General features: G+C 64.2%; 107 protein-coding genes, 2 tRNA genes and 1 pseudogene (2 of these 110 only partly in view). 70 read left to right on the forward strand and 40 right to left on the reverse strand.

Annotation, left to right across the window (positions count from 1 at the left end; genetic code table 11):
- Nucleotides 1-105: the start of an FAD-binding dehydrogenase gene (locus QA643_RS03455; protein WP_283031812.1), read on the reverse strand. The gene continues 1,554 nt to the left of window position 1, outside the view; only the first 105 of its 1,659 coding nucleotides appear in the window; the start codon lies at nucleotides 103-105; its stop codon lies beyond the left edge, outside the window.
- 288 nt (nucleotides 106-393) lie between these two features.
- Here QA643_RS03455 and QA643_RS03460 point away from each other — a divergent pair, with 288 nt between their 5' ends.
- From QA643_RS03460 to QA643_RS03480, 5 genes are all read left to right on the forward strand, one after another.
- On the forward strand, nucleotides 394-864 hold the full coding sequence (locus QA643_RS03460; protein WP_283031813.1) for a hypothetical protein: 471 nt from the start codon (nucleotides 394-396) through the stop codon (nucleotides 862-864).
- A gap of 88 nt (nucleotides 865-952) precedes the next feature.
- Nucleotides 953-1,204 carry a hypothetical protein gene (locus QA643_RS03465; protein WP_283031814.1) on the forward strand — a complete coding sequence of 84 codons (252 nt, stop codon included), beginning with the start codon at nucleotides 953-955 and terminating at the stop codon, nucleotides 1,202-1,204.
- 22 nt (nucleotides 1,205-1,226) lie between these two features.
- Nucleotides 1,227-1,817, forward strand: a complete 591-nt coding sequence (locus QA643_RS03470) for an SCO family protein (protein ID WP_283031815.1) — start codon at nucleotides 1,227-1,229, stop codon at nucleotides 1,815-1,817.
- A gap of 94 nt (nucleotides 1,818-1,911) precedes the next feature.
- Entirely contained in the window at nucleotides 1,912-2,829 is a 918-nt protein-coding gene (locus tag QA643_RS03475) for a transporter substrate-binding domain-containing protein (RefSeq protein ID WP_283031816.1), read from the forward strand.
- A gap of 134 nt (nucleotides 2,830-2,963) precedes the next feature.
- Complete coding sequence (locus tag QA643_RS03480) at nucleotides 2,964-4,604, forward strand: lysine--tRNA ligase (RefSeq protein ID WP_283031817.1); 1,641 nt, start codon at nucleotides 2,964-2,966, stop codon at nucleotides 4,602-4,604.
- 144 nt (nucleotides 4,605-4,748) lie between these two features.
- On the opposite strand, the gene QA643_RS03485 is transcribed toward QA643_RS03480, so the two are convergent.
- From QA643_RS03485 to QA643_RS03495, 3 genes are all read right to left on the reverse strand, one after another.
- Nucleotides 4,749-5,504, reverse strand: a complete 756-nt coding sequence (locus QA643_RS03485) for a carbonic anhydrase family protein (protein WP_283031818.1) — start codon at nucleotides 5,502-5,504, stop codon at nucleotides 4,749-4,751.
- 92 nt (nucleotides 5,505-5,596) lie between these two features.
- On the reverse strand, nucleotides 5,597-7,012 hold the full coding sequence (locus tag QA643_RS03490) for a 2-dehydropantoate 2-reductase (RefSeq protein WP_283031819.1): 1,416 nt from the start codon (nucleotides 7,010-7,012) through the stop codon (nucleotides 5,597-5,599).
- Nucleotides 7,013-7,067: 55 nt separating this feature from the next.
- Nucleotides 7,068-7,841, reverse strand: a complete 774-nt coding sequence (locus QA643_RS03495; protein WP_283031820.1) for an AraC family transcriptional regulator — start codon at nucleotides 7,839-7,841, stop codon at nucleotides 7,068-7,070.
- A gap of 220 nt (nucleotides 7,842-8,061) precedes the next feature.
- Here QA643_RS03495 and QA643_RS03500 point away from each other — a divergent pair, with 220 nt between their 5' ends.
- Entirely contained in the window at nucleotides 8,062-8,844 is a 783-nt protein-coding gene (locus QA643_RS03500) for a class II aldolase/adducin family protein (RefSeq protein WP_283031821.1), read from the forward strand.
- 385 nt (nucleotides 8,845-9,229) lie between these two features.
- On the opposite strand, the gene QA643_RS03505 is transcribed toward QA643_RS03500, so the two are convergent.
- Nucleotides 9,230-9,883, reverse strand: a complete 654-nt coding sequence (locus tag QA643_RS03505; protein WP_283031822.1) for a helix-turn-helix transcriptional regulator — start codon at nucleotides 9,881-9,883, stop codon at nucleotides 9,230-9,232.
- A gap of 173 nt (nucleotides 9,884-10,056) precedes the next feature.
- On the opposite strand from QA643_RS03505, the gene QA643_RS03510 reads away from it, so the two are divergent.
- Entirely contained in the window at nucleotides 10,057-10,401 is a 345-nt protein-coding gene (locus tag QA643_RS03510) for a DUF952 domain-containing protein (protein WP_283031823.1), read from the forward strand.
- Entirely contained in the window at nucleotides 10,398-11,495 is a 1,098-nt protein-coding gene (locus QA643_RS03515) for a quinone-dependent dihydroorotate dehydrogenase (protein ID WP_283031824.1), read from the forward strand. Before QA643_RS03510 ends, QA643_RS03515 begins: the two co-directional genes overlap by 4 nt.
- 183 nt (nucleotides 11,496-11,678) lie before the next feature.
- Here the strand turns inward: QA643_RS03515 and QA643_RS03520 are convergent, their stop codons facing one another.
- The 5 genes from QA643_RS03520 to QA643_RS03540 all read right to left on the reverse strand — a co-directional run bounded on the left by QA643_RS03520 (nucleotide 11,679) and on the right by QA643_RS03540 (nucleotide 16,849).
- The gene (locus QA643_RS03520; protein WP_283031825.1) at nucleotides 11,679-13,001 is read right to left on the reverse strand and encodes an MATE family efflux transporter; all 1,323 of its coding nucleotides are present in this window, start codon (nucleotides 12,999-13,001) and stop codon (nucleotides 11,679-11,681) included.
- Nucleotides 13,002-13,003: 2 nt separating this feature from the next.
- Nucleotides 13,004-13,738, reverse strand: a complete 735-nt coding sequence (locus QA643_RS03525; RefSeq protein WP_283031826.1) for an MBL fold metallo-hydrolase — start codon at nucleotides 13,736-13,738, stop codon at nucleotides 13,004-13,006.
- 24 nt (nucleotides 13,739-13,762) lie between these two features.
- Nucleotides 13,763-14,065, reverse strand: a complete 303-nt coding sequence (locus QA643_RS03530) for a DUF6460 domain-containing protein (RefSeq protein ID WP_283031827.1) — start codon at nucleotides 14,063-14,065, stop codon at nucleotides 13,763-13,765.
- Between the two features lie 97 nt (nucleotides 14,066-14,162).
- Entirely contained in the window at nucleotides 14,163-15,815 is a 1,653-nt protein-coding gene (locus QA643_RS03535; RefSeq protein WP_283031828.1) for a cisplatin damage response ATP-dependent DNA ligase, read from the reverse strand.
- A complete protein-coding gene (locus tag QA643_RS03540) occupies nucleotides 15,812-16,849 on the reverse strand; it encodes a ligase-associated DNA damage response exonuclease (RefSeq protein WP_283031829.1) in 1,038 nt (345 codons plus the stop codon). The genes QA643_RS03535 and QA643_RS03540 overlap by 4 nt, the downstream gene beginning before the upstream one ends.
- A gap of 170 nt (nucleotides 16,850-17,019) precedes the next feature.
- On the opposite strand from QA643_RS03540, the gene QA643_RS03545 reads away from it, so the two are divergent.
- The 4 genes from QA643_RS03545 (at nucleotide 17,020) to pdeM (ending at nucleotide 22,785) form a co-directional block, all read left to right on the forward strand.
- Nucleotides 17,020-17,946, forward strand: coding sequence for a methyltransferase domain-containing protein (locus QA643_RS03545; RefSeq protein WP_283031830.1), 927 nt, complete (start codon nucleotides 17,020-17,022; stop codon nucleotides 17,944-17,946).
- Nucleotides 17,947-18,051: 105 nt separating this feature from the next.
- Nucleotides 18,052-19,281 (forward strand): ABC transporter substrate-binding protein, encoded by a 1,230-nt coding sequence (locus tag QA643_RS03550; protein ID WP_283031831.1) that lies wholly within the window; start codon nucleotides 18,052-18,054, stop codon nucleotides 19,279-19,281.
- A gap of 202 nt (nucleotides 19,282-19,483) precedes the next feature.
- Nucleotides 19,484-22,063, forward strand: coding sequence for a ligase-associated DNA damage response DEXH box helicase (locus QA643_RS03555; RefSeq protein ID WP_283031832.1), 2,580 nt, complete (start codon nucleotides 19,484-19,486; stop codon nucleotides 22,061-22,063).
- A gap of 50 nt (nucleotides 22,064-22,113) precedes the next feature.
- Nucleotides 22,114-22,785: a ligase-associated DNA damage response endonuclease PdeM gene (gene pdeM / locus QA643_RS03560; protein ID WP_283031833.1), complete on the forward strand. Its 672-nt coding sequence runs from the start codon at nucleotides 22,114-22,116 to the stop codon at nucleotides 22,783-22,785.
- A 130-nt stretch (nucleotides 22,786-22,915) separates the two neighbouring features.
- On the opposite strand, the gene QA643_RS03565 is transcribed toward pdeM, so the two are convergent.
- On the reverse strand, nucleotides 22,916-23,779 hold the full coding sequence (locus tag QA643_RS03565) for a LysR substrate-binding domain-containing protein (protein WP_283031834.1): 864 nt from the start codon (nucleotides 23,777-23,779) through the stop codon (nucleotides 22,916-22,918).
- A gap of 98 nt (nucleotides 23,780-23,877) precedes the next feature.
- Between QA643_RS03565 and QA643_RS03570 the strand changes: the two genes are divergently transcribed.
- From QA643_RS03570 to QA643_RS03580, 3 genes are all read left to right on the forward strand, one after another.
- Nucleotides 23,878-24,795, forward strand: a complete 918-nt coding sequence (locus tag QA643_RS03570; protein WP_283031835.1) for a DMT family transporter — start codon at nucleotides 23,878-23,880, stop codon at nucleotides 24,793-24,795.
- Nucleotides 24,796-24,805: 10 nt separating this feature from the next.
- Nucleotides 24,806-25,579: an MBL fold metallo-hydrolase gene (locus QA643_RS03575; RefSeq protein ID WP_283031836.1), complete on the forward strand. Its 774-nt coding sequence runs from the start codon at nucleotides 24,806-24,808 to the stop codon at nucleotides 25,577-25,579.
- 99 nt (nucleotides 25,580-25,678) lie between these two features.
- Nucleotides 25,679-27,037 (forward strand): divalent metal cation transporter, encoded by a 1,359-nt coding sequence (locus QA643_RS03580; RefSeq protein WP_283031837.1) that lies wholly within the window; start codon nucleotides 25,679-25,681, stop codon nucleotides 27,035-27,037.
- Between the two features lie 120 nt (nucleotides 27,038-27,157).
- Here QA643_RS03580 and QA643_RS03585 read toward each other — a convergent pair whose 3' ends face one another.
- The 5 genes from QA643_RS03585 to QA643_RS03605 all read right to left on the reverse strand — a co-directional run bounded on the left by QA643_RS03585 (nucleotide 27,158) and on the right by QA643_RS03605 (nucleotide 34,337).
- Nucleotides 27,158-27,919 (reverse strand): TIGR02186 family protein, encoded by a 762-nt coding sequence (locus QA643_RS03585; protein ID WP_283034700.1) that lies wholly within the window; start codon nucleotides 27,917-27,919, stop codon nucleotides 27,158-27,160.
- A gap of 17 nt (nucleotides 27,920-27,936) precedes the next feature.
- On the reverse strand, nucleotides 27,937-28,863 hold the full coding sequence (locus QA643_RS03590) for a sulfite exporter TauE/SafE family protein (RefSeq protein ID WP_283031838.1): 927 nt from the start codon (nucleotides 28,861-28,863) through the stop codon (nucleotides 27,937-27,939).
- A gap of 216 nt (nucleotides 28,864-29,079) precedes the next feature.
- Nucleotides 29,080-29,895 (reverse strand): hypothetical protein, encoded by an 816-nt coding sequence (locus QA643_RS03595; protein WP_283031839.1) that lies wholly within the window; start codon nucleotides 29,893-29,895, stop codon nucleotides 29,080-29,082.
- A 294-nt stretch (nucleotides 29,896-30,189) separates the two neighbouring features.
- The gene (locus QA643_RS03600; protein WP_283031840.1) at nucleotides 30,190-33,549 is read right to left on the reverse strand and encodes a hypothetical protein; all 3,360 of its coding nucleotides are present in this window, start codon (nucleotides 33,547-33,549) and stop codon (nucleotides 30,190-30,192) included.
- A gap of 191 nt (nucleotides 33,550-33,740) precedes the next feature.
- Nucleotides 33,741-34,337, reverse strand: a complete 597-nt coding sequence (locus tag QA643_RS03605; protein WP_283031841.1) for a PadR family transcriptional regulator — start codon at nucleotides 34,335-34,337, stop codon at nucleotides 33,741-33,743.
- A 129-nt stretch (nucleotides 34,338-34,466) separates the two neighbouring features.
- Between QA643_RS03605 and QA643_RS03610 the strand changes: the two genes are divergently transcribed.
- From QA643_RS03610 to QA643_RS03625, 4 genes are all read left to right on the forward strand, one after another.
- Nucleotides 34,467-34,853 carry a nuclear transport factor 2 family protein gene (locus QA643_RS03610; RefSeq protein WP_283031842.1) on the forward strand — a complete coding sequence of 129 codons (387 nt, stop codon included), beginning with the start codon at nucleotides 34,467-34,469 and terminating at the stop codon, nucleotides 34,851-34,853.
- 176 nt (nucleotides 34,854-35,029) lie between these two features.
- Entirely contained in the window at nucleotides 35,030-36,820 is a 1,791-nt protein-coding gene (locus QA643_RS03615) for an acyl-CoA dehydrogenase C-terminal domain-containing protein (RefSeq protein ID WP_283031843.1), read from the forward strand.
- Between the two features lie 63 nt (nucleotides 36,821-36,883).
- A complete protein-coding gene (locus QA643_RS03620; RefSeq protein ID WP_283031844.1) occupies nucleotides 36,884-38,092 on the forward strand; it encodes an acetyl-CoA C-acetyltransferase in 1,209 nt (402 codons plus the stop codon).
- A 153-nt stretch (nucleotides 38,093-38,245) separates the two neighbouring features.
- Entirely contained in the window at nucleotides 38,246-40,459 is a 2,214-nt protein-coding gene (locus QA643_RS03625) for an FAD-dependent oxidoreductase (RefSeq protein ID WP_283031845.1), read from the forward strand.
- 178 nt (nucleotides 40,460-40,637) lie between these two features.
- On the opposite strand, the gene gstA is transcribed toward QA643_RS03625, so the two are convergent.
- On the reverse strand, nucleotides 40,638-41,252 hold the full coding sequence (gene gstA, locus QA643_RS03630; RefSeq protein WP_283031846.1) for a glutathione transferase GstA: 615 nt from the start codon (nucleotides 41,250-41,252) through the stop codon (nucleotides 40,638-40,640).
- A gap of 121 nt (nucleotides 41,253-41,373) precedes the next feature.
- Between gstA and QA643_RS03635 the strand changes: the two genes are divergently transcribed.
- From QA643_RS03635 to QA643_RS03645, 3 genes are all read left to right on the forward strand, one after another.
- Nucleotides 41,374-41,862 carry a MarR family winged helix-turn-helix transcriptional regulator gene (locus tag QA643_RS03635; RefSeq protein WP_283031847.1) on the forward strand — a complete coding sequence of 163 codons (489 nt, stop codon included), beginning with the start codon at nucleotides 41,374-41,376 and terminating at the stop codon, nucleotides 41,860-41,862.
- Between the two features lie 96 nt (nucleotides 41,863-41,958).
- Entirely contained in the window at nucleotides 41,959-43,329 is a 1,371-nt protein-coding gene (locus tag QA643_RS03640; RefSeq protein ID WP_283031848.1) for a glutamate--cysteine ligase, read from the forward strand.
- Nucleotides 43,330-43,531: 202 nt separating this feature from the next.
- A complete protein-coding gene (locus QA643_RS03645; RefSeq protein WP_283031849.1) occupies nucleotides 43,532-44,086 on the forward strand; it encodes a PAN domain-containing protein in 555 nt (184 codons plus the stop codon).
- 150 nt (nucleotides 44,087-44,236) lie between these two features.
- Here the strand turns inward: QA643_RS03645 and QA643_RS03650 are convergent, their stop codons facing one another.
- The 5 genes from QA643_RS03650 to QA643_RS03670 all read right to left on the reverse strand — a co-directional run bounded on the left by QA643_RS03650 (nucleotide 44,237) and on the right by QA643_RS03670 (nucleotide 48,206).
- Nucleotides 44,237-44,806 (reverse strand): nucleotidyltransferase family protein, encoded by a 570-nt coding sequence (locus tag QA643_RS03650; protein WP_283031850.1) that lies wholly within the window; start codon nucleotides 44,804-44,806, stop codon nucleotides 44,237-44,239.
- A 99-nt stretch (nucleotides 44,807-44,905) separates the two neighbouring features.
- On the reverse strand, nucleotides 44,906-45,247 hold the full coding sequence (locus QA643_RS03655) for an MmcQ/YjbR family DNA-binding protein (RefSeq protein WP_283031851.1): 342 nt from the start codon (nucleotides 45,245-45,247) through the stop codon (nucleotides 44,906-44,908).
- Nucleotides 45,248-45,364: 117 nt separating this feature from the next.
- Nucleotides 45,365-46,135 (reverse strand): signal peptidase I, encoded by a 771-nt coding sequence (gene lepB, locus QA643_RS03660; protein WP_283034701.1) that lies wholly within the window; start codon nucleotides 46,133-46,135, stop codon nucleotides 45,365-45,367.
- 14 nt (nucleotides 46,136-46,149) lie between these two features.
- Entirely contained in the window at nucleotides 46,150-47,574 is a 1,425-nt protein-coding gene (gene tldD, locus QA643_RS03665) for a metalloprotease TldD (RefSeq protein WP_283031852.1), read from the reverse strand.
- Nucleotides 47,575-47,669: 95 nt separating this feature from the next.
- Entirely contained in the window at nucleotides 47,670-48,206 is a 537-nt protein-coding gene (locus QA643_RS03670; protein WP_283031853.1) for an invasion associated locus B family protein, read from the reverse strand.
- Between the two features lie 537 nt (nucleotides 48,207-48,743).
- Here QA643_RS03670 and coxB point away from each other — a divergent pair.
- The 9 genes from coxB to QA643_RS03715 all read left to right on the forward strand — a co-directional run bounded on the left by coxB (nucleotide 48,744) and on the right by QA643_RS03715 (nucleotide 55,897).
- Nucleotides 48,744-49,580, forward strand: coding sequence for a cytochrome c oxidase subunit II (gene coxB, locus QA643_RS03675; protein ID WP_283031854.1), 837 nt, complete (start codon nucleotides 48,744-48,746; stop codon nucleotides 49,578-49,580).
- 72 nt (nucleotides 49,581-49,652) lie between these two features.
- Nucleotides 49,653-51,266: a cytochrome c oxidase subunit I gene (ctaD, locus tag QA643_RS03680; RefSeq protein WP_283031855.1), complete on the forward strand. Its 1,614-nt coding sequence runs from the start codon at nucleotides 49,653-49,655 to the stop codon at nucleotides 51,264-51,266.
- 59 nt (nucleotides 51,267-51,325) lie between these two features.
- Nucleotides 51,326-52,264: a heme o synthase gene (locus QA643_RS03685; protein ID WP_283031856.1), complete on the forward strand. Its 939-nt coding sequence runs from the start codon at nucleotides 51,326-51,328 to the stop codon at nucleotides 52,262-52,264.
- Nucleotides 52,265-52,282: 18 nt separating this feature from the next.
- Nucleotides 52,283-52,447: a CoxF protein gene (locus QA643_RS03690; RefSeq protein ID WP_283031857.1), complete on the forward strand. Its 165-nt coding sequence runs from the start codon at nucleotides 52,283-52,285 to the stop codon at nucleotides 52,445-52,447.
- A gap of 5 nt (nucleotides 52,448-52,452) precedes the next feature.
- A complete protein-coding gene (locus tag QA643_RS03695; RefSeq protein WP_283031858.1) occupies nucleotides 52,453-53,097 on the forward strand; it encodes a cytochrome c oxidase assembly protein in 645 nt (214 codons plus the stop codon).
- Between the two features lie 104 nt (nucleotides 53,098-53,201).
- On the forward strand, nucleotides 53,202-54,095 hold the full coding sequence (locus tag QA643_RS03700; RefSeq protein WP_283031859.1) for a cytochrome c oxidase subunit 3: 894 nt from the start codon (nucleotides 53,202-53,204) through the stop codon (nucleotides 54,093-54,095).
- 88 nt (nucleotides 54,096-54,183) lie between these two features.
- Nucleotides 54,184-54,573, forward strand: a complete 390-nt coding sequence (locus QA643_RS03705; protein WP_283031860.1) for a DUF983 domain-containing protein — start codon at nucleotides 54,184-54,186, stop codon at nucleotides 54,571-54,573.
- Nucleotides 54,570-55,334 (forward strand): SURF1 family cytochrome oxidase biogenesis protein, encoded by a 765-nt coding sequence (locus tag QA643_RS03710; RefSeq protein ID WP_283031861.1) that lies wholly within the window; start codon nucleotides 54,570-54,572, stop codon nucleotides 55,332-55,334. Before QA643_RS03705 ends, QA643_RS03710 begins: the two co-directional genes overlap by 4 nt.
- A 104-nt stretch (nucleotides 55,335-55,438) precedes the next feature.
- Nucleotides 55,439-55,897: a nuclear transport factor 2 family protein gene (locus tag QA643_RS03715; RefSeq protein ID WP_283031862.1), complete on the forward strand. Its 459-nt coding sequence runs from the start codon at nucleotides 55,439-55,441 to the stop codon at nucleotides 55,895-55,897.
- Nucleotides 55,898-55,921: 24 nt separating this feature from the next.
- On the opposite strand, the gene QA643_RS03720 is transcribed toward QA643_RS03715, so the two are convergent.
- Complete coding sequence (locus QA643_RS03720; RefSeq protein WP_349253254.1) at nucleotides 55,922-57,229, reverse strand: histidine kinase; 1,308 nt, start codon at nucleotides 57,227-57,229, stop codon at nucleotides 55,922-55,924.
- 116 nt (nucleotides 57,230-57,345) lie between these two features.
- Between QA643_RS03720 and QA643_RS03725 the strand changes: the two genes are divergently transcribed.
- Nucleotides 57,346-57,990, forward strand: a complete 645-nt coding sequence (locus QA643_RS03725; protein WP_283031864.1) for a response regulator transcription factor — start codon at nucleotides 57,346-57,348, stop codon at nucleotides 57,988-57,990.
- A gap of 122 nt (nucleotides 57,991-58,112) precedes the next feature.
- On the opposite strand, the gene QA643_RS03730 is transcribed toward QA643_RS03725, so the two are convergent.
- Nucleotides 58,113-58,349 carry a hypothetical protein gene (locus QA643_RS03730; RefSeq protein ID WP_283031865.1) on the reverse strand — a complete coding sequence of 79 codons (237 nt, stop codon included), beginning with the start codon at nucleotides 58,347-58,349 and terminating at the stop codon, nucleotides 58,113-58,115.
- 230 nt (nucleotides 58,350-58,579) lie between these two features.
- On the opposite strand from QA643_RS03730, the gene QA643_RS03735 reads away from it, so the two are divergent.
- The 10 genes from QA643_RS03735 (at nucleotide 58,580) to QA643_RS03780 (ending at nucleotide 69,012) form a co-directional block, all read left to right on the forward strand.
- Nucleotides 58,580-58,792, forward strand: coding sequence for a hypothetical protein (locus QA643_RS03735; RefSeq protein ID WP_283031866.1), 213 nt, complete (start codon nucleotides 58,580-58,582; stop codon nucleotides 58,790-58,792).
- Nucleotides 58,793-58,899: 107 nt separating this feature from the next.
- Nucleotides 58,900-59,127 carry a hypothetical protein gene (locus QA643_RS03740; RefSeq protein WP_283031867.1) on the forward strand — a complete coding sequence of 76 codons (228 nt, stop codon included), beginning with the start codon at nucleotides 58,900-58,902 and terminating at the stop codon, nucleotides 59,125-59,127.
- A gap of 225 nt (nucleotides 59,128-59,352) precedes the next feature.
- Complete coding sequence (gene paoA / locus QA643_RS03745; protein WP_283031868.1) at nucleotides 59,353-60,003, forward strand: aldehyde dehydrogenase iron-sulfur subunit PaoA; 651 nt, start codon at nucleotides 59,353-59,355, stop codon at nucleotides 60,001-60,003.
- Complete coding sequence (locus QA643_RS03750; RefSeq protein ID WP_283031869.1) at nucleotides 60,000-60,950, forward strand: xanthine dehydrogenase family protein subunit M; 951 nt, start codon at nucleotides 60,000-60,002, stop codon at nucleotides 60,948-60,950. Before paoA ends, QA643_RS03750 begins: the two co-directional genes overlap by 4 nt.
- A gap of 3 nt (nucleotides 60,951-60,953) precedes the next feature.
- Nucleotides 60,954-63,161 carry an aldehyde oxidoreductase molybdenum-binding subunit PaoC gene (gene paoC, locus QA643_RS03755; RefSeq protein WP_283031870.1) on the forward strand — a complete coding sequence of 736 codons (2,208 nt, stop codon included), beginning with the start codon at nucleotides 60,954-60,956 and terminating at the stop codon, nucleotides 63,159-63,161.
- Between the two features lie 166 nt (nucleotides 63,162-63,327).
- Nucleotides 63,328-64,599, forward strand: coding sequence for a lipoprotein-releasing ABC transporter permease subunit (locus tag QA643_RS03760; protein WP_283031871.1), 1,272 nt, complete (start codon nucleotides 63,328-63,330; stop codon nucleotides 64,597-64,599).
- 372 nt (nucleotides 64,600-64,971) lie between these two features.
- Entirely contained in the window at nucleotides 64,972-66,390 is a 1,419-nt protein-coding gene (thrC, locus tag QA643_RS03765) for a threonine synthase (RefSeq protein ID WP_283031872.1), read from the forward strand.
- Nucleotides 66,387-67,676 carry a pitrilysin family protein gene (locus tag QA643_RS03770; RefSeq protein WP_283031873.1) on the forward strand — a complete coding sequence of 430 codons (1,290 nt, stop codon included), beginning with the start codon at nucleotides 66,387-66,389 and terminating at the stop codon, nucleotides 67,674-67,676. Before thrC ends, QA643_RS03770 begins: the two co-directional genes overlap by 4 nt.
- Before the next feature lie 10 nt (nucleotides 67,677-67,686).
- A complete protein-coding gene (locus tag QA643_RS03775) occupies nucleotides 67,687-68,274 on the forward strand; it encodes a GNAT family protein (RefSeq protein WP_283031874.1) in 588 nt (195 codons plus the stop codon).
- Between the two features lie 129 nt (nucleotides 68,275-68,403).
- Nucleotides 68,404-69,012 carry a hypothetical protein gene (locus QA643_RS03780; protein ID WP_283034702.1) on the forward strand — a complete coding sequence of 203 codons (609 nt, stop codon included), beginning with the start codon at nucleotides 68,404-68,406 and terminating at the stop codon, nucleotides 69,010-69,012.
- Nucleotides 69,013-69,075: 63 nt separating this feature from the next.
- On the opposite strand, the gene QA643_RS03785 is transcribed toward QA643_RS03780, so the two are convergent.
- The 5 genes from QA643_RS03785 to QA643_RS03805 all read right to left on the reverse strand — a co-directional run bounded on the left by QA643_RS03785 (nucleotide 69,076) and on the right by QA643_RS03805 (nucleotide 71,654).
- Nucleotides 69,076-69,561: an ATP F0F1 synthase subunit B gene (locus QA643_RS03785; RefSeq protein WP_283031875.1), complete on the reverse strand. Its 486-nt coding sequence runs from the start codon at nucleotides 69,559-69,561 to the stop codon at nucleotides 69,076-69,078.
- 4 nt (nucleotides 69,562-69,565) lie between these two features.
- Nucleotides 69,566-70,114, reverse strand: coding sequence for a F0F1 ATP synthase subunit B' (locus tag QA643_RS03790; RefSeq protein ID WP_283031876.1), 549 nt, complete (start codon nucleotides 70,112-70,114; stop codon nucleotides 69,566-69,568).
- 57 nt (nucleotides 70,115-70,171) lie between these two features.
- Nucleotides 70,172-70,402 (reverse strand): F0F1 ATP synthase subunit C, encoded by a 231-nt coding sequence (locus QA643_RS03795; protein WP_028348038.1) that lies wholly within the window; start codon nucleotides 70,400-70,402, stop codon nucleotides 70,172-70,174.
- A gap of 55 nt (nucleotides 70,403-70,457) precedes the next feature.
- On the reverse strand, nucleotides 70,458-71,213 hold the full coding sequence (locus QA643_RS03800) for a F0F1 ATP synthase subunit A (RefSeq protein WP_283031877.1): 756 nt from the start codon (nucleotides 71,211-71,213) through the stop codon (nucleotides 70,458-70,460).
- Between the two features lie 69 nt (nucleotides 71,214-71,282).
- Nucleotides 71,283-71,654: an AtpZ/AtpI family protein gene (locus QA643_RS03805; RefSeq protein ID WP_283031878.1), complete on the reverse strand. Its 372-nt coding sequence runs from the start codon at nucleotides 71,652-71,654 to the stop codon at nucleotides 71,283-71,285.
- Between the two features lie 287 nt (nucleotides 71,655-71,941).
- On the opposite strand from QA643_RS03805, the gene QA643_RS03810 reads away from it, so the two are divergent.
- The 3 genes from QA643_RS03810 to QA643_RS03820 all read left to right on the forward strand — a co-directional run bounded on the left by QA643_RS03810 (nucleotide 71,942) and on the right by QA643_RS03820 (nucleotide 73,760).
- Nucleotides 71,942-72,565, forward strand: coding sequence for a 2-hydroxychromene-2-carboxylate isomerase (locus QA643_RS03810; protein WP_283031879.1), 624 nt, complete (start codon nucleotides 71,942-71,944; stop codon nucleotides 72,563-72,565).
- 154 nt (nucleotides 72,566-72,719) lie between these two features.
- A complete protein-coding gene (locus QA643_RS03815) occupies nucleotides 72,720-73,169 on the forward strand; it encodes a hypothetical protein (protein ID WP_283034703.1) in 450 nt (149 codons plus the stop codon).
- A gap of 117 nt (nucleotides 73,170-73,286) precedes the next feature.
- Nucleotides 73,287-73,760, forward strand: a complete 474-nt coding sequence (locus tag QA643_RS03820; protein WP_283034704.1) for a secondary thiamine-phosphate synthase enzyme YjbQ — start codon at nucleotides 73,287-73,289, stop codon at nucleotides 73,758-73,760.
- A 72-nt stretch (nucleotides 73,761-73,832) separates the two neighbouring features.
- Here QA643_RS03820 and QA643_RS03825 read toward each other — a convergent pair whose 3' ends face one another.
- Nucleotides 73,833-75,455, reverse strand: a complete 1,623-nt coding sequence (locus QA643_RS03825) for an MFS transporter (RefSeq protein WP_283034705.1) — start codon at nucleotides 75,453-75,455, stop codon at nucleotides 73,833-73,835.
- A 628-nt stretch (nucleotides 75,456-76,083) separates the two neighbouring features.
- Here QA643_RS03825 and QA643_RS03830 point away from each other — a divergent pair.
- The 3 genes from QA643_RS03830 to QA643_RS03840 all read left to right on the forward strand — a co-directional run bounded on the left by QA643_RS03830 (nucleotide 76,084) and on the right by QA643_RS03840 (nucleotide 79,126).
- Nucleotides 76,084-77,412 carry an MFS transporter gene (locus tag QA643_RS03830; RefSeq protein WP_283031880.1) on the forward strand — a complete coding sequence of 443 codons (1,329 nt, stop codon included), beginning with the start codon at nucleotides 76,084-76,086 and terminating at the stop codon, nucleotides 77,410-77,412.
- Nucleotides 77,413-77,771: 359 nt separating this feature from the next.
- Nucleotides 77,772-78,446: a response regulator transcription factor gene (locus QA643_RS03835; RefSeq protein ID WP_283031881.1), complete on the forward strand. Its 675-nt coding sequence runs from the start codon at nucleotides 77,772-77,774 to the stop codon at nucleotides 78,444-78,446.
- An 8-nt stretch (nucleotides 78,447-78,454) separates the two neighbouring features.
- Nucleotides 78,455-79,126 (forward strand): HAD-IA family hydrolase, encoded by a 672-nt coding sequence (locus QA643_RS03840; protein ID WP_283031882.1) that lies wholly within the window; start codon nucleotides 78,455-78,457, stop codon nucleotides 79,124-79,126.
- 19 nt (nucleotides 79,127-79,145) lie between these two features.
- Here the strand turns inward: QA643_RS03840 and QA643_RS03845 are convergent.
- Nucleotides 79,146-79,326: pseudogene (locus tag QA643_RS03845) on the reverse strand (MarR family transcriptional regulator); the annotation flags it as partial.
- Between the two features lie 87 nt (nucleotides 79,327-79,413).
- On the opposite strand from QA643_RS03845, the gene QA643_RS03850 reads away from it, so the two are divergent.
- Nucleotides 79,414-80,817 (forward strand): MFS transporter, encoded by a 1,404-nt coding sequence (locus tag QA643_RS03850; RefSeq protein WP_283031883.1) that lies wholly within the window; start codon nucleotides 79,414-79,416, stop codon nucleotides 80,815-80,817.
- A 45-nt stretch (nucleotides 80,818-80,862) separates the two neighbouring features.
- Here QA643_RS03850 and QA643_RS03855 read toward each other — a convergent pair whose 3' ends face one another.
- Complete coding sequence (locus QA643_RS03855) at nucleotides 80,863-84,372, reverse strand: hybrid sensor histidine kinase/response regulator (RefSeq protein ID WP_283031884.1); 3,510 nt, start codon at nucleotides 84,370-84,372, stop codon at nucleotides 80,863-80,865.
- A gap of 158 nt (nucleotides 84,373-84,530) precedes the next feature.
- Complete coding sequence (gene hemA, locus QA643_RS03860; RefSeq protein ID WP_283031885.1) at nucleotides 84,531-85,760, reverse strand: 5-aminolevulinate synthase; 1,230 nt, start codon at nucleotides 85,758-85,760, stop codon at nucleotides 84,531-84,533.
- Between the two features lie 363 nt (nucleotides 85,761-86,123).
- Here hemA and QA643_RS03865 point away from each other — a divergent pair, with 363 nt between their 5' ends.
- Nucleotides 86,124-87,440, forward strand: coding sequence for a (Fe-S)-binding protein (locus tag QA643_RS03865; RefSeq protein WP_283031886.1), 1,317 nt, complete (start codon nucleotides 86,124-86,126; stop codon nucleotides 87,438-87,440).
- A gap of 23 nt (nucleotides 87,441-87,463) precedes the next feature.
- On the opposite strand, the gene QA643_RS03870 is transcribed toward QA643_RS03865, so the two are convergent.
- The 4 genes from QA643_RS03870 to QA643_RS03885 all read right to left on the reverse strand — a co-directional run bounded on the left by QA643_RS03870 (nucleotide 87,464) and on the right by QA643_RS03885 (nucleotide 92,447).
- The gene (locus QA643_RS03870) at nucleotides 87,464-88,525 is read right to left on the reverse strand and encodes an MBL fold metallo-hydrolase (protein ID WP_283031887.1); all 1,062 of its coding nucleotides are present in this window, start codon (nucleotides 88,523-88,525) and stop codon (nucleotides 87,464-87,466) included.
- A 146-nt stretch (nucleotides 88,526-88,671) separates the two neighbouring features.
- On the reverse strand, nucleotides 88,672-90,798 hold the full coding sequence (locus QA643_RS03875) for a HAMP domain-containing methyl-accepting chemotaxis protein (RefSeq protein ID WP_283031888.1): 2,127 nt from the start codon (nucleotides 90,796-90,798) through the stop codon (nucleotides 88,672-88,674).
- 222 nt (nucleotides 90,799-91,020) lie between these two features.
- Nucleotides 91,021-91,746, reverse strand: coding sequence for an outer membrane beta-barrel protein (locus QA643_RS03880; RefSeq protein ID WP_283031889.1), 726 nt, complete (start codon nucleotides 91,744-91,746; stop codon nucleotides 91,021-91,023).
- Nucleotides 91,747-92,126: 380 nt separating this feature from the next.
- Nucleotides 92,127-92,447: a hypothetical protein gene (locus QA643_RS03885; protein ID WP_283031890.1), complete on the reverse strand. Its 321-nt coding sequence runs from the start codon at nucleotides 92,445-92,447 to the stop codon at nucleotides 92,127-92,129.
- 101 nt (nucleotides 92,448-92,548) lie between these two features.
- Between QA643_RS03885 and QA643_RS03890 the strand changes: the two genes are divergently transcribed.
- Entirely contained in the window at nucleotides 92,549-92,782 is a 234-nt protein-coding gene (locus QA643_RS03890; RefSeq protein ID WP_283031891.1) for a hypothetical protein, read from the forward strand.
- Here QA643_RS03890 and QA643_RS03895 read toward each other — a convergent pair.
- Nucleotides 92,779-94,242, reverse strand: a complete 1,464-nt coding sequence (locus tag QA643_RS03895; RefSeq protein ID WP_283031892.1) for a GH1 family beta-glucosidase — start codon at nucleotides 94,240-94,242, stop codon at nucleotides 92,779-92,781. The two genes, QA643_RS03890 and QA643_RS03895, sit on opposite strands and share 4 nt — an antisense overlap.
- Nucleotides 94,243-94,254: 12 nt before the next feature.
- On the reverse strand, nucleotides 94,255-95,253 hold the full coding sequence (locus QA643_RS03900; RefSeq protein ID WP_283031893.1) for a glycoside hydrolase family 16 protein: 999 nt from the start codon (nucleotides 95,251-95,253) through the stop codon (nucleotides 94,255-94,257).
- A 335-nt stretch (nucleotides 95,254-95,588) separates the two neighbouring features.
- On the opposite strand from QA643_RS03900, the gene QA643_RS03905 reads away from it, so the two are divergent.
- Both QA643_RS03905 and QA643_RS03910 read left to right on the forward strand, forming a co-directional pair.
- A complete protein-coding gene (locus QA643_RS03905; protein ID WP_283031894.1) occupies nucleotides 95,589-96,629 on the forward strand; it encodes an HD domain-containing phosphohydrolase in 1,041 nt (346 codons plus the stop codon).
- Nucleotides 96,630-96,747: 118 nt separating this feature from the next.
- Entirely contained in the window at nucleotides 96,748-97,737 is a 990-nt protein-coding gene (locus QA643_RS03910) for an STM3941 family protein (protein ID WP_283031895.1), read from the forward strand.
- Nucleotides 97,738-97,789: 52 nt separating this feature from the next.
- Here QA643_RS03910 and QA643_RS03915 read toward each other — a convergent pair.
- A tRNA-Thr gene (locus QA643_RS03915) sits at nucleotides 97,790-97,864 on the reverse strand.
- 322 nt (nucleotides 97,865-98,186) lie between these two features.
- Between QA643_RS03915 and QA643_RS03920 the strand changes: the two genes are divergently transcribed.
- The 17 genes from QA643_RS03920 to QA643_RS04000 all read left to right on the forward strand — a co-directional run.
- A complete protein-coding gene (locus QA643_RS03920) occupies nucleotides 98,187-98,399 on the forward strand; it encodes a hypothetical protein (RefSeq protein ID WP_349253255.1) in 213 nt (70 codons plus the stop codon).
- Between the two features lie 69 nt (nucleotides 98,400-98,468).
- Complete coding sequence (locus QA643_RS03925) at nucleotides 98,469-100,175, forward strand: FAD-dependent oxidoreductase (RefSeq protein ID WP_283031896.1); 1,707 nt, start codon at nucleotides 98,469-98,471, stop codon at nucleotides 100,173-100,175.
- Nucleotides 100,176-100,202: 27 nt separating this feature from the next.
- On the forward strand, nucleotides 100,203-100,514 hold the full coding sequence (locus tag QA643_RS03930) for a UBP-type zinc finger domain-containing protein (protein ID WP_283031897.1): 312 nt from the start codon (nucleotides 100,203-100,205) through the stop codon (nucleotides 100,512-100,514).
- Nucleotides 100,515-100,545: 31 nt separating this feature from the next.
- Nucleotides 100,546-101,472 carry an alpha/beta hydrolase gene (locus QA643_RS03935; protein ID WP_283031898.1) on the forward strand — a complete coding sequence of 309 codons (927 nt, stop codon included), beginning with the start codon at nucleotides 100,546-100,548 and terminating at the stop codon, nucleotides 101,470-101,472.
- 185 nt (nucleotides 101,473-101,657) lie between these two features.
- A complete protein-coding gene (locus QA643_RS03940) occupies nucleotides 101,658-102,158 on the forward strand; it encodes a hypothetical protein (RefSeq protein WP_283031899.1) in 501 nt (166 codons plus the stop codon).
- Nucleotides 102,159-102,296: 138 nt separating this feature from the next.
- Nucleotides 102,297-103,121 carry an alpha/beta hydrolase gene (locus QA643_RS03945; protein ID WP_283031900.1) on the forward strand — a complete coding sequence of 275 codons (825 nt, stop codon included), beginning with the start codon at nucleotides 102,297-102,299 and terminating at the stop codon, nucleotides 103,119-103,121.
- Between the two features lie 212 nt (nucleotides 103,122-103,333).
- Entirely contained in the window at nucleotides 103,334-104,623 is a 1,290-nt protein-coding gene (gene murA / locus QA643_RS03950; RefSeq protein WP_283031901.1) for a UDP-N-acetylglucosamine 1-carboxyvinyltransferase, read from the forward strand.
- 31 nt (nucleotides 104,624-104,654) lie between these two features.
- Nucleotides 104,655-105,107, forward strand: a complete 453-nt coding sequence (locus QA643_RS03955; protein WP_283031902.1) for a DUF2948 family protein — start codon at nucleotides 104,655-104,657, stop codon at nucleotides 105,105-105,107.
- A 195-nt stretch (nucleotides 105,108-105,302) separates the two neighbouring features.
- Nucleotides 105,303-106,598 carry a histidinol dehydrogenase gene (gene hisD / locus QA643_RS03960; RefSeq protein WP_283031903.1) on the forward strand — a complete coding sequence of 432 codons (1,296 nt, stop codon included), beginning with the start codon at nucleotides 105,303-105,305 and terminating at the stop codon, nucleotides 106,596-106,598.
- The gene (locus QA643_RS03965) at nucleotides 106,595-107,098 is read left to right on the forward strand and encodes a UPF0262 family protein (protein ID WP_283031904.1); all 504 of its coding nucleotides are present in this window, start codon (nucleotides 106,595-106,597) and stop codon (nucleotides 107,096-107,098) included. Before hisD ends, QA643_RS03965 begins: the two co-directional genes overlap by 4 nt.
- A gap of 39 nt (nucleotides 107,099-107,137) precedes the next feature.
- The gene (locus QA643_RS03970; RefSeq protein WP_283031905.1) at nucleotides 107,138-107,602 is read left to right on the forward strand and encodes an arsenate reductase ArsC; all 465 of its coding nucleotides are present in this window, start codon (nucleotides 107,138-107,140) and stop codon (nucleotides 107,600-107,602) included.
- A gap of 319 nt (nucleotides 107,603-107,921) precedes the next feature.
- Nucleotides 107,922-108,545, forward strand: a complete 624-nt coding sequence (locus QA643_RS03975; RefSeq protein WP_283031906.1) for a Maf-like protein — start codon at nucleotides 107,922-107,924, stop codon at nucleotides 108,543-108,545.
- Entirely contained in the window at nucleotides 108,535-108,729 is a 195-nt protein-coding gene (yacG, locus tag QA643_RS03980) for a DNA gyrase inhibitor YacG (RefSeq protein ID WP_283031907.1), read from the forward strand. Before QA643_RS03975 ends, yacG begins: the two co-directional genes overlap by 11 nt.
- Before the next feature lie 139 nt (nucleotides 108,730-108,868).
- Nucleotides 108,869-108,944, forward strand: a tRNA-Phe gene (locus QA643_RS03985).
- Between the two features lie 159 nt (nucleotides 108,945-109,103).
- Entirely contained in the window at nucleotides 109,104-109,625 is a 522-nt protein-coding gene (locus QA643_RS03990) for an NUDIX domain-containing protein (protein ID WP_283031908.1), read from the forward strand.
- Nucleotides 109,622-110,044, forward strand: a complete 423-nt coding sequence (locus QA643_RS03995) for a DUF1810 domain-containing protein (protein ID WP_283031909.1) — start codon at nucleotides 109,622-109,624, stop codon at nucleotides 110,042-110,044. The genes QA643_RS03990 and QA643_RS03995 overlap by 4 nt, the downstream gene beginning before the upstream one ends.
- Before the next feature lie 384 nt (nucleotides 110,045-110,428).
- Nucleotides 110,429-112,992: the 5' portion of an EAL domain-containing protein gene (locus QA643_RS04000; protein WP_283031910.1), read on the forward strand. The gene runs 79 nt beyond the window's last position; the window shows 2,564 of its 2,643 coding nt (coding positions 1-2,564); the start codon lies at nucleotides 110,429-110,431; the stop codon falls past the right edge of the window.

Here is a 112,992-nt window from a genome sequence, read left to right on the forward strand (position 1 = left end):
TTGGTCGACGACGACGACGCGTTTGCCGGCGTCTGCGATCTCCGTTGCCGCCACCAGTCCCGCCAGTCCGGCGCCGACCACGATTACGTCTGTGACCTCGGTCATCGTTTTCTCCCCCGTGCCGGTTTTGATTCAAGCCCGCGGCTTCATGTGCGGTCAACGGGCAAGCGGGGTCTTGCCTGTGGCTGCATCGCCACCTCAGTGAGAGTCGCTTGTTCCAGTTTGGGACCTTTACGCGCGGAGGGTGCAGCGGCCAAGCAACACTTAATTTGAATTTGTTTTGACCTGCTGTGGCTGCCTAGACAAAATCACGATCACAAACGACGCTACGTCCGTCTTGCATCACTAAGACAATCAGATTCGGTTTCGACACTTGCGACTGGGGCTGGGATGATGAAGCTGCTGACGGGTTTGCTTGCCGCTGTGCTGCTGTTGGCGGGGGTAGGGGCAAGCCAAGCCGTAGTGCGAATAGCCGATGATCGCGGCGGGCGGATCGGCACCTATGTCGACAAGTACCAGGGCCTGCGAACCTCAGGCGAAACCGTCATCATCGATGGCCTGTGCGCCTCGGCCTGCACCATCGTGCTCGGCGCGGTTCCCCATGACCGGATCTGCGTTACCTCGCACGCCAATCTCGGCTTCCACGCCGCCTGGGACTTCGGCGCCAACGGCCGCGCCGTCACCAATGCCGAGGCGACCCAGATGCTCTATTCGATGTACCCGCCGCCGGTGCGCAGATGGATTGCGGCGCGCGGCGGGCTGACCCCGCGGATGATCTTCCTGCGCGGCAAGCAACTGCAGGCGATGTACAAGCCCTGCTACCTTGACGCCCAGGCCTCCACCAACAAGCCGGCGTCTCGCTAAGCGTGCCAAGCAAGCTGACGTCGTGGCCGGGCTCGTCCCGGCCATTTGCTTTTGGTGCACACTTCGCCGGCATTCTCCGCAGGACGTGATGTCCGGTGAGGCCATTCCGCTTGCCTGCCTCCGGAACTGGCCCTATCTCAAGTTCATGGTTGAGCCGATTTCCAACCGACAGGACATGATGACGGACGCCCGGCAGCAGAGCGGGGTGGCGACGACGATTGCCTGGGGCGCCGCCGGGCTCGGGACGTTGGTCGCGCTCGGCGCGGCCGCATTGTGGTTCCAATACGGCACCACCGTGTTTTTCGAAATGATCGCCGCCGGCATCTCGGCCTGCTTCTGATCGGGTAAGAGGAATTCCACATATGGACCGAGCCATTCGCCCGCTGGTGATTTTCGCTGCCTTTATCGGCAGCCTCGCGGTCGGGCTGCTGGTCATGATGTGGGCCATGGGCAGTCTGAAAACCGTCACGGCGCCGGCGGCGATCGGCGGGCCGTTCCAACTGGTCGACCAGGCCGGCCAAACCGTCAGCGAGCAGAACCTGAAGGGCAAGCCGACGCTGATCTTCTTCGGCTTCACCCATTGCCCGGACGTCTGCCCGACCTCGCTGTTCGAGATTTCCGAAGTCCTCAAGGCGATGGGCAGTGATGCCGACAAGGTGAATGCCTGGTTCGTCTCGGTCGATCCCGAGCGCGACACCGCCGCGGCGATGAAGGACTATCTGTCCAGCTTCGATCCGCATCTGAAGGGGCTGACCGGCGATCCGGCTGACGTCGCCAAGGTGCTGTCGGCCTACCGGGTCTATGCGCGGAAAGTCCCGCTCAAGGACGGCGACTACACCATGGATCACACCGCGCTCATCTATTTGATGGACCGCGACGGCCACTTCGTCGCGCCGTTCAACCTCAAACGGACGCCGGAAGAAGCCGCCAAGGATTTGAAACGGTATCTCTGAGCGGGCTGGCAGCCCAGCTGAAGGTCGAAAACGGCCCTCGCATCGCGGGCCGGATGGTCTATAAGGCCATGAAATTTCCGCTAGTTTGCCAACGATGTCATATCTTACCGCCCCGTTAACCATTGCAAGACTGCGCCGTACGTGCCGCGCCTGGCTGGCCGGCCTATTGCTTGCGTCCGCATTGGTGATGGCCGGCGGCGTTACAGTGCAGGCCCAGACCCCGCCCCGCCCGGCGGTGGAGGCGGCCCCGCAGGCGGTGCCCGGCTTCTGGGACCCGCGGCGGCGCCCGGACCGGCCCGACATGTCGCGCCTGACGGTGATCCGGTTTTTGACCGAGACCGATTACCCGCCGTTCAACTTCACCGGCGCCGACGGCAATCCCGCCGGCTTCAATGTCGATCTGGCGCGGGCGCTTTGTGACGAGATCAAGATCTCCTGCACCATCCAGATGCGCCGGTTCGAGACGTTGGTCGACGCCATCACCAGCAACCGGGGCGACGCCATCATCGCCTCGATGGCGGTGACGCCGGCGCTGCGCGCCCGGCTCGATTTCACCGACCCCTACTACCGCGCCCCAGCCCGCTTCGTGTCGCGGCGCGAGGCCGTCATGCCGGAGGTCCGCCCCGAATATCTCGAAGGCAAGAAGGTCGGCGTCATCGCCGGCACCTCGCACGAGGCCTATCTGAAGGCGATGTTCACCGACGCCGAGATCAAGTCCTATCCGAACGACGATGCGCTGCGGCTGGCGCTCCGGCGCAGCGAGGTCGACTTCATCTTTGGCGACGCGATCTCGCTGGCGTTCTGGATCAATGGCACCGATTCCGGCGAATGCTGCGCCTTCTCGGGCGGGCCCTTTGTCGAGAGCCGCTATTTCGGCGAGGGCATCGGCATCGCCGTCCGCAAGGGCAACGATCTCTTGCGGACCTCGCTGAACTGGGCGCTGTTCCGGCTCTGGGAAAAAGGCCGCTTCACCGATCTGTGGTTGCGGTATTTTTCGATCAGTCCGTTTTGACACCTCCCGTCATTGCGAGGAGCGGGGCGAGGAAGCAATCCATGCCTCAGCAAACCGTGAAATGGATTGCTTCGCTTCGCTGGCAATGACGGCTATAACCGGCCGTTTCCCGGCCCCGAAGAGAGCCTTTAAAAATGCCCGTTATCGACCTTGCCTCCAGCCCGAGCGACCTGCGTGCGCTCGCCGAACAATCCAACGCCTGGCCATTCGAGCAGGCCAAGGCCATTGTCGCGCGGCTGAAGAAAAGCCCGAAGGACGAGGTGCTGTTCGAGACCGGCTACGGTCCGTCCGGCCTGCCGCATATCGGCACCTTCGGCGAGGTCGCGCGCACCACCATGGTGCGCCATGCCTTCCGCGTGCTCACCGAGGACAAGATCAAGACGCGGCTCTTGGCGTTCTCCGACGATATGGACGGCCTGCGCAAGGTGCCGGACAACGTACCGAACAAGGAACTGCTGGAGCAGCATCTCGGCCGGCCGCTGACGCGTGTGCCCGACCCGTTCGGCACCCATGACAGCTTCGGCGCGCACAACAATGCGCGGCTGCGCGCCTTCCTCGACACCTTTGGGTTTGACTACGAATTCGCCTCTTCGACCGACTACTACACCTCAGGCCGGTTCGACGCTGCGCTGCTGCGCATGCTGGAGCGGCTCGATGCGGTGATGAAGATCATGCTGCCGTCGCTGCGCGAGGAACGCGCCGCGAGCTATTCGCCATTCCTCCCGATCTGTCCGCGCACTGGGATGGTGCTGTACGTGCCCGTCACTGCGCATGACGCCAAGGCAGGGACGATCTCGTACGAAGACCCCGACACAAAGGAGAGCGTCACGGTCCCCGTGACCGGCGGGCATTGCAAGCTGCAGTGGAAGCCGGACTGGGCGATGCGCTGGTTCGCGCTCGGCGTCGACTATGAAATGGCCGGCAAGGACCTGATCGACTCGGTCAAGCTCTCAGGCAAGATCTGCTCGGCGCTCGGCGGCACGCCGCCGGAAGGGTTCAACTACGAACTGTTCCTCGACGAGAAAGGCCAGAAGATCTCGAAGTCCAAGGGCAACGGCCTCACCATCGACGAATGGCTACGCTATGCCTCGCCGGAATCGCTGTCGCTGTTCATGTATCGCGAGCCGAAGGCGGCGAAGCGGCTGTACTTCGATGTCATCCCGCGCAATGTCGATGACTACCAGCAATTCCTCGACGGCTTTACGCGGCAGGATGCCAAGCAGCAGCTTGCCAATCCGGTCTGGCACATCCATTCCGGCATGCCGCCAAAGGCCGACATGCCCGTCACGTTCCAGCTCTTGCTGACGCTGGTGTCGTCGTCGAACGCCGAAAACGCTGAGACGCTGTGGGGCTTCATCGGCCGCTATCGGCCGGGCGTGACACCGCAGACGCATCCGAAGCTCGATGCGATGGTCGGCTACGCTATCAACTACTACCGCGACTTCGTGGCGCCGACCAAGCAGTTCCGCGAACCGACCGACGGCGAGCGCGCCGCGCTGCAGGATCTGCGCGATGCGCTGTCGCAATTGCCGGCGGGCGCGAGCGCGGAGGACATCCAGAACGTCGTCTACGAGATAGGCCGCCGCGAGCCGTTCCTGGATCAGGTGAAGAAGGGCAAGGATGGCCGCCCCGGCGTGTCGCTCGACTGGTTCAACATGCTCTACCAGGTGCTGCTCGGCCAGGAGAAGGGCCCACGCTTCGGGTCGTTCGTCGCGGTCTATGGCGTGGCGAACGCCGTGAACATGATCGACGGCGCGTTGGCACGGAGTGCGTGACTTTCTGCGTCGTCCCTGCGAACGCAGGGACCCATAACCACCGAACGCAGTAGTCTGCAGAAGCTGTTTGCCAGCCTGCCTTATCGATAGATCACGCTGTATGGGTCCCTGCGTTCGCAGGGACGACGGAGAGAATTTGCCCGCTCACACCGACTGCAGCACGTAGCGGCGATTGTCCTTCTGCACCGGTCGCGCATTCATCGGATAGAGCTTCGCAAACCCCGCCACGTCGCTGGCCGCAACTGGCATCGGCGTGGTCAGCACCAGCCATTCCACCACTTCCGAGCAGGGCGGCGTCGTCAGCGATCCCGGATAGCGGTAGTAGCTGAGCTTCTGTGGCAGCAGGCCGTTCGGGTTGATGCCGGCATCCGCCTTCACTGCCGGGCCTTCCTTGGCGGGCATCGTGGCAACGATTTTGGCAAAGGCTGCGTTCGGCTTTCCTTCCGTCAGCAACACGCCGACCACGGCCAGCCCACCTGAATCGGCGCGATGCACGAAATGCGCCTCCATCGGAAAATTCTTGCCGCCGACGAGATGTTCGCTCGGCCGGTGGAAGTGAACCTGCAAGAGCTTGTAGGTGGTGTCGCCGAGCTTCAGCGTGGAGCCCTCGGCGAAATTGAGCTGAATGGTGTGGCCGTTGTTGACGATGGTGTCGGTGGTCTTGCCCCAGGCAATCTTCAGTGCCGGAAGCTGGGACTTGATGGTGGCAGTAATATCGATCGGCGATTGCTGTGCGCCGAGCGAGCAGGCCTTGTTGGCAGCGTCGAGGTCGCCCCATTTTGCCGGGCCACCGGCGCCCTCATAACTCCAGTGCGCGCCCTCCGCGGCAAAGCCTGTGCTCGTGCATATCGGGCACATCGCCAGCCCTACCAGCGCTTTCAGTATATTTCGGCGATCCATTTGATCCCCCAACGATCGGATGAAAGCCTTGCATTATCCGATTCCAAGACAAACGGAAGCTGAAAATATCAGGGTGATCCGCGCTACGGCACCTACAGCGGCTCCCCCGTCTTGGTGGTGAAGCTGTACACGCCGTCCGGTCCGAGCACGGCGTGCATATCGACGTCGGGATAGCTGATCTCGTCATTCGCGGTGCGGTCGCCGATCACCAGAAGCTTCACGTCCTTGTCGGTGCGGTTGACGAAGCGGTGCGCATCGCCGGAGCCGGCCGGGAAGCCGGCGCACATGCCGGCCTTCAACACCTGTGCTCCATCATTGGTCTCCATCACCACCTCGCCCTCCAGAACGAAGATGAACTCGTCCTGGCGCGAATGCGCGTGGCGATAGGAGGACTGGCCGCCCGGGATGATGCGGGTCAAGGTGACGCCGAAATTTGTCAGGCCGGCATGGTCGCCAAGCCGGCGGTTGTAGCGGGTCTGGTTGGCGGCCCGGTGTGGCGCCGGGTAACTGGTGTAGTTGCTCTCGTTCACCTCGGCCGGATCGAATGCCGGCCGGTTCAGTTCCCACGGTTCGCTCATCGCCTGCTCCCGTCGTGCATCGTCGCGCAAGCCGTCGCTGGTGGCGCGCAGCAGGGTCAGCAGGAGGCCGTTCAGCGGCACCGGCACGCCGTGCCGTTCGCCGGCCGCGACGATCGCGCCGGTCAAGGCGTCGGCCTCGAACGGACGTCCGGCGAGCCGATCGAAATACATCGAGGTGCCGGCGTCGGCGGGGTAGGTCAAAAGCGACCCCAGGCTCAGCTCGGCCTCGTCGGGCATCAACCGCGCGCCGTCGGCGCGGCCGACAGTCGCTGCTTCCTCGAGGATGGCGAGGCACAGCGCCTTGATGTCGTCGCGGCGAAACACGGCCTGCCGCTGCAGGGTAAGCGAGGTGATCGGATTGGCCACTGCGTTGATCAACAGCTTGCGCCAGGCGCGCGTCGTGAAATCGGCGCTGCGCAGCACGCGCATCGTCGTGCCGCCGAGCAAGGCTTCGAACGCTTGCCCGTCTGCATCGTCGGCGACCGCCAATTCATGATCGGTGACACGCCGAAAGCGCACCCGATCCGGCGCCAACCGCTCGCCATTGAAATAGACAATGGTCGGAACGACCGTGGCGGCGCCGACTAGCGGCGCCAACCGCTCCGCATGTCCGATGCCGTTCTGCAGGACGGCGACATGCGTGCCCGGCCCACACAGTCTTTGCAACCAAGGCGCGCTCGATGGCGTGTCCTGTGCCTTGGTGCACAGCAACACCCAATCGACCGGCTTGGCTTGTGCCGGATCGGTGAGGGCGTCCAATTGCACTTCGACCGCGCATTCCGCCCGCTCGACCGTGAGGCGGTTGAGCGGCCGTCGGACGCAGGCGATCACATCGTGCCGGTCGGCGGCCCTCAAGAGACCTGCGACGACGCCGCCGATGCTGCCCAGGCCGACGACAGCGACACTCTTGCGATCGGATTGACTTGTCATAGCGGAACTCTAAGGGGAGCCTCACATCCCGGTATTGGTTGAAATTGCGCACCGTTTATCGCGCCCGCGCCGCTGCGGCGAACTGCGCCGGCGTGATCGCGTAGCAGCGCCTGAAATGCCGGGTCAGCGCACTCTGGTCGCAAAAGCCTGCGGCCAGCGCGCATTCCGCGAGGGGAACACCGCGCTTCAGCAATCGGCAGGCGGCGTTGAGTCGGACATGGACCAGATGAGCGTGCGGCGTCAGCCCGACGGTGCTCTTGAACAGCCCGATCAGTTGAAATTTAGTCAGCCCCGCGACGCGTGCGAGTTCGTCCAGGCCGAGATTTTCGGCATAGCGCGCCTGCATCAATTCGATCACGCGGCGGACGATGACCCGGCTTTGCGGCGCCCGCTCCGGGCGGCCACCGCCGCTGCCATGTCGCTGGAACAATGTGCTGAAAGCATCGATCGCAAGCTCGTCTGCCTGCAAATCGTCTTGCCCGCTTTCGAGGCTGCGGTGCAGGCGGCAAAATCGCTCGATGAGGTCGGCATCTCCAATCATGTTCCGCATGAAATAGGGCGTAGCCTCGATGCAGAGGCTCTGGCCGATCGCGCCGACCGCTGGATTGGTCAGATAGAATGCGCGGTAGCGCCATCTTTGGCCCTCCACCATCCGCGCCGACTGACGCTCCTCCGGATTGGAAACGAACAGCGTGGCGGGCCCGGCCGCCTCTATGATGCCCCGGCTGCTGATCTCGGCGCCGCCGCCCTCCGTGACGGCGATGACAAAAGCGTCATGGGTGTGCGGGCTGAACTGATGGGCAGCAAAATCCGCTCGCAACAGGCTCATCCCTGCAATGCGCTTGCTTTGCCAATAGTTTGTGCGGTTTCCGGTGTCCCGGCGCGCCATCTTCCGAGTGCTCCGTCGTTCCGTCCGATGCGGTTGCCGCCAATCATTTCTCGCAACGCGTCATCGCAAATCGAGATAGTAGGCCCGCGCCAATTTCAACCAATACCGGCCCCAAACTGGGCTACAATATTCGTAAACACCGACAACAGGGAGGGTGCCGATGCAGTTCAGGGTTTCGCCGAAGTCGCTCAGCGAATACAGCGCCGAGGAATGGCAGACGCGGATCGATCTTGCCGCCGCGCACCGGCTGGCCTTCATCCAGGGATTTTCCGAAGGCATCTTCAACCATCTGACCTTCGTCGTGCCGGGCAAGAGCGACCGCTACTACCAGATTCCGTTCGGCACGCACTGGTCCGAGGTCACCGCGTCCTGCTTCATGGAGGTCGGCATCGACGACGGCGAGGTCAAGGCCGGCGAGGGCGAGGTGGAGCGCTCCTGCTTTTGCATCCACGCGCCGATCCACAAGGCGTTGCCGAAGGCGAAAGCGGTGTTTCACACCCACATGCCGCATGCCAGCGCGCTGACCCGGCTTGAAGATCCCCGCATCAAGGAGATCGGCCAGACCGAGGTCGGTCTATCCGGCGCCATTGCCTATGACGACGAGTATACCGGTCCGGCGCTCGATCCCGCCGAAGGCGCGCGGCTTGCCAAGGTCATCGGCGACAAGACCGTGCTGTTCATGGCCAATCACGGCATCACCACCGTCGGCGCCAGCGTCGCCGAGGCCTATGACAAGCTCTATTACGTCGAGCGCGCGGCGCAGGTGCAGATCTACGCGATGTGGACCGGCCAGAAGCTGAAGCAATTGCCGACACCGGTCGTCGAAAAGACCCGCCGCGATTATATGGACGATCATCTCTACAAGGGCCCAACCCCGGCCGAGCGGCATTTCGCGGCGTTGAAGCGGATGCTGGATCGCAAGGAGCCGGATTACGCGACGTAAGTTTTGGTCGTATCTCGCCGTCGTCCCTGCGAACGCAGGGACCCATACACCGCGGCAAGCGCGGACGGAATGTCGCGATCGCACGGTTCAGCCGCGCGCGGTCCGCCGCCGACAATCTCGGAAGCGTGGCGCGGTCCATCCCGGCGGCTATTTTCACCAGATCCGTCAGGCCGATCCCATGTTGCAGCAGGCTGCGATATTGGCGCGGCGCTAGCTGCTCCGGTGTCAGCCGCGTGTCGTGCAGGATCTTCCAGAACTTGTTCTGCGGGTGCGCGTAATAGGCCCGCTCGGCGGCGGAGGTCGTGCCGGCGGCGGTCCCACACAGAACGATGCGAAGGGAATGTTGCAGCAGGTCGCTGAGAACGTCGGTCACGAAGCCGCCATCCTACTGGCTCGCCCATACGATCCTGGCGATCCAGGCGACGTCGTCGGCATCTAGCGTGCGGTCGGCCTGCGCCGGGTTCAGCGACTGCAGCTCCAGCGTCCTGGTGGTGCGGCGCTTCAATTCCTTCACCAACACTTCGCCGTCCGACGTCTTGAGCACCACGCGGTCGCCGCGCCGGATCGGCGTGCCCGGCGACACCACGATGATGTCGCCGTCGCGATAGGCCGGCCGCATCGAATCGCCCGATATCTCCAGCGCATAGGCATGCTCGTCGCTGGCGGAAGGCAGCGCCGCCTCCTCCCAGCCCTTGCCGGCGGGAAAGCCGCGCTCGTCGAAATGGCCGCCGTTGCCGGCCTGCGCCAGCGCAAGCAGCGGCACCGATTGCAGGCCGCGCGCGCCGTCGCCGATCAACTGCACGAAAGTATCGATCGATGAATTGGTCGCGGCCAGCGCCTTCGAGACCGATTCGGTCGAAGGCCAGCGCTCGCGTCCGTCGGCGGTGATGCGCTTGGACTTGTTGAAGGTGGTAGGGTCGAGACCGGCCCGCTTGGCAAGGCCGGAGGGCGACATGCCGGCGCGTTCCGCCAGCCGGTCCAGCGCCGCCCAGACCTGGCCGTGGGTCAGGATACGGTGTGCCTTGGACTGCCTGGCCATCGAAATTCCCCGACGCGGTCTAGGAATTATTGCCTGATCCGGCCGGTTTGCGCAAATCTCCTGCTGGGCTCTGCCGCGGCAGCGCTTGAGTTGGCGGCTTGCCGCCTTTACGGTCGGCCGCCCAACCCGGCCATTTCCGGGAAACACCAAGAGAAACACAAGTCCGGAACGCCGTGCGTACAATTTATAAAATCACGTCCGCCTCGGCCTGGCGCGAGGCCGAGCGGCAGGGCGTCTATCGCGGCAGCGCGGACGATCTGCGCGACGGCTATATTCATTTCTCCACCGCCGCCCAGGTCGCGGAGACGGCGCGAAAGCATTATTTCGGCCAGACCGGCCTGTTCCTCGTCGCGGTCGATGCCGACGCGCTCGGCGATGCGCTGCGCTGGGAGCCCTCGCGCAACGACGAATTGTTCCCGCATCTCTATGGCGAACTCGATCTCGGCGCGGTGACCGATATTCTCGACCTGCGCGCGCGGTCCGACGGCACGCACGATATTCCGGAGCTTGCGCCGTGATCCGCGCCTTCGACGCCTTTTCGCTGCCGCTGCTGCGCTGGTTCGATCCGGAGGACGCGCATCGCATGGCGATCCAAGGTCTGCGGCTGCTGCCGCCGGTCAAGCCGCGCGCCGACGACCACAAGCTGGCGGTGCGCGCTTTCGGCCTGAATTTTCCCAACCCGATCGGCATGGCTGCGGGCTTCGACAAGAGCGCGGAGGTGCCGGATGCGCTGCTGCGGCTCGGTTTCGGCTTTGTCGAGATCGGTACGGTGACGCCGAAGCCGCAGGGCGGCAATCCGCGGCCGCGCCTGTTTCGCCTGGAGCGGGACGAGGCCGTAATCAACCGTATGGGCTTCAACAATGACGGCGCTGAAGCTGCGCTGCGCCGGCTTGCCGCGCGCGCCCATCATGGCGGCATCGTCGGCGTCAATGTCGGGGCCAACAAGGATTCGCCCGACCGCGTCGCCGATTACATCAAGCTGATCGAGACGTTCGCGCCGGTGGCGAGCTATTTCACCGTCAACGTCTCCTCGCCGAACACGCCGGGCCTGCGCAATCTGCAGCAGTCGGCGGCGCTCGACGATCTCCTCGCCAAGGTGATCGACGCACGGGAGCGGGTGCGCAAGAACGCCGGCGATTCGCCGGTGCTGCTCAAGATCGCGCCGGATCTCAGTCTCGCCGAACTCGACGATGTCGTGCACATCGCGCGCTCGCGCCGCGTCGACGGCATGATCGTCGCCAACACCACGCTGGCGCGTCCTTCGAGCCTGCGCGAACAGGCGCGCGCAAAGGAGCAGGGCGGCCTGTCGGGCCGGCCGCTGTTCCGCCTGTCGACGCGGATGGTGGCCGAGACCTATGTCCGCGTCGAAGGCGCATTCCCGCTGATCGGCGTCGGCGGCATCGATTCCGGCGGTGCGGCGCTGACGAAAATCCGCGCCGGCGCCAGCCTGATCCAGCTCTATTCGTCGCTGGTCTACAAGGGCCTCGGGCTGGTCGACAACATCAAGAACGATCTGGCGTCCACGCTATTGCGCACCGGGCGCGACTCGCTATCCGAAATCGTCGGCGCGGATGCCGCGACGATCACGGCTGAGGACTGGCCGGTGCAGTGATCTCTTCGCGCGCAAGCGCGTTCTGAGTTACCTCGCCCCGCTCTTCGCGGGGAGAGGTCGGCGCAAAGCGCCGGGTGAGGGGAGCTTCCGCGCATTCAGCTCCATCGAATTCGCGGAGACAGCCCCTCACCCCGACCCTCTCCCCGCGAAGAGCGGGGCGAGGGAGAAGAGTGTCGCCCCAGCTCACGCAAACGACTTTCTCAGCAGTGCCGGATACCTCAGCGCCTCCAGCCCGCCGCGCGCGGCATAGTGCACGAGCAGCGCACCCCACAGTCCGGCGTTGCCGAACGAGCGCAGCGCGAACCATGCGGTGAGAAAGATCAAGAGCGAGGCCACCATCAGATTTCGCATGTCACGCGCCCAGGTCGCGCCGATATAGATGCCGTCAAAGGCAAAGGCGAACACGCCGACCAGCGGCGCGAAAATCACGAACGGCAGGTAATCGCGCGCGATGCGTCGCACATCCACGCTTGCGGTCATGATGTCGATCAACACAGGGCCGAACAGCAAGAAACAGGCGGCGACCGCGAGCGCGAAGCCGAAGCCCCATGCGACGACGAGCTTCACGGCGCCGGCAAAAGCGTCCCTGTCGCGCGCGCCATAGGCGCGGCCGCAGAGCTGCTCGGCGGCATTGGCAAGGCCGTCGAGGAAGAAGCCGCTGATCATCAGGAAATTGTTTAGGACGGCGTTGGCGGCAAGCGTCGTATCGCCCGCGCGCGCGCCCTGCGCGTTGAAGAACAGGAAGGCGGCGATCAGCGCCGCGGTGCGGATCATGATGTCGCGGTTGACCGCGAGCATGCGCAGCAGCTTGGTCCGGTCGAACAGCAGCGCGCGGGAGGCCGCGAATTGCTCGCTCGAAAGGCGGCGTGCGATCAGTAAGCCGAGCATGAGGCCGACAGCCTCGGCGACCAGCGCGGCGATTGCGGCGCCGGCGATGCCGAGATCGAGCACCAGCACCAGCAGCGCGGTGCCTGCGATGTTGGTGAGGTTGATGGTGATCTGGGTGCCGAGCGCAAGCCTGGCGCGGGCCTGTCCGATCAACCAGCCCAGCATCACATAATTGCCAAGCGCCAGCGGCGCCGACCAGATCCGAATCACGAAATAGGTCTTTGCCGCGCCTGTGACGCCCTCGCTGCCGCCCATCGCACCGAGCAGAACCGTGGCCAGCGGCACCTGGAGCGCAATGAGAGCACCGCCGATGATGGCCGCGACGATCAACCCGCGCATCAGGATCGCGCGCAATTCCGAGGTCTCGCCGGCGCCCAGCGACTGCGCTGTGAACGCCACGGTGCTCATGCGCAGGAAGCCGAACAGCCAGAACATGCAGTCGAACAGCACCGAGGCCAGCGCCACGCCGCCGAGCAGGGTGGCGTCGCCGAGCCGGCCGATCGCGGTGGTCGAGACGATGCCGATCAGCGGCGTGGTCAGGTTCGCGACCATCGCGGGACCGGCGATGGCAAAAACCTGGGCTGTCGTGACCCTGGAAGCCGGATTGAGAGCGTGCATGCCTAGAGCTCGACGACCATGCCGTCATGGGCGGCCGTATAGGGCAACTCGCCGAGCCGCCCGAGCATGTCGTCGCTCATATGCGTCAGCACCAGCCGTTTGGCGTTGATCGCGGGAAGATGCGCTTCAAGCGTTTTCAGGCTGAGATGGTTCTTGACGATCTTGTCGTAGTAATAGGCTTCGGCGATGAAGAGATCCGCGCCGCGTGCCGCCGGGATCAGGGTATCAGTCCATTCGGTGTCGGCGCTGTAGGTAATGACGCGGCCTTCGGCTTCGACCCGGTAGGCGAGAAACGGTCCGCCGGATTCGCCGTGGACGACGGGATAGGGCGTGACCTTGACGCCGCCGAACGTCCGGGTCTGCTCCGGTTCAAGCGCGATGGAAGAAAGATCGAAGCGCGGCGGCGTTGTCGAGGAATGCTCGAACAGCGCTTCCCGCAAATTGGCGAGCTTCGTCTCGATGCCTTGAGGGCCTGCGATAACAAGCGGGCGGGTGCGGCGGGTGAACTGTGCGTCCAGCAGCAGAAATGGCAGGCCGGCAAAATGGTCGCCGTGGAAATGCGTGATCAGGATCAAGTCAATGTCGTCGCGCGGGATGCCGAGGCGCTTTAGCGCCGGCAGCGACGACGCGCCGCAATCGATCAGGAAATTGACGGAGGCGCCCGTGACGTGGAAGCAGGTGTTGAACCTGCCGCCGGAGCCGAGCGCATCGCCACAGCCGACAAATCGCAGTTGCATCGGCTGCAGCCTTTCTCGCCGGAGTTAGCGCCCGCGCGGGGCGCCGAACAGCCGCGACAGCAGCCAGATCGGAATCACGATCACGGCGCCGAGCAGGAAGTAGCGCCACAGCCAATTGACGGCGTCGAAGCCGAGATCCCACAGCCGCTGGAATAGCATGCGGATGCTGTGCAGGATGTTCCAGGGATCGAAGCCAATGGCGGCGAGCACCACGCCGACCAGGATTGACAGCAGGATCAGCCGGAACGCCACCGTGAGCGGCGAGCCGCCGAGAAAGCGGTACAGGCCGTCATGGCTGGCCGGCAGGTCTCTGACGTCGTTGGGCATCGGGGTCTCCTCGCGGGTTGTGCCCATTATACGGCACGGCGGGGCACATGGGGAACCCGCCCGTGTCAGTCAATGGCCGCCATGCGCGCCGGGCATGTTAATTTGCCGTCACGTTCTTCAGCATCCGCTCCAGCGTCTCCAGCCGGTCGGCCTCGCGCGGCGGCTTGTCCCAGCGCAGGCGGCTGATGCGGGGAAACCGCATGGCAACGCCAGATTTATGTCGCGGCGAGCGGGCCAGGCCCTCGAAAGCGACTTCCAGCACCAGGCCCTGGTCCGGCTCGTGCACGACATGCCGCACGGGGCCGAATTTTTCGGTGGTATTGCGGCGGACGAAGCGGTCGATCTGCAGCAGTTCCTCGTCGGTGAAGCCGAAATAGGCTTTTCCGACCGGCACCAGTTGCTCGCCGCCCTCGCCATTGGTCCAGACGCCAAAGGTGTAGTCGGAATAATAGGATGAGCGCTTGCCGTGGCCGCGCTGCGCGTACATCAGCACGGCATCAATGATGTGCGGATCGCGCTTCCACTTCCACCACTGGCCTTTCGGGCGGCCCGGCAGATAGACGGCGTCGCGGCGCTTGAGCATCACGCCCTCGACGGCGTCGGCATCCTCGCCGGCGCCGGCACTGGCAGGATCGGCGCGCGCCGCCATCAGCGCATCCCAGCTTTCGAAGGCGATCGTTGGCGACAGGTCGATCCTGGCATCATCGAGCTTTTTCACAAAAGCCTCGAGATGGGCGCGGCGTTCGGCAAACGGCAATTCGCGCAAATCGTTCTCGTCGTCGCCGAGCAGGTCGTAGGCGCGCAAGTGAATCGGAAATTCCTTGATCAGTTTTGGCGAAACCACTTTGCGGTTGAGCCGCTGCTGCAGCACGTTAAAGCTCTGCACGCGGCCCTCGCGCAGCACCAACAATTCGCCGTCGATGGCGCCGGGCAGGTGCAGCGACGGCATCAGGTCGGGGAAACTTTTGGTGATGTCCTCGCCGGTGCGCGAATAGAGCCGCGCCTGCATATGGCCACGCTCGTCGCGGCCGGAGACCGCCTGCACGCGGATGCCGTCCCATTTCCATTCCGCGATGAAATCAGCGGGATCGAGACTGGCAAAATCCGTGTCCTCGATCGCGTGTGCCAGCATCACGGGGCGGAACGGGGTGGGATCGCGGTTGACCGGCTTGTCGCCGCGACCTTCCAGCCAGGCGAACAGTTCGAGATAGGGCGGGGCGAGGCCGGGCCAGATCAGCTCGATGTCGTGCGGGTCCTTGTCGCCGAGCGCGGCCGCGGCGGTTTTCGCCAGCCGCGCCGAAATCCCGATCCGCATCGCGCCGGTGACGAGCTTTAGCAGCGCCCAGCGTCCGGTTTCGTCGAGCTCGTCGAGCCAGCGCGCGAGCTGCGCCGGCAGTTCGGTCTTGCCGAGCGTGCGGAGCGTGGTGACGACCTCGGAGAGGGTGGGCGGTGGCGGATTATTGTGGCCGGCCAATTCGACCTTCGGCCACATCAGCGCAACCGTCTCGGATAGATCGCCCACGTAATCGTACGATAGCCCGAACAGCACGGGATCGGTACGGTCGGCGATCAGGTCGCGGATCAGCCCCGGCTTGGCATGCTTGAACGACAGCGCGCCGGTCAGCGCCGCCAGCGCGTAGCCGCGGTCGGGATCGGGGGTGTCACGGAAGTAGGCGGTAATCAGCCGCAGCTTGTTGTTGCGGCCGGGCTCGTAGGCGAGCCGATCCAGCAGTTCGGCGAAGCGGTTCATGCATCAGCCTCGCCGGCTGCGGCCACCTCGTGCTCCTCCTCATCGCCGTAACCGACGAGGTCGAGCGGCCGCGCGGCAAGGCCGCGCGACTTGCACCAATGCACCAACGCATCTTCCTGGCCATGCGTCACCCAGACCTCGCCGGCTCCGGTAGCTGCGATGGTCGCGGTGAGCCCATCCCAGTCGGCGTGGTCTGATATCACCAGCGGCAGTTCGACGCCGCGCTGGCGGGCACGCGCCCGCACCCGCATCCAGCCTGAGGCAAATGCCGTCACCGGATCGGGAAAGCGCCGCGTCCAGATATCTGAAGTGGCCGAGGGCGGCGCCAGCGTGATGGTGCCGGCGAGATCGGCCTTCTTCATGCCTTTGACCGGGCGTAGCTGGCCGAGCGCGATGCCGCGGCTCTCGTAGTAGTAGGTGATGGTCTCCATCGCGCCATGCAGATAGATCGGCGCATCGTAACCTTGCTCGCGGAGCAGCGCGATCACGCGCTGCGCCTTGCCGAGCGAATAGGCGCCAACCAGATGCGCGCGCTCCGGAAACAGCGCAACAGATGCTAGCAGCTTCTTCACCTCCTCGGCCGCGTCGCCATGGCGAAACACCGGCAGCCCAAAGGTCGCCTCGGTAATGAAGACGTCGCAGGGCACGACCTCGAACGGCGTGCAGGTCGGATCGGGCGCATCCTTGTAATCGCCGGAGGCGACGATGCAGGTATCCTTGCAGCTCACCGCGATCTGCGCCGAGCCCAGCACATGGCCCGCGGGATGGAATTTGATCTTGACGTCGCCGAGCGTGATTTCCTCGCCATAGCGGATGGCCTGCGTGCTGCGGGCGAAATTCTCGCCATAGCGCAGCCGCATCATGTCCAGCGTCTCCTGCGTGGCGAGCACGGCGCCGTGGCCGGCCCTCGCATGATCGGAATGGCCGTGGGTGATCACGGCGCGTTCGACCGGGCGCACGGGATCGATATGGAAGCCGCCCGGCTTGCAGCACAGGCCGGCGGGAAGGGGGATCAGGATGTCGTGCGGACGCATGTCCTGTATATAGGAGGTCTCGCCCCGACTTTTAGCTTGTCATGCGCGGGCTTGACCCGCGCATCCATCCTGAAAGAATCCTTCTTTTGATGGATTGCCGGGGCGCAGACAAGTTTACGTAGTCTGCGCAAGGCAGACCACTATGCCCGGCAATGACAAGTTCGGAACCCATGCCTGCCCGCCTGTTTCTCTCCTCCGGCGATCTGATGGCCGACCGCCGGTTCGAATTTGCGCGCGATCTTCAGTTGAAGGGCGATCTGCCCGCGGCCGCCGATCTGCTGTTGCAGGCAATCGACCTGGCGCCGGATTTCGCATCCGCCTGGTTCATGCTTGGCGGCATCCGCGAGGAGCTCGGCGAGCACGAGGCGGCCGTCGCGGCATTCCAGAAGGCGCAGGCCTGCGATCCCGGCGACCGCCACGGCGCCAGGCTCCGCCTGATGCGGCTCGGCGCGGCGCCCTTGGCCGGAATGTCGCAGGCCTACGTGCAGACTTTGTTCGACCAGTACGCGCCCCGTTTCGAATCCTCTCTGGTGGGCGATCTCGACTATCGCGGCCCGGACCTGTTGTTCCGCGCCGTGCTGAGGGTGCGATCGGCCGAGCGCAAGCCAGCGTTTTTCAAGCGCGCGATCGATCTCGGCTGCGGCACTGGGCTTGCGGCATTGGCCTTCGCCAGGAACGTCGATCATTTCATCGGCGTCGATCTGTCGCCGCGCATGATCGAACGGGCGCGCGGCACAGGCCTTTATGCCGAGCTTGAAGTTGCCGACATGCTGCAGGGGCTGCGCGCGCAGCCGGCCGCCAGCGCCAATCTCATTCTCGCCGCTGACGCCATGGTGTATGTGGCCGATATCGCGCCCGTGCTGGAAGAAGCCGGGCGTGTGCTCGTCTCTGGCGGGCTGATCGCCTTCACCACCGAAACGCATGACGGCGACGGCGTCATTCTCGGCGAGGGCTTGCGCTACGCCCACGCGGCAGCTCATGTGCGCGCCACGGTCGAATCCGCCGGCCTCAAGCTGTCCTTGCTGGAAGACCGCTCGGCCCGTAACGAAGACAACACGCCGGTTCCCGGGCTGGTCGCGGTCGCTGCAAAAACTTGAGTCTAGACGCTACGCACGACGCGAATGCGGCCTTGCGTGCGACATGTCAGCTATTGCCAGCGGCTGCGGAATGCCGGATCAAGACTCCCATAAGGGAGAACAACAATGAAGAAAAAGCAGACCCGGCGCGAATTTGGCGCCACCGCGTTCGCATCCGTCGTCGCATCGACGCTGCCGGCGCCCTTCGTCTGGGCGGCGGAAAAGAAATACGACCCGGGTGCCAGCGACACCGAAATCAAGATCGGGCAGACCGTGCCGCATTCCGGTCCCGGCTCGCTCTACGGCGTGCTCGGGCGCGTCGGCGAGGCCTATTTCCAGATGCTGAACGAAAAGGGCGGCATCAACGGCCGCAAGGTAAAATTCTTTTCCATGGACGACGCCTACAGCGCGCCGAAATGCGTCGAGGCCACGCGGCGGCTGGTCGAGCAGGAGGAAGTGCTGGCGCTGTACGGCTCGCTCGGCACCGCGCCGCAGACCGCCGTGCACAAATATCTCAACTCAAAGGGCGTGCCGCAGCTGCTGCTCAATACCGGCGCGTCGAAATGGAACGACCCGAAGAATTTCAAATGGACCATGGCGGGCCTGCCGCTCTATCCGACCGAGGCGCGCATTCTCGCCCGCCATGTCGTCGGTGTGAAGCCGGACGCCAAGATCGGCATCCTCTACCAGAACGACGATTTCGGCCGCGACTTCCTCGGTCCCTTCAAGAAGGTGCTGGCCGATGCCGGCGGCACCGCCAAGGTGATCTTGGAACAGACCTACGATCTGACCGATCCGACGGTCGATTCTCAGCTCATCAACCTCTCGAAGTCGGGCGCGGATGTCTTCTACAACATCTCGACCGGCAAGGCGTCGTCGCAGTCGATCCGCAAGGTCGCCGAACTCGGCTGGAAGCCGCTGCATCTATTGTCGGCAGGATCGACAGGACGTTCGATTCTCAGCGCCGCCGGCTTCGAGAACGCGAAGGGCATCGTCGCGATCAGATACGCCAAGGAGGTCGGCGTGCCGCGCTTCGAAAAGGATCCCGACGTGCTGGCGTTCGAGGAGCTGCGCAAGAAGTATCTGCCCAACGTCGATCCCGACAACACCATCGCCTTTGCCGGCTATGGCCAGGTCGCGAGCATGGCGGAAATCCTGCGCCGCTGCGGCGACGAACTCACCCGCGCCAACGTGCTGAAGCAGGCAACGACACTGGCCGGCTTCCACTCGCCCTATTTCCTCGACGGCGTAAACTACAGCTACACGCCCGAGGATTACACGCCGATGAAGACGCTCTACATCTCGATCTTCAACGGCAAGGACTGGGATATCTCGGACAAGCCGGTGACGGAGTAGCTGCTCTTCTCCCTCTCCCCGCCCTTCGCGGGGAGAGGGTAGGGGTGAGGGGCTCTCTCCGCGCAGACGGTCGATACAATGTCCGCGGAGAGAGCCCCTCACCCGGATTGCTCCGCAATCCGACCTCTCTCCGCGAAGGGCGGGGCGAGGTGACTTCCGAGGCCCCTCGACGAACCCCTCGCGACGGCTTACCTCTTTCCCTGTGCCGTCGCCTCAACCCTTGCCCCTTGCGCCGCTCGAAACGGCAACGCTCTTGCCCGACCGCTTCCGGCGCTGGTTCGACGCCCGCGGCTGGTCGCCGCGCGAGCATCAGCTTGCGCTGCTGGCCAAGGCCGCCGACGACCGCTCCGCGCTGCTGATCGCGCCGACCGGCGCCGGCAAGACGTTGGCAGGCTTCCTGCCGACGCTGGTGGAGCTCTCGCAGCCCCGCGTGCAGCGGAACGAGGGCCCGAAAAGCCTCATCTCCACCGGCCGTGCCGTCAAACGCACCGGCGGTCTCCATACCCTCTATATCTCGCCGCTGAAGGCGCTGGCGGTCGATATCGCGCGCAACCTGGAAACGCCGATTGCCGAGATGGGGCTGCCGATCAAGGTCGAGACCCGCACCGGCGACACGCCGGTATCGCGGCGGCAGCGGCAGCGGCGCTATCCGCCGGATATCCTGCTGACGACTCCGGAGCAGCTGGCGCTCTTGTTGTCGTCGGACGACGCGCCTTTCCTGTTTTCCTCGCTCAAGCGCATCGTGCTCGACGAGTTGCATGCGCTCGTCACTTCTAAACGCGGCGACCTGCTGTCGCTAGGTTTGGCGCGGCTGTGGCGGCTTGCGCCCGAGATGCGCGGGATCGGGCTATCCGCGACGGTTGCGGAGCCGCAATCGCTGGCGCGGTTTCTGGTACCGCAGCATGCGGGCAGGGAGGACGCCGCCGACATCGTCGTCGCCGGCGGCGCGGCGGAGCCTGTGGTCGAGATGCTGGACACGCAGGAGCGGCTACCCTGGGCCGGCCACACCGCGCGCCATGCGCTTGGCGAAATGTACGAGCTGATCAAGCGCAACAAGACCACGCTGATCTTCGTCAACACCCGCAGCCAGGCCGAAATGCTGTTCCAGGATTTTTGGCGGATGAACGACGACGGCCTTGCCATCGCCCTGCATCACGGCTCGCTCGACGTCGCGCAGCGCCGCAAGGTCGAGGATGCCATGGCAGCCGGCAAGCTGCGCGGCGTGGTCTGCACCTCATCGCTCGACCTCGGCGTCGACTGGGGCGATGTCGACCTCGTCATCAATGTCGGCGCGCCCAAGGGATCGTCACGCCTGATGCAGCGGATCGGCCGCGCCAACCACCGCATCGACGAAGCGTCCCGCGCCGTGCTCGTGCCGGCCAACCGCTTCGAGGTGCTGGAGTGCCGCGTCGCGATCGATGCGATCGCCGAGAATGCGCAAGACACGCCGCCGCTGCGCACCGGAGCGCTCGACGTGCTGGCGCAGCACGTGCTCGGCTGCGCCTGCGGCGAACCGTTTTTCTCCGATGAGCTCTATGCGGAAGTGCTGACTTCGGCGCCTTACGCCTCGCTGACGCGAAGTGATTTCGACGATGTCGTCGATTTCGTCGCCACCGGCGGCTATGCGCTGAAAACCTACGAGCGCTTCGCCCGCATCAAGCAGGATAAGCAGGGCCACTGGCGCGTCGCCAATCCAAAAGTGCGGCAGAGCTACCGCCTCAATGTCGGCACTATCGTCGAGGAAGCGATGCTCAAGGTGAGACTTGTGCGTTCGCGCGGTGGCGGCGCCGGCTCGACCGGCGCGCTCGGCCGCGGCGGACGGATGCTCGGCGAGATCGAGGAAGCTTTCATCGAGGGCCTCGTGATCGGCGATACCTTTGTGTTCAGCGGCGAGGTCGTGCGCTACGAAGCGCTGGCGGAGGACGTCGTCTATGTCTCTCGCGCCAACGACAAGGACGCCAAGGTGCCGTCCTATATGGGGGGCAAGTTTCCGCTCTCGACCTATCTGGCCGAGCGCGTCCGCAAATTGCTTGACGACCGGCGGCAATGGAATGCGCTTCCCGAACAGGTGCGCGACTGGCTGTCGCTGCAGAAGGATTTTTCGCGCGTGCCGGCGGTGCGCGAGCTCTTGGTCGAAACCTTCCCTCGCGCCAACAAGCACTACCTCGTCTGCTACCCCTTCGAAGGTCGGCTGGCGCACCAGACGCTCGGCATGCTCTTGACGCGGCGGATGGAGCGGGCGCGGGTGCGGCCGCTCGGCTTCGTCGCCAATGAATATGCGATGGCGGTGTGGGGGCTCGGCGACATGTCGTTCATGATTCGCCACGGCAAGCTCGATCTCAACGCGCTCTTCGCCCCCGACATGCTCGGCGACGATCTCGAAGCGTGGCTTGCCGAATCGGCGCTGATGAAGCGCACCTTCCGCACCTGCGCCATCATCTCCGGCCTGATCGCGCGGCGCTTCACCGGCGAGGAAAAATCCCGCCGTCAGGTGCTGTTCTCGACCGACCTCGTCTATGACGTGCTGCGCAAGCACCAGGCCGACCATGTGCTGCTGCGCGCCGCGCGCGCCGATGCCGCCACCGGCCTGCTCGATCTGAAGCGCCTAGGTGATATGCTCTCACGCATCCAAGGGCGAATCACCCACCGGGAACTCGAACATGTTTCGCCACTCGCCGTGCCCGTGATGCTGGAAATCGGCCGCGAGTCAGTTTATGGCGAAGCATCGGACGAGTTGCTGGCGGAAGCCGCCGATGAACTGGTCAAAGAGGCGATGGGATAGGCGGAAGGCACGTGACGGCGGGGGCGCAATCTTCGGAAGACGATCAACAGATGCGCGCCTCGAAGGTCATGATATCTGATGTGACGTTTGTCGCCGATGTCTCGGGTGCGCTGTTCTGGCAGGAGCAGTGCCTGCTCGTGGTTTCCGACCTGCATCTGGAAAAAGGCTCCAGCTTCGCCAAACGTGGCGTGCTGCTGCCGCCCTATGACACGGTGGCGACGCTGAGCCGCCTTGCCGTCGTGATCGCGCGGCACGACCCGCGCATGGTGATTGCGCTCGGCGACAGTTTTCACGATTCTGAAGCGCATGAACGGCTATCGACGCCCGATCGCGAGGCGCTCGCGGCGATGCAGGCGCGGCGCGACTGGATCTGGATCTCGGGAAACCACGATCCGGCTTTGCCGTCCGATCTCGGCGGCACGGTCGCGAATGAGGTCGCGATCGGGCCGATCGCCTTCCGGCACGAGCCGACCGGCGCCGCCGGCGAAATCGCCGGCCATCTGCATCCCAAGGCGCGCGTGCCGACGCGAGGCCGATCGATCGAACGCCGCTGCTTCGTTTCCGATGGCGAGCGCGCGGTGATGCCGGCGTTCGGCGCCTATGCCGGGGGGCTGAGCATTCGCGACGCGGCCTTCGCAAAAATTTTCGGCGCGCCCGACTTCATGGCGCATGTGCTTGGCGACAACAGGCTGCACAGCATCATCGCGTCGCGGTGTTATTGAGACTGCACCGATGCGTAGTGGCGTAGGGTGGGCAAAGCGCAGAGTGCCCACCATTCACAAGCGACGTCGTCGATGGATGATGGGCACGTCGCTTACCGCTCCTTTGCCCACCCTACGATTCTTCGTTCTGCTACGCCGCCTTTGCCTGCACATTGCTGCAGAACTCCGCGAGGCGCTCGGCCAGCCGCAGTGTCGCCGGGCTGGCGTCGGGCGAGGCCACCAGCGCCACTTCGGTGCGTTCGATCGGCGCGAATCCATCCTTCGCCGTCAGCACACGGTGATCGGCCTGGATCGCTATCTCCGAGAGAATGGAAAGGCCCATGCCGGCTGCGACCGCGGCCTGGATCCCGGCGAGGTTGGAGGAGGTATAGGCCATGTGCCAGCTGCGCCCGGCGCTTTCCAGCGCATGGATCGCGCCCGCCCGGTACAGGCACCCAGTGGGGAAGCCAATCAGCGGCACCGAGCCGGTGCGGGTATCGCGCGGACGGCTTTTGCTGGTGACCCAGTGCACGCGCTCAGGCCACACCGCGATGCCGCCCTTTTCTCCCGCCGCGCGCTTGAACAAGGCGAGATCGAGTTCGCCGCGCTCGAGCTCACGCTTGAGGTTGGCGCTCTGATCGGCGCGCACGTCGAGCCGCAGGCCGGGATGCGAGCGCGAGAACGCTGCCAGCAGTTTGGCCAGACGGTAAGCGGCGAAATCCTCGGGCACACCGAGCCTGACCGCGCCTTCGCTTTCCGGCCGCGCCATCACATCGCGAGCTTCCTCAGCCAGCGCCAACAGCCGCCGCGCATAGGAAAGTAGCCGCTCGCCGGCTTCGGTCGGCGTTACGTCCTTGCCGTTGCGGTTGAGTAGCGGCTGGCCGACATCGTCTTCCAGCCGCTTGATCTGCTGGCTCACCGTCGATTGCGTGCGATGGACGCGCTCGCCGGCGCGGGTGAAGCCGCCGGCATCGACCACGGAAACGAAGCTGCGCAGGAGCTCCAGATCGAGCATGTGAATGCTCCATTCATAAATCCACTGGAATCCAGTCTATCATTTAATTTCCAAATATCAAGGCAAAGCCCTAGATCATGGGCAAAGGAGACTTTGCCATGTCGCTCGCGCCCTCCGTCGCGGTTCCCCGTACGGCCTTCAACCCGCTCTCGCTCTATATTGCGGCGTTCTGCCTGCTCTGGAGCTTTGCCTTCGTCGCTGGCAAGATCGGCGTCACTGACTGTCCGCCGCTGATCCTGCTCGCCGCGCGCTTCTCGCTGGCGGGCGTGCTGATCCTCGGCATTTCCGCACTGCGCAGCGAAAAATGGGATCTGTCGTGGCGCGACGCTGTCGTGTTCGCCGTGCTCGGCGTCGCCAACAATGCCCTCTATCTCGGCCTCGGCTATACCGGGCTGCAGACGGTCTCCGCAGGTCTCGGCGGCCTGATCGTATCAGCCAATCCGGTTTTCACCGCGATGCTGGCTGCGCTGTTCCTCGGCGAAGCCATGACGTTGCGCAAGGTGACGGGCCTCGCACTCGGCATCGCCGGCGTCGCCTTCATCGTCTGGCATCGCATGTCGGTCGGGACCGATGACTGGCACGGCATCCTGTTCACGCTGGCGTCATTGGTCTCGATCGTGGCCGGCACCATCCTGTTCAAGGCGCTGGCGCCGAAGGGCTCACTGTGGATCGGCAACGGCATCCAGAACATCGCCGGCGGCCTTGCCGTGATGCCGTTCGCGTTCACGCTCTCCAGCTTCAGCGAGATCGTGCCGAGTGCGCGGCTCGCCGGTGCCTTTGCCTTCCTCGTGCTCGGCGGCTCGATCCTCGCTTACCTGCTCTGGTTTCATCTCCTGAAAGTGTGTGGCGCGACGGCCGCGAGTGCCTATCATTTCCTGATGCCGCCGCTCGGCATGCTGTTCGCCTTTCTCGTGCTCGGCGAGCACGTCGAGTTCCGCGATTTGCTCGGCATCCTTCCCGTCGCGCTCGGCATTTACCTGGTGACCCGCCCCGCTGCGGCCGGCCCGTCTGCATAAGGAGAACATCATGACCGTGACCATCACCCTGATCGGCGGCCCCACCGCGTTGATCGAAATCGACGGCTTCCGTCTGCTGACCGATCCGACCTTCGATCAGCCCGGCGACTATCAACTGCCGCATGTAAAGCTGGAGAAACTGACCGGACCCGCGATGAGCGTGCGCGATGTCGGCGCGATCGATGCGGTGCTGCTGAGCCACGATCAGCATTCGGACAATCTCGATCATTCCGGGCGCGACTTCCTCAAAGAAGCGAAGCGGGTGCTGACAACGGAGGTGGGCGCAAAGCGGCTCGGCGGCCACACCGAGGGTTTTGCGCCCTGGGCATCGACCGAGCTCAAGAAGAACGGCCACTCGCTGACCATCACCGCGACGCCGGCCCGTCACGGTCCGGCCGGCATCGAGCCGCTGGCGGGCGATGTCATCGGCTTCGTCGTGGAATCCAGCAAGCCCGGCAGCCGCCCGATCTACATCAGCGGCGACACCACCTGGTTCGACGGCGTTGCGGAAGTGGCCAAGCGTTTCACATGCGGCGTGGTGCTGCCGTTCGCCGGGGCCGCGCAAACCCGCGGTCCGTTTCATCTCACCATGGATACCAACGATACGATCGAGACCGCGCGCGCGTTTCCGGACGCGGTGATCGTGCCGGTGCATACGGATGGCTGGGCGCACTTCAAGCAGAGCGCCGGCGATCTTCGCGCCAGCTTCGACACGCTCGGTTTCGGATCGCGGCTGCGCATCCTGGAGCCGGGCGTCGCGACGATCGTCGAAATGCTGTCCTGAGCCCAGCCACGCGTGTATCCAGCTCCCGCGGCCCTGAAGTAGGTTCCTACATAGGAACCGGGATCCTTCGGGGTCGTTGTCGGTGGGACTGGATCGGGCATGACAAATCGAACCAAATCAAATTCCAAGCATCTCGCGAGTCGGGCTTCCAGTCACTCCAAGCAAGGAGAAAAGGCCGGTCCTCGGCGGGCATTCAGCTTCCGCGATGCGCTTAAGGCGCTCGGTCCCGGCCTGATCACCGGCGCGGCCGATGACGATCCGTCTGGGATCGGCACCTACAGCCAAGCCGGCGCGCAATTCGGCTACGGCATCGGCTGGACGATGCTGCTCACGTTTCCGCTGATGGCGGCGATCCAGGAGATCTCGGCGCGGGTCGGCCGCGTCACCGGTCACGGCATATCCGGCAATGTGTGCCGGCACTATTCGAATTGGCTGCTGAACGTCGTGGTGGCGCTGCTGTTCATCGCCAATACCATCAACATCGGCGCCGATCTCGGCGCCATGGCGGACGCGACCAGGCTGCTGATCGGCGGCCACAGCATTGTCTATGTCCTGCTGTTCGGCCTTATCTCGGTCGGCGCGCAGATCTTCCTCGATTACAAGCGCTACGTCGCGGTGCTGAAGTGGCTGACGCTTAGCCTGTTCGCTTATGTCGCAGCGCTCGCTTTCGCCAAGTTGTCGTGGGGCGACGCGCTTGCCGGCATCCTGCTGCCGCGCCTTGCCTGGAATTTCGACTATTTCACCACCATCGTCGCGATCTTCGGCACGACGATTTCGCCCTACCTGTTCTTCTGGCAGGCCTCGCAGGAGGCCGAGGATCAGCGCGTCGATGCGAGCAAGCGCCCGCTGATCGAAAAGCATTACGGCGCCCGCCGGGAATTCAGCCGCATCCGCGCCGACACCATCATCGGCATGGCGTTCTCGAACCTGATCGCGCTGTCGATCATCATTACTGCGGCGGCGGCGTTGCATGCGGCCGGCAAGACCAACATCCAGAGTTCGGCGGAAGCTGCCGAAGCGCTGCGTCCGATCGCCGGTGTGCTTGCTGAAGCGATCTTTGCGCTCGGCATCGTCGGCACCGGCCTGTTGGCGATCCCGGTGCTGGCTGGCGCCACGGCTTACGCGGTCGGCGAGGGGCGGCGCTGGCCGGTCGGTCTTGCCCGCAAGCCAAAGGAAGCCGCCGCTTTCTACGCCGTGCTGGCGCTGTCGGCAGGGATCGGCATCGCGCTGAACTTCACGCCGATCAACCCGATCTCGGCGCTGTACTGGAGCGCCGTCATCAACGGCGTGCTCGCCGTGCCGGTGATGGTGCTGTTGATGCTGATGGCAAAGCGACGCGATGTGATGGGCACCTTCGTGGTCAAAGGCCCACTGTATTGGCTCGGCTGGCTGTCGACGATTGCGATGATGCTCAGCGTCGTCGCGATGGCTGTGGGGTTTTTCGTCGGTGGTAAGTAGTGCCACGTACTCCAGACCTCATCCTGAGGAGCCGCGCAGCGGCGTCTCGAAGGAAGGATGGGCCGCGGGCCTCATGGTTCGAGACGCGCGAAGACGCGCTCCTCACCATGAGGGTTGAACTCAATCCTTCCTGAACACGATCGAAGCCATCCATCCCGTCATCAGCGCCATGAAGGCGGTGATCGCGCCGTAGACGAAGCCGTGCTGCTGCGCCGTGGTGGCGACGAACTGCTCGAAGCCGACCTTGACAATCTCGAATGCCGTATCGGTCTTTGCCACCAGCGCGCCCTCGGCGAACAGCTTGATCTCGACGTTATAGAGACCGATCGGCACTTCCGCCGGCAGCGGAATGCCGGTGCGGAACAGTGTCGGCGTCAGGAAGGTGACCGCCGAGGTCTCCTCGCGGTAGAGGCCATGCTGGCGGCGCAGCCGCACGAAGGCACTGCGGAACGCGTCATCAGGCACCACGTCGGCATAGTCGCCGCTGACGCGCTGGGTCAGCAGGACGTTGTTGAGGCCGAGCTGCTGCCGCCGCTGCACCTCGGGCGAGGCGATCGCGTCGAACGGACGGTTGGAGAACAGCGCCAGATAGGTCGGCACCCTCAGGAATTGCCGGTAGTCGGTGTTGATCCAGATCCCGAACCGCCGTTCCTTGCGGCGGGTGACCATGTCAGCACGCGGGCCGGCGACCGTCACCACCAGATCGTAGGTGCGGCCGGGCGGCGTGTTGGCGTCCTTCTCCACCGAGCCGAACAGCACCAGCTCCTCGCCGGAATAGTTCGGGGTCACGGTGACGCGGTGGTTCGACACCGACACGATCAGCCGTTCCGCCTGCACCGGAGAGGCCGCGAGCAGCGCGCCCAGCGCCAGCCATCCCAGCATGCGGGTGAGGCGTGCGGTCATCCCGTCCCCCCCGTTTCCCGCACGGTGAAGAGGTCCTCGGGCCGGATCACCAGCTCGACGGCGAAGCGGATGCCGACGGCCAGCACCAAGAGGCCGAGCAGCAGGCGCAGATGTTCGCCGCGGATCTTCTGCCCGGCGCGGGCGCCGAACTGCGCGCCGGTGACGCCGCCGACCATCAGGATCAGCGCCAGCACGGCGTCAACCAGATGATTGGTCACCGCGTGCAGCATGGTGGCGAACACCATGGTGACGAGGGTCAGCACCATTGAGGTGCCGATCACCGTCGAGGTCGGCACCCGCAGCACGTAGATCAAAAGCGGCACCAGGATGAAGCCGCCGCCGATGCCCATCACGGCGCCGATAAAGCCGATAATCAGCCCGATCACCACGACCGGAATGACGGACAGATAGATCTTCGAACGCTTGAAGCGCATCTTCAGCGGCAGGCCGTGGATCCAGACATGGCTGCCGGGGCGGCGCATGGTAACGGGGCCGCCCTTGCGGGCCCGCAGCAGCGCCCGCAGGCCTTCCCAGAACATCAGGCCGCCGACGGTGGTCAGCAGGATGACGTAGGACATCGCGATCATCAGATCGAGCTGACCGAGCGCGCGGAGCAGCGTAAAGGTCCACACCCCCAAAACTGTGCCTAGACTGCCCCCGGTCAATAAAACGGCCGCCAGCACCGGATCGATCGCGCGCCGTCGCCAATAAGAGATCGCGCCGGAGAACGAGGAGGCGGCGATGTGGCTGGCGACCGAGGCGACCGCGACCGCGGGTGCAATGCCGACGAAAATCAGTAGCGGCGTCATCAGGAAGCCGCCGCCGATCCCGAACATGCCCGAGACGAATCCCACCGCCGCGCCCATCGCCAGGATGAGGAAAACATTGACCGGGATATCGGCGATCGGGAGGTAGAGCTGCACGCGCGCCTGCTTTTGTAGCTTTGCCGCACGAGGCGGCCGGGGAGGCCGCTCGGGACGTGGTTTCTGTTGTGTTTGCCGGCAGTGGGCGCCGGTTCGCGCATGCATCATTGCGCGCGCAGCGCCGGTTCCCGCACCTTTGCATAACTGAATTCGCCGGGATGAGGCACTAAAAATGCCCGGGAAGGCAAATTTTTGCCTGATGAACCCGCGGTGGGCTCAGGGCTTGTCGATGGGGTCGGTGACGAGGTTCATCGCCAATGCCTGCCGGGAGCTGAGCCAGCGAATCTCCCGGGTTTCGGACATCGCCTCGACGATCGAGGACGAGACGCCCATTTTGGTCATATAGCCCAGCACCGTGCCCGATATCCGCTGCGCCTCCGCGACGGGATCGCTCACGGGCCTGGTTGTGACAAACCTGTGAACGCCGAGCGCCGAACCCAACACGCCGAAGCGGGGCTTGCCGCCGGCATAGGCGAGCACGCAGGCACTGGCGCAATAGGCCGGCTTGATGCGGCCGGAGGCGTCGGTGCTGCCGACCGCGGTCGCGAGCGAGCGCTGCCGGATGATCTCGCCCATGATCATGGCCTGGTTCAGATCGCCGCCGGGCGAGGCCAGCAGGACGATGTCGCCGGCGGCGAGATTGGCCTGCTCCAGCCTTGAGCGAAGCCAGCTCGCGGCGGCCGGGCCGATGGTGCCGCTGACGAACAGCGCGCGCTGGCCGCGGCTCGAGCCGTCGAGATAAAGCGTGTCGATCACTTCCGATGTCAGGCTCGGCGAGACGTATTGATCCTTCCAGTAGTGCCAGGCCTCCGGTCGCGACAGGTCCCGGTAGGCGCGAATGCCGACACTGGACAGCAGGATGAGGAAGACCGCGGCCGACCAGAAATGCCATCGGGGCCGCGGCGCCTGGCCCGGCGGTGACGCCATCCGAGGTGGTGGGACCTGACCGGGCGGAATGCGCGGCGGCGCGACCGCAGGACCCGTCGGCGACCTGCGGAAACCGTTTTCCCCCTGGTTATCTTTTGTCGACAATTAATCCTCTCTATCCGCCGGACCTTGTCAGAGGGCAGGTTGGCCTGAAGCAATACACGAATTCATCGTCGCGGATATGGCATAGCCGGTTCATGGGTCCCGGCTCTGCGTCGCGTCACTGCGTGCCGCAACGCGTCCGGGACACGAGAACATTTGAGCCAAACGGTCTCCGTTCCCCGGACGCAGCGCAGCGCCATAAGCGCGTTTACGCGTGTCTTCGACACGCTATGGCGACGCGCTGCAGAGCCGGGGTCCATGCGCGGCCTGCGGTGGCGATGTCGGCGGAGATCTTGATCAGTGGACGGCGGCGGTGCGCTTGGTTGCAGCCGGCTTGCCGGCGGGCTTGGCTGTCGCCGGCGCGGAGTCCCAGCCACCGGCGGGCGAGGCCACGTTGACGGCATCCTCGGGCTGCGGCTCGACCGTAAAGGTCTGGATCGCGAGCCGGGCCGCTGCCAACGATTGGGCGTCGAGCCGCTTGGCGACATCGTCGCGCTTGCGGCCGGCGTCTGCGTCACCCTGGGCGGCCGCTAGGCTGAACCATTTGAAGGATTCGGCGAGGTTCTGTTCGACGCCGATGCCGCGGGCATAGAGAATGCCGAGGTTGAACTGGCTGTCGGCGACGCCGCGGTCGGCGGCCTTGCGGAACCAGGTCGACGCGCTCTTGTAGTTGGCGCCCTTGCCGCCGCCATCGGCATCCAGCACGGCGAGGTTATGCATCGCCTTGGCGCTGCCGCGCTCGGCCGCCTGCAGATAGTAACGCCGCGCGATCTCGACGTCCCTTTTCACACTGAGGCCCTTCTCATAGAAGGTGCCGAGCCGGAACAGTGCCGGCACGATGCCGGCCTGCGCTGCGCGGTCATACCACTTCGCGGCTTCGTCGAGGTTCGGCGCAACGCCCTTGCCTTCGGCAAAGCGCACGCCGATCTCGTAGGCCGCGGTCGGGTCGCCCTTCAGCGCGGCGGTACGCAACGCCGGACCGCCAATCGCGTCGGGCAGCCGCTCGGTCGGCGGCACCGCGATCATGGCGAGCTTGCCGCCGGTCGCCGGCACCGTCGCGATCGCGCCGGTGATGTCGCTGGCCGCGGCCTGCGGCACCGTGGTCTGCGGCAGAACGGGCACCTGCGGCGGCGGTGCGATCCGCGCGCTGTCCAGCGTATTCGGTGCCGAGGAATTGTTCGACTGCTTCTCGACCGGCGTCGGCGAAATCATCATCGGTGCCGGGGCCTGCGTCGGGGCCATTGCGGGCCTGACGGTCTCCGCCGGCGCGGGCGCCTGTGCCGCCGGAGGAGCTGGCTCGCTCGGCTGCTCCATCATCGGCAGTTGCAGCACGCTGCCGGTATCGAGCAGCGTCATCGCCATCTTGAACGTGCCGAGCACGATCACGACCACGCTCGCGCCGACCAGCAGCGAGCGGATCTTGGAGGAGATGTTCGAGGGTGCCTTGTCGTCCGCCTTTGCCTTGGCCTTGTCGCTGCCCTTGTCCTTGGGCGCGGCCTTGGCTGCACGTCCGGCCTTCTCGGGCGGCGGCGCTGCGGCCGCGGCCTGCGCGGCGCGGCGGGCAGCGGCAATGAAGCTCGACGAACTGACCGGCTCTTTCGGCCCGGCCGCGATCTCGCTGATTGCGTTTTCGGAAGCTGCAATCCGTTCCGACGGCGTCGCCATCCGCGCGGGCGGCCGCGTGCCCGGCTCGAGCGGATGATCGGGCGGCAAGTCCGGCGCGATCACCGTGCGCGGCGCTGCGGCGTGCGGCTCCAGGATTTCGCTGATCGCGCGCGGCGGCACCGGCGGGGCGGCAACCGGCGCGGCGGGGGGCTGCGCCGCGTGGAAGTCGCGCGGGGCGGCGGCAAAGGCCTCCGGCGCCAAGGCCTGCAGTGCGGCAGGGTTCGGCAATTCCGGCTTGGTTTGCTGCGCATAGGTTTTCAGCGGCGTCGTCGGGCGAGGCAGTTCCTCGCTGATTTCGGCCGCTGCAGTCGAAAGGGCGGGTGTGGCAGCCGGTGCCGGACGAACCGTGCGCAGATCGCCTTCGATCATCGACAGGCGATCGACCACGTGGCCGAGCGTGCCGTGGACGGTTTCCAGCGATTCCTGCGTGCGGCGGTCAGTCTCCGACTGGCTGAAGCGGATGTCGGACAGTTCGCGCTTCACCAGATCGACGATGCCGGGATCCATCGGCTGCGCAGGGCCGCCGGCGTTGCTGCGGTTGGAATCGGCGAGCGCGACCAGGCTGGCGTGCTGGCGCTCCAGCGAACGCAGAATGTCGTGCAGGCCTTCCTCGACCCGTCCGAGATCGATGGCGGCAGGCGCTGCGGTACGGTCGTTGGAGGCCTCCAGGCGCTCCAGCAGATAGGACACGCGCTGTTCGAGATGGGCGAACGCGGACGCATTGTCGTTGCCGACCGGGATGCGATCGAGCCGTTCCGACAGCGTGCGCAGCGCGTTCTCGACATATTCCGAAGGCTCGCCCGCGGTGGCCGTCGGCCGGCTTTCCAGCGTCGAGGTCAGCGCGGCCAGGCGCTGTTCGAGCTGTCCGAAGGCGTCGCTGTTGCCGTCGAAGCGGGACAGCTGGTCGACCTTGGCCGACAGCGTGTGCACGTCCTCTGAGAGCCGGGCCAGCGCGTCGTTGGAGGCGACGTTGGAGACGATGCCGCGTAGCGCGGCAATCGCGCTTTCGAGCTGCTGCACGGTCGACGGATCGTCGTTGGTGCGCAGGATCATGTCGAGCTTGGCGCCGAGATTGCGGATCGCCTCGTCATAACCGGTGAGCTGCTCGGCGGGCGTGAGCGAGCCCAGCGCGTCGCGGATTTCACCGAGCGCGCGCTCTATATTGGCCAGCACCTGGCCGTCGGAGCCGTGCTGGCGGCTGTCGTCGATGCGGCGGGACAGCGAGCGGATTTCGTTCTCGAGCGATTCGATCTCGCGGCGCGGCACCGCTTCGGTGATGGCCTGACGGATCTCGGCGAGCTCGCTGCGGAAGGCGGCGATCGACTGCTCGATATGGTCGGGGCGCTGCAGCGCCTCGATCTGGCTTGTGATCTTGAGCAGGTGCCGTTCGAGCGAGGAAAAGTCCGGCCCCGCCGGCGCTGCCGGTTGCGCGGAATGCGGCTGTGCCGACGCGGCACCGCCATTGCGCGGCGGCATCTGGCGCGGCGGCGGGCTGTCGAGCTCGTTCTGGCGCGCGGTGATTTCGGCGATCGCAAAATCCATCGAGGCAGGGCTGAGCGGCGGCGCGGGACGATAGACCTGGGCGGCGGCGCGCTCGACCAGGTCAGTCTGGCGCTGCCTCTCCTGCACCTGGGCGTGCCGTGCCGGCGCGGAATTCGAAATCTGCGACAGCCGCGCGTCGAGGCGCGAAATGGCGTCGTTGAGCTGGCGGGCCACCGTCGGCTCGCCGCGCGGCGCCGGCCGCGAGATCTGCTCGATCTGCCGGGTAATCGAATCCAGCCGCTGGTGAATGTCGGCGACGTCGGGGACTTGCCGGCCAGCCGCAGCGGGCCGCTGCGCCGAAGACGCGCCGAAGCTGGACGATGCGGATTCGCCGAGGGTGGAATTGAGCCAGTCGTTTAGTGACATGCCGGAGCGGCGTGCAGCCGCCTCGGCCCTTTCGCGGACGGAAGGATCGATGTCGTCTACGCTCCACGATACGCGCGAATTCATGCTTTGGTCCGGTTCCGCTACGGCGCCCCCACCAGCGCCATCAGCCTCCCCGCGCGTCCCACTGAAGAGACAATCGAATTTTGCGCAGGTCGTCTGCCTCAGAACCTGACTTTTGTTCCTTACGGTAAATAACGGGTTAAGGAATGGAATGGCCCGCCGCAAAAGTTACCGGATGGGCCGTTCGGCGGCTCTCAGCCGTTATTTTCCCGCTTGCCGGCCTCAAGCGGCACGACCTTGGGCCGCTCTGTCCCCGATGACAGCGCCGACAATGCTTCGATCGCCTCTTCGCACCATTCCGCCACCGCGCGTTCATGGCTCATGCCGATGCGCAAGCCCAGCAGCTTGCCGACATCGGCCGGCGGCGCAATGCCGTCAGGGAAGCGCTTGTTGAGCAGGCGCTCGTAACGGGCGAACCGGTCGCGGTGATGTTCCAGCCGCGCCATCAGGTCGGTGCGCAGCGGTTCGATGTCGACGCTGTCGAGGGCGTAGAGCCGCACCAAGAGGTCGTCCTTGATCGAGGCGGGCACGCTCGGCCGCTTGGCCCAGTGCCGGAGCGCGGCCCGGCCCTCCGACGTCAGCGTATAGACCAGCTTGTTGGGCTTGCCAGATTGCACCACCTCGCGGCCCTGGATGTGGCCGCGGTCGCGCAGCTTGGTGAGCTCCCGATAGATTTGCTGGTGGTCGGCCTTCCAGAAGAATCCAATGGAATTGTCGAACGTCTTGGCGAGCTCATAGCCCGTCATCGGACGTTCGGTCAGGCAGGCAAGGATCGCATCGCCAAGCGCCATGACGCCGGCCTCCGGCTTTCAATTGTGATTTGACATTATGCATAAAGTTGCATATGCGTCAATGCGCATAAGCTCCGGAGAGGTGCATCCCCGGCGTCCAGCCCGTCATCGCCCGCGCAAGGAGACATGATGACCATGAGCGGCCTCGACAAGTGGTACGGCTACATGAAGTCGCATGACACGGCGGCGTTGTGGGACCTGTTGCACCCCGACGCGGTGTTCGAAAGCCCCGTCGTCCACACGCCGCAGCGCGGCCGCGACATCACCTTCAAATATCTGGCGAGCGCCGAAAAGGTGCTGGGCGGCCCCGGCTTCAAATACACCGGCGAATGGCGCAGCGAACGCGGCGCGGTCCTCGAATTCGAAAACGAGATCGAGGGCATCAAGATCAACGGCGTCGACATCATCACTTTCAGCGATGACGGTAAGATCACGCACTTCAAGGTGATGGTACGTCCATTGAAGGGAATCAATTTGCTGCACCGCTTGATGGGGGAACAACTCGCCAGGCAGTGATGAGAGGTGAGGGAGCAGCCGCGACCGCCGTTATGTCGCGATAGATGTCTGGAAATTTCGCTTACCTGCTCACTCCCTAGGACATCGGGAACCGGATAAGGTCGCTTTCCGGATCACCGTCATTTCAAGTCAAGCGCCGCCGCCATTTTCAAGCTTGCCGCTGCCGGGAGAACACCATGCCGATCTACAAAGCCCCCGTGGAAGACGTCACCTTCCTGCTCAACGACGTGTTCCAGATCGATCGCTACGACAATCTGCCCGGCTTCACCGATGCCTCGGCCGACGTGCGTGAGGCGATCATCGGCGAGGCCGCCAAACTTTCCGAAGAGGTGCTGCAGCCGCTCAACCGGGTCGGCGATCTCGAAGGCTGCAAGCGGCATGACGACGCCAGCGTGACCACGCCGAAAGGTTTCAAGGAAGCCTTCAAGCAGGTGGCCGAAGGCGGCTGGCTCGGCCTGTCGGCGCCGACGGAATATGGCGGCCAGGGGCTGCCGGTGACGCTGAGCCAGGTCGTCACCGAATTCCAGAGCGCGGCCAACATGGCGTTCTCGATGTATGGCGGCCTCACGATGGGCGCGACCGCGGCGCTTCTGGTGCATGGCGACGCTGAACAGAAGAAGACCTATGTGCCGAAGATGGTGGCGGGCCAGTGGACCGGCACCATGAACCTCACCGAGCCGCAATGCGGCACCGACCTCGGCCTCTTGCGCACCCGCGCGGCGAAGCAGGCCGATGGCAGCTACAAGATATCAGGCACCAAGATCTTCATTTCCGCCGGCGAGCACGACCTTGCGGAAAACATCATCCACCTGGTGCTGGCACGCATCGAAGGCGCGCCCGCCGGCATCAAGGGCGTGTCGCTGTTCGTGGTGCCGAAATTCCTCGTCAATGCCGACGGCTCGGTAGGTGCGCGCAATGGCGTGTCCTGCGGCTCGATCGAGCACAAGATGGGCATCCACGGCAATTCCACCTGCGTGATGAACTACGACAACGCCACCGGCTGGCTGATCGGCGAAGAGAACAAGGGCATGCAGGGCATGTTCGTGATGATGAACGAAGCCCGCCTCGGCGTCGCCGTTCAGGGCCTCGCGCAGTCCGAAGTCGCCTATCAGAATGCGGTGGCCTATGCGCGCGAGCGCCTGCAGGGCCGCGCGCTGACTGGGGCCAAGGAGGCCGACAAGCCGGCCGATCCGATCATCGTGCATCCTGACGTGCGCCGCGTGCTGCTGACCATCCGCGCCTTTAACGAGGCGGCGCGCGCCATGGTGGTGTGGACCGCGCTGAAGAGCGACGTCGCCCACCGCTCCGCCGATCCGAAGGACCGCGAGGCCGCCGACGACCATATGGGCCTGATGACGCCGGTCATGAAGGGTGTGATGACCGATGTCGGCTTCTCCAACGCCGTGCTGGCGCAGCAGATGTATGGCGGCCACGGCTACATCGCCGAGCACGGCATGGAGCAGTTCGTGCGCGATGCCCGCATCGCCATGCTTTATGAGGGCGCCAACGGCATCCAGGCGCTCGATCTCGTCGGCCGCAAGCTGCCGCGCAATGGCGGCCGCGCCGTGATGGCGTTCTTCGCCGAAGTCGGCGCCTTCGCCAAGGAGCATGGCGGCGACGAGGCGATGAAGCCGTTCGTCGCGCCGCTCTCGACCGCGCTCGGCCATCTGCAGCAGGCCACCGGCTGGCTGATGCAGAACGCCATGACCAAGCCCGACAATGCCGGCGCCGCCGCCACCGACTATATGCAACTGTTCGGCCTCGTCGCCTTCGGCTTCATGTGGGCGCGGATGGCGAAGGTGGCGCAGGACAAGATTGCGGCTTCCGGCACCACGCCGTACCTGAGCACCAAGCTGGTGACCGGCCGCTTCTTCATGGAGCGGATGCTGCCGGAAACCCACGTCCACCTCGCGCGTATCCAGACCGGCTGCGCCACGACCATGGAATTGGCGGCGGAAGCGTTCTGAGATTTTTCGCCGTTTCGCATCCTTTCGCCTATAATATTATGATCCTCATACCGGGAGGGCGTCATGCCTGAGGCATATATCTACGATCACGTTCGCACCCCGCGCGGCCGCGGCAAGGCCGACGGCGCGCTGCACGAAGTCACCGCGCTGGCGCTCGCCACCGTGCCGCTGCAGGCGCTGAAGGAGCGCAATAACCTTACTGAAGACGTCGTTGATGACGTCATTCTCGGCGTGGTCGATCCGGTCGGCGAGGCAGGAAGCGACATTGCGCGCTTCGCGGCGCTGAAGTCGGGTCTCGGCGAAAGCGTCCCCGGCGTGCAGATCAGCCGCTTCTGCGCCTCCGGTCTCGACGCCGTGAATTTCGCCGCCGCCCAGATCATGAGCGGCCAGCATGATCTCGTGATCGGCGGCGGCGCCGAATCGATGAGCCGCGTCGGCATCGGCGCGTCCGGCGGCGCCTGGCCGATGGATCCCTCGATGGCGGTGCCGGCCTATTTCATGCCGCAGGGTGTCTCGGCCGATCTGATCGCTACCAAATACGGCTTTTCGCGCGACGACGTCGATGCCTATGCGGTGCAGAGCCAGCAGCGTGCGGCGAAGGCCTGGGACGAGGGCCGCTTCAACAAGTCGGTGGTGCCGGTCAAGGACATCAACGGCCTCACCGTCCTCGCCAAGGATGAGCACATGCGCCCGACCACGACCATGCAGTCGCTGGCGCAGTTGCAGCCATCCTTTACCGTGATGGCCCAGATGGGCGGCTTCGACGGCGTCGCGATCCAGTCGCATCCCGAGATCGAGCGCGTCAATTATGTCCACCATGCCGGCAATTCCTCCGGCATCGTCGATGGCGCGGGCGCCGTGCTGCTCGGTAGCAAGGAGGCCGGCGCCAAGCATGGCCTGAAGCCGCGTGCCAAGATTCGCGCCTTCGCCAATATCGGCTCCGAGCCCGCGATGATGTTGACCGGCCCGGTCGACGTCACCGAAAAGCTGTTCACGCGTTCCGGCATGAAGAAGTCGGACATCGATCTGTTCGAGCTGAACGAGGCCTTTGCCTCGGTCGTGCTGCGCTACATCCAGGCGTTCGACATCGACAATGCGAAGATCAACGTCAATGGCGGCGCCATCGCGCTCGGCCATCCGCTCGGCGCGACTGGCGCTATGATCCTCGGCACCGTGCTCGATGAGCTCGAGCGCACCAACAAGTCGACCGCGCTGGTGACGCTGTGCATCGGCGGCGGCATGGGGACCGCGACGATTATCGAGCGAGTGTAACTGCCGTAGGGTGGGCAAAGGCGCTCTTGCGCCGTGCCCACCATCGCGAACTCCGCAAGAAATGGTGGGCACGCTGCGCTTTGCCCACCCTACGAGATCGAGAATTCAACCGCCGCGCCTGAGATCGGCTGCCGGCACCGAGGGAGCAACCAAATGGCCTTCAAGAATTTCAAGCTAGAGACCGACGCCGACGGCATTGCGCTCGTCACCTGGGATATTCCCGGACGTTCGATGAACGTGCTGGACGAGACCTCGACCAGCGAGCTCGAGGAAATCCTCAAGCAGACCACGGCTGATGCCGCGGTGAAGGGCGTGGTCATCACGTCAGCCAAGGACGCGTTTTGCGCCGGTGCCGATCTTTCGATGCTCGAAGGCATGAACCAGGAATATGCCAAGGTCCTGAAAGAAAAGGGCGAGGTCGCGGCTAACCAGATGCTGTTCGACCAGAGCCGGCGCTTCTCGCTGGTGCTGCGCGGCATCGAGACCTGCGGCAAGCCATGGGCGGCCGCGATCAATGGGCTCGCGCTCGGCGGCGGTTTTGAGGTGACGCTGTCCTGTCACTATCGCGTCGCGGCGGAGAATCCCAAAACTCGCCTCGGCCTGCCCGAAGTCAAGGTCGGCCTGTTCCCCGGCGCCGGCGGCACCCAGCGCGTGCCGCGTCTGGTGCCGCCGCAGGATGCGATGACCATCCTGCTCAAGGGCGATCCTGTGACCGTCGAGAAGGCGAAGTCGCTCAACCTGATCCACGCCATCGTGCCTTCAGCCGATCTGATCAAGGCCGCCAAGGACTGGATCAAGGGCGGCGGCAAGGCCGTCGCGCCCTGGGACGAAAAGGGCTTCAAGCTGCCGGGCGGGCCGGTGTTCTCCAAGGCCGGCATGATGATGTTCCCGGCCGGCAACGCGATCTACCGCCGCGAGACCTACGACAATTATCCGGCGGCGCGCGCCATCATGAGCTGCGTCTATGAGGGCCTGCAGCTGCCCATCGACGCCGCGCTGCGCGTCGAATCGCGCTACTTCACCAAGGTGCTGCGCTCCAAGGAAGCGGCGGCGATGATCCGCAGCCTGTTCCTGTCGATGCAGGAATTGAACAAGGGCGCGCGGCGTCCGCAGAGCGTGCCGCCGACCAAGGTGAAGAAGATCGCCGTGATCGGCGCCGGCTTTATGGGCGCCAGCGTCGGCTACGTCTCGGCCCGCGCCGGGCTCGACGTCATCCTGATCGACCGCGACCAGGAAAGCGCCGACAAGGGCAAGGCGCACGCCAAGAGCGTCATCGACGGCCTGATCGCCAAGGGCCGCGCCAAGCCGGTCGAGGCCGACGCCATCATGGCGCGCATCACGCCGACCGCGGATTATGCCGCGCTTGGGGATTGCGACCTCGTGATCGAGGCGGTGTTCGAGGACCGCAAGGTCAAGGCTGATACCTTCGCCAAGGCCCAGCAGTACCTCAAGGCGGACGCGATCTTCGCCTCCAACACTTCGACGCTGCCGATCACCTCGCTGGCCGAGAGCTTCAAGGATCAGGGCAAGTTCGTCGGCATCCATTTCTTCTCGCCGGTCGAGAAGATGATGTTGGTCGAGATCATCCTCGGCAAGAACACCGGCGACGTCGCGCTGGCGACCGCGCTGGATTACGTCCGCATCATCGGCAAGACGCCGATCGTCGTGAACGACAGTCGCGGCTTCTATGCTAACCGCTGCGTCGGGCGCTACATCGCCGAAGGCAACGAGATGTTCCTGGAAGGCGTGCCGCCGGCGATGATCGAGAACTGCGCCAAGATGGCCGGCATGCCGGTCGGTCCGCTGTCGCTGTCGGATGAAGTCGCGCTCGACCTCGGGCTCAAGGTCATGAAGGCGACGGAAGCCGATCTAGGCCCGAACGCGATCAACCCCGATCAGAAGAAGCTGATGGTTGAGATGGTCGAGAAGCAAGGCCGCCTCGGGCGCAAGAATGCCAAGGGCTTTTACGACTATCCCGAGAAGGGCAAGGGCCAGAAGAGCCTGTGGCCGGGGCTATCAGCCTTGCAGCCGAAGCAGCTCGACCCCGACACGCTCGACGTCGAGGAGCTCAAGCAGCGCTTCCTGGTGGTGCAGGCGGTGGAGGCCGCGCGCACGGTGGAGGATCACGTCATCACCGACCCGCGCGAGGCCGATGTCGGCTCGATCCTGGGCTTCGGCTTCGCGCCGTTCACCGGCGGCACGCTGTCCTATATCGACTTCATGGGCGCGCGGAAGTTCGTCGAGCTCTGCCACAAGCTCGAAGCCAAATACGGCTCCCGCTTCACCCCGCCAAAACTGCTGGAAGACATGGCCGCCCGCGGCGAAACCTTCTACGGCCGCTTCGCGCCGAAGAAGGCGGCGGCGTAGGCCTCTTTCGGTCGTCATTGCGAGGAGCGACAGCGACGAAGCAATCCACCTATCCGTTATGTCGCGATATGGATTGCTTCGCTTCGCTCGCAATGACGGAAAGCGCTATCAGGGCTATGCCCAAACAAAAGAGCCGGATCATCGATCCGGCCCTTTTTCATTCCAGTTGCTGACCGCCTCACGCCGCCTTCAGCAGCCCTTCCTTGCTCATCGCTTCCTGCACCTTCGGGCGGGCGGCGACGCGGGCCTTGTAGGCCAGCAGGTTCGGCATCTCGGACAGATCGAACTTCAACCGGTCGGTCGCCCACATCAGCATGGTGAACAGGTAGCCGTCGGCAACGGTGAACTGCTTGCCCATCAGGTAGTCGCGCCCGGCAAGCGCGGTTTCCAGATATTTGAACTTGGCCATCGCGCGGTCCTTGAAGAAGCCCTTGGCTTCCTCGGCGAGCAGCGGCGAGAACATCGGTCCGATATTCTTGTGCAGCTCGGTCGTGATGAAGTTCAGCCATTCGAGCAGCTTGTAGCGCTCCTGCGCGTCGCGGGCGGGCGCCAGGTCCTTGCCCGCCTTGTCGGCGATCATCTGGACGATGACGGGCCCCTCGGTCACCAGTTCGCCGGATTCGAACTGCACCACCGGCACCTGGCCCTTGGGATTGACCTTCAGGAAATCGTCACCGTTTTCCAGTTTCTTGGCGCGCAGGTCGACCTTGACCAGTTCGTAGGGCAGACCGGCTTCCAGAAGGGCGATATGGGGGGATAGCGAGCAAGCGCCCGGGGAATAATATAGTTTCATGGGTTTTTCCTTCCCTCGCAATTGTCGGCGGACCGACTAAATGCATCTGCATGGAATAGTCAAGATTGATGCACCTGCATTTAGTGGGGTACACTGATCAGCGATAGATACGGACCGGATTATGAAACGCAAACCATCGACCGAGGCGACTGCCGCCTGGATCCGCCTGATGCGGGTGCAGAGCCGGGTGCTCGACGCTGTCGAGCAGGATTTGAAGAAAGCGGGCTTTCCGCCGCTGGCCTGGTATGACGCGCTGCTGGAACTGTCGCGCGCGCCGTCCGGCGAGATGCGCCCGGTGGAACTGGAAAAGCAGATGCTGATCCCGCAATATTCCACCTCGCGGCTGATCGACCGCCTGGTGGACGAGGGCCTGGCGGCGCGGCGCGAATGCAAGATCGACAAGCGCGGCCAGTTCGTCGAGATCACCGAGGCCGGGCGCGAACTGCAGAAGAAGATGTGGACCGCCTATTCTGCGGCAATCGAAAAGCACGTCGGCTCAAAACTCTCCGATGCCGACGCCGTGAAGCTGTGCGGTCTGCTCGACCGGCTCGGCTGCTCATGCTCCGACGTCAAGGCGGCCGCTGCCCGCGACGGCGTGCCGGCGCGATGACGGCCCTCACACCTTTCGTTATTGCGGACGACATCGTCCGCATCCCCTTGGCTACGCGGCGTGTTCGGTCGAATCGCCCCTTACCCGGATTTTTTCATGGCGCGTGACCAGATCGATATGACGCCGCTGCAATCGCGTGACGAACTCGTTGCGTGGTTCGAGGCCGGCATCAAGCCGCCGTCCGAGTTCCGCATCGGGACCGAGCACGAGAAGACGCCGTTCACGCTGGAGGGCCGTCAGCCGGTGCCGTACGAAGGTGCGCGAGGCATCGGCGCGCTGCTCGAAGGCATGAAGCTCCTGCTCGGCTGGGAGCCGATCATGGAGCGCGGCAACATCATCGGGCTTTATGACGTCACCGGCGGCGGCGCGATTTCGCTCGAGCCCGGTGGTCAGTTCGAATTGTCGGGCGCGCCGCTCGAAAACGTGCACCAGACCCAGTCCGAGTTGATGGCGCATCTGGCGCAGGTCCGCGAGATCGCAACGCCGCTGGGCATCGGCTTTCTCGGCCTCGGCATGACGCCGTCCTGGTCGCGGTCGCAGATCCCGGTGATGCCCAAGGGCCGCTACAAGATCATGACCAATTACATGCCGAAGGTCGGCCAGTACGGCATCGACATGATGTACCGGACCTGTACGGTGCAGACCAATCTCGACTTCTCCTCCGAAGCCGACATGGTCAAGAAGCTGCGGGTGTCGCTGGCGCTGCAGCCGGTCGCCACCGCTCTGTTCGCCAATTCGCCGTTCACCGAAGGCAAGCCCAACGGCTTCCTGTCGTTCCGCTCCGAGATCTGGCGCGACACGGATAATGCGCGCTCCGGCATGCTGCCCTGGGTGTTCGAGGACGGCATGGGGTTCGAGCGTTGGGTCGACTACGCGCTCGACGTTCCCATGTATTTCGTCAAGCGGGATGAGACCTATATCGACGTCGCCGGCTCCTCGTTCCGCGCCTTCTTCGAGGGCCGCAACAATTCGCTGCCCGGCGAGCGCCCGACGCTGTCAGACTGGGCCAACCATTTGTCGACGATCTTCCCGGAAGTCCGCCTCAAGCGCTATCTGGAAATGCGCGGCGCCGACGGCGTGCCGTGGGGCCGGCTGCCGGCGCTGCCGGCGTTCTGGGTCGGCCTTTTGTACGATAATGACAGCCTGGATGCGGCCTGGGATCTGGTCAGCCATTGGACCGCACAGGAGCGGCAGGCGCTGCGCGACGACGTGCCGCGCTTCGGCTTCAAGGCCAGGATCAAGGACCGCTATTTGTTCGAGATCGCCAAGGAATGCCTGAAACTGTCGTACGCCGGCCTGCGGCGCCGTGGCCGTATAGACCAGCTCGGCCGCGACGAGAGCCGGTACCTTGAGCCGCTGGAACGTATCCTCGAATCCGGTCGCACGCCCGCAGAAGAAATGCTCGACAAGTTCAATGGCCCATGGGGCGGTTCCGTCGAGCCCGTCTATCAGGAATACGCGTTCTGATTAAACGGGTTGCCTGGCATTTGGGCCGTTCATCCACCGTACAGGTTGATGGCGCTCAAATGACAAAGGTGGAGCATGACCCGGACGGCCGCGCGCCGGTTTTCCGGAAAATCATGTTCAAATCAATGAGCTGGGGCGGGACGGCGCTTTCCGAGGAAGGGTCGTCCCGCAACTGCAAATGCGTACTCGAAAGCATCAGCGAATGGGGACTATTCGCCTGCTCAGGGCGTGTGTGGTGGCGCTTGCCTTCCTGGCGGCGGCCATCGGCGCACGTCCAGCGCTGGCCCAGGCCAATTTCGACCGTCCCGGCGGCGACTACCTCAGTTCGCCCGTGATTTCCGGCGATCCGGCGGACTGCGCCCTGGTGTGCGAGCGCGACCGGCGCTGCCGGGCCTGGAGCTTCAACTATCCGACCGACCTGATCAATCGCGCGGTATGTTGGCTCAAGAGCAGCGTGCCGGCGCGCATAGAGAGCGATTGCTGCGTCTCCGGGATCCGCGGCGCCGGCGTTGTCGAACGGCGCAACGAGGCGATTGAGACCTCGATCGACCGCTTTGGCGGCGACTACAAGAGTTTCGATCTCAAGCGCAGCGACGGCGAGGACGCCTGCAAGGCGGCCTGCGCCGCCGACAACAAATGCCGCGCCTGGACCTACGCCCGGCCGGGCTATGCCGGTAAGGAAGCGCACTGCTTCCTGAAGAAGGAGATCAAGCCGCCGCGAAGGAAGGCGGGGTTTACGTCGGGCGTGGTGCGGTAGGAGGGCGGCATACACGGCCGTCGTCCCCGCGTACGCGGGGACCCATAACCACGAATGCCTGTTGTGTACCGGGCTGTGGCTCCAACTTTAGTAAGCACGAACCTCGGTGGCTATGGGTCCCTGCGTTCACAGGGACGACGATGATTGTTGCTATATCGCGGCCGGCAGCACCGTGATCTCCGGCCACAGCGCCTTCCACCGTCGCGCCTTGGCCTCATAATTCGCGGCAGAAAAATTCGGGCCCGGATTCGGCCGCACGATCAGCGCCGCAACGTCGTCATAACCGTTCGGCGCATAAACGTCATAAGCCTCGCCGGCGCAGCGAATGCCGATCTGCGTATTCTTGGTCAGGAAGCGATCGATGCCTTGCGTTGAGCAGCGCAGCTCCGGATAGGGCAGTCCATGTTTCTCCGGATACCAGAGATGAACACGCGCCTGGTTGCGCGCCTCGACCGCGATGCCGCGCGGCGCAAGGCGGTCGGTCAATTGACGGATGACTCTATCTTCCGCTTCCCACGACGTATCGGGATCGAAATAGAACACGTCGTAATCGTTGATGCCGTAATCGACCGCGCGCTTCGTCAGCACGTTCCACGCCGTCTGAACCAGGCATCCTGAGACCAGCCACGCGTCAGGCAGGGCGAGCCGATAGAGCTCCTCTGCAATGATTTCGTTGGCGGGATTCTGCAGGGCGGCGCTGAGGAATTGGTCTTTGTCCATGGACCCACTGCCGTAGGGTGGGCAGAGCGAAGCGTGCCCACCACTGATGTCGCGAATTGGGGAGATGGTGGGCACGGCGCAAACGCGCCTTTGCCCACCCTACGCACCGAGATCGAATTCCCTCACCGCCTTCTTCGACGCCAGCGTGCGCCAGTGCCGCCGCAGCAGCGGCTCGACGATGGCGCGGCTGGCCTTCGAGAGGCGGATCAGCACCATCGGATAATCGCGGTAGTGGTCGGTGAAGTAAAACACCTTCGGCCGGCTTTCCACCAGCATCCCGCGCTCGTCGTTCGGCACGCCCGGCATCACCAGGCTGTCGCCGTCCTCCTTCAGCCGCACCAGCATCTTCTTGCGCACCTTCAGCGCCGGCGTGCCGTAGGAGGTGCCGTCCTCGACCTCAGGCCAGGCAAGGGCGAATTTTCGGATGTCGTCGAAGGTCACCGGTGTCTCCTCGCCCTGAGGAGCGCGCACTCGCGCGCGTCTCGAAGGGCTACCGGCGTTGGGGGCCCTCATGGTTCGAGACGCGCGAAGACGCGCTCCTCACCACGAGGGGCGACCTCAATGCACGGAGGTGAAAAACCGCGCGAGTCTAAAACCCGACAGCCAGGTCCACATCGGCTGGCTGCGCATGCCGAGATCCCAGGAGCCGACCACGGCATCGGCGCGGCCAATCAGATTGTCGATCGGCAATAGGCCCACGCCGCCCTCGCGTACGGGAACGCGGCTGTCGGCGGAATTGTCCCTGTTATCGCCGAGCACGAACAATTGGCCTGGCGGCACCGTCACCTCGGGCGTATTGTCGAGCCGGCCATTGTCGCGCATCTTGAAGATCGCGTGGCTGACGCCGTTGGGCAGCGTCTCGATGAAGCGGTAGGCGCGTTCGGAATTGCCGCGATCGTCCTCGGCCTGCCCGACGCCATCGGGCCTCAGCGTTGCCGCATGGTCGTTGATAAAGAGCTGGCCTTGCCGGAGCTGGATGCGGTCGCCCGGCAAGCCGACCACGCGCTTGACCCAGGCCTGCGAGCGGTCGCCGGGCCAGCGGAATACGACGACGTCGCCGCGCTTGGGCGTATCGCCGAACAGGCGGCCGGTCTCTGGCAGCGTGATCTGAATCGGCAGCGACGCCGCGCCGTAGCCATACGGGAATTTCGATGCGACCAGCGCGTCCCCGATCAGAAGCGTCGGCTCCATCGAGCCTGACGGCACATAGAACGGCTCGGCAATCGCGCCCTTGGCGATGAACACCACGGCGACGATGGCGGCGAGCTGCACGGCCTGGCCGCGCCAGCTCGTCGGCTTGCCGGGAGAGACTTCCTTGTCGCCTGCCACCTTTTGATCGCTCACTAGCCCGTCCCTCCGACCGTGATCCGTTCCATCCGCAGCGTCGGCTGGCCGACGCCAACAGGCACGCCCTGGCCGTTCTTGCCACAGGTGCCGATGCCGGTATCGAGCGCCAGGTCGTTGCCGACCATGGTGATCCGGTGCAGGTCGGTCGGTCCGTTGCCGATCAGCATGGCGCCCTTGAGCGGTGCGCCGAGCTTGCCGTTTTCGATTCGGTAGGCCTCGGTGCACTGGAAGACATATTTGCCCGAGGTGATGTCGACCTGGCCGCCGCCGAAATTCGCGGCATAGACGCCGTTCTTCACCGACGCGATGATTTCCGCCGGATCGCGCTCGCCCGCCAGCATGTAGGTGTTGGTCATGCGCGGCATCGGTACATGGGCGTAGCTCTGGCGGCGGCCGTTGCCGGTCGGCTTCATGTTCATCAGCCGCGCGTTCTGGCGATCCTGCATGTAGCCGACCAGAATGCCGTCCTCGATCAGCACGGTGCGGTTGGTCGGTGTGCCCTCGTCATCGATGGAGAGCGAACCGCGCCGCGAGGCCATGGTGCCGTCGTCGACCACGGTGACGCCCTTGGCTGCGACCTGCTTGCCCATCAATCCTGCGAAGGCTGAAGTCTGCTTGCGGTTGAAGTCGCCTTCGAGGCCGTGGCCGACCGCCTCATGCAGCATCACGCCGGGCCAGCCGGCGCCCAGCACCACGTCCATCTCGCCGGCAGGGGCGGGGACCGATTCCAGGTTGACCAGCGCCTCGCGGATCGCGCCGTCGGCGGCCTCGCGCCACGCCTTGGTCTCGATGAAGCGCGCATAGCCCTCGCGGCCGCCATAGCCCTTGCTGCCGCTTTCCTGCCGGTCGCCCTGGCCGGCGACCACGGAAATATTGACCCGCACCAAGGGGCGGATGTCGCGGTAGCTCTCGCCGTCAGGGCGGAGGATTTCGACCACCTGCCAGGTGGCGCCCAGGCTGATCGAGGCCTGCCGCACCCGCGGGTCCTTGTCGCGCACATAAGCGTCGATCTCGGCCAGCAGTTTTACCTTGGCCTCGAAGCCCGGCGCATCGAGCGGATTCTCGTCGCCGTAGAGCCGCACATTGGTATGCGCCGGCGCGGCGGCGAAATTGCCGCTATAGCCGCCGCGCACGGCGGCGACCGCATCGGCGGCGCGGATCAGTGCCGGCAGCGAGACGTCGGATGAATGCGCATAGCCGACCGCGTCGTCCTTCACGGCGCGCAGGCCAAACCCCTGGCTGGTGTCGTAGGTCGCCTGCTTCAGCCGGCCGTTGTCAAAGCCAAGCGCTTCGGTCTGGCCATATTCCAAAAACAGCTCGCCATCGTCGGCCCCCAAGAGCCCCCGCGCGATCTCGCGTTTGACGGCATCGCGGTCGAGATTGGCGCGGTCGAGCAGGGAGGTGGTGGCGGGATTGGTCATGCAGACTCCGATTCAGCGCAAAAATCGCCCCTGCCGTGGCGAGAGACGACGATGGTTTGAAAGATAGTCATGACCGCAACGAAAGGGGAGGCCCCTCACGGCAGCTTGTCATAGCCCTCGCCGAGCCCGTTCAGGCTGAGCGGAAAGCCGATGCCCTCTTCGGGCGTCTCAAAGATAATAAAGGTCGCGGTTTTCGCGCCGCGGAGCTGGCCGAGCAGCTTTTCGTCCATCACCACCTCCGCCACACAGCCGTTGGGCAGGCAGCGGACGAAGCCGGCGCGGCCGACGTCCTGGTTGTCGAGCTTCAGGCCAAGGCCGGAGGGCAGGAGGACGCCGAGCGGGGCGACCACCCGCATCAGCTTGCTCTTCTGGTCGGCAGTTTTCAGCACGATCACGGTGAGGCCGGCGTTGGAACGGTCTTCGGCCACCACGCTCTGGATCAGGGCGCATTGCTCGCCCTGGGCGCCGGGCGGCGTGTCGCAGCGGATCTGCCAGTCGCCATGGACCGACCGGACGGCCCCTTGCGCGCTCGCTGCCTGGGTCAGGCCGAGCAGGAAGGCCACGGCGAGGAGGCCGCCGAGCCAGCGGACCGGTTCCAGGCTATATCCCGCCTGATGTTTCGAACGCCCCATCCGGGTCGATCCTCTCACGATATCCGGCCACGCCGGTGAGGTTTTCCGGCCGCAGGCCGGCAACACACATTGTAACTGAGCTTCATCCGGACTGAAACGCAATGACGGCGCCTTGAAGGCAGCCCCAGCACCAATCCGCCCCGGGGCGACGTGTGGCCCGGCGCGAATCAGCCCGCCCGGGAGCACCGTAACTGTGCCTACATCCGGCAATCGGGCTGTCAAGCGGCGTGGCCGCGCAAAACGGCGGGTTTTTGCGAATTTGCCGGGAAAATCTGGCCCCCGGCGAATAGCAGGTGACGCATGGCTTTGCCGCCTACTACTGCATTGCGAGACCCCAAGAATTATGGTTTGAGAGGCTGGATTTCGACGCGTTCTAACGATCGGGCCCAAGGTACTGCACCAATATCGTTGCAGGTACTTTCGAAGGTGGACTTCCAAAGTACCTCCGGTAGGCCGTTTGTAAGGGCGATCGTGGCGGCATTCCCGGCCATCCGGCGGGAGTGCGTTGGGGACTATTCTTTAAGGAGCGCGAGCGGCATGAAGATGTCGAATGGCCAGATGGGCCGGCGATTGCTGGGGTTGACGGTGGCGGGCATGGCGCTCGTTTCCGGCGGGACGGCTTTTGGGGCGCAGCCCAAGCCGTGGGAGATGACGCTGCAGGAAGCGGCTACCCCCGTGATGGAAAACATCATCAGCTTCCATAATCTGCTGCTGGTGCTGATCACGCTGATCACGCTGTTTGTGCTGGCGCTGCTCGTCATCGTGGTCTTGAAGTTCAACGCCAAGGCCAATCCGGTCCCCTCGCGGACCACCCACAACACCCTGATCGAGGTGGCCTGGACGCTGATCCCGGTGCTGATCCTGGTCGGCATCGCGGTTCCGTCGTTCCGCCTCCTGTTCCAGCAGCTCGACATTCCCAAGGCCGACCTCACGGTGAAGGTCACCGGCAAGCAGTGGTATTGGAGCTACGCCTACCCGGATAACGGCAAGTTCGAATTCGATTCGCTGATGGCGCAGGACAAGCAGCCGCGCCTGCTCGGCGTCGACAATGAGATGGTGGTGCCGGTTAACAAGGTGGTTCGCGTCCAGACCACCGGCGCCGACGTCATCCACGCATTCGCGGTGCCTTCGTTCGGCATCAAGATCGACTCGATCCCCGGACGTCTCAACGAGACCTGGTTCAAGGCGACCAAGACCGGCATGTATTACGGCCAGTGCTCCGAACTGTGCGGCAAGGACCACGCCTTCATGCCGATCGCGGTCAAGGTGGTGACCGACCAGGAATTCGCGGCCTGGACTGAGGCGGCGAAGAAGAAATATGCGACCAATCCGGCGAACACCTACGCCGCGGCTGGTGGCGAGGCCGCGCAGTAAGGCGCGGCCAAAGGGACAAGGGCGACGGGACCTGAAAAGGTCCGCAAAGGGACTGCAAGGCAGGATTTCAAAATGGCAACGACGACACACGATGATCACGCCCATGGTGACCATGCCCACGCCAATCCGACCGGATGGCAGCGCTGGCTCTACTCGACGAACCATAAGGACATCGGCACGATGTACCTTATCTTCGCGGTGTGCGCGGGCATCATCGGCGCGGCGATGTCGATCGCGATCCGCATCGAGCTGATGTATCCGGGCGTCCAGCTCTTCCACGAGTCGCACACCTACAATGTGTTCGTGACCTCGCACGGCCTGATCATGATCTTCTTCATGGTGATGCCTGCGATGATCGGCGGCTTCGGCAACTGGTTCGTGCCGCTGATGATCGGCGCGCCCGACATGGCGTTCCCGCGCATGAACAACATCTCGTTCTGGCTGCTGCCGGCGTCGTTCGCGCTGCTGCTGATGTCGACCTTCGTCGAGGGTGAGCCGGGCGCCAACGGCGTCGGTGCGGGCTGGACGATCTACGCGCCGCTGTCGACCTCGGGCCATCCGGGGCCGGCGGTCGACTTCGCGATCCTGTCGCTGCATTTGGCCGGCGCTTCCTCGATTCTGGGCGCCATCAACTTCATCACCACGATCTTCAACATGCGCGCGCCGGGCATGACCCTGCACAAGATGCCGCTGTTCGTCTGGTCGATCCTGGTGACGGTGTTCCTGCTCCTGCTGTCGCTGCCGGTGCTCGCCGGCGCCATCACCATGCTGCTCACCGACCGTAACTTCGGCACCACCTTCTTCTCCGCCGATGGCGGCGGCGATCCGCTGCTGTTCCAGCACCTCTTCTGGTTCTTCGGCCACCCCGAAGTGTACATCCTGATCCTGCCCGGCTTCGGCATGATCAGCCAGATCGTCTCGACCTTCTCGCGCAAGCCGGTGTTCGGCTATCTCGGCATGGCCTACGCCATGGTCGCGATCGGCGGCATCGGCTTCGTGGTGTGGGCGCACCACATGTACACGGTCGGCATGTCCAGCGCGACGCAGGCCTATTTCGTTGCTGCGACGATGGTCATCGCGGTGCCGACCGGCGTAAAAATCTTCTCGTGGATCGCCACGATGTGGGGCGGCTCGATCGAGTTCCGCACGCCGATGCTGTGGGCGATCGGCTTCATCTTCCTGTTCACAGTCGGTGGCGTCACTGGCGTCGTGCTGGCGAACGCCGGCGTCGACCGCGTGCTGCAGGAGACCTACTACGTCGTCGCGCACTTCCACTACGTGCTGTCTCTCGGCGCCGTGTTCGCGATCTTCGCGGGCTGGTACTACTGGTTCCCGAAAATGTCGGGCTACATGTACAACGAGACCATCGGCAAGCTGCACTTCTGGGTGACCTTCATCGGCGTCAACCTGGTGTTCTTCCCGCAGCACTTCCTGGGCCTGTCGGGTATGCCGCGCCGCTACGTCGACTATCCGGATGCGTTCGCGGGTTGGAATCTGATCTCGTCCTGGGGGTCCTACATTTCGGGGTTCGGCGTGCTGATCTTCATCTACGGTGTGGTCGACGCCTTTGCGAAGAAGCGGGTGGCCGAGGCCAATCCGTGGGGCGCCGGCGCCACTACGCTGGAATGGACGCTGCCGTCGCCGCCGCCCTTCCACCAGTTCGAAACGCTGCCGCGCGTGCAGTAAACGGTTGTTCGCGGCGCGTATCCAATGCGCGCCGCGGCCTTGATGAAGCGAGATAAATCTTGTCGGTAGTCGACCACAACGCCATCGATGGTCGCCCTCGGATTTCCGAGGCGGAAGTCGGTGACTACATCGCGCTGTTGAAGCCGCGGGTGATGTCGCTCGTGATTTTCACCGCGCTGGTCGGCCTCTTCATTGCGCCCGGCCATATCCATCCGATCATCGCCTTCACCTCGATCCTCTGCATCGCGGTCGGCGCCGGCGCCTCGGGCGCGATGAACATGGCACTTGAAGGCGACATCGACGCTCTGATGACGCGTACCGCCAACCGGCCGATCCCGCGCGGACGCATCACGCAGGGCGAGGCGATGGCATTCGGCCTGACGCTGGCCTTCTTCTCGGTGCTGACGCTTGGCATCCTCGTCAATTTGCTGGCCGGTGCGCTGCTGGCGTTCACGATCTTCTTCTATGTGGTGATCTACACCCTATGGCTGAAGCGCTGGACCGCGCAGAACATCGTGATCGGCGGCGCCGCCGGCGCGCTGCCCCCGGTGGTGGCGTGGGCTGCGGCGACCGGCTCGCTGTCGATGGAGCCGGTGCTCCTGTTCCTCATCATCTTCTTCTGGACCCCGCCGCATTTCTGGGCGCTGGCGCTGTTTCGGTCCGACGACTATGCCCGCGCAGGCATTCCGATGCTGCCGGTTGTCGCCGGTCCCGATGCGACGCGGCTGCAGATCCTGCTCTACACGGTCGTGCTGGTCGCGATCGCGGCGGCGCCCTGGCCGCTCGGCTATTTCGACGCGGTCTACAGCGTCACTTCGCTGGCGCTCGGCGCTGGCATGATGTGGCTCGCGATCGAGGTCTACCGCCACCGCGAGGGCAAGCAGGCGGGCCGCGCCACGCGGCGGCTGTTCGCCTTCTCGATCCTTTATCTGTTTGCGCTGTTTGCGACCCTCCTGCTCGAGGTCGTGTTCCGCGCTGTCGCGCCTCTGATCGGGTAGGGGGCGCATGGAACGCGAATGGACGACAAGCAGCAGCCAGATGGAATCGTCCTCACCGAGGCGCAGAAGCGAAGCCGCCGTCATCGCTCGATCGCCATTGCGCTCGCGCTCGGCGTTCTCGTCGTGCTGTTCTTTGCCGTCACCTTGGTCAAGGGGCCGGCCGTTCTCGTCCGGCCGATGTGACTGAAATGGAAAACGGGCCGCAAATCCGCGAGAGCGTAACGGAGGGCGACAAGGCCGCGCCGCGTCGCACGTTGTCGCGCGATGCGGTCGTCGCCTCGATCTGCGGCTTCGTCGTCGTGTTCATGGTCGGCGCGTCCTATGCGGCGGTGCCGTTCTATGACTGGTTCTGCCGCGCCACCGGTTTCAACGGCACCACGCAGGTCGCGACCTCGGCGCCGGCGGAAGGACCGCTTGCCCGCAAGATCTCCGTTCGGTTCGACGCCAATGTCGGCCCCGGCCTGCCCTGGAAGTTCGAGCCGGAGCAGAACGAGATCGAGGTCCGGATCGGCGAAGTCGTCACTGTCTTCTACACCGTGACCAACCAGGCCGCGCGCACGACCACGGGCGTTGCCGCCTATAACGTCGCGCCGCTCACCGTCGGCGCCTATTTCCAGAAGATCAACTGCTTCTGCTTCTCTGAACAGACCATGGGCCCGGGCGAGAAGCGCGAGATGCCCGTGGTGTTCTATGTCGATCCGGCGCTGGCCAAGGACAGCGAGAACGACGGCCTGAACACCATCACGCTATCCTACACCTTCTATCCCGTGCGCGAGGTGGCGCCGAAGCCGGTCGCGGCTGGCGAAAGCGACAAGCGCAAGGGAAATCTGTAACGAGAAACCCGTGACCGCCGGCTTCCGTATCTAACCGGATTTCGGCTTTGAATTTGAGACGAATATGCGCCGAAGGGAAAGGCGCATCCAACGGAGAGACCGCAATGGCTACGGCGCACGCGAAGCACCACGACTACCACCTCGTCGATCCGAGCCCGTGGCCGGTCGTCGGTTCGATCTCGGCCTTCATCATGGCGGTGGGCGCGATCGCCTGGATGCATCACATGTTCGCCGCCGCGCCGTTCATCTTCGGCGCCGGCACCATTGGCGTGCTCTACACCATGGCGAGCTGGTGGGGCGATGTGATCCGCGAAGCCCAGTACAAGGGCGACCACACCCGCGTGGTGCAGATCAGCCACCGCTACGGCATGATCCTGTTCATCGCCTCCGAGGTGATGTTCTTCGTCGCCTGGTTCTGGGCCTTTTTTAATTCCGCGCTGTTTCCGGCAGATGCCGTCCACGCCACCCGCGATGCGGTGTTCGGCTGCGGTCCGGGCACGGCGATGGGCGCCTGCAGCGTGCCGGGCACCTGGCCGCCGAAGGGCATCGAGACCTTCGACCCCTGGCACCTGCCGCTGCTCAACACGCTGCTGCTGCTGACCTCGGGCACCACGGTGACCTGGGCGCACCACGCGCTGCTCGAGAACGACCGGCAGGGCCTGAAGTACGGGCTGATCCTCACCGTGCTGCTGGGCGCCGCCTTCACCTGCGTGCAGGCCTATGAATATGCCCACGCCACCTTCCACTTCTCGGGCAACGTCTACGGCGCGACCTTCTTCATGGCGACCGGCTTCCACGGCTTCCACGTGCTGGTCGGCACTGTGTTCCTGCTGGTCTGTCTGTTCCGCGCCTATGCCGGCCACTTCACCCCGAAGCAGCATCTCGGCTTCGAGTTCGCCGCCTGGTACTGGCACTTCGTCGACGTGGTGTGGCTGTTCCTGTTCATCTGCATCTACGTATGGTTCCGCGGCGCAGGGGCGGCGGCCGGCGGACACTAAGCAGGCGTGACGTGTTAAGAGGGGCGGTCGGAGGAGCCGCCCCTTTTGCTTTTTCCTTCTTTCCTGAGGGAGAGGAGACGGACAGAACATGACAGACGATGCGCCAGTCACGGTAACCCAGAGCGCGCTGCGCGGCCTCGCCTGCCGCTGTCCGCGCTGCGGCAAGGGCAAGCTCTATGCCGGCTTCCTCAACCTGCGTCCTAATTGCGAGTCCTGCGGGCTCGACTACGCTTTCATCGACTCTGGCGACGGGCCTGCGATCTTCATCATCATGCTGGCGGGCGCCATCGTCGTCACCGCGGCGCTGATCGTCGAGGTCAAATATCAGCCGCCATTCTGGCTGCACGCGGCGCTATGGCTGCCGCTGATCATGGCAACCACGCTGTTGCCGCTGCGCTCGATGAAGTCGCTTTTGATCGCACTGCAGTTTCATCACAAGGCGGCGCCCGGCCGGCTGATCGACCGCGAGCCGAAATGACCGGGCTTTCGTCGCGGCGCCCGGCGGTCGCCGGCTTTGCGATCTTCACGCTGCTGATGGTGACGGCCTTTAGCGGGCTGGGCATCTGGCAATTGCAGCGCCGGATCGAAAAGCACGCGCTGATCGCCCGGCTGAACGAGCGGCTTGCGGCTGCACCCGAGACATTGCCGGTGTCGGCGCAATGGCCATCGCTGACGCCGGCTAGGGACGAATTCCGCCGCGTCAGTTTTGCCGCGACCTACGCGCCATTGCCGGATGCGATGGTCTACAGCGCCGGCTCTGCGGTTCGTGACGACATTTCGGGCCCCGGCACCTGGGCTTTCCTGCCGGTGCAACTGGCTGGCGGCAGTATCGTCGTGGTCAACGCCGGCTTCGTGCAGAACACGATGCAGGATCGTCAGCAGCAGGATCGCGCCGTGCGCCGGCTGATCACCGGTGATCCCGTTGAGCTGATCGGCTACATCCGTTTTCCCGAAAGCGCGGGCGCACTGACGCCGCCGGAGAGCCTGGAAAAACGGTTGTGGTTCACCCGAGACCATCTGGCGATGGCGCGCGCACTGGGCTGGGGCGAGGGCGCCAGGGCCGTCGCGCCGTTCTACATCGATCTCGAATCGCCCATGCCGGAAAGCGGCATTCCAAAGCCTGGTCCGCTCTCGGTGCGACTCAAGGACGATCACATGCAATACGCCATCACGTGGTTCACGCTGGCGCTGGCGGTAGTGATCGCCTTCGGCGTCTGGTGGCGCGGCAAGCGCGGTTAACCAACCGTTGCGCCCCCGTATTCGTCCGGACTAGTTGCGGGAACCATTGTTCCGCAGAATCGTTCTAAAGTTCCAAAGCCGCGTTCCGGACAAAAGGCTGTTCAGTGTCCATTCAAAACAATCGCTATACTTCCTCATCAGCGCTCAGGACCCAGTACCGCGACATGGATGGCATCGCGCACCTGACGGACGATTTCGATCAGGTTGCGTTGGTGGTCGATTGGCTGGACGCATGCCGCAATCGCGATCTTGCGATGCTGCTCGACCTCTATGCCGACAGCGCCACGCTCGAATGCCAGTGCGGCGAAGTCAGGATCAGCGAAGGCCGCGCCGGCCTCGAATCCTACTGGAGACCGCGCCTCGATACGCTCGCTGCCACCGCGTTCGGGCTTGAGGAAATCATGCCGACCGCCGACGGCGTCGTGCTGGATTATCTGAGCCACGAAGGCAAGCCGGTGCGCGTCGCTTTCAGCTTCACGCGTGACGGAAAGATTCAGACGACCCATTGCCTGCCGATGACGGAGTTGTCGCAACGCGCCGGCTTGCAGGACTACGCCGGCTAGCCCTGTCGCTGCTCCGCTTTTCCATCAGGTCGGCTCGCTGCGCGGGGAATCTCCCGCCGGAAGGCGGCAGCGGACGGACGTGTGCCCGGCCTCGCGCAACAGCTCGAGTGTCCCGCTCAACGCGCGAACGCGCTCCAGCATTCCGGTCAATCCCCGGCCGAACCGCCGGTCCGGCGGAAAGCCGACGCCGTCATCCGATATCTCCACGATCACCTCGCCGCTGCTGATCTCGGCCGCAACATGCATCGAACCCGCCTTGGCGTGGCGCAGCACGTTCGTTACGGCTTCCTGGATCACGCGATAGACCGTCTGCGACATCAGGCCCTCGACCTCGTTCAGCCTGGTGTCGATCCGCGAGGTCACCTTCAGCCCGGGCGTATGTGCCTTCGCGTTCTGCAGAAGCGTCTGGATGCTCTTCTGAAGGCCGAGCTCCTCGATGTAGAGCGGCCGCAGCCGGTCGAGGATGCGGCGGTTCGCCTGCTGCAAGGTCTCGACCGATTGCAGGATGCCTTCGGCGGCGCGCTTCAACTCGTCCTCGCCGGATGGAATCGATTCCAGGAGCGCCACCGTGTTGGCGCGGATTCCAAACAATAGCGGCCCGAGCTCGTCGTGAAGCTCGCGCGCCATATCCTGCCGCTCGTCGTCCTGCAGCGACACGATCTGCCGCAGCAGGCTGCGATTGTCCTGGCTGAGATGATGCAGCGTGCGGGCGAGCTCGTTAGCTTCCTGCGCGCTCTTGCGGATCTCGGGCGGGCCGGCCGGGATAATCAGCTGCGTATAGTCGCCCCTGCGCATCCGCGTCAGGCCGTCGCCGAGATTTTGCAACGGGCGCAAGGCGGAATGCGCGGAGAAGTGGGCAATGGCCGCCGTCGCCAGCATCAAGGCGACACCGGAGCAGGCGATCGCCAGAAATCCGATCCACTTCTCGTAGATGTCCGCGGACAGGTCGGGAGCAAAAACGATGTCGCCGATCTGCTTGCCCGCGATCATGACCGGGAATGCGGCCTTGAATTCGGGAACGGCGAGCAGACGCATGAACCAGTCGGGCACCGTTCCCAGCGGCGTCTGCACCTCATGCGGATGCACATCGAGGTCGGTGCCGAGGCGCCGAAACCGGATAGCCTCGGAATCTCCCAGCGAATGCACGAATGAATCGAGCGTTGCTTGTGGATTGGCGGAGGTCTGCAACGCACCGTTGAGCGCGGTGGCGACCGCTCTGGCGGAGCGAGCCGCCGGCTCGATTTCTTCCACAAGTTGCGCCGAGGCGAATATCTGAAGCGAGACGGCTCCGGCCAGCAGCGCGGCCACGAACATCAGGCCGAGCGGCAGCATGAGCCGCGTTCGAAGAGAAAATCTTTCCCACATTTTGGTTATTATAGTTCCCTCAACCCAAGATTTCCCTTTTCAAATGTCGCCAACCGCTTATTTATTCCGGAAGGGGATAAATGATGCAAAATTCTACTAAATCGGCCACGAAGGTCTTGATTGTCGACGACCACCCGGTGGTGCTGTCGGGGTGCCGAGCGCTGTTTGCGTCAGACAATTCCGTGAAGATTGAGGAGGCGAACGACGCCAAGTCCGGGCACCGCGCCTATATGGCCCGCAAGCCGGATGTCACGGTGATCGATATCAAGCTTCCCGATGTGTCCGGTTTCGAACTGATGCGGCGCATCCGAAAAGAGGATCCGGATGCCCGGATCATCATGTTCAGCATGAATGACGATCCGGCCTTCGTGGTTCGGGCCATCGAGATGGGCGCGCAGGGTTATGTCTCGAAGGGCGACGATCCCAGGATGCTGGTGAAGGCCGTGCGCAAGGTGGCGGCGGGCGACAACTTCATTTCGCCGCAACTGGCCGAGGCCGTGACTTTCTCCGGCGCTTCGATCAAGGCCAATCCGGCCTCGCAGATGACGGCGCGGGAGCTGGAAATCCTGCGGCTGCTCGGCCGCGGCGACAAGATCGTCGAAGTCGCCGATGCGCTGGAGATTTCCTACAAGACGGTGGCCAACACCACCTCGCTGCTCAAGCAGAAGCTCGGCGCCAAGAACCACTCGGACCTGATCCGGATCGCCGTCGAAATGGGATTGGGTTGAATACGATCAACGCTTGAAAAGCGCTGAACCGGCCGCGCCGTGCAGGCGCGACCCGTTCGCGCCGCTGCAATTTTGTGCATCGCCCGGGCAATGGGATGGCGAGGCGAAATTGCAGCGAAGGCTCACCAATGGTGATGGCGGCGATGGTGACGCCATTTGTGATGACCTCGGCCCCTGTACCATCCGTAGTGATGGCCGCGGCCGCGGTGTCCATGGCCGTGATGGCCGTGCCCGTGCCTGACCTGGATCACGGCGCCGTCCTCTGCGGCCAATGGTGCGATGCCAAGCCTGGCGGAAGCGGACAGGGTCATTGCCAGCGAGGCAATCAATGCTGCGCCGATCAGGATGATACGTCTCATGCAGGGGGTCCTCCAATCGCGGGATCGCGATGTCCAACACAAGTTCCCGGTCATTGGCTTTGTTCCATGGCGGACGACCGGGATTGCTGATTTACCCCGGCTGAGCTTTGAGAGACACGCTCGCATCATTGCAGTGCGTCGGCGCCGGGCAGGGTCGCCAAAAAGCTGTATGGCGATTTCGGGAATAATCGGCAATGTGGACCCCTGATAATCTCAAGGGAGAGAGCTGGATGAACAGCCCGGACATCGTCGAAGCCGCCCTTACGCGGGCCTGGAGTGTCTACTTGCTGATCCACAGCGGCATCGATGAGAACGACGCGCGGCGCACGAACCTTCAACGCTTCATCCAACAACGCTGCGATGCGGGAGAAACCGACACGGAGTTGCTGGCCGTGGAGGGGCTCAAATTTCTCAAGAGCCTGGAGGGGCCTGCCGAGGACTAGTTCGCGGCCCGGTAGGCCCAGCCGTGCACCATGTTCGGGAAAAACTGGAACAATCGATTTTGGTGTGGGTTGTCAGCTGCATCGCGGAAACACCCGAGGAGGACACCTTGAAGAAGTCACTGATGATCGGAGCGGTGGCCGTTGCCGTATCGGCCTTCGCAGGAAGTGCAGTCGCCGCCGAATTCTATGTGGTACGCGACGCCACCACCAAGAAATGCACGGTCGTCGATACCAAGCCGACCACGACGACAACCACCATCGTCGACAACGGCACGTTCAAGACCAAGACCGAAGCCGAAACCAGCATGAAAACCATGAAGGTCTGCACCGAATAAACGACAGACCCTTCCAGGAGAGAGGGCCGCAAGCACCGCTTGCGGCCCTTTTTATTACGTCTCGGGAGCGAAAATCATCGCAAAGCTCCGCACCTGCCTCGCTCTTTCAAACGTGAATGACGGAGAGGAACGGGGCGAAGCCGGCGCGGTTACAGCAAACTTGAACCGGGCGCTGAAACAGCCGCGCCGGAGATCGTCTGCACCACGGCAGAACGGGAACACGACATGCAAGGTCCGAGCAATTTCGAACTATCGCGCAGGAAATTGTTGCTGGGAACCGCCGCCTCGGTGGCTTTCAGCGCCACATCGGAGGTCAAGGCACAAGCGCCCGCTGTTCCCGCACAGGAGAGCGGCCCGGCGACCGCGATGTCGAAGGTCTCCTTCAACGTCAATGGCAGTCTCCGCGAACTAGCGCTCGATGCGCGGACCACGCTGCTCGATGCGCTGCGCGAGCACCTGCATCTCACCGGAACCAAGAAGGGCTGCGATTACGGGCAGTGCGGCGCCTGCACGGTGATCGCAGGCGGCCGGCGGATCAATTCATGCTTGACGCTGGCCGTCATGCACGAGGGCGACAGCATCACGACCATCGAGGGTCTTGGTACGCCCGAGAACATGCACCCGATGCAGGCTGCGTTCGTCAAGCACGATGGCTTCCAGTGCGGCTATTGCACACCGGGGCAGATCTGTTCGGCGGTGGCGGTGCTCGATGAGATCAAGTCCGGCATTCCCAGTCACGTCAGTGCCGATCTCAACGCCATGCCGCAACTGACCAACGCCGAGCTCAGGGAGCGCATGAGCGGCAACATCTGCCGCTGCGGCGCCTATTCCAATATCGCGGAGGCGATCACCGAAGTTGCCGGGAGGCCCGCATGAAATCATTCACCTATGAGCGCGCAAACTCGCCGGCTGACGCTGCGGCCGCCGCCTCGCGTCATGCCAACGCCAAATTCATCGCCGGCGGCACCAACCTGCTCGACCTGATGAAGCTGGAGATCGAGACCCCGGCGCATCTCGTCGACGTCAACGGTCTCGCGCTCGACAAGATCGAGCCGACGCCCGATGGGGGCTTGCGGATCGGCGCGCTGGTGCGCAACACCGATCTGGCCGCCGACAGCCGCGTCCGGCGCGACTATGCTGTGCTGTCGCGCGCGCTGCTCGCCGGCGCTTCGGGGCAGCTGCGCAACATGGCGACGACGGCGGGAAATTTGCTGCAGCGGACGCGTTGCCCCTACTTCTATGACACCAACCAGCCCTGCAACAAGCGCCGGCCGGGTAGCGGCTGCGCGGCGATCGGCGGCTTCAACCGCCAGCACGCGGTGGTCGGTGCAAGCGAGGCCTGCATCGCCACCCATCCGAGCGATATGGCGGTCGCCATGCGCGCGCTTGATGCCGTGGTGGAGACGGTAAGGCCGGACGGCGCCACGCGAGCGATCCCGATCGCCGAGTTTCATCATCTGCCGGGCAATACGCCCCATATCGAGACGGCGCTTTCGCCGGGTGAGTTGATCAAGGCTGTCACGTTGCCAAAACCGATCGGCGGCACGCAGATCTATCGCAAGGTGCGCGACCGCGCGTCGTATGCGTTCGCGCTGGTCTCGGTTGCCGCGATCGTGCAGCGCGACGGCACTGGCCGTGTCGCGCTCGGCGGTGTCGCCCACAAGCCCTGGCGTATCGAATCGGCTGATGCGCAAATGCCGCGCGGGGCCAAGGCCGTGTCCGACCAATTGCTCGCCGGCGCGAAGCCCACACGCCAGAACGCATTCAAGCTGTCGCTGGCCGAGCGGACGCTGAGTGCCGTGCTGACTGAGGCGAAAGGCTGATCCATGAAATTCGAAACCGCAGCCACATCAAATCCGATCGATCAGCTCAAGGTGATCGGCAAGCCCACCGATCGCGTCGACGGCCCGCTCAAGACCACGGGCAAGGCGCCTTACGCCTATGAGCGTCACGACGTCGTTTCCAACCCGGCCTATGGCTACGTCGTTGGCTCTGCGATCGCCAAAGGGCGGATAGAGCAGATCGACCTTGCCGCGGCCAAGGCCGCGCCCGGCGTGCGCGCCATCGTCACGGCCGACAATGCCGGCAAGCTCGGCAAGGGCGACCGCAACACCGCCAAACTGCTCGGCGGCCCCGAGATCGACCATTATCATCAGGCGATCGCGCTGGTGGTCGCCGATACTTTCGAGCAGGCACGCGCCGCCGCGCAGCTGCTCCGCGTCGACTACGTCAAGGCGGACGGCGCTGCCTTTGATCTCGCGGCGGTGAAGGACCACGGCGAGCCTAAACCCCTGTTCGGCGGCCCCGCCGATACCGCGCGGGGCGATTTTGCGGGCGCGTTCGCGGCAGCCCCGGTACGACTGGAGGCCACCTACACCACGCCCGATCAGGCGCATGCGATGATGGAGCCGCATGCCTCGATCGCCGTATGGAACGGCGACAAGCTCACGCTCTGGACCTCGAACCAGATGATCGCCTGGGGCGTAAGCGACGTCGCAAAGACCCTCGGAATCCCCAAGGAGAACGTTCGCCTGGTCTCGTCCTTTGTCGGCGGCGGCTTCGGCGGCAAACTCTTCGTGCGCTCAGATGCGCTGCTCGCCGCGCTCGGCGCGCGCGAGGTCGGGCGACCGGTGAAGGTAGCGCTGCAACGCCCGCTGATGTTCAACAACACGACGCATCGTCCGGCGACGATCCAGCGCATCCGCATTGGCGCCGACAGAGACGGCAAGATCACGGCGATCGGCCATGAGGAATGGTCGGGCAATCTGCCCGGCGGACGGCCCGAAGGTGCGGTCAGCCAGACGCGGCTGCTCTATGCCGGACCTAACCGCATGACCGCAACCCGCCTCGCGGCACTCGACCTCGCCGAGGGCAACGCGATGCGCGCGCCGGGCGAGGCGTCGGGCATGATGGCGCTGGAAATTGCGATCGACGAAATGGCCGAGAAGCTCGGGATCGACCCGATCGAGTTTCGTATCCGCAACGATACTCAGATCGATCCCGAAAGGCCGGAGCGGCCCTTCTCGCAGCGTCAGCTGACGGAATGCTTCCGCACCGGCGCCGAGCGCTTCGGCTGGAGCAAGCGCGATCCGCAGCCGGGCCGGGTCCGTGACGGACGCTGGAAGATCGGCATCGGCACGGCCGCCGCATTCCGTAACAACCTGCTGACCAAGTCGGCCGCGCGGGTGCGGCTCGACGGCAACGGTATCGTAACGGTCGAGACCGATATGACCGACATCGGCACCGGCAGCTACACCATCATCGCGCAGACCGCGGCCGAGATGATGGGCGTTCCGCTTCAGAAGGTGACGGTGCGTCTTGGCGATTCGAATTTCCCGGTCTCGTCGGGCTCCGGCGGCCAGTTCGGCGGCAACAACTCGACCGCCGGCGTCTATGCCGCCTGCGTCAAGCTGCGCGAAGCGATCGCCCAGAAGCTTGGCTTCAATTCAGCAGAGGCCGAATTCAGTGATGGCGAGGTGCGCGCGGGCAATCGCCGCGTGCCTTTGGCGCAAGCAGCAGTGGGCGGTGAGCTCACGGCCGAAGACGGGATCGAGTATGGCGATCTCGACAAGAAGTATCAGCAATCGACCTTCGGCGCGCATTTCGTCGAAGTCGGCGTCGATGTCGCGACCGCCGAGATCCGCGTCCGCCGCATGCTCGCCGTGTGCGCGGCCGGCCGTATCCTCAATCCGAAGACGGCGCGCAGCCAGGTAATCGGCGCGATGACCATGGGGGTCGGCGCGGCGCTGATGGAAGAACTCGTGATCGACAAGCGTGCCGGTTTCTTCGTCAATCATGACCTCGCTGCTTACGAGGTGCCCGTTCATGCCGACATTCCGCACCAGGACATGATCTTCCTCGACGAGACCGATCCGATATCGTCGCCGATGAAGGCCAAGGGCATCGCCGAGCTCGGGATCTGCGGCGTGGCGGCGGCGGTCGCCAACGCGGTCTACAACGCGACCGGCGTGCGGGTCCGTGACTATCCGATCACGCTCGACAAGCTTTTGGAGCAGATGCCGAACGTCGGTTGAGTGCGGCGACTTAAGCGCCGGCCGCTCCGGCGCGTTGGTCGGCTTTGTTGCGTTGGACTACCCGCGACGCCCACGGCGCAGACGTGGCGGGAATGTGGCGGTGGACGAAGATCATTCTTCGGAGCCGCCCCACGAAATCGTCCCGAAAACGCGCTATGAAGGGACGATGGAAAATTCCCCGCGTCCCCTGCCGTTCTCGGCATTCGAATGGCTGCTGTCCGGGCGATACCTGCGCGCGCGTCGCAAGGAAGGCTTCATCTCCGTGATCGCGGGGTTTTCCTTCCTCGGCATCATGCTCGGCGTTGCCACGCTGATCATCGTAATGGCCGTCATGAACGGCTTCCGCAAAGAGCTGGTGGACAAGATCGTCGGCCTCAATGGCCACCTTCTGGTGCAGCCGCTGGAGTCGCCGCTGACGGATTGGGAGGATGTGGCGGAGCGCATCAGTCGGCTGCCGGACGTGCGGCTTGCCGCGCCGGTGGTGGACGGCCCGGCCCTGGCATCGTCGGCGCAGAATGCCACCGGTGTGCTCGTTCGCGGCATTCGCTCCGGAGACCTCAACAAGCTCGCCGCGATTTCCAGCAACATTCAGCAGGGCTCGCTCGATGGATTCGACCGGGGGCGAGGCGTCGCCATCGGCCGCCGGCTTGCCGAGCAATTGTCGGTGCGGGCCGGCGACAACATCACGCTGGTCGCGCCAGACGGCACAATGCGGGCGAAGGGCGCGGCCGCGCGCATCAAACCCTACACGGTCGCTGCGGTGTTCAGCATCGACATGTCGGAATACGATTCCGTCATGGTCTTTCTGCCGCTCACGGAGGCGCAGACCTATTTCAATCGCGCCGATGATGTAAGCGCCATCGAGGTCTTCCTTATGGGCAGCCCGGACAAGGTCGACAGTTTCAGGCGGCCGGTCGCTGACGCTGCCGCGCGGCCGGTGTTCCTCGTCGACTGGCGGCGGCGCACCTCGGCTTTCTTCGCGGCACTGCAGGTCGAGCGCAACGTCATGTTCCTGATCCTGACCCTGATCGTGCTGGTCGCCGCGCTGAACATCGTGTCGGGCCTGATCATGCTGGTGAAGGATAAGGGCAGCGATATCGCGATCCTGCGCACCATCGGCGCCTCGCGCGGCGCGATCATGCGGGTATTCCTGATCGCAGGTGCCGCGATCGGCGTGCTCGGCACCCTGGCCGGGCTGCTGGTCGGCATGCTGGTTTGCCTGAACATCGAAACCATCCGGCAGTTCCTGTCCTGGATTACCAACACCGAACTGTTTCCGCCGAAACTCTATTTTCTGTCGAAACTGCCGGCGGAGGTCGACGCCGGCGAGACCGCGGCCGTCGTGGCGATGGCATTGACGCTGTCATTCCTCGCAACGCTCTACCCGTCATGGCGCGCGGCCCGGCTCGATCCGGTCGATGTGCTCCGGTATGGGTGAGGGTGCTAGAGTGTTTCCCAAGCGCTCAATTGTCGTCACCCGCGGAGGCGGGTGACCCAGTATTCCAGAGACGGCAGTGATCGAGCCGAGAAGCCGCGGCGTACTGGATCCCCGCCTTCGCGGGGATGACAGTGGAGTGTACGAGGCGGATGGGCCCAAGGCATCCTAGCCTTCCCGCCCACCTGCGCATTGACTGCCTAACATACGAAAAATTGCGTCTTTTGCGGTAGCTCGCCCTTCCTTTTCGCCCACGAGCCATTTCCCCTCCGCCGCAAAACGCTTTATGGTGGCCGCTCGCTTCGCGTTTAGCGAATTCCAATTCACGATCAATATCAAAGGCTTGGCATAGGGCTTGCGCCTTTGGAGGGTGGTTTGACGCGCTATATTTCGACACGGGGGGAAGCCCCCGTCCTTGGTTTCTGCGATGTGATGCTGACCGGGCTCGCCCGCGACGGCGGCCTCTATGTGCCCGAGGTCTGGCCACAGCTGTCGCGCGAGACCATCGCCTCATTTTTCGGCCGGCCCTATTGGGAGGTCGCGGTCGACGTGATCAAGCCGTTTGCGGCGGGGGAGATTTCCGACGCCGATCTCGGCCGCATGGCCAATGAGGCCTACGCCACGTTCCGCCATCCGGCCGTGGTGCCGCTCGATCAGACCGGCCCCAACCAATTCCTGCTGGAGCTGTTTCACGGCCCGACGCTGGCGTTCAAGGATGTCGCGATGCAGTTGATCTCGCGGCTGATGGATCACGTGCTCGCCAAGCGCAACCAGCGCACCACCATCGTGGTCGCGACCTCGGGCGATACCGGCGGTGCCGCCGTCGAGGCGTTTGCCGGGCTCGACAATGTCGATCTGGTCGTGCTGTTTCCGAACGGGCGCATCTCCGACGTGCAGCGGCGGATGATGACGACGACCGGCGCCGCCAACGTGCACGCGCTCGCCATCGAAGGCACCTTCGACGATTGCCAGGCGATCGTGAAGGCGATGTTCAACAACCACGGCTTTCGCGATGCCGTGTCGCTGTCGGGCGTCAATTCGATCAACTGGGCGCGGATCGTCGCCCAGGTCGTGTACTATTTCACCTCGGCGGTGGCGCTCGGCGCGCCCGCGCGGCCGGTGGATTTCACCGTGCCGACCGGCAATTTCGGCGATATCTTCGCCGGCTATGTCGCCAAGAAGATGGGCCTGCCGGTGCGCTGGCTGCGCATCGCCTCCAATGTCAACGACATCCTGCCGCGCACGCTGAAGACCGGCATCTATGAAGTGCGCGAGGTGCACGCTTCCGCCTCGCCCTCGATGGACATCCAGGTCTCTTCGAACTTCGAGCGGCTATTGTTCGAGGCGAGCCGCCGTGATGCTGCCAGTGTCCGCCGGCTGATGGACTCGCTGAAGCAGTCCGGGCGCTTCGTGCTGCCGGACACCATGCTGGCGGCGATCCGCGAGGAGTTTGACGCCGGCCGCGCCGACGAGACCGAGACGGCGGCGGCGATCCGTGCCGCCTGGCGCGAGGCCGGCGATCTCGTCGATCCCCACACCGCAGTGGCGCTCGCGGTGGCCGATCGCGACACATCGGATTCGAAGATTCCCAACATCGTGCTGTCGACCGCGCATCCGGCCAAGTTTCCCGACGCCGTGGAAGCCGCGTGCGGCGTGCGGCCGGAGCTGCCGGCCTGGCTCGACGGCCTCATGACCAAATCCGAACACATCACGGTGATGAAAAACGATTCAGCGGAAGTGGAAAGATTCGTGCGCTCGGTGAGCCGTGCCACGAAGCAGGGAGTTGCCGGATGAGCGTCGACGTAACCAAGCTGCCGTCCGGTCTGACTGTCGTCACCGACACCATGCCGCATCTGGAAACCGCCGCGCTCGGCGTCTGGGCCGGCGTCGGCGGCCGCGACGAAAAGCCGAACGAGCACGGCATCTCGCATCTTCTGGAGCACATGGCCTTCAAGGGCACCACGCGGCGCTCGTCGCGCGAGATCGTCGAGGAGATCGAGGCGGTCGGCGGCGATCTCAATGCCGGCACCTCGACCGAGACCACGGCCTATTATGCGCGGGTGATGAAGGCCGACGTGCCGCTGGCGCTCGACGTGCTCTCCGATATCCTGACCAATCCATCCTTCGTGCCCGACGAGCTCGAGCGCGAGAAGAGCGTCATCGTCCAGGAAATCGGCGCGGCGCAGGATACGCCCGATGATGTCGTGTTCGAGCATCTCAACGAGCTCTGCTTTCCCGATCAGCCGATGGGCCGCTCGCTGCTCGGCACCGCAAAGACGCTGAAGGCATTCGACCGCGACATGCTGCGCGGCTATCTCGCGACGCATTACCGCGGCCCCGACCTGGTGGTGGCCGCCGCCGGCGCGGTCGACCACAAGCGCGTGGTGGAGGAGGTGGTGCAGAAATTTGCCAGTTTTGACGCCACGCCCGCGCCGAAGCCGCAACCGGCAATGTTCGGCAAGGGCGGTTCGCGCGTGGTGCACCGCGATCTCGAGCAGGCGCATCTGACGCTGGCGCTCGAAGGCGTGCCGCAGACCGACCTGTCGCTGTTCTCGCTGCAGGTGTTCACCAACACGCTGGGCGGCGGCATGTCGTCGCGGCTGTTCCAGGAAGTGCGCGAGAAGCGCGGTCTCTGCTACTCGATCTACACCTTCCACGCGCCCTATAGCGACACCGGCTTTTTCGGCCTCTATACTGGCACCGATCCCGCCGACGCCCCTGAAATGATGGAGGTGATCGTCGACGTCATTAACGACGCCGTCGAAACCCTGACGGAGGCCGAGATCGCCCGCGCCAAGGCGCAGATGAAGGCCGGGCTGCTGATGGCGCTGGAAAGCTGCTCCTCCCGGGCCGAACAGCTGGCCCGGCACGTTCTGGCCTATGGCCGGCCGCTGACGGTGGACGAACTGGTCGCCAGGATTGACGCGGTCGACGTCGAATCGACCCGCAACGCCGCCCGCGCGCTATTATCCCGCAGCCGGCCGGCGGTGGTCGCGCTCGGTAGCGGCAGGGGTCTGGACACGGCGGTATCTTTTGCGGAAGGATTGACGACGTCGAAGGCAAAGTCGCTGCTACATTGAGGTAGTGGGCATGGCCCTGTTTCGTTTGCCATCCAGCGGACCGGCCGCACTTGTGCCGCGCGGCCACGGCCTGTTGCTGCGCGCGCCCCAGATGGCGGACTTCGTGCAATGGGCGCAACTGCGCGAACAGAGCCGGGCCTATCTCACGCCATGGGAGCCGATCTGGCCGTCGGATGACCTGACCCGCGCCGGCTTCCGTCGCCGGCTGCGCCGCTACGCCGAGGATATCGCCGCCGACCGGTCCTATCCGTTCATCATCTTCCGCGAGGCCGATGGCGCCATGATCGGCGGCATCACGCTTGCCAATGTCCGCCGCGGCATCGTGCAGGCCGGCACCATCGGCTATTGGGTCGGCGAGCCCCACGCCCATCGCGGCTATATGACCACGGCATTGCGGGTGCTGCTGCCAATGCTGTTCGGCGAACTCAGCCTGCACCGCATCGAGGCCGCCTGCATTCCGACCAATACGCCCTCGATCCGGGTCTTGGAGAAATGCGGCTTCACCCGCGAGGGGCTGGCGCGGCGCTATCTCTGCATCAATGGCATCTGGCAGGACCACCTGCTGTTCGGCCTGCTGCATGAGGATTTCCGCGGCTAGGCCGCCGTTCCTACATCTTTAGACGCCTTGGGTTCGCCGCCATTGGGCTGCTATAACGCCGCCGGAAACAACGACGTGGGACGATGGGATTTGGGACGTCGCATGGGTGATATCAGTTTGGCCAGGGTGATGGCCGCGGCGGCGGTCGCGGGTGGCCTTTTCTGCCTCTCGGCCGCACCGGCATCGGCGCAATCGCTGTCCGACCGTTTCAAGAGCCTGTTCGGCGGCAAGTCCGAGGAGGCGCCGGCCCCCGCTGCGCCGGCGGCGACGCAGGAGCCGGGCGATCTGACCTGCCCGCCGGTCACCGTCAGGGCGGGGGCGTCCACCTATGCCGTCGCGGCGCCGGGCAAGCAGCCGGTCGGCAACGACCTGCGCTTTCAAGCGACGATCTCCAAGATGGCCCGCGAATGCAGCCTCAATGGCGGGGTGATCACGGCGCGGATCGGTATTCAAGGCCGCGTCATCGCCGGCCCCGCGGGCGCACCGGCCTCGGTGCAGGTTCCGATCCGCATTGCCGTGGTGCAGGGCGGAGTGGCCGAAAAGACCATCGCCACCAAGGCCTACCAGACCACGGTCACCATGACCGAGACCGGCAGCGAGCCGTTTACCCTTGTTGCCGAAGATCTGAGCTATCCGGCGCCCCCCGGCGCCGTCGGCGACAGCTATATCTTCTATATCGGCTTCGACCCGCAGGCCTTGAAGCCGGAACGGCCCGTGCCGAAAAAGAAGAGGCAATAAGTGGCCAATAAAAAAGCCGGCGCGATCATCTCGCGCCGGCTTTTTTATTTGGTTGGAAGCCGATCAGTTCAGCTTGGCGCGAACCTCGTCGATGCCCTTGGCGAGCAGATCGTCGGCAACCGAGCCCTTGACCGACTGCGACAGGATGGTCGAGGCGGCTTCGACCGCGGCGTTGGCGGCGGCGGAACGGACGTCGGCGAGCGCCTGGGCTTCGGCGAGGGCGATCTTGCTCTCGGCGGTCTTGGTGCGGCGGGCGACGAAATCTTCCATCTTGGCCTTGGCTTCGGTCGCAATGCGCTCGGCTTCGGCCTTGGCATTGGCGATGATTTCCTCGGCCTCGCGCTCCGCGCTGGCGCGGCGGGTCTTGTACTCGCCGAGCAGCTTGGCGGCCTCTTCCTTGAGACGCTTGGCGTCGTCGAGTTCGGCCTTGATGCGCTGGCTGCGGTGGTCGAGCGCCGTCAGCACCGTCTTGTGAATGCCGAGATAGGCAAACAGCACCAAGAGGATGACGAAGGCGATCGCAACCCAGGTTTCCGGTTGGGTGAACATCAAGCTATCCCTTCAACGAAGCATCGACGGCACCGCTCACCGTCTTCGCATCGGGCACGACGCCGGTCAGCCGCTGCACGATCGCGCCGGCCGCGTCGGCGGCGATGCCGCGGACGTTGCTCATCGCGGTCTCGCGCGTCGCCGCGATCTGCTTTTCGGCGGCGGCGAGCTTGGCGGTGAGCTGGTCTTCCAGCGTCTTGCGCTCGGCTTCCGCGGCCGCGTTCAGCTTCTCGCGGGTCTCGTTGCCGATCGCCTGCGCGCGGGCGCGGGCCGATGCGAGCTCGGTCTCATACGCCTTCAGCGCCGCGTCCGACTCGTCCTTGAACTTCTGCGCCGCCGCAAGGTCGCCCTCGATCGCGTTCTGACGTGCGTCGATCACGCTTTCGACGCGCGGCAGCGCGAAGCGGGACACGATCACATAGAGCGCGACGAAAGCAATGACGAGCGATACCAGCTGCGAGGCAAACGTATTCGACTCGAACGGAGGAAATCCTCCGCCGTGTCCACCGTCGGCCTCGGTGTGGGCGTCGGTACCATGACTTTTTTCAGCCACGGGGGTCTCCTGTTGCTGTCAGGCGCGCCGCCCTGGGGCGGCGCGAGTGGATGCAGCTCAGAGCGGAACGAACAGCAGCAGCAGCGCGATCAGCAGCGAGAAGATGCCGAGCGCTTCGGTCACGGCGAAGCCGAAGATCAGGTTGCCGAACTGGCCCTGAGCGGCCGAGGGGTTACGCACCGCAGCAGCAAGGTAGTTGCCGAAGATGATGCCCACGCCGACGCCTGCGCCGCCCATGCCGATTGCCGCGATGCCCGCGCCGATAAGTTTTGCTGCTGCCGGTTCCATTTTCTAGAGCTCCTTGAGGATAAGACAAAGTGTGGGTGGAAATTCCCCGGTCCGCTTAGTGTCCCGGATGAATGGCGTCGTTGAGATAGATGCAGGTCAGGATCGCGAACACGTAGGCCTGCAGGAACGCGACCAGCAGCTCAAGCGCGGTCAGCGCGACCGTGAGCGCCAGCGGCAGCACGCCGCCGACCCAGCCGATGGCGCCGAGCGAGACGCCGAGCATGGCGACGAAGCCCGCGAACACCTTCAGCGCGATGTGGCCGGCCAGCATGTTGGCGAACAGACGGACGCTGTGCGAAACCGGCCGCAGGAAGAACGACAGGATTTCGATGAACATCACCAGCGGCAGGATGTAGATCGGAACGCCATGGGGAACGAAGATACTGAAGAACTTGAACCCGTTCTTGTAGACGCCGTAGATCAGGACCGTGAAGAAAACCAGCAGCGCCAGGGCGGCGGTGACGATGATGTGGCTCGACACCGTGAAGGTATAGGGAATGATGCCGATCAGGTTCGAGATGCAGATGAACATGAACAGCGAGAAGATCAGCGGGAAGAACTTCATGCCTTCCGCACCGGCGGTCGAGCGGATCGTCGAGGCGACGAACTCGTAGGAGATTTCCGCGATCGACTGCAGCCGCCCGGGGACCAGCGCCCGGCGCGACATGCCGCCGATCATCAGCAGCGAGATCACCGCGACCGCAAGGAACATGTAGAGCGACGAGTTGGTGAAGGCGATCGTGTGGTTGCCGATATGGCCGATCGTGAAGAGGGGCTCGATATTGAACTGGTGGATCGGGTCGATTTTCATCCGCGCGGCTCTTTATCCACCGGCTTGGCCGGCAATCGAATTTCAAATGTCGTGACTTCCCGTCAACGCTCAGCGCTTGCCCGAGGCCACGCCTGCTGATCTCACCACGTTGACCACACCGGCGACGAAGCCGAGCAGCAAAAACACGATGAAACCGAACGGCGAAGTCGACAACAATCGGTCGAACCCCCAGCCAATCGCCGCTCCGACGGCAACGCCCGCGACCAATTCCGAGGAAAGGCGGAAACCCAGCGCCATTGCCGATGCTCTGGCGGCCGTATCTCCGCTTTCAGTTCCGGGTTGATCAGTCCTGAGTTTCCGGCTGTCGCGAATTTCGGACAACCGGTGATCCAGGCTTCCGAGCCTTGCGGAAAGCGCAGCTTCGTCGGACGACGGCTGGTCGCGATTTCCACTTGCGTTGTCGTTCTTGTCTTCGGCCATGCCCAAGACATTAAACGATGCCAACGGTGGATGGAAATTACGCCGCGTCACCCTTGAAAGCCGCGCGGACCATACTTACCGCGTTTAATCAAGTCAAGATTAGGTCGTATCCAGTTACTTCGTTGAATTGATTGAATTTATTGCTGGAATGCCTGCGACACTGTGGACTGTCATCGCAGTGCAACAGCTATTGTTGCAAGGATCGATCAAGGATCGATCTTGCGCCGGTTCAGCCGCTCTGTTGGGATGCTCCGGATGGAGCAGGTATTGCCGTCCTGGGAGGGTGCATGCCGCGGCAGGTCGACTACTATTTCTCGATCCAATCGCCCTGGGCCTATATCGGCCATCAAGCTTTTCGAAATCTGGTAAGTGATTGCGATCTCAAGGTAAATCACAAACCGGTGGTACTGGTCGATCTGTTTTCGGAGACCGGCGGCCTGCCCTTGATGAAGCGCCACCCGGTGCGGCAGCGCTACCGGATGGTCGAGCTGCAGCGCTGGCGCGACAAGCGCGGGCTGACATTTCACCTGCAGCCGGCGCATTGGCCGTTCAATGCGCGCCTCGCCGATGGCGTCGTGATCGCGGCGCTCGAGATCGGCCTCGATCCCGACCGTTATCTGCGACGGGCCTTTGCGGGCGTCTGGGAAAATCAGCTCAACCTCGCCGATCCCGCAACGATTGCAAAGCTCGCCGACGAATCGGGGCTGCCGGGGCGGCAATTGGTGGAGCGTTCCGGCGCGGAAGACGTCACGGCGGCCTATGAGCAGAACCGGCAGGATGCGCTGGCCGCCGACGTGTTCGGCTCGCCGGTCTACGTGCTGGACGGCGAGGTGTTCTGGGGGCAGGACCGCCTCGAATTGCTGGAGGATGCGTTGAAGTCCGCGCGCCCGCCCTATAGCTCAAGGGTCTAGCGCCCGCGCCTTGAAAGCGCCCCGGCGGTCGAGGAAATCGAGCCTGTCCTGAGGCGGGAGCAAGCCCATGCGTACAGTGAAGTCGTCCTCGAAACTGTTGAAGTCCGTGATCCCTGTCATCTGCCTCGCCGGCGCGGGGCCGGCCGTGGCGGGCATGCCGGAGACCGAGAACGGCCGCTATACGCTGTCGACGACGTCAGATGGAGCGCTTCGTCTCGACACCCGCACCGGCGCGGTCTCGACCTGCAGCAATTCGGGGACGGGCTGGGCCTGCTACGCCGTACCCGACGAGCGCGCGGCGATGGATGCGGAGATCGGCCGGCTGCAGGGTGACGTCGACAGGCTGCAGGCTGAAAATGAAAAGCTCAAGGCTGATCTCGCCGCGCGCGAGCCCACCGTGAACGGCAAGATCGAAGAGCCGCTGCCGAAATCGGACTCGCTGAAGAAGAGCGAACCGAAAGTGGCGGAAAGCGAGCGCAAGATCGAAATTCCACTGCCCAGCGACCGCGACATGGACCGCATGATGTCGTTCCTGGAGCAGGCCTGGCGCCGCCTGCTCGAAATGGCGGGCCGCGTGCAGCGAGACGTCAACGGCAAGATTTGACGGGGGCGCTGAACTGGTAGGGTGGGCAGAGCGCAGCGTGCCCACCATCTTTGTCGATGCTAGAACCGGTGGGCACGTCGCTTGCGCTCCTTTGCCCACCCTACGAAGATTGCCATGATGGCCCCATCCAAATCCCTTTCCCGCACCACGCCCTCCACCGTTACCGCCAACTCTATCGTGTCTTCGCTGCTGACGGTGCAGACCTCAGGCGTCGGCTTTACCGATCTCACTGCCGAAGTCGCCAAATTCCTGCGCGAGGCGGGTGCGCGCGAAGGCATGGTGACGCTGTTCATTCGTCACACCTCGGCTTCGCTGACGATCCAGGAAAATGCCGACCCCACCGTGCTGGTCGATTTGACCACGGCGCTGAACCGCCTGGCGCCGGAAAACGCCGGCTGGCGCCATGACACCGAGGGGCCGGACGACATGCCAGCCCACATCAAGACCATGCTGACCGCGACCTCGCTTCAAGTCCCGTTGCTGCACGGCGCGCTCGCGCTCGGCACCTGGCAGGCGATCTATCTGATCGAGCACCGCGCCCGGCCGCATCGGCGCGAGATCGTGCTGCAATTCGCCGGCAGTGTGGACTAACCCGTAAAAACCAAACCGGCCGCGGATTGCTCCACGGCCGGCTGGTGATTTCGTTCTGTCGAACGCGACCGTTTACTTCGTGATGTCGACGTCCTTGGTCTCCGGCAGGAAGAAGAAGCCGACGACCGCGGTGATCGACGCAAAGATGATCGGGTACCACAGGCCAGCGTAGATATCGCCGGTCGAGGCCACGATCGCGAATGCGGTCGCGGGCAGCAACCCGCCGAACCAGCCGTTGCCGATGTGGTAGGGCAGCGACATCGAGGTGTAGCGGATCCGGGTCGGGAACAGTTCGACCAGCATCGCGGCGATCGGCCCGTACACCATGGTGACGTAGATCACCAGGATGAACAGCAGCCCGATGATGGCGGCGACCTGCGGTTTGAAGATGTCGAACGGGTTGGACATCTTCACGATGCCGGCGTCGCCCGCCTTGGGATAGCCAGCCGCCTGAACCGCCGCCAGCACCGCCGGGTTGGAGGTCTTGGCGTCGGTATAGGGCACGTCCTTGCCGTTCACCACGACCTTCACGCCGGAACCAGCAGCGCCGTAGCTGGTCGAGTACTTGACCGACTGCTGCGCCAAGTAGGCGCGGACGGTGTCGCACGGTGCGCTGAAGACGCGGGTACCGACCGGGTTGAACAGGTCGCCGCAACCGGCCTTATCCGCAACCACTTCGACCTTCGTCGCTTCAATGGCCTTTTCCAGCGCCGGATTCGCGCTGGTGGTAATCATGCGGAAGATCGGGAAGAAGGTCAGCGCCGCGATCAGGCAGCCCGCAAGGATGATCGGCTTGCGGCCGATCCTGTCCGAAAGCCAGCCGAACACGATGAAGAAGCCGGTGCCGAACACGAGTGACCAGGCGATCAAGAGGTTGGCGGTATAGCCGTCGACCTTGAGGATCGATTGCAGGAAGAACAGCGCGTAGAACTGGCCGGTGTACCAGACCACGCCCTGGCCCATGGTGCCGCCGATCAGCGCCAGGATCACGATCTTGCCGTTGCTCCAGTTGGCGAAGGCCTCAGTGAGCGGGGCCTTCGAGCCCTTGCCCTCTTCCTTCATCTTCTGGAAGATCGGCGATTCATTCAGGCGCAACCGGATCCAGACGGAGATGCCGAGCAGGAGCACCGAGACCAGGAACGGAATACGCCAGCCCCACTTGGCGAAGTCGGCCTCGCCGAGCGCGGTGCGGGTGAACAGGATGACCAGCAGCGACAGGAACAGGCCGAGCGTCGCGGTGGTCTGAATGAACGAGGTGTAGTACCCGCGCTTGCCCATCGGCGAATGCTCGGCGACGTAGGTCGCCGCACCGCCATATTCGCCACCGAGCGCGAGGCCCTGCAGCAGGCGCAGCGCGATCAGGATGATCGGCGCTGCGATGCCGATGGTCGCAGCGTTGGGCAGCAGGCCGACGATGAAGGTCGACAGGCCCATGATCAGGATGGTGACGAGGAAGGTGTATTTGCGGCCGACGATGTCGCCGACCCGGCCGAACACGATGGCGCCGAAGGGGCGGACCAGGAAGCCGGCGGCGAAGGCGAGCAGCGCGAAAATGTCACGCGTGGCCGGCGGATAGTCCGAGAAGAACTGCACGCCGATGATGCTGGCGAGCGACCCGTAGAGATAGAAGTCGTACCATTCGAAGACGGTGCCGAGTGAGGATGCGAGAATGACGAAGCGTTCGTCCTTCGTCATCCCTGCGGCCTTGCCGGACGTGGCGGTCATAGTCGACATTCGGAGCGCTCCCCTTCGTTTGTCCCAAGCATGTGTGTTGCGTCTGGCCGACGCTTAATTATTTGGGAACTTCCTACATGTTCACGAAGCTTGGCCCAATAGTACTTTCGGCTGGCTGTGTGTATCTGCGCCCGATCAGGACGTATCTTGCCCTTGTTTGCTTCCACCCTGCGCTATCGATCGGCAGCGTTGTTTTACGGACTTGGGATGGCCTTGTATCAAGGCGTGTTCTCATTGATTTGGCTTGGCTTGCATTCGGATCTCTAGCCCGAAGTGCATCGCAAAAACGCACGCCGCATCTGCGATATCAGCCACTCACCTGCGGATTTCGGCGCTTGGTTCAGCTCGATTGAGCCAAAAGTCTTATAAAGTGGCTGTCTCAATAGGGATTAGACTGTTTTTCGCGCTTTCGCTCCCGATGGATGGGAAGGAGGCAGCGGTGGCTCGCGGCATCGAAGGCCGTTGAAGCTCTTCTCGGGTGGCTCAAAGCCCCCGGAGATCAGGCGTTGCGGTCACGCATGCAAAGGGTCGCGAGAAATAACGCTCTGAGGAAATGCGAGGTAATGCCCTGAAATCATAGGAGCCGTACATGGCAATTCAAATTCCGGGCGATTTCCGCCGCGTGATTATCGCTGCGTCGGTAGGAAACATCATTGAATGGTACGATTTCTATATCTTCGGCAGCTTGGCCGCAATTCTATCAGTCAAGTTCTTTGAACAATCCAATCCGGTCGCAGCTCTGCTGAGCACAATTGCGTTGTTCACCGCAGGATTCCTGATCCGCCCATTGGGGGCATTCCTTTTCGGATGGATGGGCGACCGGGTCGGCCGCAAATATACCTTTCTCATTACACTCAGCGGAATGGGACTCGGCACGGGGGCGATCGGGTTGATCCCGACCTACCAGTCGATTGGTCTAACGGCCGCGTTCATTCTCTTCGGTCTGCGCATGATCCAGGGCCTGTGCCTGGGCGGCGAATATGGTGGTGCCATCACCTACGTTGCCGAACATGTGCCCGACGACAGGCGCGGCTACTACACCGGCTGGCTGCAGACCTCTCCGACCCTCGGGATCGTGGTGTCGCTGGCGGTGATCATCCTGACCAGGACCTGGGCCGGTAATGAGGCCTTCGACGACTGGGCTTGGCGCATCCCGTTCCTGCTGTCGTTCCTGCTGGTAGCCATCGCAATCTACATCCGGCTCCAGCTCCAGGAGACGCCGATCTTCCAGGAGATCAAGGCTAAGGGCCAAATGACCAGGAACCCCTGGAAGGAGGCCTTCCTTAGCGCGAACATCAAATACATCTTGATCGCCTGCGTCGTGCTGATCGGGCAAGGAGTGGTCTGGTACAGCGGTCAATTCTGGGCGCTGTATTTTCTGCAGCAGGTTTCCAAGGTGAGCCCGCTGACCTCGGCCTACATCGTGGGTGCTGCGTTGCTCATTGCAACGCCAAGCCTGATCTTTTTTGGTTGGCTGTCAGACCAGATCGGCCGCAAGCCGGTGATCCTGGGAGGCATGTTGCTCGCCGCGATCACTTACTACCCGCTGTATTTGTGGCTGGGAATGGTCACGCAGCCCGGCAATATCAACTATCCGATCGCGATCTTCATCATCTTCATCCTCGTTTGCTATGTCGGGATGGTGTATGGGCCGGTGGGGGCGTTTCTGGCGGAGTTCTTCCCAGGTAGGATTCGGTACACGTCAGTGTCGGTGCCGTATCACATTGGCAACGGCTGGGGTGGTGGATTGGTGCCGTTCATCACGTCGGCGGCATTCGCCGCGACCGGCAGCATCGGCTACGCGCTGATCTACCCGATCGTGGTGCCCGCGGTGTGCTTCGTGCTTGCCCTGTTCCTGATGCCGGAGACTCGCAAGATCAGCATCTGGCAACCCATCGAGCCAAAAACTGCACCGTAATGAAAGTCCCTACGTGCAGAGCCGCCAAGCCCTGCACGTCCCTCTCGCGCCTCAGCAGGAGCGATCAGACTGCGCTCACTCTGAAGCGCGCTGTTTATTGATGAGTTGATGCCACACCTCCTGTTCAGGGATTGAGTCGGCCCTTGCAACCTTGTCGGGTTCCCGGTTCGTGTGAACGACGTTCCCCAACGGTCGATTTTGCGGTGCACCATTCACGCTGCATCGGGCCGCGATTAACTGCTTTTGCGCAACGCAGGAAAGGTTGCCTTGCAAGACGCTTCGTGACGGAGGACAATCAAATTGCTGTCGATCAGCAATGAGTTGCGTGTTTTCCCGACCTTCGTCGGCGTTTGGATCAGATGACCGCCTCTGCCAATACCCACCTCGTCATCGCCGATGACCATCCGCTGTTCCGCGACGCGTTGCGGCAGGCGGTGGCGAGCGTCTTGGCGTCGGCCACCGTCAGCGAGGCCGGATCGTTCGAGGACCTCACTGCGCTCTTGGAGCGGGATTCCGACGTCGACCTGATCCTGCTTGACCTCACCATGCCCGGGATTTCGGGCTTTTCGGGCCTGATCTATCTGCGCGCGCAATATCCGGCGATCCCGGTGGTGATCGTATCAGCCAGCGACGATGCCGGCACCATCCGCCGCTCGCTAGATTTCGGCGCCTCGGGTTTCATCCCCAAACGCTTCGGCGTCGATACGCTGCGCGATGCCATCATGAAGGTGATGGAGGGCGACGTCTGGGTTCCGCCGGATACCGACCTTTCGTCGGCCGACGATCCTGATATGGCGCGGCTGCGCGACCGCCTGGTCACGCTGACCCCGCAGCAGGTGCGGGTGCTGATGATGCTGTCGGAGGGCCTGCTCAACAAGCAGATCGCCTATGAGCTCGGGGTTTCCGAGGCGACCATCAAGGCGCATGTCTCGGCGATCCTGCAGAAGCTCGGCGTCGAAAGCCGCACCCAAGCCGTGATCGCCGCCGCCAAGATCTCCGGCGGCCAGTGGCGCCAGGGCACGCCGACGGGGTGAATCAGAGAATGTCCGGCTCCGGAAGGGCGCTGCTGTTCGACATCGACGGCACGCTGGCCGATACCGACGCGCTGCATCTGGAAGCGTTCAATCAGGTATTCGCGCCTCATGGTCACGTCTTCGATCGCGCCCGCGCCTCGAAGGAGTTGATGGGCTTTTCCAATATTTCGATCAGCGAACGGTTTCTGCCGGGCCATCCGCCGGAGCGCCAGGCCGCCATCATGGCGGAGAAGGAAGAAGCGTTTCGCACGCTGGCGTCCGGGCAGATCAAGCCGCTGGCCGGCCTGATGCGGCTGCTTGACCGTGCGGATCGCGCCGGCGTTCCGATGGTGGCGGTGACCAACGCGCCGCGGCTCAACGCTGAAATGATGCTGTCCGGACTTGGCATCATGCAGCGCTTCAAGGCCGTCATCATCGGCGACGAGCTTGCGCACGGCAAGCCGCACCCGCTGCCCTATCTGGAGGGTCTGCGGGCGGCCAGTGCCGCCCCCGGGCGCTCGCTCGCCTTCGAGGATTCCCGCTCCGGCGTGCAGGCCGCCTCCGCCGCGGGCATCGCAACGATCGGCATGCGGACGAGCCTTGGCCATGACGACCTAGTGGCGGCAGGCGCGATCTCCACGGCCGAAAGTTTTGACGATCCGGAACTGGTCAGGCGGGTCGCGCGGACGATGGATTGGTGAGGACGTCGCCGCCGCGCGGCTATCGCCGCCCGATCCGGTACGCGCAGCGAGGGGCGCCAGCGAGGATATGATCGATGCGCTCGACGGTGACGTCGCTCCCCAGCACGGCGCGGAAAACTTCGAGCTCCGAGCGGCAGAGGCCCTGGCAAAGCGGCCGCCGCGGCGCAGATCGGGCAGTGATTCTCGATTAACAGGAAGCTGTCCAGCGTATCTTTGGCGACGCTCGCCATGTAGCTATCTAGAACCCGGCCGTCCCGCATTGGCAACGCCCGGAGGGAGGCCCCGACATGGAGCAGGACTCGACCCGGCAAGGATGGCGATCGCTGCTCAGACCGGAATGGATTCCGATACTCGCCATTCTGCTTGGCGGGGTGTTGCTGCAATCCATGAACGTGTTGATGCTGACGACGGTGCTGCCGTCCATCGTCGGCGAGCTCGGTGGCGTCGCCATGTTGAGTTGGCCGACCACGGCCTATCTTGCCTGCTCCATCGTCGCCGCAAGTTGTGCCGGTGTGCTTGCGACCGCAATCGGCTCCCGAACGGTTTATTGCGCGGGCGTCGCGATATTCTGCGTCGGCGCCGTGCTGTGCTCGCTGGCCCCGGCGATGGGGTGGATCGTTGTCGGCAGGCTCATTCAGGGATTCGGCGGCGGACTGGAGGCTGCCGTCGCCTACGTGCTGGTCCGCGGAACGTTTCCGGAGCAGGTCTGGTCACGGACGATCGCGCTGATGTCGACGAGCTGGAGCATGTCGGTTCTGATCGGCCCTCTCGTCGGCGGCGTGTTCGCTCATTTTGGCAGCTGGCGCGGCGCCTTTGTCGCGACTGCCGCTGTCGCCGTCATCCTGGCCGTGAGCGCCTTCTTCATATTGCCGTCGGGGACGGCTGACAGGAAGTCTCCCCTGCGCGTGCCCGCCGGACGGGTTGCCCTGATTTGCCTTGCGATTGCCGCAACGTCCGCCGCGTCTGTCGTGGCGGCGCCGCTTGCAAAGTTGGGACTGATCGTCGCGGCGATCGTCTCGCTCGTGGTGATGTTGCGGCTCGACCGTTCGTCAACGACCCGGCTCTTGCCGAGCGACGCGTTTTCATGGCGCACACGGACGGGCGTCGGGCTATGGCTTGCGCTGCTGCTCTGCATCACCTTCAGCCCGCTTCAGATTTACGTGCCCATCTTCCTGCAGCGGCTGCATGGTTTCGATCCGCTCTCGGCCGGCTTTGCCGTCGCCAGCGCCTCGATGGCGTGGACCATCGCGTCGTTGGCAACCGCCGGGGTGTCGGTCGTCTGGCCGGATCGATTGGTATTGACCGGGCCTACGACCATGGCACTGAGTCTGGCAGCCATCGCGCTTCTCGCGCCGCACACCTCGGCATCCGCCTTCCTGCTGGTCCCGGCGATTGCCGCGCTGGGGGCGGGTATCGGCCAGTGCTGGCCCTTCGTCGCACACCGGATCATGGACAGCGCAGCGGCAGGCGACGAGGTCGTCGCGGCCTCGTCGGTCCCCACCGTGCAGCAGATGGGCTTTGCATTCGGCGCAGCGATAGCGGGACTGATCGCAAACGCCAGCGGACTATCGGCTGCGATTCCGGACAAGGGAATGGCGAACGCCGCTTTCTGGGTGCCGGCGAGCTTTGTAGCGTCGGCCATGCTGACGTTCCTGACCGGCCTGCGGTTGCGCTCCTTGCGCAAGGATTGAGTTTGTCTCACCGCCCAGCCACCGGCGAATATCGCAAGGAACCGCCTACTCCGCCGCCACCACCTGCTGGGCGCGCCACTGGCCGAGCAGGGCGCGGAGCGAGGCCGGCTTCACCGGCTTGTTGAGGATCGCGATGTTTTCATCGCGGGCGGCGGCGCGGACGTTCGGGCTGCGGTCGGCGGTGATCAGGATCGCCGGAATGTTGTCGCCGAAGCGGCGGCGGATTTCGCGGATCGCGGCGACGCCGTTGCCGCGGTCGAGGTGATAGTCGACCAGAAGGCCGGTCACGTCGTTGCCGGACGATTCGATCGCGGCGATCGCGGCGTCCGGATCGGCCACCGCGATCACTTCGGCATTCCAAGCCTTCAGCAGCGTCTTCATGCCGTCGAGGATCGCCGGGTCGTTTTCGATGCAGACGATCAGGGCGCCGCTCATCGGCGTCTTCGATAGCGGCGTCGCGCTGGTGACGGCCGCGGTGTGATTGATGGCTTTCGCGATTGGCACCGTCACAGAGAATACCGAGCCGCCGCTGGCATTGGCGTCGATCGCTATGCCGTGCTTGAGCACCCGCGCCAGGCGCTCGACGATGGACAGACCCAGGCCGAGGCCGCGCGCGATCCGCGCGCCCTGCTCGAGGCGGTGGAATTCCTTGAAGATCTCGCCGCGCTTGGCCACGGGAATGCCGACGCCGGTGTCGTAGACCCCGATGCGAAGCGACTGGCCCTGGCGGCGGCAGCCGACCAGCACGCGCCCGCGCGGGGTATATTTGATGGCATTCGAAATGAAGTTCTGCAGCAGCCGGCGCAGCAGCAGGCGATCGGATTCCACCGGCAGCGAGCAGGGGACGAAGGTCAGCTTTAGCCCCTTGGCGCGTGCGATCGGGGCAAACTCGATCTCCAGCGAGCGCATCAGATCGGCCATCTTGAAGCTGGTGATCGCCGTCGTCATCGCGCCGGCATCGAGCCGCGAGATGTCGAGCAGCGCGCCGAGGATTTCCTCGATCGCCTCCAGCGAATCGTCGATGTTCTCGACCAGCCGCGAATCCTCGCCGCCGTTCTGCCGCTCGACCAGGCTGGTCACATAGAGCCGCGCCGCGTTCAGCGGCTGCAGGATGTCGTGGCTGGCGGCGGCCAGGAAGCGCGTCTTCGAGATGTTGGCGTCCTCGGCCGTGCTCTTGGCCTGCGCCAGCTCGGAATTGAGGCGGGTCAGCTCCTCGGTACGGTCGCGCACGCGCTTTTCCAGCGTCGCATTGGCGCGTTCCAGCGCTTCGGCGGCTTCGAAGCTCGGCGTCACGTCGGAAAAGGTGACGACGAAGCCGCCGCCCGGCATCCGGTTGGAGCGCACCTCGATCACCATGTGGCGGTCGGGCAGGCGCTCCAGATAGGGCTCGCCCTCGGTGGTGTAGGCTTCAAGCCGCCGGGCCAGCAGCGTATCGGGATCGCCGGCACCGGTGGCGCTGACCGCGCCCATGAATTCGAGGATCTCCTGCAGGGGAATGCCGAGCTGCACCAGATGCGGCGGCAGTGCGAGAATTTCGCCGAACTGGCGATTCGAGCAGATCAGCTGCAGGTCGGCGTCGAACACAGCAATGCCCTGCCGCACATGGTTGAGCGCGGTCTGCAGGATCTCGCGGTTGAAATGCAGCGCGGCGTGGGATTCGTCGAGTAGCTTCAGCGCGGCCTTGGCCGAGACGGTGCGCTTGCGCAGGAGCAGCGACATCACGAGGCGCGAGGACGCCGCGCCGATCGAGGAGGCGATCAGGCGCTCGGCGTATTGCAGCAGCTCGAAATCGGCCGGCGCGGCCGGATCGAGATGGCCGGGATGTCCGGCGGCAAAGCTGTCGAATTCCTGCGCCGCGCGCTCGGGGCCGAGATATTGCGCCACCGTGCTCTGGATGTCCTGCACCGTCACCGTGGTGCGCCAGCGCCGCAGGTTCGGGGCAATCGGCGTCAGGGTGTTCGGCACGAACAGGTCCGCCTGCAGCCGCTCGATCGAGGACGGCTGGCGCGCGATCGACATCAGCACATAGGTCAGGATGTTGAGCGAGAGCGACCAGAACACGCCGTGCATCAAAGGCGGCAGGTCGGTGCCGAGCAGCGCCTGCGGACGCAGCGCCACGATGCCGAACGGCCCTTGCTGCAGCAGCAGAAGGCCGGCCGGACTGCCTTCCAGGAAACTCGGCAGGAACAGCGTGTAGGCCCACACCGCGATGCCGACCAGCATGCCGCCCATCGCCCCGCGCGCCGTGCCGTGCCGCCACAACAGGCCGCCGAAGAAGGCCGGCGCGAGCTGCGTGAGGGCGGCGAACGACAGCAGGCCGATCGCCGCGAGCTGGGTGTTGCCGAGCGCACGATAATAGAAATACGCCATCAGCATGATGGCGAAGATGGCAAAGCGCCGGATGCGCAGCAGGAAGTAGCCGAAATCCTTGCTGCTGTCGCGCGCGGTCGGGCTGCCCTGCAGCACCATCGGCAGCACGATATCGTTGGAGACCATGATCGAGAGGGCGACGCATTCCACGATCACCATCGCGGTCGCCGCCGACAGGCCGCCGACGAACACGGCGATGCTGAGCAGCGCGGCATTGGCCTCGATCGGCAGCGCCAGCACATACATGTCGCTGTCGACGGCGCCGAACGGGAAGGTGACGAGGCCGGCGATCGCGATCGGAATCACGAACAGGTTGATCGCGACCAGATAGAGCGGAAACAGCCAGCGCGCGCGGCGCACCTCCTCGGGGCTGGAATTCTCGACCACGCTGACGTGGAACTGGCGCGGCAGCAGCATGATCGCGCAGAACGAGAGCAGCGTCATGGTCAGGAAATTGCCGATCGACGGCACGTAGCTGATGGCGCGCACCGCCTCGGGCGTCTTCATGGCGCGCTCGATCAGTTCGACCGGCGAGAACATCCAGAAGGTGACGAAGGCGCCGGCGGCGAGGAAGGCCACCAGCTTGACGATGGATTCGGTCGCGACAGCCAGCATCAGGCCGTGCTGGTGCTCGGTGGCGTCGGTCTGGCGGGTGCCGAACAGCACCGCGAAGGCGGCCATCGCCAGCGTCACCACCAGTGCAATGTCGCCGATGATCGGGATCGAGGAGAACAGCTTGTCCTCGCTCAGGATCGTTTCGAGAGACGACGCCACCGCCTTGAGCTGCAGCGCGATATAGGGCACCGAGCCGATGATCGCGATGACAGCCACGGTGGCGGCAACCGCCTGGCTCTTGCCGTAGCGCGCCGCGATGAAGTCGGCGATCGAGGTGATGTTCTGCGACTTGGCGAGCTGGATCACCCGCCGGAGCAGCGGCGTGCACAGCCCGATCATCAGGATCGGGCCGACATAGATGGCGAGGAAATCGACGCTGGTGCGGGTGGCGAAGCCGACCGAGCCGAAGAAGGTCCAGGAGGTGCAGTAGATCGCCAGCGACAGCGGATAGATCATCATGCTGGCGCGGCCGCGCTGGCTCGGCGACAGCCGGTCGCCATAGCTGGCGACACCGAACAACAGTCCGATATAGGCGAACGCGGCGGCGATTACGCCCCAATCGTGCAGCATCGCTCTCGGGTCCTCCTCTCCCGTCACTTGATGCGGACGTGCTTCTTCATGCCGGCCGGAAGCGTGCGGGCGCCGTGGCCGGAACAGGGAATATAAACACTTTGGGCCGGCAGCGCATCGCTACCGGCCCAAGTCGCGAGGGGTTTGGCGGGATAGGGTTACTCGGCCGCCAGCGACTTGCGGTTCAGCTTGAGGCCGAGGCGGTCCCAGACCTGCAGCAGCGCTTCGGCAAGCTGATCGATCAGGCCGTCATCATGGTAGGGCGAGGGCGTGATCCGGAGCCGCTCGGTTCCCTTGGCAACGGTCGGATAGTTGATCGGCTGGATGTAGATGCCGTGCTCCTCCAGGAGGATATCGGACGCCTGCTTGCACTTCTCGGGATCGCCGACGAACAGCGGCACGATATGGGTGTCGCTCGACATCACAGGCAGCCCGGCGGCGTTGAGGATCGCCTTGACGCGGGCGGCGCGGTCCTGGTGGCGCTCGCGCTCCCAGTTCGAGGTCTTCAGATGCCGGATTGCGGCGGTCGCGGCCGAGCAGATTGCCGGCGGCAGCGCTGTCGTGAAGATAAAGCCCGGCGCATAGGAGCGGACCGCGTCGATGATCGCAGCCTTGCCGGCGATATAGCCGCCGAGGCAGCCGAACGCTTTTGCGAGCGTGCCTTCCACCACGTCGATGCGATGCATGACCCCGTCGCGCTCGGCGATGCCGCCGCCGCGCGGGCCGTACATGCCGACCGCATGAACCTCGTCGAGATAGGTCATGGCGCCATATTTCTCGGCGAGATCGCAGATTTTTGCGAGCGGGGCGACGTCGCCGTCCATGGAATAAAGGCTCTCGCAGACGATCAGCTTGGGCCGGTCGGGGCCTGCCGCAATCAAAAGCTCTTCGAGATGCGCAAGGTCGTTGTGGCGGAAGATCTGGCGCTCGCAGCCGGCCTGGCGGACGCCTTCGATCATCGAATTGTGGTTGAGCGCGTCAGATAGAATGAGGCAGTTCGGGATCAGCTTGGCGAGGGTCGAGATGCCGGTCTGGTTCGAGACATAGCCCGAGGTGAACAGCAGCGAGGCTTCCTTGCCGTGCAGATCGGCCAGCTCCTGTTCGAGTTGCACCAGCGGGTGATGGGTGCCGGCGATGTTGCGGGTGCCGCCGGCGCCGGTGCCGACGCGGGTCGCGGTTTCCACCATGGCGCCGACCACCTTGGGGTGCTGGCCCATGCCGAGATAGTCGTTGGAGCACCAGATCACGACGTCGCGCTTGCCCTTCGGCGAGTGCCAGACCGCATGCGGAAACCGGCCCGCGATCCGTTCGAGGTCGGCGAACACGCGGTAGCGCCGCTCGTCATGAAGGGCTTTGAGGGCGGTATCGAAAAATTTGCTGTAATCCATCGCAAGACCTGGAACTGAACCGGCCGGATTGGCTCGGGCCTTTTTTAGAGCTTTTCCAGCTTTGATGTCTACGCGAAATCCGGCCTTTCGGCGCGCCTCCGGAATGCTACTTAGCTGGCGCAAATGTTGATCGGGATCAACGTACTAGGCCGGATTTGCGTTCTCGGTATTTGATCGACTGGGCAGCCATGCGCCCAAGCGGCATCCTCCATGCCGATTGGCTAATGCCGCCGCGCTTGAGGCCAAAACGGTGCCTCGACCGGTCTCATCGTTGACGGGCAGGCTATCCGGTTTCCGCATATGTGTTTGCCCCGTCCTAAGCTATGGTTCCCTGTCGATGGGCTAATGGCGGAGCCGCAACCGATGAGCGACACCTCTTTCGAGACGGCGCTGGGTGCTCGGGTCGACGAGATGGTTGATGCATGCACGCGATGCGGCAAATGCGTCGAAGCCTGTCCAAGCGTCGCCCCAGCCGGAATCACCGGCGCCAGCTCCACCGATATCATCAGCGGCATCCTCGACGTCCTGCGCGGGGGTGAAGGACCCGAGGCGTCGCGCAAATGGGCGTCCGCCTGCATGCTGAGCGGCGAGTGCATCAAGGCGTGCGACTACGGCGTCAATCCGCGCTTCCTGCTCGCGATGACGAATATCGCTATGGCGAAGCGCCAGAGCGAATTGCCGGAACGGCGGCGCAAGGCCTTGACGCAGTTTCGCGACGAGAGCCGCGATGTGACCGTGCTGTCGCAGCTGCAGCTCGATCGCGAGGTGCTGGAGCGGCTCGGTCAGAAATCAGCCGCGGCTGCGACACCGGCCATGGCGCCGGACTTCGTGTTCTACACCGGCTGCAATGTGCTGAAGACGCCGCATATCGCGCTGCTCGCCCTCGACATCATGGACGCGCTCGGCGTCACCTATCAGGTGATGGGCGGGCCCAGCCATTGCTGCGGCGTCAAGCAGTTCAAGGGCGGCGATGTCGAGATGGCCGGACGGATGGGCACAAACTCGATCGAGAAGATGTCGCATTCGAAATCCGGCCAGGTGATCTCCTGGTGTCCGAGCTGCTACGTCCAGTTCACGGAAACGACGATTCCGGCGATCGAGCGACAAAGCGGCGCGCGGCCGTTCGAGATGACGCCGTTCCTGCGGTTTCTGCGTGAGCGGCTGGCACAATTGACGCCGCTGCTGCGCGAGGAGGTCAGGATGCGGATCGCGCTGCACCGGCATCCGGGCGTGGCCGGCGTCATGGACGCCGCTGCGGAAATTCTGCAGGCGATCCCCGGCATCGAACTCGTCGACCTGCGGCAACCGGCGGTCGGCCTGCAGAGCGTCAATCTGAAGGTCTTGCCCGCGTTCAAGCGCGAGCTGCAGCGCAATGAGCTTCAGGCGGCGTCCGATGCCGGCATCGATGCGCTGGTCGCCGTCTACCATTCCGATCATCGCGAATTATGCGCGCATGAACGCGACTGGCCGTTTCGCATCCTCAACGTGCTCGAGATCGTCGGCGCGAGCATGGGCCTCTCCCGCCACGACCGCTACAAGGAATTGAAGCTGATGCAGGATGCCGACCAGATCGTCGCCGACTGCCAGGATCTGATCGCGCAGCATTCGCTCGATGTCGCAACGGCCCGCAGCGTCATCGCAAAAGGCATGCTGGCGGATCAGCCGCTTCCGCTGAAATAACGGAAAATGAATTCTGCTGGCGGCTATGTCGTCCGGAACCGCAATACGCCGTCCGTGACTTCGCAGGTCAGCCGGCCCTCGACCAGCATGTAGTTGACGTGCGCGACCAGCTCGCCGGCGGCAAAGCCCATCTGGTGCTCGTCCAGCACGTGCTTGTGGAACACCACCGGCACCAGCTCCTTGGACGTCTGCGGCACTTCGCGGCAGGCTTCTGCGATCAGGCGGCAGCGGTCCTCGTGATGGTCGGCGAGCTGCTTGATGCGGGTCTTCAGCCCGTAGAACGGCACGCCGTGTCCGGGCAGCACCATCACGTCATAGGGCAGGGTGGTGGTGAGGCTCGCCAGCGAAGCCAGATATTCGCCGAGCGAGTTCTGGTCGGGCTCAACCGCCCAGACGCTGACATTGGGCGAGATCTTGCTCAGCACCTGGTCGGCGGACAGGAACAATTTGTCGGCGGCGCAGTACAGCATCACCTGGTCGAGCGCATGGCCGCCGCCGGTGATCACCTTGAAGCGCCGCGTGCCGATCACGACCTCATCGCCATGCGAGATGCGGCGGTAGGAGGGCGGCAGCACCGAGACCCGCTTCAGATAGTCCTGGCCACGGCCGAGCAGCTTGTCGGTCAGGCTCTCGTCCATGCCGTGACGGCGGAAGAACAGCCGCTGCGCGTTCAGCCGTTCCGTGGTGCCGCGGTTCTGGTGATAGACCGATTGCAGATACTCGACCTGCGACATCTGCAGGGGGCAGTTGAAGCGCTCCGTGATCCAGCCCGCGAGGCCGACATGATCAGGGTGCGAATGGGTGACGATCAGCCGCGTGATGCTGACATGCCGCAGCGGCCCCTCGAACAGCGTGGTCCAGGCCGCAATGGACTCCTCATTGCCGAAGCCGGAATCGACCATCGCCCAGCCGTCGCCGTCGGCGAGCAGGTAGATGTTCACGTGGTTGAGGCGGAACGGCAGCTTGAGGCGGACCCAGAGCACGCCGGGCACCACCTCGACGACCTGGTCGTGGCCGGGGTGGCTTTCGAAGGGGTATCGCAGTGCCTCCGCCGAGGACTGCACGGTGTCGGTTTTGGAATGCATGCTACCGGCTTAGCGGCAGCGGCGGCGCGGCGCTAGTTGAAAAACGGGCTGGCTGTCATTCCGGGATGGTCCGAAGGATCAGACCCGGAATCTCGAGATTCCGGGTTCGATGCTGACGCATCGCCCCGGAATGACGGCGTATGTAGCTACGCCGCCCGGATATTCGACAGGAACGCGTCGATCTCTTCCCGCAGCACGTCGGCCTCGCGGCGCAGCGCGCCGGAGGCGGCCAGGACCTCGCTGGCGGTGGTTCCGGCCTGCGCCGAGGCGCTGGAGACGCCGACGATGTTGGTGGAGACCTCGCTGGTGCCGCTGGCGGCATGCTGGATGTTGCGGGCGATCTCGCGCGTCGCCGCACCCTGCTCCTCGACCGCGGCCGCAATCGCCGTCGTCACCTCGTTGATCTCGGCGATCGTGCCGGAGATGTTGCGGATCGCGGAGACCGCGGTCTCCGTCACCGTCTGCATGCTGACGATCTGCTGGCGGATCTCGTCGGTGGCCTTGGCGGTCTGGTTGGCGAGGCTCTTCACTTCGGAGGCCACCACGGCAAAGCCGCGGCCGGCGTCGCCGGCGCGCGCCGCCTCGATGGTGGCGTTCAGCGCCAAGAGGTTGGTCTGCGAGGCGATGGTCTGGATCAGGTCGACCACCACGCTGATGCGGGCCGCGTTGTCCGCAAGCCCCTGCATGGTGGCGTCGGTGGCGCCGGCATCTTCGACCGCCTTGCGGGCGATTTCCGACGAGGTGACGACCTGACGGCCGATTTCCTCGATCGAGGACGACAATTCCTCGGTGCCTGACGACACGGTCTGCACGTTGGCCGAAGTCTGCTCGGCGGCGGTCGCGACGGTGGTCACCAGCGCGCTGGATTGGTCGGCGGTCGCCGACATGGATTGCGCCGTCGACTGCATCGAGCCCGCGGCGTTCTGCAGGCTGTCGAGCGCCGTGCGAACGGTGGTTTCGAACTCGACGATGCGGGCTTCCATGCGGGCAGCGCGCTCGCTCTTGGCGATGCGGTCCTTGTCCTGCTCGGTGGACAGCGCGCGGCTCTGGATCATGCTTTTGCGGAACACCTGCAGCGAATCGGCCATGACGCCGATCTCGTCCTGGTGGTGGGTCTGGTAGACCTCGGTGTCGAGGTCGCCGCTCGACAGCAACTGCATCGAACGCTGCAGATTGCTGATCCGGCGCAGGATGTTGCGGCCGACATAGAGCCAGACGAACAGGATCGAACCGACCAGCGTGCCGACGCCGAGGGCGAGCATCACCATGGTCCCGAACGAAATCTCCTGGCGCGCCTGCCACGCCGCCGTGTCGGTTTCCTTCCGCACGCCGTCGACGAGCTGCTGCACGCTGATGCCGAGGCCGACATTGAGCTTGCGGGTTTCCTCCAGAATGGTCTGGCCGTAATCGTCCGCGTCCAATTCCTGCTGGCGGACCTTGAAGATGCCGCTCTTGCCGTCGGCAAGCGCGATCATGTCAAGGGTTGCCTTGCGGACGACGTTCATCGCGGTGGTCTTGGGCAGCGCTTCGGCATTCGCCTTCACGCGCGCCTGCGCGGTGCGGAATTCCTTCGCAATGGCTTCGAGCGTATCGCCGCTGGTCGCCGACAGCGCGGCGATCATGTCGAACGCCATCATGTTGCCGCTGGCGGCGATGTCGGCGAGCTGGTCGGCCGTCTTGTGCGCCTTGATCGCGTCACCTTGCGAGAAGTTGGGCGCGGCGTAGATGCTGTAGAGCTCGGTCTGGGCGTCGATCGCCGCAGGGGCGGCCGCGGCGATGAAGCGCCGCTGCGCCTTGCGCACGGCCTCATAGAGCTTTTCGTGCTGGGAGGCGAGTTCGAGCCGCTCGAGCGCGGCCGAGCCGAGGCTTTTGATCACCTCGTCGATGTTCTTCATGTTCTCGGTCAGCGCGGCGACCACCGCCTTGTCGGCGCCGAGCTCGACGATCTCGCCGAGCTTCTGCAACGCGACCGCCTGGGTTTCCTTCATCTTGCGGGTACGATCGTTCAGCGCGTCCTCGCTGCGCGCTGCCAATAACGCCGGCCCCTGGCTGGCAAGGCTCGCGCTTTGCGCCGAGAGCTGCAGGCTGGCGGCAAGGCGGGGAATGTCGCGCCCGCTGAGGTCCACCATGGTCCCGCCGAGCCGCCCGAGCATTAGCCCTGCGCCGGCCGAGATGACGATCGCCATGCCGGCGATGACGGCGAAGGCGGCAAACAGGCTGCCTCTGACGCCGAAGCGGAAGCCTTTGACTTTTGATTTGGATTGTACCGCCATCTGCCCACTTGCCCCGTCTACGCTACCTGGAGGTGTTTCCTGGCGCGGCAGTATCGCGATACCCGGTTAACAGTTTTGGAAAAACGGAGCCTTTTTCGCCATAATTTTGAGGGCGCAGCGTAAATACCTTGTTTTTCCGTGCACCGGAAAACGCAACCAGAACGAATAAAACAAAAGGGCCGGCGCGAAGGCCGGCCCTCTGCTATCCGCGGTTGAGAGCGCTCAGTAGCGTGCGACCACCGGGCTTGCGAAGTTGAAGCGGTAATTGACGCCGAGCTTCACCGTGTGATCCTCAGTGGTGAAGCTGCCGAACGGCGCCAGCGCGGCCGGCGTCACGAAGCGGGTGCTGCCGAAGTCGTAATACATGTACTCGCCTTTGACCGACCAGTTCGGGGCGAACATGTATTCGGCGCCGCCGCCGACGGTCCAGCCGTTGCTGTGGTTGCCGTTGAGCAGGAAGGGGATCGGCGCGCCGGCCAGGGTCACCCGCTCGGCATTGTCGGAATAGGCGTAACCGCCTTTGACGTAGACCAGGCCCGGACCCCAGGTGTAGCCGATGCGGGCCGTGATCGAGCCGAGGCCGCGCTGATCGTTGGTGTAGACATAGCCGCCGGGGAAGGTGGCGGTGAGGTTGTTCTTGCCGAGCCAGGAATACTGGCCCTCGGTGCCGAGCACCCAGTTCGGCGCGAACTGCCAGTCGAGACCGGCCTGAACGCCGCCGAGCAGGCGGGCGCTGGAATCGCTCAGCACCGCGCCGTTGAAATTGTTGCTGCCGCTGAAGGCGCCGCCGAGATGGCCGCCGATATAGAAGCCGGTCCAGTTGTAGAGCGGCGCGGCATAGACGGGCGCCTTGTTGTAATAGGGGCGGGCGCCGAGATCGGCGCCGGCCGCCGGAGCTGCGGCGGTGATGGCTGCGATGGCGACGAGGGAAAGCAGGATCTTTTTCATTGTGCTGGTCTCCGAAAACCGTTCGGCGACCCACGGTAGCGGGACGCCATCCATGCCCCGCACATAGACGGCATTTACCTAAAATGCTGTCACTCCGAGGTGACAGCGGGCCGTAACCCAACCCATTGGCCAACAAACGTTTTTCGTACTTAACGAACGCCTAATCAAAGGTAAGCAGGGGGTTAATTTCGTGCCTCCCACGGCGCTTCCGTCAAGCTTTGCTTAACCATCTACGCCCCGCCGTCCCGTCAAGAATCCCTTGTCCCGGACGCGGCGCGGCATGCAATGACGCGACGCAGAGCCGGGCCCCCCTCGCCGTGGACCCCGGATCAGCAGCGCACCGCTATCGCGCTGCGCAGCATCCGGCGAACGCTGGACTGCTAACCAATGCGGCGGCGCACGTCGCTGCGCATCTGCTCGCGAAAAGCCTGCCGGCGGGCGGGGCGCTCCTTCACCGGCACGTCGTGACGGTCGAACACGTTGAACATTTCGAGGATCGGGTAGTGATCGCTGGCCATGGCCAGGATGCGGAGCAGCTCCGCCACCGGCCCCGTCGGGCCGGTGACCTCCCATTTGCGGATGGTGTCGGCGCCATCCTGGGCCGGCAGCCCGCAGAGCTTGGCCATGTCGGCCACCGATAGCTTCTGGCCGATGGCTTCGCCGAGATGCTCGCGAAGTTTCTTAAGTTCTGCGCCGGTCACGGCTTCTCCGTCCTGAAGTGGTATCTGTGAAGTACGTCACACACGGGGCGCGGCAAGGGGCGTATACGCTCCGTATAAGATTTCCTGATGAGGAGGCAATCATGCGTCGCTTACTCGAAAGCCTCGTCCCCGACGCCCGCCCGATCTATTGGCAATGGGTCGGCGGCGTGTTCGCACTTTATGTCGTGCTGCTGGCTGCCGCCGCCGGCATGTTCGTCGGCCACGAATCACCGCGCAAGCTGGCGCAGCAACCAGCCGCGACTGTGGCAATCGACGCCAAGCAGGATACCGTCTCGGAGGCCTCGGCGCCGTTGTGGCAGGCGGCGCGTTACTAAACCCCGATCGCGTTCCGCGCCACCACGTCGCGGTAGAAGTCGACGCTGAGCTTCGGGGTCCGGCGCTGCGTTTCGAAGTCGACGTGATAGAGCCCGAAGCGTTTTCCGTAGCCGAAGATCCATTCGAAATTGTCCATCAGGCTCCACAGGAAATAGCCACGGACAGGCACGCCCTCCGACGTCGCGCGCTGCAATTGCCGCAAGTAGTTGCGCAGATACATGATGCGGTCGAGGTCGTAGACCTTGCCGTCGGCGCGCAGTTTGTCCTCGGACGAGGTGCCGTTCTCGCTGATGTAGATCGTCTTGATGTTCCAGACTTTCGCCGCCAGCCGCGGCGCCCAGTAGATGGTTTCCGGCCCGACGCGCAGCCATTCCGAATTCATGTGCGGGAACGAGGTGGGGAAGGGCAGCACGCTCCAGCCCGGCGCCTTGTCGGAGGCGGCGATATAAAATTGCGGCGCGTAGATGTTGAGCCCGACGAAATCGTTCGGCTCCGAAATGATCTTCAGTTCAGCAGCGGTGAATTTCGGCGCGTCCTTGCCGGCAAATTTGAGGAAGCCGTCGGTGTACTTGCCTTCCAGGATGACGCCGAGGAAGCCGGCGTTTAGTTCGCGCGTCGCCATCTCGGCGGCGTGAACGTTTTCCGGCGTGTCGAATGCCGGCACGCAGGCCGCGATGTTTTCGGCAACCCCAACTCTGGTGCCGGCGCGGCCCCGCGCGCGGATCGCCTGCACGGCGAGCCCATGCGCCAGCGCCACGTGGTGGCGGACCTGGTTGACCTCGCCATCCGGCAATTTCAGGCCGGGCGCGTCAATACCCCAGCCATAGCCGAAGTTCACGAAACGGCCGGCTTCGTTGATCGTGAAGACCGACTTGACGCGGTCAGTGATCCGTGCCGCGACATGGCCGGCATAATCGCCGAACGCCTTTGCGGTTTCGGCCGATCGCCAGCCGCCGACGCGATCCTCGAGCGCCTGCGGCAGATCCCAATGATAAAGCGTCGCGTAGGGCTCGATGCCCTGCTTCAAGAGTTCGTCGATCAGGCGGTCGTAGAAATCGAGTCCTTTCGGGTTCGGCTTGCCCGTTCCTTCCGGAAATACGCGCGGCCAGGCGATCGAAAACCGGTAGGCCTTGGCGCCGATGTCGCGGATCAGGCCGATATCTTCCTTGTAGCGGTGGTAGTGCTCGTTGGCGCGGTCGCCGCTGGTGCCGTCCTCGATCTTGCCTTGTGTATGCGAAAACGTATCCCAGATCGAGCGGCCCCGGCCGTCCTCATTGACGGCGCCTTCGATCTGATAGGACGACGTCGCGGTGCCCCAGACGAAGTCCTTTGGAAAACTCGCCGGCGTCGGGCTGCTCGCTGCCGCTTGTGCTGTAGCATCGACCGGGCGCGCGGCCATGCCGAGCGCGGAAACGCCCGCAAGCTTTGCAAAATGCCGGCGCGAGAATTTTCCGAACATCGTCATCTCCGGTCAGCGTTCGTCAATCTGGTAGGCCGAGATCCGGTCGATCTCGAAGGCGACGGTTTCAGGCGTTTGGCCGTCGACGAAGCCGACGCCCTCGAAATTCTTCGAGCCCATCGCGAGGTTGACGATCATGTACATGGGATCGTTGAAGCCGACCGGGACCTTGATCTCGGAGACCGGCTGGCGATCGATGAAATAGGTGATGCGGTCCGGCTGCCACAATACGCCATAGGCGTGGAATGCGGTCGATGCGTCTTCGACACGGAAGTCGAAGCCGCAGCGTTCCACGCGCTGGGTCTCCGGGATTCGCCAGTGCGTCGTCATCACGATGGCGCCGGGCCGCTGGCCGCGCCCCTCCATGATGTCGACCTCCGGCGGCCAGCCACCGTCGTCGGCGAGCATCCAGAACGCCGGCCACACGCCGGTGCCGACGGGTATTTTGGCGCGGATTTCAAAATACCCGTACTTCTGGGAAAACCGGCCCTGCGTCGTCAGGATGCCGGAGACATATTCATTGTTGAACAGCACCGCCTTCAGTGCCGGCGGGGTCCGGCTGGCGACAATCGAGAGAATGCCGTCCTTGACCTTGAACGGATCGAGGCCGAGCGGCGTTGCTTCCAGCCCGCCATAACGCGGATCGACATAGATCTGCTGCTCGCCGTTCCAGCTCGTCTTGCGCCTGAAGTCGGAGCCGTCGCCGCCCCAGTAGCGCGCTTCCGGCCAGGCGGCGCCGCCGGCGTAGTGCGGTACCCACCTGCCGCCGGTCAGCGGGTGGGTGTCGAAATCATCGTTGAAGGTCCGGTGCAAGGATACCGACGCAAATGATGCGGGATTCGGTGCTTCGATGCGGCGGCAGCGCTCGCCGAGCATCGCGGTCGCGACCTGCAGCGTGAGCTTGCTCGTTGCGCCGGCGAGATCGGTCTGTGCCAACGCCGGAATGGTAAACAGGCTGCCGATTGCGGCCAGGATCGTGGCCAAAAGCGCGGTCAGGGCGCGCAGCGTCAATCTTGCGGTCTCCGATTCGCCTCGATGCGACGGGAGATCATTCACGGAAGATGCCCTTCGACCTGATGGTGTCCTGATAGTCTTCTGATTTTCTTCTGAGGCGTTTCGAACAGCGAACGGTGTGCATACCTCGTTTGGGGTACGTAGTTATACGGGTTCCGCACTTAACGGCAAGGTAGCCTCGATGCTCAACACTACCGTGTAGCTGAATGATAAAACGCCGATGCCGTCGCGCGATGTTCGGATTCCGAACCATCGGAAATTGTTCAAATTCTTTTCAGTTCTTCAACCTTGGAGAACCAACTAGTCGATAGTGTCGCGTTCGGAACTCTGGGATGCTCGTCTACTTTGTCACCGACGAGCCGGCAAAGCTGCCGGCCATACGTGCGATGCTTGAACCGCAGCACGCCGTAGTGCCGTGGGTGCTCGATGGCGACGGCACCGGCGTGCGGGCGCATGGCGTCTTGATGGTGGACGTCGATCTGCGGCAGCTGCCGCGCGCCGATCAGCTCCGGCCCATTTTGAATGAGCTTGCCGCCATGCCGGAGCGGCTGTTCGTGGTTCCCGCCCACGCCCGTTCGATGATCGCGCAGGCCTACGCGCTCGGCGCCACCGCGATCATTTCGCGCGCCAAGGAGGCGATGCCGAAGATCGCGCAGATCGAATATGCCGAGGCCGCCGCGGAAAGCGCCGCCTCAGATCCGGCCCTTGAGATGGATGCAGGCGTCGCGGCGTTCGCCACAATGTTTTCGAACGTACGCCACGGCAGGCCCCTCAAGGTTGCCGATGCGCAGCGTGCGACGACCCAGATCGTCAAGCGCGTCGGCCAGGGCGGACTTTCGACATGGCTCGACGAGGTGCGGCGCTATCACGAGGGCACGTTTCAGCATTGCCTGCTGGTCACCGGCGTTGCCGTCGCCTTTGCCCTGGATGTGGGATTTTCCAGCACCGACGTGTCGCGGCTTGGCATAGCCGCCACACTTCACGACATCGGCAAGGCCCGCATTCCTCTGTCGATCCTGGACAAGCCGGGCCGGCTCGATCCGGACGAGGAGGAGATCATCCGGCGCCATCCCGTCATCGGCCACGACCTCCTGAAGGGCATGTCCGGTATCACTCCGGAGATTCTCGACGGGGTGCGGCATCATCACGAATATCTTGATGGCTCCGGCTACCCGGACGGGCTGAAGGGCGGGCAGATTTCCGACCTGGTCCGCTTGCTGACGATTTCGGACATCTTTGCTGCGCTGGTCGAATCCAGGGCCTACCGGCCGCCAATGGCGCGGGAAGCCGCCTACGAGATCCTCCGCGGCATGGAGGGCAAGCTGGAAGGCGCGCTGGTCAGGGCGTTCCGCAACGTTGCGCTGGGTTCGTGATGAACCTGCGGGCCGATCGGCAGCACTGATTTCTCGGGAAGTTTGACGCGTGGGGTCCAGCCCGGTGGAATGGGCTCGCGACGCCCGTTGTCATTTCCGCGACCCGAGAGCTGAAGCCATGAATGTCAGCGGCCTGGATCCCGATCAAACGCTGGAATACCGGCCAGCCACGACGATCGTCCGACTGCTTCCGACCGGCCTTCTGCTGATCTTTCTCGGCCTCCTGATACTTGCGCTTGTCGTTGACCGCGATCGCGAGCCGGTCTGGACGTACCTTGGCGTCGGGCTTTGTCTCACGCTCGGTGCGGGCCTGTCCGGCTTCACGCTGTGGCGGCGCTGGCATCACGGCAAGCCGGTGTTCACGCTGTCGCCTGACGGCATCCATTACCGGATTCCCTTCGTCAAACAGGTCCTGATCCCCTGGCACGAAATCCAGGGTGTCGACACCGTCGATATCGAGGCGGGCTACTGGTCGATCCTGTGGAGCACGGAGAGCCTGCGGTACAACACGTTCATCCTGCGACACGTCACCGTGATCCTGCTGCCGCAGCGGTTCTATCAGCAGCACCTTCACATCAGTTCGCTTCTTCTGCGCGGTCCCGCCTGGAAGGCCAACTTCATTCCGAAGGGCGATCTGGTGCAGATGGCGTTGCATCACGAATACGTCTCGGTCGAGCCGCGCGCACTTCGCGAAGCGGTCGAAGCGCGCTGGCGCGCATTTCGCGAAAAGCCTGCCGCGCCGATGGCGCGAACCAGCGTGCCGAGCACGATGAATCCTTCGGCCGCAAAGACCGCCGTGTCTCACCCTGCGCCGACGTCTGGTGTCATCGCGATGGGCGAGGACCCAAAGTCCATGTCGTGGTGGGAGGCCACCAAGGTCATCGCCTTGCTGATCGGCATCGCCATCGTATCAGCCAACCTCGCCGGGCTCTGGCAGGCATCAGCGCCGACGCCGGAGAGCGACGCCCGCGCTCAGGCGCGCACGCATCAAAAGGCCTGGCAGGAATCGATCAAAAAGAGCAGGGAGGACAGCAAGCGGCTGGAGGCGGAGGATAAAGAGCGGCGGAGGCAGCTCGACGAGGATATGCGGCGCGCGTTTGGGCGATAGCGCTCCACGGGACGCGATGGCCGGAAGTGCCGCTAACGCTTGCTGAGAAAGATGGTGCTGCCAGACAGGATTGAACTGTCGACCTCTCCATTACCAATGGAGTGCTCTACCACTGAGCTACGGCAGCATGCCCGGTATTCAGGGATCGGCCTAAAGGCCCCTCAGGCGGCCGGTTCTTGCCACAACGACCCCGCTGGCGCAAGCATGTGGGTAGGGCAGGAAGGGTCCAAATTCATCAAAATTCGTCGCTGTTGATCGTGCGCCGGGCAATCCGGCAATTTAGGCCGCGGTCCGGGTTCCCGATTTCGCGCCGGGCCGGCGAATCCTCGCGTTGCGCCGCCTGGGCCGCAAGCCGCGCCCGGCGGCCGATGGGCTTGGGCGCATGATTGCAGTATGGATGGGTAAACCGATCATCGGCGACGGCACTCCTGACGTCGCTCGATCAAGGCGTGTTCGACAAACCGGCGATGAAAGACAATCAAGACAGCGGCCCCGGAAAACTTGGCGCGGATTCGAAGGATTCGCGGCGGGACCGGCTGAAGCTGGCGCTGCGCGAAAATCTTAGGCGGCGCAAGGCGCAGGCGCGCGGGCGCGACGCCGGACCTTCCGAAAGCGCCGATGCATCCCTAGATGACGCCGGCGGAGAAAAGCCGACTTCTTAGCGACAAAATTCCCTCACGTCGTTCCGGCACGTTCTCTGCAAGGTTCTGTTTCTGTTTGGGGCGACAACAATGAGTGCAGATATCACGGCAGGCCCGGCGACCGGCGCCAACGCTTACGCCTTTCCCCGTCACGAGCAGACCTTTCCGACGCTGACGGAGGGCGAAATCGAGCGCATGCGCCGGTTCGGCGAGCTGCGCAGCTATCGGGACGGCGAAGCCCTGTTCGAGACCGGCAAGGTCGGCCCGGGCATGTTCGTGGTGCTGTCCGGCACGGTGGCGATCACCCAGCGCGACGGCCTCGGCCACGTCACGCCGATCATCGATCAGGGGCCGGGGCAGTTTCTGGCCGAGCTCGGCCAGCTTTCCGGCCGCATCGCTTTGGTTGACGGCCACGCCGAAGGCGATGTCGAGACGCTGCTGATCGCGCCGGATCACTTGCGCGCGCTGCTGGTGGCCGAGGCCGACCTCGGCGAGCGCATCATGCGCGCGCTGATCCTGCGCCGGGTCAGCCTGATCCAGGGCGGCGCCGGCGGTCCGGTGCTGATCGGCCCGACATCGCTCGGCGACACCGCGCGGCTGCAGAATTTTCTGGTGCGCAACGGCCAGCCGCACCACGTGCTCGATCCCGCCGCCGACAAGGACGCCGCCGATCTCGTCGCGCGCTATGCGGCGACGCGCGCCGACCTGCCGCTGGTGGTCTGCCCGGACGGCCAGGTGCTGCGCAATCCCTCCGAGCCGGCGATTGCCTATGCGATCGGCATGATCGGCGAGCACGACCATGCAAAGCTCTATGACGTCGCGGTGGTCGGCAGCGGACCGGCCGGGCTTGCCACCGCCGTCTATGCGGCATCCGAAGGCTTGTCGGTCGCCGTGTTCGATGCCCGCTCGTTCGGCGGCCAGGCCGGCGCCAGCGCCAGGATCGAAAACTATCTGGGCTTTCCGACCGGTATTTCCGGCCAGGCGCTGACCGGGCGCGCCTTCTCCCAGGCACAGAAATTCGGCGCCGAGATGCTGATTCCGGTCTCGATCAATTCGCTGGATTGCAGCCGCACTGATGGCGCCTTCCGCCTGGCGACCGACTGCGGCAAGTCGATGCGCGCCAAATCCGTTGTGGTGGCGAGCGGGGCGCGTTATCGCCGGCCCGAGATCGCGAATCTCGAAAAATTCGAAGGGCGCGGCGTCTGGTACTGGGCCTCGCCGATCGAAGCAAAACTGTGCCTCGGCCAGGATGTCGTGCTGGTCGGCGGCGGCAATTCCGCTGGCCAAGCCGCGGTGTTTCTCTCCGGCCATGCACGAAAGGTCTATATGGTCATCCGCGGCGGCGGGTTAGGGGCCAGCATGTCGCGCTATCTGATCGAGCGGATCGAGGCGACCGACAACATCGAATTGATGTTCAACACCGAGGTGGTCGGCCTCGAAGCCGATGACGACGGCGCACTGGCGCGGGTGCGCTGGCGTAGCCGCCTCGCGCCGGAGGAGCACACGCTCGATATCCGCAATCTCTTTTTGTTTGTCGGCGCCGATCCCGCCACCGGCTGGCTCGACGGCTGCGGCGTCATGGTCGACCGCGGCGGCTTCGTGGTGACCGGCGCGCAGTGCCAGCAGAAAGATGGGCAGCAGGCATCGCCATTGGAGACTTCGGTGCCGGGTGTGTTTGCGGTCGGCGACGTGCGCTCCGGCTCGGTCAAGCGGGTCGGCGGCGCGATCGGCGAGGGCGCGCAGGTCGTGGCCGCATTGCACAGCTATCTTGCGGATGCGATGAAGCCATCGCTTTGATGCGATTTGATGGATTGGAGTGAAGCGATGGCGAAACAAGGTTGCAGCCACATCGCCGGCATTCAGACCGTGACGCCGAGCGCGCTGGGCTGCGAGGAATGCCTGAAGAGCGGCAGCAAATGGCTGCATTTGCGAATCTGCCGCACCTGCGGCCATGTCGGCTGCTGCGACGATTCGCCGAACAAGCATGCGACCGCGCACTTCCACGCGTCAGGCCACCCCATCATCGAGGGCTACGATCCGCCGGAAGGTTGGGGCTGGTGCTATGTCGACGAGGTGCTGTTCGACCTGTCGAACCGAAAAACTCCACACAACGGGCCGATCCCGCGCTACTACTGATTCCTGTTCAACGAAGAACGAGGAATCTCGCATGCAATGCGTACCGGGAATGCTACGTGCCATCGCTGCTGTCATATGGATGGCATTATCGGTCGCATTGATCCCTGCAGGCGGTGCATTTGCGCAGGCCCCCCAGAGCAAGTTCGCCGAGGTCAACGGCGTCAAGCTGCACTATCTGGTTGCCGGCAAGGGTGATCCCGTCGTACTGCTGCATGGCTTTGCCGAAACCAGCCACATGTGGCGACCGCTAATCGCCAAACTTTCCGACAAGCACACGGTGATCGCGCCCGATTTGCGCGGTTTTGGCCAGTCGTCGGCGCCAGAGGGCGGATATACCAAGAAGGCGATGGCGCAAGACATCCACGCCTTGGTGAAAAGCCTCAAATACGACCGTATCAGGCTGGTCGGTCACGATATCGGACTGATGGTCGCCTACGCCTACGCGGCGCAACACCCTGGCGAAATCGACCGGATCGTGTTGATGGAGGCGTTCCTGCCCGGCGTCGGCGAGTGGAATAACGTCTTTCTGTTACGCGATCTCTGGCACTTCCATTTCTTTGGCAAGACGCCGCTCGCGCTGGTGACCGGCCGCGAACGGACTTATCTCGAACATTTCTGGAACGATTTTGCCGCCGATGCCACGAAATCCGTGCCGGAGGCCGATCGTCAATTCTATGCCAAGGAGTACGCCAGGCCTGGCAACATGAAAGCCGGGATGGAGGTCTTCCGCGCATTCCCGCAGGATGCTCTTGAGTTTGCGGACCTTGCGAAGACCAAGCTGTCGATGCCGATGCTGGTGCTGTCAGGCGAGAAGGCCGGTGGTCCGTTCCTGATCGAGCAGGGCAAGATGGTCGCGACCAATGTCGAGGGCGTGCTGGTGAAGGGACGGGGCCATTGGCTGATGGAGGAGGCACCCGATCAGGTGATTCCCAAGTTGGTCGAATTTCTCGATCGCTAAAATTCAACCGAAGCTTTGCCAGCATTTGTGACATCAGTGCAAATATTTCGCGCATCATACGACTTTGGTTGATGCGTCATTGTTTCGCGAACATGCCTGCATTGCCGCTGCTGCACGCGATGCGTGTGGATATTTTCCGTGCCACATCGTAACGTCTGGAAAGTTTCCAACGGCGGGGGCGCGTCATGATACTGGGGATGAGCGTGGCGACTTTGATTCTGGTCCATACAATCATCAGCCTGATTGCCATCGTCGCCGGCATTGTCGTGATGTTCGGAATGCTCGGCTCGAAGCGTCAGGGCGGCCTCACCGCGATCTTCCTCGTGTTCACCATCCTGACCAGCGCGACCGGCTTTGTGATTCCGCCGTTTCTGACTGACAAGCTGTTGCCCTCGCACATGATCGGCATTCTCTCGCTGGTCCTGCTCGCGGTCGCCTGCATCGCGCTCTACGTCATGAAGCTGGCCGGCCCCTGGCGCTGGATCTATGTCGTCACCGCGCTGGTCTCGCTTTACCTCAACGTGTTCGTGCTGGTGATCCAGAGCTTCCTGAAAGTACCGGCACTGCATGCGCTGGCGCCGAGCGTACCGCCGGCCGAGCCGCCGTTCGCCGTCGCCCAAGGCATCGTGCTGGTGTTCTTCGTCATCATGATTATCGGCGTGTGGCGACGCTTCCGCCCGGCCTGAAGGCTTCATCCGTCATTCCGGGATGGTGCGTTAGCACCAGACCCGGATCTCGAGATTCCGGATTCGATGCTGCGCATCGCTCCGGAATGACAACGTGTGTTTTGGCCAGCGCGGCCGCGTAACAAGAGGAGAATTCCCATGCCCACCATCACGACCAAAGATGGCGTCGAGATCTTCTACAAGGATTGGGGCAAGGGACAGCCCATCGTGTTCAGCCATGGCTGGCCGCTGTCATCAGACGATTGGGACACGCAGATGCTGTTCTTCCTGAACAACGGTTTTCGCGTCGTCGCCCACGACCGGCGCGGCCACGGCCGGTCGAGCCAGGTCGCCGACGGCCACGACATGGATCACTATGCCGACGACCTCGCGGCGCTGACCGCGCATCTCGACTTGAAGAACGCCGTTCACGTCGGCCATTCCACCGGCGGCGGCGAGGTGGTGCATTACATCGCCCGCCACGGCGAGAGCCGGGTTGCGAAGGCGGCGATCCTCAGCGCGGTGCCGCCGCTGATGGTGCGAACGGAGGCAAATCCCGGCGGTCTGCCCAAGGAAGTCTTTGACGGACTGCAGGCGCAACTTCTGGCCAGCCGCACGCAGTTCTATCGCGACCTCGCCGCCGGCCCGTTCTATGGCTACAACCGTCCGGGCGCCAAGCCGTCGGAGGCGGTGATCGAGAACTGGTGGCGGCAGGGCATGATGGGCGGCGCGAAGGCTCATTACGACGGCATCATTGCCTTCTCGCAGACCGACTTCACCGAGGACCTCAAGAAGATCACGGTGCCGGTGCTGGTGATGCACGGCGACGACGACCAGATCGTGCCCTATGAAGACTCCGCGCCGCTGTCGGCAAAGCTTTTAAAGAACGGCACGTTGAAGACCTACAAGGGCTTTCCGCACGGCATGCCCACCACGCACGCCGACACGATCAATGCCGATCTGCTGGCGTTCATCAGAGCGTGAGCCGTAAAGTCATTCCGGGGCGATGCACAGCATCGAACGCCCCTGAGAATCTCGAGGTTCTCAGGGGCGCAAGGGCGCCCCGTAGTTCGCTCACTTCGTGAGCGCCCCGGAATGACCGACAGCGGGCGGAACACCTCACCCCATCAAATCGCCGCAAATCTCACCGCTTCTGCTGCCGACGGCGCTCATGATTTGTGCAGCAGGGGGATGGCATGGACCGCATTCGTATCGTCGGCGGCAGCAAGCTCAACGGCACCATCGCCATTTCGGGCGCGAAGAATGCGGCCCTGCCGCTGATGATCGCCGCTCTCCTCACCGAGGAGACGCTGATCCTGGACAACGTGCCGCGGCTCGCCGATGTCGCGCAGCTGCAGCGCATCCTCGGCAATCACGGCGTCGACATCATGTCCGCGGGCAAGCGGTCCGGCGACCGCGCCTACCAGGGCCAGACCCTGCACATTTCGGCGGCCGACATCATCGACACCACCGCGCCCTATGAGCTGGTGTCGCGGATGCGCGCCAGCTTCTGGGTGATCGCCCCGCTGCTCGCGCGCATGCATGAGGCCAAGGTCTCGCTGCCGGGCGGCTGCGCCATCGGGACGCGGCCGGTCGATCTGTTGATCATGGCGCTGGAGCGGCTCGGCGCCGAGATCGCCATCGACGGCGGCTATGTCGTGGCGAAAGCCCCCGGCGGCCTGCGTGGTGCGGCCATTGATTTCCCCAAGGTGACGGTGAGCGGCACGCATGTCGCGCTGATGGCGGCGACGCTGGCGAAGGGCACGACGACCATCAGCAATGCGGCCTGCGAGCCGGAAATCACAGACGTTGCCGACTGCCTCAACAAGATGGGCGCGCGCATCACCGGTGCGGGCACGCCGCGCATCGTGGTCGAGGGCGTTGAAAAGCTGCATGGCGCGCGGCATACCGTGCTGCCCGACCGGATCGAGGCCGGCACCTATGCCATGGCGGTCGCTATGACCGGCGGTGACGTGCAGCTTTCCGGCGCCCGGCCGGAACTGCTGCAGTCCGCGCTCGACGTGCTGAGCGCGGCCGGCGCCACCATCACCGTCAACAATGACGGCATCCGGGTTATCAGGAACGGCGCCGGCATCCGGCCGGTGACGGTATCGACCGCGCCGTTCCCGGGTTTCCCGACCGATTTGCAGGCGCAATTGATGGCCCTGATGACCTGCGCCGGCGGCGCCTCGCAGATCACGGAGACGATTTTCGAGAACCGTTTCATGCATGTGCAGGAACTTGCGCGGTTCGGCGCGCGTATATCGCTGGATGGCGAGACCGCGACCATCGACGGCACCGCAAAGCTGCGCGGTGCGCCCGTGATGGCCACGGATCTGCGCGCCTCGGTATCGCTGGTCATCGCCGGCCTTGCCGCCGAAGGCGAAACCATGGTCAACCGCGTCTATCATCTGGACCGTGGTTTCGAGCGGCTGGAGGAGAAGCTTTCGGCATGCGGTGCTTCGATCCAGCGCATCAGCGACTAGCGCCGGGATCGGAACTGGTTAGGATTCTGGGATGCCAGCAGATCCGCTGAAACTGATTGCACTCGACGCCGACGACCTCGCGGTCATCTCGGCCCATGTGCAGGACGCCCGCGTTCAGGCCGCCGACATCGTCTGGCGGCAGGACGAAAAGCGGCTGGTGGTCGGCATGTTCAGGCTCGACTGGGAGCAGACGCTGTCGGGTGGAACCGAGCCGCGCCGCCTGATCGCCGCGCTGCGCTTCGACCGCGTGCTGGCCTGCAAGTCGCGCAATATCGACCTTCAGCAGCCGGAAGCGGTGCTGGAACTGGTCGGGATCGAATTCTATCCCACAGATAGCCCCGGCGGCAGCGCGCTATTGCTGTTCGCCCATGGCGGCGCGTTGCGGCTCGACGTCGAATGCCTGGAATGCGAGCTCACCGACCTCGGCACCGACGATCTCGGCACCGCCGGTGCCGCCCTGGCCCCGACGGGGCCGGCGGGGTAACTCCGCTGCCGTAGGGTGGGCAAAGGCGCGACAGCGCCGTGCCCACCATCTTTATCCCTCATAACCCGCGTTTTGGTGGGCTCGCTTCGCTTAGCCCACCCTACGGCGCCGGTTTCCGGGCCCGCCAAGGGTTGACGGCCCTTGGCCGGCGCGCCATTGAGCAAGGGTCTTTCGAACTCGCCTCAGAAAGCCCCCATGCCCGTTCGCCTGGATACCAGCAGCGCCGATTTCGCCCAGCGTTTCAAGCAATTCCTCGCCGCCAAGCGCGAGGTGTCGGCCGATGTCGAGCGCGCCACGCGGGCGATTGTCGACGACGTGGCGGCCCGCGGCGACGCCGCCCTGATCGAGGCGACCAAAAAGTTCGACCGGCTTCAGATCGACGCTGGCGGGCTGCGCGTGACCGCCGAAGAGATCGACGCGGCCGTGAAAGCCTGCGACGCCGCCACCGTCGACGCGCTGAAATTCGCCCGCGACCGCATCGAGGCCTTCCACAGGCGCCAGATGCCGAAGGACGAGCGCTTCACCGATGCGCTAGGTGTCGAGCTCGGCTGGCGCTGGAGCGCGGTCGATGCGGTCGGGCTCTACGTGCCCGGCGGCACCGCGGCCTATCCGTCCTCGGTTCTGATGAATGCGGCGCCGGCGAATGTCGCCGGCGTGCCGCGTGTCGTCATGGTGGTGCCGGCGCCGGACGGCAAGCTCAATCCGCTGGTGCTGGCGGCCGCCCAGCTCGGCGGCGTCTCCGAAATCTACCGCGTCGGCGGCGCACAGGCGGTGGCGGCGCTGGCCTATGGCACCGCGACGATCGCGCCGGTCGCCAAGATCGTCGGTCCCGGCAACGCCTATGTCGCCGCCGCCAAGCGGTTGGTGTTCGGCAAGGTCGGCATCGACATGATCGCGGGACCTTCCGAGGTGCTGGTCATTGCCGACGCGACCTCCAATGCCGGCTGGATCGCCGCTGATCTCCTGGCGCAGGCCGAGCACGACGCCAGCGCCCAGTCGATCCTGATCACCGACAGCGCGCAGCTTGCCACTGAGGTCGAGCATTCGGTGGAATCCCAGCTCGCGACGCTACCCCGTGCCGATATCGCGCGCGCCTCGTGGAATGATTTCGGCGCCATCATCATGGTCAGGAAGATCGACGATGCCGTCGAGCTCGCCAACGCCATCGCCGCCGAGCATCTCGAAATCATGACGGCGGACGCCGAAGCGCTGTCCGCAAAAGTCCGCAACGCCGGCGCGATCTTCCTCGGCGCCCATACGCCGGAGGCGATCGGCGATTATGTCGGCGGCTCCAACCACGTGCTGCCGACCGCGCGCTCGGCGCGGTTTTCGTCCGGGCTCGGCGTGCTAGACTTCATGAAGCGCACCTCGATTCTCAAATGCGGGCCGGACCAGTTGCGCGCGCTGGGGCCTGCCGCGATGACCCTGGGCAAGGCCGAGGGACTTGACGCTCACTCACGCTCCGTCGGACTGCGCCTCAATCTGCCATGAACAAGCCGCCACCAGACGATGACCAGCACAACCGCATCGTCGCGGTGACGCTCGACGAGGAATCGATCGGCCGTTCCGGGCCCGACATCGAGCATGAGCGCGCGATCGCGATCTATGACCTGATCGAGCAAAACCTGTTCGCGCCGGATGGCGACGTGCAGGGCCCGTTCACGCTGCACATTGCGATAACCGGCAACCGGCTGATGTTCGACATCCGCCGCGAGGACGGCACGCCCGTGGTTGCGCATCTCCTATCGCTGACGCCGTTCCGCCGGATCGTGAAGGATTACTTCATGATCTGCGACAGCTACTATCAGGCGATCCGCACCGCGACCCCCGACAAGATCGAGGCGATCGACATGGGCCGCCGCGGCATCCATGACGAGGGCTCGCGCACGCTGCAGGAGCGTCTGAAAGGCAAGGTGCGCGTCGATTTCGAAACCGCGCGCCGCCTGTTCACGCTGATCTGCGTGCTGCACTGGAAGGGGCAGGACGCATGACAAGCCCGTCAGCGGCCCGCACGAGAGAAGCCTGACCGCATGGATGCGCCCCGCGCGCGCAATCCGCAGGCCGTGCTGTTCGCGTGCGGCCTCAACAGCGTGCGCTCGCCGATGGCGGAGGCGCTCCTCAAGCAGATGTTCCCGCAGGCGCTCTATGTGAAATCCGCCGGCGCCCGCAAGGGCGAGCTCGATCCGTTCGCGGTCGCCGTGATGGCCGAGCTCGGCCAGGATATTTCCTCGCACAAGCCGATGACCTTCGAAGAGCTGGATGACTGGGAAGGGCTGAACTTCGACCTCATCATCACGCTGTCGCCGGAAGCCCACCACAAGGCGCTGGAGCTGACGCGGACGATGGCCGCCGACGTCGAATACTGGCCGACGCCCGATCCGACCACCGCCGAAGGCAGCCGCGAGCAAAAACTCGCCGCCTACCGCGAAGTCTGCGACGGCCTCTCGATGCGCATCCGCCGAAGGTTTGCCAAGGCAGGGGCGGCGAGCGGGTAGTTCCTCACCGTCGCCTCCGCAAGCGCGATAGGTGAGAACCTCTCAACTTGTCGCCCCTGCGAACGCAGGGGCCCATACACCGCGGCCGGCGGAAGGGGCAAGCGGAAAGACGGCTTCGGTTCAGCAAGCGACAGCGGTAGTCGGCAGAGTGTTTGCGACCGCGCGCCGTCGAGGGATCACGCGGTATGGGTCCCTGCGTTCGCAGGGACGACGAAAGATACGTAATAACAACCACTTGCCCCCCGGTTGTGGAATGAAGCACCTTCCGATAGTTTCCGCGCGCGTTCCCACCCGAATCCCTTTCCCGACAAAACCCAGCATGCTTGGCCGTCCCAAACTCGTTCTTGCTTCCGGTTCGCCGCGGCGGCTCAGCCTGCTCAACCAGGCCGGCATCGAGCCTGACGCACTGCGCCCGGCCGATGTCGATGAGACGCCGCGCCGGGGTGAGCTGCCGCGCGCCTGCGCCAACCGCCTCGCCCGTGCAAAAGCCGATGCGGCGCTGAAATCCGTCCAGCTCGACGACGAACTGCGCGGCGCCTTTATCCTCGCCGCCGACACGGTGGTCGCGGTCGGCCGCCGTATCCTGCCCAAGGCCAATCTGGTCGACGAGGCCGCGCAGTGCCTGCGGCTATTGTCGGGCCGCAATCACCGCGTCTACACGGCCATTTGCCTGGTGACGCCGAAGGAGGCGTTCCGCCAGCGCCTGATCGAGACGCGGGTGCGCTTCAAGCGGCTCAGCGAGGACGACATCCAGGCCTATATCGGCTCCGGCGAATGGCGCGGCAAAGCCGGCGGCTATGCCGTGCAGGGCATAGCTGGTTCCTTCGTGGTCAAGATGGTCGGCTCCTACACCAACGTGGTCGGCCTGCCGCTCTACGAGACCGTCACGCTGATGGGCGGGGAGGGCTTTCCGATCCGCTTCGGCTGGCTCAATGCCAGCTAAGCCGCCCGAGGAGGGTGGCGGGGCCAAGCCGCCGCCAAAACCCTGCCCGGTCTGCGGCAAGCCGGCCGTAACAGCCACGCTCCCGTTCTGTTCCAAACGCTGCCGCGACGTCGACCTCAACCGCTGGCTCTCCGGCCGCTACGTCATTCCCGGCCGCCCGACGGACCCCGAAGACGCAGAATAATGGTGGTTCGCCAAATATTTGGGGACAGGTGCGAAGCCGGGCCGCGCCCAGCGAAGCCGAAGGCGAAGCTGGGTGGACAGGCGCTTCCGACCTCTCTATAAACCGCCCGCTCGGTGAAGCTTTTTGGGCTCCCGGGTATGCCCAGGTAGCTCAGTTGGTAGAGCATGCGACTGAAAATCGCAGTGTCGGTGGTTCGATCCCGCCCCTGGGCACCATTCCTCTAGCCGACATCCCCGTCCAAAATCGATTGCCTCGACGAGCGGCACAGCGCGTCGCTGGGTAGGCTCGGGCGCACAATGGGCCGATAACGGGCTTTTCTCCGCGCGGGATGCGTTTGACCCGGGTGCGCGGTACGTGCGGCAAGCGTAGCCTGGATGGGCTACTTGCTGGAGCAGGGATCATTGAAGGCACCACGTCGATCACCTCTGAGCGCGGGCATCCTGATGTACCGTTGCAGCGGGACGGGGCTGGAAGTCCTCCTCGTGCATCCGGGCGGACCTTACTGGCGACGCAAGGACGAGGGCGCATGGTCGATCCCGAAGGGAGAGATGGACGGAGAGGAGGATGCCCGCGCCGTTGCGAGGCGTGAATTTGCCGAGGAGACCGGCGCCGTGCTTGCGGGTCAGCCACTCGAACCGCTGGGCGAAATTCGCCAGCGTGCTGGAAAGCGGGTGATCGCCTTCGCCGTTGAAGGCGATCTGGATGTTCACGCCATCCGGAGCAATACGTTTGAGATCGAGTGGCCGCCGAGAAGCGGCAAGCTGCAGGTATTCCCGGAGATCGATCGCGCGGAATGGTTTGACCTCGCTGCGGCACGGGCCAAGATTCTCGAAGGCCAGCGGCCGCTGCTCGATCGGCTTGCCGAGCTTGTCGGCCAATCAGGAACGCCGCCATGAATGATCCATTTGATCTGAATCGTTTTGTCGATGCGCAAGCGCCCGTTTACCGGCGCGTGGTGGCCGAGTTGAGCCATGGCCGCAAGCAAAGCCACTGGATGTGGTTCATCTTCCCTCAGCTCGCCGGCCTCGGCTCTAGCGAAATGGCGCAGCGCTATGCGATCGCCTCGCGCGACGAGGCGATCGCCTATCTCAAGCACGACATCCTGGGGCCTCGGCTTCTCGAATGCACCGCTCTTGTCAACGCCGTTGACGGCAAGACCATTCGGGAGATTCTCGGCAGCCCTGACGATATGAAATTTCGCTCGTCGATGACCCTGTTCGCCGCGGTGTTTTCCGATCCCGCGTTTCCTGCCGCGATCGCCAAATACTATGGCGGTGTGGCCGATCACCGAACGCTCGAGCTGCTTGGCGGTTAGCACTCGTAGCCCGGATGAGCGAAGCGACATCCGGGTTTGTTGTGCTGATCCCCGCACATCGCTTCGCTCATGAGGGCTACTCGCTGCGGGCGGGCAAGCAGCATGCCTCACCCTTGCGTCGTGACCGCCGCCCCTCCACCTCACCGCTAACCCCGTGATCTTACGGAGGTTTAACAAAACATTGAGGCTATGCGGGAACAGAAACTTAAGGCTGCCGACGCTAGCGTGACAGCATTGCAAATCTCGGCGGTGCCTGGCCGCGACCAACGTGGAGTTCGAGAGCTTCAGGCGGAGATATTCGATGTCATATTGGCCGGCGTTGCCATGCTCTGAGAATTCAACCGAGCGACTCTGGCTTGCGGGAAATCGCAAGCCGTGATTCCCGTGCGCCGATTTATCCGCAGAGCTGCGAAAGGATTTTTTCGCAACGCCCCGCTGCAGGCCGCATTGTTCTTCCTGCCGCTGGTCTGGATCGGCTATTTCGCGATCACGTCGTCGGAGCGGACGGACGCGTTGCAGCAGGCGCGCGCGCATGTCGACAGCGTCGCCGAACTATTCGAAGAAAACACCGAGCGAATATTCGAACGGGTCGATCAATCGCTGCGGGTCGCGCGCGCGCTCTACGCACAGGATCCCGCCGGCTTCAACCTGAAATTCTGGGCCGATAAAACGCAGATGGCGAGCGGCGACGTGGTCCAGTTCGCGCTGATCGGGCTGAACGGCTATTTGATCGATACCACGGCCGCCTATTCCGGCCCGCCGCTCTATCTCGGCGACCGCGAGCACTTCATCAAGGCGATGGACATGGCCGAGGACCGGCTCTATGTCGCCAAACCCGTGCTCGGACGCGCCTCGAACAAATGGACCATCCAGCTCGCGCGAAAGCTGTTCGACCAGCGCAAAAACCCGGCGGGCGTTATCGTCGGCTCGATCAGCGTCGACCTGATCGGCAGGTTCTACGACACCGCAAAGCTCGGCGCCGGAGGAACCCTCGTTCTGAGAAACGCCGACTACGTCGTGCTCGCCGCGCGGGGAATAGACCAGGGCACGGTGCTGGGTCAGCGCAATCCCGGTCACGTCGAGCGCGAGCTGCGGGACGGCGCCTACAGCCAATACTGGAATTGGAGCGGCAACGAAGGCCGGGCGAACCGCAGCAACAGGCTCATCACCGCACGCAGGTCCAGCACTCTTCCATTGATCTTTACCGCCGGCATTTCGGAGCAGGAGATCTATTCGCGGGTGCAAGCCCGGCAGAAAATCTATCTCAGCGGCGCTCTGCTGCTCACCTTCATCATCCTGATGGCGACCGCGCTGCATTGGCGGCGACAGAAGGCGCTCGACCGCACGCAGCGCGAATTGCGCGATTTCGTGAGCAAGTTCGAGGACGCGCTGCGAAATCTTCCGCAAGGCCTCAGCATGTTCGACGGTAACGATCGCCTGATCGCGTTCAACCGGCAATGGCTCGATGCCTATGGGCTTTCGCCTGACGAGATCAGGATCGGGATGGACTTCCGGCAGGTGTTCGCCAAGCAGGACGCCGTGCGCGATCTCGATGCCTATCTGGCCGACCTCAAGCAGCGGCTCGCCAGGTCAGAGCAGGTCTCGAACACGGTGCAGTTTCCGGACGGGCGGGCGATCTATATTTCCTATGGACGGCGCGAGGACGGAGGCTGGGTTGCGACGCATGAGGACATCACCGAGCGCAAGGCTTCCGAGGACCGGATCGAGCGGCTGGCCCACTATGACAGCCTGACCGGCCTTGCCAATCGCAACCTGTTCAGGGCGTCGCTCGACTATGCGCTGGAGAGGTATTCGCAGGCTCAAACGCCGTTCGCCGTGCTCTTGCTTGATCTCGACAAGTTCAAGTTCGTCAATGACGCACTCGGCCACCAATGCGGCGATGCGCTGCTGAAGCAGGTCGCGGGTCGAATCAAGGCGCAAGCCATCGATTTCGATATGGCGGCCCGGATCGGCGGCGACGAGTTTGCGCTGGTCATGACGCCGGAGCTGTCCGCCCCGCAGGACGGCGCCGCCGCGCTGGCCGAGCGGCTGGTCCAGACCATTGCCGAGCCCTATGAGATAGACGGTCACCCGGTCGTGATCGGATGCAGCATCGGCGTCGCCATGGTGCCCGAGCATGGCACCCGCATCGATGAAATCCTCCGCAATGCCGATCTGGCGCTCTACAAGTCGAAGAATGCCGGCCGCAATTGCTTCCACCTCTATTCACCCGAGCTCAAGGCCGCAGCCGATCAGCGCAACATTCTTGAAATCGAGCTGCGCGAGGCGATCTGGCGCGATGAGATCGAGGTGTTCTATCAACCGGTGTTCGAGCTGGGTACCGGCCGCGCGAAGTCCGTCGAGGCGCTGGCGCGCTGGCGCCACGCTGTCAGAGGCGTGATCGCTCCCGCCGAATTCATTCCGGTTGCGGAAGAGGGCGGGCTGATCGTCGAGCTCGGCAATCTCGTGCTCGCCAAGGCGTGCCGCGACGCGGTGGCACTTCCTGAGGATGTCAAGGTGGCGGTCAACCTGTCTGCGCTGCAGTTTGCCAGCGGCAACCTCGTCGAATCGGTGATGCGGGCGCTGGCCGACAGCGGACTTGCCGAGACGCGGCTGGAGCTCGAGATCACCGAGAGCGTTTTTCTCGCCGACAGCCAGGAAAACCTCAAGAGGCTGGAGCGGCTCAGGCAGCTCGGCGTTTCCATTGCGCTCGACGATTTCGGCGTCGGCTATTCGTCGCTGTCCTATCTCACCGCCTTTCCGTTCGACAAGGTCAAGATCGACAAGTCCTTCATCGACAGGATCGGCCGCTCCGAGACCGTTGCCGTTCTCGGATCGGTCGTTCAGCTTGCAAGGACCTTGAACCTCTCGATCGTCGCCGAAGGCGTCGAGACCCGTGAACAGGTCGAGAAGATCGGCGCGCTCGGCATTGCGCTGGGCCAGGGAAA

It is taken from the genome of Bradyrhizobium sp. CB3481 (genome assembly GCF_029714305.1).
Classification (GTDB): Bacteria; Pseudomonadota; Alphaproteobacteria; order Rhizobiales; family Xanthobacteraceae; genus Bradyrhizobium.

Excerpts from the sequence above, each read along its gene's own strand:
- QA643_RS03460 (WP_283031813.1), top strand. The coding sequence starts at position 394 with ATGAAGCTGCTGACGGGTTTGCTTGCCGCTGTGCTGCTGTTGGCGGGG.
- QA643_RS03465 (WP_283031814.1), top strand. The coding sequence starts at position 953 with ATGTCCGGTGAGGCCATTCCGCTTGCCTGCCTCCGGAACTGGCCCTAT.
- QA643_RS03470 (WP_283031815.1), top strand. The coding sequence starts at position 1,227 with ATGGACCGAGCCATTCGCCCGCTGGTGATTTTCGCTGCCTTTATCGGC.
- QA643_RS03475 (WP_283031816.1), top strand. The coding sequence starts at position 1,912 with ATGTCATATCTTACCGCCCCGTTAACCATTGCAAGACTGCGCCGTACG.
- QA643_RS03480 (WP_283031817.1), top strand. The coding sequence starts at position 2,964 with ATGCCCGTTATCGACCTTGCCTCCAGCCCGAGCGACCTGCGTGCGCTC.
- QA643_RS03485 (WP_283031818.1), bottom strand. The coding sequence starts at position 5,504 with ATGGATCGCCGAAATATACTGAAAGCGCTGGTAGGGCTGGCGATGTGC.
- QA643_RS03490 (WP_283031819.1), bottom strand. The coding sequence starts at position 7,012 with ATGACAAGTCAATCCGATCGCAAGAGTGTCGCTGTCGTCGGCCTGGGC.
- QA643_RS03495 (WP_283031820.1), bottom strand. The coding sequence starts at position 7,841 with ATGAGCCTGTTGCGAGCGGATTTTGCTGCCCATCAGTTCAGCCCGCAC.
- QA643_RS03500 (WP_283031821.1), top strand. The coding sequence starts at position 8,062 with ATGCAGTTCAGGGTTTCGCCGAAGTCGCTCAGCGAATACAGCGCCGAG.
- QA643_RS03505 (WP_283031822.1), bottom strand. The coding sequence starts at position 9,883 with ATGGCCAGGCAGTCCAAGGCACACCGTATCCTGACCCACGGCCAGGTC.
- QA643_RS03520 (WP_283031825.1), bottom strand. The coding sequence starts at position 13,001 with ATGCACGCTCTCAATCCGGCTTCCAGGGTCACGACAGCCCAGGTTTTT.
- QA643_RS03525 (WP_283031826.1), bottom strand. The coding sequence starts at position 13,738 with ATGCAACTGCGATTTGTCGGCTGTGGCGATGCGCTCGGCTCCGGCGGC.
- QA643_RS03530 (WP_283031827.1), bottom strand. The coding sequence starts at position 14,065 with ATGCCCAACGACGTCAGAGACCTGCCGGCCAGCCATGACGGCCTGTAC.
- QA643_RS03535 (WP_283031828.1), bottom strand. The coding sequence starts at position 15,815 with ATGAACCGCTTCGCCGAACTGCTGGATCGGCTCGCCTACGAGCCCGGC.
- QA643_RS03540 (WP_283031829.1), bottom strand. The coding sequence starts at position 16,849 with ATGCGTCCGCACGACATCCTGATCCCCCTTCCCGCCGGCCTGTGCTGC.
- QA643_RS03545 (WP_283031830.1), top strand. The coding sequence starts at position 17,020 with ATGCCTGCCCGCCTGTTTCTCTCCTCCGGCGATCTGATGGCCGACCGC.
- QA643_RS03550 (WP_283031831.1), top strand. The coding sequence starts at position 18,052 with ATGAAGAAAAAGCAGACCCGGCGCGAATTTGGCGCCACCGCGTTCGCA.
- pdeM (WP_283031833.1), top strand. The coding sequence starts at position 22,114 with ATGCGCGCCTCGAAGGTCATGATATCTGATGTGACGTTTGTCGCCGAT.
- QA643_RS03565 (WP_283031834.1), bottom strand. The coding sequence starts at position 23,779 with ATGCTCGATCTGGAGCTCCTGCGCAGCTTCGTTTCCGTGGTCGATGCC.
- QA643_RS03570 (WP_283031835.1), top strand. The coding sequence starts at position 23,878 with ATGTCGCTCGCGCCCTCCGTCGCGGTTCCCCGTACGGCCTTCAACCCG.
- QA643_RS03575 (WP_283031836.1), top strand. The coding sequence starts at position 24,806 with ATGACCGTGACCATCACCCTGATCGGCGGCCCCACCGCGTTGATCGAA.
- QA643_RS03580 (WP_283031837.1), top strand. The coding sequence starts at position 25,679 with ATGACAAATCGAACCAAATCAAATTCCAAGCATCTCGCGAGTCGGGCT.
- QA643_RS03585 (WP_283034700.1), bottom strand. The coding sequence starts at position 27,919 with ATGCTGGGATGGCTGGCGCTGGGCGCGCTGCTCGCGGCCTCTCCGGTG.
- QA643_RS03600 (WP_283031840.1), bottom strand. The coding sequence starts at position 33,549 with ATGAATTCGCGCGTATCGTGGAGCGTAGACGACATCGATCCTTCCGTC.
- QA643_RS03605 (WP_283031841.1), bottom strand. The coding sequence starts at position 34,337 with ATGGCGCTTGGCGATGCGATCCTTGCCTGCCTGACCGAACGTCCGATG.
- QA643_RS03610 (WP_283031842.1), top strand. The coding sequence starts at position 34,467 with ATGACCATGAGCGGCCTCGACAAGTGGTACGGCTACATGAAGTCGCAT.
- QA643_RS03615 (WP_283031843.1), top strand. The coding sequence starts at position 35,030 with ATGCCGATCTACAAAGCCCCCGTGGAAGACGTCACCTTCCTGCTCAAC.
- QA643_RS03620 (WP_283031844.1), top strand. The coding sequence starts at position 36,884 with ATGCCTGAGGCATATATCTACGATCACGTTCGCACCCCGCGCGGCCGC.
- QA643_RS03625 (WP_283031845.1), top strand. The coding sequence starts at position 38,246 with ATGGCCTTCAAGAATTTCAAGCTAGAGACCGACGCCGACGGCATTGCG.
- gstA (WP_283031846.1), bottom strand. The coding sequence starts at position 41,252 with ATGAAACTATATTATTCCCCGGGCGCTTGCTCGCTATCCCCCCATATC.
- QA643_RS03635 (WP_283031847.1), top strand. The coding sequence starts at position 41,374 with ATGAAACGCAAACCATCGACCGAGGCGACTGCCGCCTGGATCCGCCTG.
- QA643_RS03640 (WP_283031848.1), top strand. The coding sequence starts at position 41,959 with ATGGCGCGTGACCAGATCGATATGACGCCGCTGCAATCGCGTGACGAA.
- QA643_RS03645 (WP_283031849.1), top strand. The coding sequence starts at position 43,532 with ATGGGGACTATTCGCCTGCTCAGGGCGTGTGTGGTGGCGCTTGCCTTC.
- QA643_RS03650 (WP_283031850.1), bottom strand. The coding sequence starts at position 44,806 with ATGGACAAAGACCAATTCCTCAGCGCCGCCCTGCAGAATCCCGCCAAC.
- tldD (WP_283031852.1), bottom strand. The coding sequence starts at position 47,574 with ATGACCAATCCCGCCACCACCTCCCTGCTCGACCGCGCCAATCTCGAC.
- QA643_RS03670 (WP_283031853.1), bottom strand. The coding sequence starts at position 48,206 with ATGGGGCGTTCGAAACATCAGGCGGGATATAGCCTGGAACCGGTCCGC.
- coxB (WP_283031854.1), top strand. The coding sequence starts at position 48,744 with ATGAAGATGTCGAATGGCCAGATGGGCCGGCGATTGCTGGGGTTGACG.
- ctaD (WP_283031855.1), top strand. The coding sequence starts at position 49,653 with ATGGCAACGACGACACACGATGATCACGCCCATGGTGACCATGCCCAC.
- QA643_RS03690 (WP_283031857.1), top strand. The coding sequence starts at position 52,283 with ATGGACGACAAGCAGCAGCCAGATGGAATCGTCCTCACCGAGGCGCAG.
- QA643_RS03695 (WP_283031858.1), top strand. The coding sequence starts at position 52,453 with ATGGAAAACGGGCCGCAAATCCGCGAGAGCGTAACGGAGGGCGACAAG.
- QA643_RS03700 (WP_283031859.1), top strand. The coding sequence starts at position 53,202 with ATGGCTACGGCGCACGCGAAGCACCACGACTACCACCTCGTCGATCCG.
- QA643_RS03705 (WP_283031860.1), top strand. The coding sequence starts at position 54,184 with ATGACAGACGATGCGCCAGTCACGGTAACCCAGAGCGCGCTGCGCGGC.
- QA643_RS03710 (WP_283031861.1), top strand. The coding sequence starts at position 54,570 with ATGACCGGGCTTTCGTCGCGGCGCCCGGCGGTCGCCGGCTTTGCGATC.
- QA643_RS03720 (WP_349253254.1), bottom strand. The coding sequence starts at position 57,229 with ATGCTGCCGCTCGGCCTGATGTTCGTGGCCGCGCTGCTGGCCGGAGCC.
- QA643_RS03725 (WP_283031864.1), top strand. The coding sequence starts at position 57,346 with ATGCAAAATTCTACTAAATCGGCCACGAAGGTCTTGATTGTCGACGAC.
- QA643_RS03730 (WP_283031865.1), bottom strand. The coding sequence starts at position 58,349 with ATGAGACGTATCATCCTGATCGGCGCAGCATTGATTGCCTCGCTGGCA.
- QA643_RS03735 (WP_283031866.1), top strand. The coding sequence starts at position 58,580 with ATGAACAGCCCGGACATCGTCGAAGCCGCCCTTACGCGGGCCTGGAGT.
- paoA (WP_283031868.1), top strand. The coding sequence starts at position 59,353 with ATGCAAGGTCCGAGCAATTTCGAACTATCGCGCAGGAAATTGTTGCTG.
- QA643_RS03750 (WP_283031869.1), top strand. The coding sequence starts at position 60,000 with ATGAAATCATTCACCTATGAGCGCGCAAACTCGCCGGCTGACGCTGCG.
- paoC (WP_283031870.1), top strand. The coding sequence starts at position 60,954 with ATGAAATTCGAAACCGCAGCCACATCAAATCCGATCGATCAGCTCAAG.
- QA643_RS03760 (WP_283031871.1), top strand. The coding sequence starts at position 63,328 with ATGGAAAATTCCCCGCGTCCCCTGCCGTTCTCGGCATTCGAATGGCTG.
- QA643_RS03770 (WP_283031873.1), top strand. The coding sequence starts at position 66,387 with ATGAGCGTCGACGTAACCAAGCTGCCGTCCGGTCTGACTGTCGTCACC.
- QA643_RS03775 (WP_283031874.1), top strand. The coding sequence starts at position 67,687 with ATGGCCCTGTTTCGTTTGCCATCCAGCGGACCGGCCGCACTTGTGCCG.
- QA643_RS03780 (WP_283034702.1), top strand. The coding sequence starts at position 68,404 with ATGGCCGCGGCGGCGGTCGCGGGTGGCCTTTTCTGCCTCTCGGCCGCA.
- QA643_RS03785 (WP_283031875.1), bottom strand. The coding sequence starts at position 69,561 with ATGTTCACCCAACCGGAAACCTGGGTTGCGATCGCCTTCGTCATCCTC.
- QA643_RS03795 (WP_028348038.1), bottom strand. The coding sequence starts at position 70,402 with ATGGAACCGGCAGCAGCAAAACTTATCGGCGCGGGCATCGCGGCAATC.
- QA643_RS03800 (WP_283031877.1), bottom strand. The coding sequence starts at position 71,213 with ATGAAAATCGACCCGATCCACCAGTTCAATATCGAGCCCCTCTTCACG.
- QA643_RS03805 (WP_283031878.1), bottom strand. The coding sequence starts at position 71,654 with ATGGCCGAAGACAAGAACGACAACGCAAGTGGAAATCGCGACCAGCCG.
- QA643_RS03810 (WP_283031879.1), top strand. The coding sequence starts at position 71,942 with ATGCCGCGGCAGGTCGACTACTATTTCTCGATCCAATCGCCCTGGGCC.
- QA643_RS03815 (WP_283034703.1), top strand. The coding sequence starts at position 72,720 with ATGCCGGAGACCGAGAACGGCCGCTATACGCTGTCGACGACGTCAGAT.
- QA643_RS03820 (WP_283034704.1), top strand. The coding sequence starts at position 73,287 with ATGGCCCCATCCAAATCCCTTTCCCGCACCACGCCCTCCACCGTTACC.
- QA643_RS03825 (WP_283034705.1), bottom strand. The coding sequence starts at position 75,455 with ATGACGAAGGACGAACGCTTCGTCATTCTCGCATCCTCACTCGGCACC.
- QA643_RS03830 (WP_283031880.1), top strand. The coding sequence starts at position 76,084 with ATGGCAATTCAAATTCCGGGCGATTTCCGCCGCGTGATTATCGCTGCG.
- QA643_RS03835 (WP_283031881.1), top strand. The coding sequence starts at position 77,772 with ATGACCGCCTCTGCCAATACCCACCTCGTCATCGCCGATGACCATCCG.
- QA643_RS03840 (WP_283031882.1), top strand. The coding sequence starts at position 78,455 with ATGTCCGGCTCCGGAAGGGCGCTGCTGTTCGACATCGACGGCACGCTG.
- QA643_RS03850 (WP_283031883.1), top strand. The coding sequence starts at position 79,414 with ATGGAGCAGGACTCGACCCGGCAAGGATGGCGATCGCTGCTCAGACCG.
- QA643_RS03855 (WP_283031884.1), bottom strand. The coding sequence starts at position 84,372 with ATGCTGCACGATTGGGGCGTAATCGCCGCCGCGTTCGCCTATATCGGA.
- hemA (WP_283031885.1), bottom strand. The coding sequence starts at position 85,760 with ATGGATTACAGCAAATTTTTCGATACCGCCCTCAAAGCCCTTCATGAC.
- QA643_RS03865 (WP_283031886.1), top strand. The coding sequence starts at position 86,124 with ATGAGCGACACCTCTTTCGAGACGGCGCTGGGTGCTCGGGTCGACGAG.
- QA643_RS03870 (WP_283031887.1), bottom strand. The coding sequence starts at position 88,525 with ATGCATTCCAAAACCGACACCGTGCAGTCCTCGGCGGAGGCACTGCGA.
- QA643_RS03875 (WP_283031888.1), bottom strand. The coding sequence starts at position 90,798 with ATGGCGGTACAATCCAAATCAAAAGTCAAAGGCTTCCGCTTCGGCGTC.
- QA643_RS03880 (WP_283031889.1), bottom strand. The coding sequence starts at position 91,746 with ATGAAAAAGATCCTGCTTTCCCTCGTCGCCATCGCAGCCATCACCGCC.
- QA643_RS03890 (WP_283031891.1), top strand. The coding sequence starts at position 92,549 with ATGCGTCGCTTACTCGAAAGCCTCGTCCCCGACGCCCGCCCGATCTAT.
- QA643_RS03895 (WP_283031892.1), bottom strand. The coding sequence starts at position 94,242 with ATGTTCGGAAAATTCTCGCGCCGGCATTTTGCAAAGCTTGCGGGCGTT.
- QA643_RS03905 (WP_283031894.1), top strand. The coding sequence starts at position 95,589 with ATGCTCGTCTACTTTGTCACCGACGAGCCGGCAAAGCTGCCGGCCATA.
- QA643_RS03910 (WP_283031895.1), top strand. The coding sequence starts at position 96,748 with ATGAATGTCAGCGGCCTGGATCCCGATCAAACGCTGGAATACCGGCCA.
- QA643_RS03925 (WP_283031896.1), top strand. The coding sequence starts at position 98,469 with ATGAGTGCAGATATCACGGCAGGCCCGGCGACCGGCGCCAACGCTTAC.
- QA643_RS03930 (WP_283031897.1), top strand. The coding sequence starts at position 100,203 with ATGGCGAAACAAGGTTGCAGCCACATCGCCGGCATTCAGACCGTGACG.
- QA643_RS03935 (WP_283031898.1), top strand. The coding sequence starts at position 100,546 with ATGCAATGCGTACCGGGAATGCTACGTGCCATCGCTGCTGTCATATGG.
- QA643_RS03940 (WP_283031899.1), top strand. The coding sequence starts at position 101,658 with ATGATACTGGGGATGAGCGTGGCGACTTTGATTCTGGTCCATACAATC.
- QA643_RS03945 (WP_283031900.1), top strand. The coding sequence starts at position 102,297 with ATGCCCACCATCACGACCAAAGATGGCGTCGAGATCTTCTACAAGGAT.
- murA (WP_283031901.1), top strand. The coding sequence starts at position 103,334 with ATGGACCGCATTCGTATCGTCGGCGGCAGCAAGCTCAACGGCACCATC.
- QA643_RS03955 (WP_283031902.1), top strand. The coding sequence starts at position 104,655 with ATGCCAGCAGATCCGCTGAAACTGATTGCACTCGACGCCGACGACCTC.
- hisD (WP_283031903.1), top strand. The coding sequence starts at position 105,303 with ATGCCCGTTCGCCTGGATACCAGCAGCGCCGATTTCGCCCAGCGTTTC.
- QA643_RS03965 (WP_283031904.1), top strand. The coding sequence starts at position 106,595 with ATGAACAAGCCGCCACCAGACGATGACCAGCACAACCGCATCGTCGCG.
- QA643_RS03970 (WP_283031905.1), top strand. The coding sequence starts at position 107,138 with ATGGATGCGCCCCGCGCGCGCAATCCGCAGGCCGTGCTGTTCGCGTGC.
- QA643_RS03975 (WP_283031906.1), top strand. The coding sequence starts at position 107,922 with ATGCTTGGCCGTCCCAAACTCGTTCTTGCTTCCGGTTCGCCGCGGCGG.
- yacG (WP_283031907.1), top strand. The coding sequence starts at position 108,535 with ATGCCAGCTAAGCCGCCCGAGGAGGGTGGCGGGGCCAAGCCGCCGCCA.
- QA643_RS03990 (WP_283031908.1), top strand. The coding sequence starts at position 109,104 with ATGGGCTACTTGCTGGAGCAGGGATCATTGAAGGCACCACGTCGATCA.
- QA643_RS03995 (WP_283031909.1), top strand. The coding sequence starts at position 109,622 with ATGAATGATCCATTTGATCTGAATCGTTTTGTCGATGCGCAAGCGCCC.